Source organism: Parendozoicomonas callyspongiae (assembly GCF_023502345.1).
In the GTDB taxonomy this organism is placed as follows: domain Bacteria; phylum Pseudomonadota; class Gammaproteobacteria; order Pseudomonadales; family Endozoicomonadaceae; genus Sansalvadorimonas; species Sansalvadorimonas callyspongiae.
In genome coordinates this window covers 115,344-213,447 of sequence record NZ_JAMFLX010000005.1, presented here as the reverse complement: position 1 = coordinate 213,447, position 98,104 = coordinate 115,344, and the positions used below count along the sequence as shown (strand labels likewise).

Here is a 98,104-nt window from a genome sequence, read left to right as displayed (position 1 = left end):
AATTTGGTCCTAAAAATGTTCCCGGCAATTGCTCCTGCATTGCCCTAATAAGCTACATCCCTGTAGCGACAGACATTTTTGAGGATTTCCTCCATCCTTGGAGGTCAACATCAGATAACGCGAACGATCGCGCAGAAAATGTTCCAGACATTTTACTGCACTTCCTCCTTCCATGGAGGTCGCACACACTAAGTGTCAGCAACTAACAGACATACTGAAATCGTTCCAGGCGATTCCAGTGCTTCCTCCATCCCTGGAGGTCGGATTCCATACAAAGCTCTTATAGCTCAGTCGGTAGAGCGCATCCTTGGTAAGGATGAGGTCACCAGTTCAAATCTGGTTAAGAGCTCCATTTTCTAGCACTCTTTTTGTAAAGAGCTAAATGCTAATCGGGGTATAGCGCAGTCTGGTAGCGCGCCTGCTTTGGGAGCAGGATGTCGGGAGTTCGAATCTCTCTACCCCGACCACTTTTGAATGGTCGGTTAAAACGATCATCAAGCAATTTGAAAAACGGGGTATAGCGCAGTCTGGTAGCGCGCCTGCTTTGGGAGCAGGATGTCGGGAGTTCGAATCTCTCTACCCCGACCACTTTTGGATGGTCGGTTAAAACGATCATCAAGCAATTTGGAACGGGGTATAGCGCAGTCTGGTAGCGCGCCTGCTTTGGGAGCAGGATGTCGGGAGTTCGAATCTCTCTACCCCGACCACTTTTAGATGGTTGGTTAAACGATCATCAGACAATTTGAAAACGGGGTATAGCGCAGTCTGGTAGCGCGCCTGCTTTGGGAGCAGGATGTCGGGAGTTCGAATCTCTCTACCCCGACCATCTTTAAAAAGGGTCAGCAAACGCTGACCCTTTTTTCGTATGTGAAAAATAAAAACCATTGAAATCTCACCATTTCGTTGTTGGGTGATATATCCATAACAACTCTCATTACAACTCTCATTACAACTCTGAAAATCAGCAAAATAACATTCGGGTTAGAACGTGCAGAACTGTATCGGGTTACAGGCGTCAAAACTTATGCCGATGGTATGAGTAATTTCCACCATCAAAAATTCAGCTGTCAGAACTACATTTATTGTCTGTTAAGCTGCAATCAGGAGGGTCTATGCCTGCAGATACGGCCATCATGCTGACTTTCGGTCTCTATTTTATTGTAATGCTGGTGCTTGGTATTGTGGCCTGGCGAAGGACAGCCACAAGTGAAGATTACTTTCTGGGGGGGCGCTCCCTTGGACCATGGACCACGGCTCTCAGTGCCGGGGCATCTGATATGAGTGGCTGGCTTCTCCTCGGTTTACCTGGTTACGCATTTGCATCCGGTGTTGAAGCTTTCTGGCTTGCAGGTGGAATCCTGCTGGGTACGTGGTTGAATTGGCAGCTGGTTGCCACACGTCTGCGGGTATTCAGTCAGGCTGCTGGCAATGCTCTGACACTGCCGGAATATTTCAGTAACCGGTTCCAGGATGAGGGGCGTGCTTTGCAAAGCATATCGGCCGCTTTTATTCTTCTGTTTTTCCTCTTCTATACCAGTGCGGGCCTTGTAGCTGGCGGAAAGCTCTTTGAAACTGCCTTTGGTCTGGACTACCGAATAGCTGTGATTGTCGGTGCGATCAGTGTGATTTCTTACACACTGTTTGGTGGCTTTCTGGCCGTTTGCTGGACTGATCTGGTTCAGGGGCTGATGATGGCAGCGGCGCTGGTTGTTGTTCCTTTAGTTGTGATCAGTGACAACGGTGGCCTTATGGAAGTCTGGAGTTCTCTGGAAGCTCATAACCCGGCCCTGCTGAATCCATTCACTGATAAAGACGGTTTTCCTCTTGATACTCTGGTGATTTTATCCCTTGTGGGATGGGGTCTGGGTTACTTTGGTCAGCCGCATATTCTTTCCCGCTTCAAAGGAATCAGAAGCGAAAAAGATATGCCGGTGGCGAGAAACATTGCTGTTGGCTGGAGTGCGATATGTCTGGTTGCTGCTTTATTAGTAGGCTTGGCTGGGCTGGTACATACCCTGAATAGCGGAGCGACGGTAAATGACCCGGAAGGCATCTTCATGTTGCTGGTTAACAGTATTTTCCATCCAGTCGTTGCAGGTATTCTTCTGGCGGCCATTCTGGCAGCAGTGATGAGTACGGCAGATTCGCAGCTCCTGGTTTGCTCTACAGCTTTTGCCGAAGATTTTTACAAGGATATCTTCCATCCGGAAGCATCACAGGAAAGGGTGCTGTGGGTTGGAAGGGCTGCAGTTATTGGAATCTCTGTACTTGCCTGCCTGATTGCCCTTAACCCTGAAAGCACCGTACTTAACATGGTCGGCTATGCCTGGGCCGGGTTTGGTGCAGCATTCGGGCCGGCACTTCTGGTCAGTCTGTTCTGGGATAAAATGTCTCGCAATGGCGCACTGGCCGGTATTATCGTCGGTGGTCTGACTGTTGTGATCTGGGAGCAGTTCTCCGGCGGAATTTTTGAACTCTACGCATTGGTTCCCGGTTTTATCCTTTCAACACTGGCGATCTTCCTGTTCAGCCTGTTAGACCAGAACGATGGTCACAAGATTCGTGAGTATTTCAGCCGCATGGAAAGACTTCTCGGTACAGTTGATGAAACCAGTTGACCTTGGCTTCCAGCCCTGATAATTAGTAGCTACCCTTTCGGGAGGCATTCGCCTCCCTGATTACCACCAAGAATGATAATTACCGGTTTTCTCTGGGGAACGCAGTGTAAAGGTCTGATCTTAAAGCATCAGTAGGTCATCATGTGCGCTGTTCCTAAGCAGGGATTATCCGGCAGGAGGATCTATGGCAGGACTTTCCAGCCGAGAGCTGATGGCACTGGAAGAAAAATACGGTGCTCATAACTACCATCCTGTTCCAGTGGTTCTGGATCGTGGACTGGGAGCAAAAGTCTGGGATGTTGATGGCAAGGAGTATTACGATTTTCTGTCGGCGTACTCTGCAGTTAACCAGGGGCACTGTCACCCCAAAATTATCAAGGCCATGCAGGAGCAGGCTGAACAGCTGACTCTGACTTCCCGAGCTTTCCACAGCAGTGCGCTGGGTGTGTTCGAAAAATATATGGCTGAGTATTTTGGCTTTGACCGGGTTCTGCCAATGAATACCGGAGCCGAGGCTGTTGAAACAGCGATCAAACTTTGCCGAAAGTGGGCCTATCTGAAAAAGGGTATTGATGCCCATCGCGCCAAGATTGTTGTCTGTGACGGTAACTTCCACGGCCGGACAACCACCATTATCTCGTTCTCCAATGACGAGGAGGCAAGGGCTGACTATGGCCCTTATACGCCGGGCTTTATCCGAATCCCTTACAACGATATTGAAGCGCTTGAATCTGCGATGGCGGCTCCGGATATTGCCGGTCTGCTGATCGAGCCCATCCAGGGTGAAGCGGGTGTCATTCTTCCCGAAGAAGGCTATCTGAAGCGTGCCTCTGAAATCTGCAAAGAAAACAACGCCCTGTTTATGGCCGATGAGGTTCAGACCGGTATTGCCAGAACCGGCAAACTGCTGGCTGTGGATCATGAACAGGTTCGTCCTGATATCCTGATTCTGGGCAAGGCTGTTTCCGGTGGTGCCTATCCTGTCTCTGCTGTTCTGGCAGATGACGACATTATGCTCTGTATCCGCCCAGGTCAGCACGGTTCTACTTATGGTGGCAACCCTCTGGCCTGTCATGTCGCCATGGCCGCACTGGATGTTGTGCGTGATGAGAAGCTTGCCGAGAATGCCGAGCGTCAGGGTGAGGCTCTGAGGGAAGGACTGAGAAGCATTGACCACCCACTGTTAAAGGCTGTGCGTGGTCGCGGTCTGCTGAATGCCATCGATATTATTCCAAAGGGTGAGATTGATGCCTGGCAGGTGTGCCTGAGGCTGGCCGAGAATGGTCTTCTGGCGAAACCGACCCATCAGCACACGATTCGTTTTTCACCTCCGCTGGTGATCAACGATGAGCAGATTGCAGAGTGTATAGACATTCTGAAGAGGACGTTTAACGAACTCTGATATCTGTTTTGAGTGATAAAAAAATCCCCCGATTATTTCGGGGGATTTTTGTTTGAACAACTTTTTTGTATGTCTAGTTATATGTTCGTGCTTTTCGTGTCTGGGGAAACCCGTTTGCGTTATTCAAGAAGCATATAAAAAGGCCAGTAAAGAGACCCGGCTAATAACACCCAAAAGGCGATGTCTCCAATTATTTTCTCCATTTTTAAGAGTCGACGGGATTGCTTCCGATTCACAACGGCTTCCTTGCTGATAATCAATGAGTTGTAAGAAAAATGGCTTCCTGAGAGACCTTCATGAGGAAGCCACAAATTCAGTATTGACGACATTTCAGGAATTGCTAACCCATTTTCAGAATAACTTTTAATTGCACTTATCTTCTGTAATACAGCTGGTAATAAAGGCAATAGGTAAGCATCTAAGACAGCAAATTGGCTCAGTAAACTCTTACACCCTTGGTTGAGTCATGCCGTTGTGCCGGGCCTGAAAAAGGGTTGGTAAATGTGGAAGAACAGCCAGCGAGGATAAAATAAGGATGCTTTTTCTCAACCATCTGCGCGATCTTGTGGCTCTGGTTGCGTGGGGTATCAACCAGAACCAGACAGGCACCTGAAGCAATATCCTCACTGAACCGGCTGATGCGGTAGTTCAGCCTCGAAATACCAACCAACCCTCCCGACCAGGCACCGAAGAGAGTGAAAATCAAAATGGTGAACATTGTCTCTGCCGTGCCAAAACTGGCCGGAATCAGATGCATGAAATGAACGCCAAGTGACCAGAGAAGGCTGATCAGGAACCCTGCAATCGCTCCTCTTTCACCAAGGTGAACAAGATCATAGCGCTGAAAGAAGTTGGCCGGATGAATGTGGTGATGGTAGAGGCCTGCATCATCCTGACTCAGCCCACGAATATGCCATTCTCCAACACCGTAGCGATAAAGATCTTTTACCAGCCTGTCGGCTTCTTCGACAGAGCGGGTCAGGTAATACAGCCTTTTCATTTTCAGCACTCCTCTCTGCACCATTCAGGGTTGTCATCAGAATTTCAGGAGTGCTGGAAAGTATATGCCTGCCGGGAGAAGACCCTAAACGGATTTGATATTTAGAGCCTGCTGTTTATGACGACATGCCGGGTTTGCTTTTCTGAAGAAGTTTCTGAAAGCGGGTCTGCTTTTCTTCCTGGCTGAGTTTCGGTGCAGGTGGCAGGTCAGGGGTCAGGGAACTGGTATCAAGTTGCGGAGCCGGTAAGTCGCTGTCCTGAAGTGATGATGCAACGGGAGCAGAGACATTTCTGGTTTCCCGCCATTCATCCATAACATCAAGGGCTTCCAGAAGACCGTCTTCTTCCGGATGACCTTCGGGAAGTTTATCCAGTTTGGCAGCAATGGCATTACGAATGCGAAGCAGTTCTTCTGATGATGCCGTCTTTCCGTTGTCAGCCAGCCATTGGCGAGCCGATGAGCCATTCGTGGCCATAAAAATCTTGTTCCTGGAGCAAAATGCTGGCCGGGGATTTTATCATGGTGATCTACCATGGAAATACCTTTTAAGAGGGAGGTATTTCCGATTTATGGCTGTGTATTATGAGAACACCATCAGATTTGCAAAAAAATGAAATTTCTTTCATCACCAAGGTTTATTCAGCAGGGAATCTCATTTAGTTTATGCGCACCTGCATATGCAGATGAGAACGGTTCTGGTTTACTTCGGTTATTACCAATCTGATGAAACCGGTTCAGAGGCCTGGGAGCCTGTCGGACTTAACCGACCGTAGCGAGAAAAAGTCCGGTTTGAGCCAGTTTTTAGAAGCACTTGAGGATAATAGTGGTTCTATTTGACGAAAGTGGTTCTAAAAACTGGCCAAATCCGGCTTTTTCGCAGTAGGTGCGCGTTAAGCCCGACAGGCTCCTGGAATAGCCACTCTCCGAAACCATGACGGATCATGAGCGCAGATTCCTTTAGACAACCACTGACACTGTCGGTGGCAGCCGCAAAGCTGGCTGAGAAAATTAACCAGGTTGAGCCTGGCAGTGGCTGGCACAGAATTGCACTGCCAGTCTGTGTTGAAACAGATCTTCTGGCCTGCCTGGCCGGAGGTGAAGGTGTGCGGGTCTACTGGTCTCAGCGTGATACACCTGGGCAGGAGACTGCAGGCTTTGGTGTTGCACTGGCCCTGAATGTTGCACACACCTGTGATCTGGATGAATGCCTGCCTGTTATCCGCAATATTCTGAACACATGCCCGCAAGCGCGGTTTGTGGGTGGTCTGCCGTTCTTTGAAGATAGAAAAGAGCAGTGGCCCGGGTTTGAGGGCGGTGAACTTATACTTCCGCGTTTCGAGCTGACCCGCAGACAGGGGCAGCTGACTCTTGCCTGTCATGTTGAGCTTCCTGCAGGTGCTGCCGGGGAGCAGTTCAGGTCACAGATTGCCCGGCAAGCCCTGTCGCTCAAGGAAGCCAAAGGCTTTCCCTGCGCCCTGCCTTCAGCCGAGATTGTCAAAGAAAATCCGGACTGGCAGTTGTGGCAGAACCAGGTAGGGCAGGTACTCGGATTGATGGAGCAGGATGAGCTTGAGAAGCTGGTATTGTCCCGCGAGCAGCAGCTTGAACTGGAGGCTGACCTGTGCCCCTGGTCATTGCTGTCGGCTTGGCAGAAACTGACGCCTGAAACCTATCGCTTTGCATTTATCAGAGAGAACGGACAGTGCTTTTTCGGCGCCTCTCCTGAGAGACTGTATCGCCGCAACGGGCAGACACTCGACAGCGAAGCTCTGGCCGGAACAGCTCCCAGAGGGCTGACACCTGCCCAGGATCGCAGGCTGGCATCAGCGCTGTTATCTGATGATAAAAACCGGCGGGAGAATTCGCTGGTTCTGCAGGCTGTGCGCCATGCCCTGCAGAGTTGCAGTGAGTCGGTGGAGCCAATTTCGGAAATGTCACTGATTCGCCTGAAGAGTGTGCAGCACCTGCGGCAGATGATCAGAGCGAAGCTGAAGCCAGGTGTGACTGACGGAATGCTGCTGAAACTGCTGCATCCAACACCGGCAGTCGGAGGCGTGCCCAAAGACCGGGCTCTTGAACAGCTGGCTACTATCGAAAACCATGCCCGGGGCTGGTATGCTGCGCCGTTCGGCTGTATTGGGAACGACCAGGCAGAGTTTGCCGTGGCCCTGCGCTGTGTCTTTTTGAACGGGCGTAATCTTTCTCTCTACTCTGGTGCAGGTCTGGTGTGTGGATCAGATGCCAATGCCGAATGGGCCGAACTGGACAGTAAACTGAGGACAGTTCAATCGCTGCTTCAGATTTCGCAATAACGTTATCAAAACAAGCAACTTATCCGGGTGTAACCATTCTTGTCTGATGTAGTATCTGCTGGTGACTTCACCAGCCTCTGGTGTGACATAATTCTGGAAGAGCTGTATCGCAATGGCGTGCAGCATATCTGTCTCGCACCTGGTTCCCGCAGCGCGCCCTTTGCCCTGGCTCTTTCAAGACATCAGCAGCTGACTACACATACCCATTATGATGAAAGAGGCCTTGGGTTTTATGCCCTTGGTCTGGCCCGGGCGACAGGCGCTCCGGTTGTTATTATCACCACCTCCGGAACGGCTGTTGCCAATCTCTATCCTGCTTTACTGGAAGCCAAGGAGTCAGCCATCCCGCTGATGGTTCTCTCTGCCGATCGTCCGCCGGAACTGCTGGGCTGTGCAGCTAACCAGACACTGGAACAGCCGGGCATTTATGCCAGCTGCCCGGCGTTCAGCGTAAACCTCCCCTGTCCTGAACCATCTTTGCCAGCCCGCTGGCTGTTATCTGTTATTGATGAAGCCGTGGCCGTAATGAACAGGCCGGATGCCGGGCCAGTTCATATCAACCAGGCGCTGCGAGATCCGCTCTATGGCAGTGATACACCTGCTGACTGGAGCTCCTGGCTAGAGCCTGTGGCTGAATGGCGTGGCAGTCACAATCCTCTTTGCCTGTGGGATAGATCGGCAGGAACCTGCCCCTCGCTTCCTGATATTTCTGGGCCGGTTGTTCTGGTTGTCGGGCAGCTTTCTCAACAGGAAAGCAGAGCTGTTGCAGAATTGGCTGATAATATCGGCTGGCTGCTCCTGGCAGATATCCAGTCCGGTCTGCAGGGCCATGCACGGGCGTTGAGCTGTGTCGATCTGACTCTGGCAAACCCTGAAATCCTTGCCAGGCTAAATCAGACCGAACTTGTTATTCAGTGCGGTCGGCGGCCAATCAGTAAACGTCTTGGGCAGTGGCTTGGGAAGGGGGGCCGGGAGCATTGGTATATCGACAGCCGCCAGGATCGTCATGATCCGGTGTTCTCGGTCACTCGGCGGGTAAGCTGTTCTATAAAAGACTTTTGTCAGGCAACCGCAGGCAAAGTATCCCTCTCTCCCGAGAACAGGGCATGGAGCGATAACCTCCTGCTTCAGTCCCGAACTCTTGTAGAAACAATCAAGGCTGAGAAGCTGCCGGATAACCAGCTGACAGAAATCTGGGCAGCCGAGCAACTTAAGCAGTCACTGACGACAGAAGCCCTTTTTATTGGTAACAGTATGCCTGTCCGTTACCTGGACAGCCTTAGCTCCTCCTGGACAGATGCCAGAATTATTGCCAACCGCGGTGCCAGCGGCATTGATGGTCTGATCGCTTCAGCGGCGGGTCATGCAGCGTCCGGCCAGAGAACAGTTCTGCTTATTGGTGATCTTTCGTTTCTTCATGATCTGAATTCGCTGAACCTTGCTGCACAGCACGGTCTTGTCATTGTGCTGCTGAACAACAGCGGTGGGACCATTTTCAATATGTTCCCGGTATCCAGGGACGATAATACGCTGTCACGCTATTTCAGGATTGAGCACTCCCTGCAGGGTGTAGGTGCGGCAACCATGTTTGGGCTGAACTACCGTGCACCAGAAACCTGCGAAGATTTTCAGGCTTCCCTGTCTGAAGCTCTCGCCAGCCCTGAAGGAGCCCTGATCGAAGTGTGCACACCACCGGATCAGGGGACAGACCAGTTCAAATCCCTGGTGCACGCGGCACGGGATTACTCCGTATGCTGAGCCACGGGCTGAGCCTTGTTGACCATGGCGGACAGGGTTCACCATTAATTCTTCTGCATGGATTTCTGGGTTCGGGTGATGACTGGCTATCAGTCCTTCCTGAGCTGAAAAACAAATATCATTGCTACACCATTGATCTGCCCGGTCATGGTAGTAGTGGTGGATTCTCCGATGAAATTTCTGCTGAAGCTGATGCATTTGCCGGGATTTCTGATAGAGTGCACCGTCTTCTTTCGGAGGAAGGTCTGCTTCCGGCCACCGTTATGGGCTACTCCCTGGGAGGGCGCATCGCTCTCGGGTTTGCCAGCCATTACCCGGATGATGTTGAACTGTTAATCCTTGAAGGGGCCAACCCCGGCTTAAAGACAGAGCGGGAACGGCAGGAGCGCATAGATAGCGACAGCCGCTGGAGTCAGCGTTTCCGCGCAGAACCTCTTAAGGATGTTTTGAAGGACTGGTACAGGCAGCCGGTTTTTTCTTCGTTAACCGAAGAGCAGCGTAATAAGCTGGTCAAACAGCGCAGCATAGATAACGATGGCAGTCTGCTGGCAGACGCCATGGACCTGCTCAGTCTTGGCAGACAGTCGGACTGGTGGCATGTATCCAGCCAATTAACATGCAATGTCGTATACATTGTGGGTGAGCGGGATAATAAATTTCTCGCCATTGCTGAAGCTCTTAAAAAAGAAGCTTTTAAAAAAAACGGTAAGGTCTGCAAGGCAGTAGTCGCAGATGCAGGCCATAATGCACACCGTGATAATCCGAAAGACTTTTTAGTTTCCTTATTCAGTGCAGAGTGCCTGAAGGGTTAAGCCCGACAGGTACTCAGATACTGATCAGTTGTAACCAACCTGAAATAAGATCCATGAATACATCTCCCATTCGCGACGCTCTGGACTGGACCGACTTTTCTTCAGGATACGAAGATATTCTCTATCACAAGGCGGAGGGGATTGCCCGGATCACCATTAACCGTCCGCGGGTACATAATGCGTTCCGCCCCCTGACCGTGATGGAAATGCAGAAGGCACTGGATGATGCCCGCCGTGACAGTGAAGTCGGCGTTATTATTTTCTGTGGCTTTGGTGGTAAGGCGTTCTGCTCTGGTGGTGACCAGAAGGTACGCGGTGATTCCGGCTACAAGGATGATAAAGGTGTTCACCACCTGAATGTTCTTGATCTGCAGCGCCAGATTCGCACGTGTCCGAAGCCTGTTGTGGCCATGGTGGCTGGCTATGCCATCGGTGGTGGTCACGTTCTGCATATGATCTGTGACCTGACCATTGCTGCCGAAAATGCTGTCTTTGGTCAAACCGGCCCTAAAGTCGGTTCCTTTGATGGTGGCTTTGGGGCCAGCTATATGGCCCGTCTGGTTGGCCAGAAGAAAGCCCGTGAAATCTGGTTCCTGTGTCGTCAGTACAACGCCAGGGACGCACTGGATATGGGCCTGGTAAACACCGTTGTTCCCCTGGAAGAGCTGGAAGAAGTGACCGTGGAATGGTGTCGCGACATGCTGCGCAACTCTCCTCTGGCCCTGCGCTGCCTGAAGTCTGCCCTGAATGCCGACTGCGATGGTCAGGCCGGTCTGCAGGAGCTGGCGGGCAATGCCACCATGCTGTTCTACATGACTGAAGAAGGCCAGGAAGGTCGTAACGCTTTCGTAGAGAAGCGTGATCCTGACTTCAGCCGTTTTGGTCGTAACCCCTGATTTTACAGATGTAAATAATGCTGAAAGCTGTATCTGTTGCAGCCTACTCCCTGAAACTGGAAGGCAGCCTGCCGGGCTGTCCTCCGGGTGTTCGGGAAGGATTGCTGCTGAAGCTCGAAGATAGCAATGGTTATCTGGCTTACGGGGATTGTGCGCCCCTGCCCGGTTTCAGTTGCGAGACCCTGGATATTGCCCAGCGACAGCTGATTGATTACGCCCGCTGGCTGGCAGTGAGTCCGGGTTGTCTGGAAACAGTACAGCAGCAGGGTATGATTGCAACGGCCGGGAAATATTCCTCGTCCGTTGCCTTTGCTGTCGAATCGGCAGCCAGCCAGTTACTGCATTCCGATTATCACACCCTTGATCTGCCACCATGCGCACTGTTGTCGGGCAGCAATGAAGAGATAGTCGGTCAGACTCAGGCACTGGATGTTAACTCATCGTTAACCCGTATAAAGATTAAGGTAGCCAGGCAATCAGTAGCCCAGGATATCGAGCTGTTTCAGATGCTGGACAAACTGCTCCCTGAACAGGTGAAAATCCGGGTTGATGCCAATCGTGGCTGGTCCTGGTGTGATGCCATGGCGTTTGCAAAAGCAATCGATCCTGGTCGTATAAGCCGTATGGATTTTATCGAGGAGCCGTTGACTGATCAGCGCCTGCTTCCCGACTTTGCCGAACAGAGTAATCTGCCCATCGCTCTTGATGAGAGTCTGCAGGGGCATTACCGCATGCCGGAACTGTTTACCGGTCTCAATGCTCTGGTGGTTAAACCGACGCTTGCCGGTGGTGTTCTGCGCTGTCGGCGACTGGCCCAGCTGGCCAGGGAGAACAACCTGCAGCTGGTGGTCAGTTCCTCCTATGAAAGCAATATTGGTATTGATTTTCTTACCGAGCTGGCCGGGCAGCAGGCACCGGAAACGGCGCCGGGGCTGGATACGCTCTCAACCTATCGTCAGTGGCTGATCAAGCCTCCGGCGGTGCAATCTGCTGGTCATTATCCGGTTTCAGGTGAAAAGGATTTGAAGATATTGTGGTCAAGTCATGAGTGAGAAGGGATGTCCCATTCAGCAGCAGGCAGAGGTGAATCCGGGTGCCGTTGCTGTGATGGCTGGAGACCTGTTCTGGTCTTACCATGAACTGAACAACCGTATTACACGAATGGCCTCCGATCTGCTGGATCTTGGCCTGAAGCAGGGCGATGTTCTGCTGGCAGCGGGAGCCAACAGCCCAATGCTGGTGGTTTTGATTTTCGCCTGCCTTCGGGCAGGAATCATTATTGTTCCGGTAAATCCTGCTTTCCCAAGGGCCAGGCTCAGGGGGATTGCTGAAGAGATCGGTGCCAGGGCTTTCTGGAGTGAGAGCGGTGAGCCTTACAGCGAATGGCAGGGAGATATCAGGCTCCCCACTAATCTTGCTCATATCCAGCTCGGTCATATCCAGGGAGAGCTGACAGCGTTTCACTGGGATGAACAGCGTATCTGCAATCTGGTCATGACATCCGGCAGCAGCGGTTTTCCCAAGGCGGCGGCGTTTAACTTCTCCTGTCACCGGGCCAGTGCCAGGGCATCAGCAGGCATTATTTCTCTGGAGCCGAATGATGGCTGGCTTTTATCACTGCCGCTTTATCATATTGGCGGGCTGGCTATTTTGTTTCGCTGTGTTCTGGCCGGAGCCCAGGTGGTGTTTCCGGATCATCGTCGTCAGCTGACGCAGACACTCGTACGACGAAAGGTCACTCATTTATCACTGGTGAACACCCAGCTTTACAGATTGCTGGAAACTGTTGAGTTCAGTTTTCAGGAAACATCGGTAAAAACATTGCTGGTGGGCGGTGGCTATGTCTCTGCAGATGTAGCAGAGCGCTGCAGAAAGCAGGGTGTCAGGCTGCTGACCACCTATGGTATGACTGAAACCAGCTCTCAGGTATGCACCGGTGAACCACTTTTTCTGGAGGTGGGAGCCTTAACGTCCGGGCAGCCTCTGGGAAATGTTGAGATAAAGCTGACCGAAGACGGCGAAATCACCTTCCGCGGGCCTTCCCTGTTTAAAGGGTATTGGTCAAAGGGTGCTCTCAGGCTTCCGCTGACTGAAGGTGGCTGGTTTCTGACCGGTGATCGTGGTCACTGGGTTGATGGTCATCTGCAGGTGGCCGGACGCTGTGACAGTCAGTTTATTTCCGGAGGGGAGAATATCCAGCCGGAAACCATCGAGCGGGCGCTGCTTGGTCGTGAAGAGATATATCGGGCTGTTGTGGTTCCTCTGTTCTGCCAGGAATTCGGACAGCGCCCCGTGGCATTTATTGATTGCAAAAAAGAAGACTTTTACCCGCTGTTATGGAGCAGGCATCTGCGAGACCTGCTGCCTGGTTTTATGGTTCCGGATCATTTCCTGCCATGGCCTTGCGAACAGAAAGAGAGTGGTTTAAAAGTCAGCAGAGTCACCATGGCAGAAACTGCCGGGCAGATTTTATCCTGCCTGAACACTGGCCACCAAGGCCGTGAATAATTATTAAAGAAGTTCCATGAGTCACGACACAAACCCAGCGAGTCAAGGTATACGCGCCTTTATTGCTTACATATTGCCGCTCGATACCGCAGCCCTGCTGCACAAGAAAGTAAAGCGTCTGCAGGGCTGGGATGAAAGCCCGGTTCGCTGGACGCCACCCCAGAACTTTCACCTGACCCTGCGCTTTCTCGGGGACAGCTCTGCCGAACAGCTGGAGAAGATAAAAGAAGGCCTGCGGCACGAACTGGAAGGCTTTCACTCCTTTATATCAATGAGCGGGGGAGTGCAGTATTTTCCCAGTGATAACCATCCCCGGATTATGACGCTGACATTGCACTCTGGCCGTCGTATGAATGATCTGAACAGGGTCTGTGAACGGGTTTCCTGTCAGGCCGGATACACGCCGGAACAACGGCTGTTTCGTCCCCATGTCACCCTGGCCCGTTCCTTGAGTCGTCCTTTATCCATTCTGCCCTGGCAGATTCCGGGTTACCGGTTCAATGTTGCAGAACTGGCGTTAGTGCAAAGTGAGTTGCGTCCGGATGGTGCCCGCTACCGCATAATGGAAACCTTCCCGCTTCGGTAAATATCGCGTGACATGCCCGCTTCCTGATCCAGATATCTGATAAAGATGGTAAACAGTTCTCGGTTATTACAAGGTTGACTGTTATCAATACGTGTCGGGAGGCGCGTTGTTAGAATCCTTGGAATTTTTCGAATTGTGTCTGACTAGGGGGTTGATGCTTCATGGAACTGGTTTGTCCGGCAGGGAGTCTGCCGGCACTTAAGGCCGCTGTCGATAACGGAGCCGATGCCGTCTATATCGGTTTTCGTGATGATACCAATGCGCGCCATTTTGCTGGACTGAATTTTAATGAGAAAAAAGCCCGGCAGGCCTTAACCTATGCTCGTGACAAGGGGGTAAAGGTTCTGGTTGCCATTAATACGTTTCCACGCCCCCAGGGAATGGAACGCTGGCACGCCTCTGTTGATGCAGCTGCCGGTCTGGGAGCTCATGCCATTATTGCTGCCGACCCCGGTGTGCTGGCTTATATCCGTGATCATCATCCTGACGTTCGCCGTCATCTGTCGGTACAGGCCAGTGCCACCAATACCGCCAGCCTGGAGTTTTACCAGAAACGTTTTGGCGTAAGCCGCGCTGTTCTTCCCCGGGTACTCTCTCTTTCCCAGGTTCAGGCGCTGGCGGAAAAGAGCCCGGTAGAGCTGGAAGTGTTTGCATTTGGCAGCCTCTGCATTATGGCGGAAGGGCGCTGCTGGCTCTCTTCCTACCTGACCTCGGAATCCCCCAACACTGTTGGTGCCTGTTCTCCCGCCAAGTATGTGCGCTGGGAAGAAGACGGTGCCCGTATGGATACCCGCCTGAACGGCATCCTGATTGACCGTTTTGGCCCCGGAGAAAATGCCGGTTACCCGACCCTGTGCAAAGGTCGCTACAAGGTTAACGACAAGACCTGCCACGCCCTCGAAGAACCAACCAGTCTGAACACCATGGATATGATCCCTGAGCTGGTTCAGGCTGGTGTGACTGCCGTGAAAATTGAAGGGCGTCAGCGCAGCCCGGCCTATACTGCGGAAGTGACCCGGGTATGGCGTGAAGCACTGGACAGTTACAAGCGCAATCCGGAAGGGTTTGCTGCAAAAGATGAGTGGCGCAAGGTACTGGCTGGGTTGTCCGAAGGTTGTCAGACAACACTCGGCGCTTATCACCGGGCCTGGCAGTAGGAGGTTTGGCTATGGAACTGACATTAGGACCGCTGCTGTACTTCTGGCCCAAACAGAAGGTTCAGGAATTTTATAAAGACGTGACCGAATGGCCCGTTGACCGGGTGTACCTGGGAGAAACCGTCTGCAGCAAACGCCGGGAAATACGTCTGGATGACTGGCTGGAGATTGCTGAACAGCTGAAAGCCGCAGGCAAAACCGTGGTTCTTTCCACCATGGGGCTGCTGGAAGCCAGCTCAGAGCTGGCGATGCTGAAACGTATCTGTGAAAGCTGCCAGTTTACTGTGGAAGCCAATGATATGGCCGCAGCCCAGATTCTGTCCGAGGCTGGTGTACCGTTTACTACCGGGCCCATGGTCAATATCTATAACGGTTGCTCTCTTAAGGAGATGACGGACTGCGGACTGGAACGCTGGGTTCTGCCGCTGGAATTGTCTTCCAATGATTTAAGGGAAATTCTTCAGCATGCCGAACAGCTGGGAATTTCTGACAGGTTTAAAACCGAAGTCTTTGCCTGGGGCCTGATGCCTCTTGCCGCGTCTGCCCGTTGCTTTACCGCACGCTCCTTTGATCTGCCCAAGGATCGGTGCGGGCTGGTCTGCCTGGATTATCCAGATGGCTTGCCGGTTTACAGTCAGGAGGGTGAGCGGGTCTTTACTTTGAATGGTATTCAGACCCAGTCAGGCCGTTGTCTGAATCTGCTGGAGGCTGTGCCCGAGATGATGGAACTTGGTGTCGATGCCCTGCGTATTTCGCCGCAGGCTTCCGGTACAGCTGAAGTTGTTGCAGCTTTCCATGAGCGTATTCAGGGCGAAAAGGCGACTGTGGCTGATCATCCTGGTGGCAGCTGTGCCGGTTATTGGTATGGACAGTCCGGTATGGTGCCGCTGGTGGATATATCTCCCCGATAGCAGGAGTTCTGTAAAAGGGATTCTAAGGCTGAGAGAGACTGCACTATCAGTGCAGTCTATTCAGAAAACGTGTTAAGAAAGAAGCAGGTTATTTTTCACTGATTTTCGCAACAACAGCCTTGGCACACTCTTCATCATGTTCAACATACCCACCGGCAACACCCACCGCGCCAATCAGCTTGCCACTCTCGGAAAATATTGGTTCTCCACCGCCAATCGGCAGCAGACCGGGGAACTGGTTAAACTGCGGATTCTTCTTGGTGAACTCCAGAACATTACCGGTTGATGTTGACCAGGACAGTGCTGTGGTTGCTTTCAAGGTTGCCCCGGTGTAAGCACCTGGCAGAGCATCATCCATACGCAGGGAAGCCAGAACATTCTCACCCCGGTCAACGATAACAATCGCCATATTCCAATTGTTCTTGGTTGCCAGCGTCTGGCAGGCCTGGACACCTTTTAAGGCTGTGGCAGATGGAAGATAGGGACGGGTTTCCTCGGCGGAAACAGAAGATGCTACTGATGCTGCGAAAAGGCAGGAAGCAACAATTTTTATAATCTTGTTCATTTGTATACTACTTATTCAGGTTGGTTTTGCTGGTAAATATCGGCGTATATTATCGTTGTTTGCCCACGACTTCTGCGTAAACTACTTAATTTAATTGTTGTGATTTGTATCTTGTGCGAAGAGGAAGTAAGAGGTGAGGTCATAGATTATGCTGTTGTATTGATGATGTTCTCTCAGATAAGGCGAGTTCTATAAGTGATTTTGAAGATGGATTCGAAGCGTCTTCAGGAAAGAAAATTCTTGAGTGTCGTATATTTTAGAGATAATTTGATTTATGGATCACTCTAAAATATTTTATACTGATCAACTTGGCTAATTCAGCCCAGCCGTAATGCTCCTGCAGCCTTATTAAACCTTTTCTAGAGTTACACCATGCAATGGATTGTTCGGTTGTTCATTACTCCTATCTAAAACCCACCACAAGTACTCTCATCTATGCGACGCATAATGCTTAATATGCAACAGGCCACGCGCAACTCAGACGATCCGGCGTGGCCTCGCAAGGGCTAAAACGAAGCTCATCGACTTGCTATGTACTCGACGAGCGACACTCAGTCTCTTTTAGATTTGTTAGCTCGTTTAGTATTAATCTTGTCTGTTTTTTCAGCTCTCTTAGCTTTCTTACGTTCATTTTTTGCGGTGATAATCTCTATTGCCTCAAGTTTCGTTAAACTCGGATGTTTCGCTACTAACTCTTCGACCCGCTCATCAAACTTGGACATCTCTAAACCTCACAATATGCAGGCGCGCATTTTACAGGCATTTTTCCTGTTTAGGAAACAATGGCTACTTTATGTGTAACTTGAAAAACTAAGCCCCCTGCGACTTCGGCATAGCGGCATTCGATACGCCGGTAAGTTTACAAGCAGTCCCGGACATAGATTCTGTCGATGTGGTCAGCCGTCTTGTCCAGGTACTTTTCGTAACGCTTCCAAGATTGGGAATGAGGATTTGAAGTCAGTGTTTGGCAGCTGTCTGCCAGGCACGCACCAGATCATCTGTTTTCTGAATGGCCCAGTTCAGGGCTGAAGGCAGCTCATCCAGTTCAATACCGTCGAGCAGGTTTTTCAGGGCCAGCCCAAGTTCGGTATCTCCCTCAATCACAAGCTTGCGGTTGAAGAACAGGGTATCCGGGTCTTCCTTGCGGGCTGCCAGGGAGAGAAATGCACTGCTGTCACCTTTAATAGTGACATCTCCCGGACGTGGGCTGCCCATCACCAGAGACTCATTATCTTCGGAAATATAGAAATCGAGCTCGAGATCGGTGACAGCGATATGCAGCCAGCGCTGGCTAAGAATATCAAAATCCCCATCTTCCAGAGGTTCCCTGAAGGCTTTATTAATTGCCAGTTCAATCGGTTTGTTACGCAGCTCCCAAGGAAGCATGCGAACCGGCTGAAACAGCCAGGAAGCAGGAGGGTGGGGCAGATTAGCCAGAACGTTGGTTATTCCCATATTTCATCTTCCATGGACAGGTGTTGCATAAGCGTTTCATCACTGAGGTTATACAGCTCATCGAGCATATTCAGCTGCAGGCTGCCAGGACCACGGCTGTTCTGGCAGGCCAGCTGACCGGCAATGCTCATACAGGCCAGTGCGGCAACGGCTGCATGAAAAGGATCATCTTCCGTAGCCAGGAAAGCACCAACCAGAGCTGCGCAGGTGCAGCCGGAGCCGGTGACCTTGACCATCATCGGATGACCGTTTTTCAGGTAAGCGACCCGGTGACCATCAGTGATAATATCGGTTTCGCCAGTCGCGGCGATCACAGTCTTATGATCCCTTGCGGCCTGAACGGCACACTGGGTGAGCGACTTAATATCATCGTGAGTGCTGTCAACGCCGCGGCCACCCTGCTCGCCGGCAAAGAGGGTCAGAATCTCTGAACCATTGCCTTTTACTACAGAAGGGTTGTATTCCAGGAGGAGCTGGGAGGTATCGAGCCGGAAGCGGGTTGCACCTGCACCGACAGGGTCGAGAACCCAAGGGTGCTTGATAGTCTGGGCATGACTGGCAGCAAATTTCATAGCCATCACGGTACGTGCATTCAATGTACCGATATTGACCACCAAACTGCCGGACAGCTCTACCATGGGAGCCATCTCTTCAATGCCATCAGACATGATCGGCGAGGCACCCAGTGCCAGCAGGGCGTTAGCGGTATTGTTCATCACCACGGAGTTGGTGATTGAGTGAACAAGAGGAGCGTTCTTTCTCAGTCGTGAAAGGCTGTTGCTCAGGGTTTCTTTCAGGGTCATTTCTTAAGAATCCATTAACTCCGCAAGGATTGTAGCAGTGGTTTGAAAATGCCTCTGTTGACCTGCATCAGATGGATCCGGGTAATCTGCATAGTGATCAAAAAACCAGTTAAAAACACTCGCAAAAATACTCTAAAAAAATAAATATAATATAAATAAAAAACCGGTATATATTGTTTTTCCAGTTGTTATATGTATTTTAATTTTTCTTGGTAATTAATATAACTGGTTGTATTGTCTTGTCTGAAGTTGCCATGTAAAGTACGTGCAACTTGAGCTGCGTGGCCTGTTCCGGTCATTCATTCGCAGCGATTTTTGGAAATACCCAAATTAGAGATTCCACTTTCATAGAGAAAGTGGGGTGGTTGTTTTTGCCTTTTTATTAGTAGTGGTGGATGGCGATGTCTGCTTCCAAGCGCATTATTGCTGCGGATATCTTTGCCCTGATTATGTTCGGGATTTTTATCGGTGGAACTGTGGAGGTTCTCTCCGGTCTGTTGTCTGGCCTGGCATTCCAGCAGGCATTCTTGAATATGGTTTACTCACGTGGTTTGAGTATTCCGGTGAATCTTACGATTGCGCGCCCTTATGGCATCTTCCGCGACTGGGTTATGAAAATAACCGGAGCTGAAAACAGCACGAATGAAGTGTTCAGAACAGTGACCGATACAGCCGCATTTATTCTGTTCCAGTTGCCTGTTTATGTTGTCATTCTGGTGATTACCGGATGGGCATGGGATGCCATTGTGAGTGCTTCTGTGGGTGCTGTTTTCACTATGATCGCCACAGCACGCCCTTATGGTCTCTGGATGCAGTTCTGCCGCAACCGTTTTGTTCCTGCCAGTATGATGGCTGCTGCCTGATCACAGCAAATTAAAGTTTGGTTCTTCTCTGGCCGGTGCTCCCTCCCCCACGAGCCCTGGCCTGGGTTCTCATTTCAGATACTGTCCACAGTACCTGAAATAAGCGCTATCTGCAGTTGGCCGGTAAAACTGCTGTTGATGCGAAAGCAAAACTGGCAAGGTTATGATTGGAGCAAACCCACACAATGTTGCCATCATTTACCGTGGGTGTAAGCAGAATAACACCATTTCTAGTGGAAGCATCATTTCCTCCATACCACACTTCCAACCTGCTTGGGGTGCCATCCCACCACTTGATACGGCTTACTTCATAGGGAACCACAGGACTTGCCTTATCAAGATATGTGATTTCGGAATCAGGAAATTCACCATGGGTTGCGTAGTATTCGGTGATTTCAGCTCTCATGGCAGAAACCAGCTGAAGCCCTTCCGAAATGCGTGCCCTGCGGGTGTAGTCTTGATATGCGGGAATGGCTACAGCAGCCAGAATACTGATGATAGCTACAACAACCATTAGTTCTACAAGGGTGAAACCATTTTCGGTTTTTTTTCTGTGGGTGGGAGGTAGACCTTCCATGGGCTCAATCTCCAGTATTGAAATCTGTAAGTTATCTGAATCAGTATAGATAAGTAAATGGTAGACTCCTTGACAGATTCTCCAAGGCTATTCCGCCCTGAAGCTACCTTGAATCCTCAGTATTTTCTTATCTTCCAGCACCTACAGATTTTGCTCATGCAGCCTTGTTTTTGAGCAAAATCTGAAAATTATCCGTAAATAATTGATATGAATCATGAAAGGGGATTTCGGATTCCTGTTTCGCTCTGTTATAGTCGAAAAACAAAGCGCGAGGTTGATTTTTCGGAAACAGTCAAAAACAACGAAAAATAAACCTGAAAAGGCCGGTAATAAAAGAAAGGAACTGCAAAAACGCTGTAGTTCCAAGAATGCCAAGCCATAACAAAAAACCATGATTTGGGGAATACAATCCGCTCGGCTCTTTTTTGAAGCTGTTAAGGTGAGCACACCTTGGGTGAGACGTACCTGCATATTCATGGTTTACCAATACCGGATATTCAGGAGTTAAGAGCATGACATTGCTCTGTGTAGAAAATCTTCGTATAGAGTTCCCTTCCAGGCATGGTATTGCCGTTTCGGTTAACGATGTCTCCTTCGAGCTGGCCCGTGGTGAAATCCTTGGTCTGGTGGGAGAGTCCGGTGCCGGTAAATCCACCATTGGTAATGCCATCATTAACCTTTTGAGTGCCCCTGGCCGCATTGCCGGTGGCTCTGTTGTTCTGGACGGCGAGCCCATTCAAACCCTTCAGGGTGAGGCTATGCGCCAGATTCGCGGGCGCCGTATCGGATTTATTTTCCAGGATCCGATGACCTCCCTGAACCCACTGCTCACCATCGGCACCCAGCTGATGGAAACCGTGGTTGCCACCCGTGGAGCCAGCAAGGAAGAGGCTGAAGCCAGAGCTCTTGAGTTGCTGGAAGCGGTTGGTATTCCTGAACCCAAACTGAGATTGAACCAGTATCCCCACCAGTTCTCCGGTGGTATGCGTCAGCGCGTGGTTATTGCTATTGCCCTGGCGGGTGATCCGGAACTGATTATTGCCGATGAGCCAACCACGGCATTGGACGTATCTATCCAGAATCAGGTTCTGGAACTGATCCGCAAGCTGTGCAAAGAACGCGATGTTGGCTGCATCCTGATTACCCACGACATGGGTGTGATTGCCAACACCACTGATCGCGTCGCCGTTCTCTATCAAGGCGAACTGATGGAGTGCGGGCCAACCATGGATGTGCTGGAACGCCCACAGCATGACTACACCCGCAGCCTGATCAGTGCCGTGCCCCGTTCTGATGTCAAAGTGCATCGTTTCCCACAGGTGGAATATATCGAGAAGGCTGAAGAGCTGCGTATCGATGTTAAAAACCACTGGCTGGGGCAGAAAGAGTCCTTTGGTGAGGTGGATCACGGCAAGCTGCTGGAAGTGAAAGATGTTGATCTTCGCTTTGTCACCAAACGTGCCTTCCGAGAGAGAGACCGCCGCTATGTGCAGGCCATTGATAATGTCTCCTTCCATGTCAAAGAAGGTGAGACTTTTGGTCTGGTCGGTGAATCTGGTTCCGGTAAGTCCACCACTGCGCGGGTGATTGCCGGTCTGTACCGTCCTGATGGGGGGCAGGTCTATTTCGCCGGTAAAGAGATCAGTGGTATGTCCGCCCGTGAGCGCCGCCCGCTGAATCGCCAGATTCAGATGATCTTCCAGAATCCGTATTCCAGCCTGAATGCCCGGATGACCGTCGCCAATATTATTGCCGAGCCTATCCGTTTCCATCAGCTGGCCAGCTCGGAAGCTGAGGTGCGTCAGATTGTTAATGATCTGCTGGATCATGTTGGTCTGGGTAAGGCTATGGGTGTGCGCTATCCCCATGAGTTTTCCGGTGGACAGCGGCAGAGGATTTCCATTGCCCGTGCGCTGGCAACCCGTCCACGGTTTTTGATCTGTGATGAACCTACCTCCGCACTGGATGTATCGGTACAGGCGCAGATCCTGAATTTGCTGAAAGACCTGCAGGAGGAACTGGGGCTGACCATGTTGTTTATCAGCCACGACTTGCCGGTTATCAGGCAAATGTGCGACCGCATCGCGGTTATGAAGCAGGGTGCCATCGTTGAGATCAATGATTCAGCGAGTCTGTTTACCAACCCTGAAAATGAATACACCAGAAATTTGATTGAGGTTATGCCTCACCTTGACCATCTCTCCCGTGAAGGTCTGGAGCTGGAGAGTGTTGCCTGAGGGCAACTGATAACAATTAGAACTTGATTGCAAACACGTGATCCCCAGGGGGAAGTTTATGATGATGAAAAAGATGCTGGCCGGTGTGCTGTTGGCTGGTGCTCTCGCCACCGGTGCACAGGCAGCCAGCCTGAAGATGGCTTATGATGCGGACCCCGTTTCTCTCGACCCGCATGAGCAGCTGTCCGGCGGTACTCTGCAGATGTCCCATATGGTCTTCGACCCTCTGGTACGCTGGACTCAAGACCTGGAGTTTGAACCTCGTATTGCCGAGAAATGGGAACGTCTTGATGAGGTCACCGTGCGTTTCCATCTGCGCAAGGGCGTGAAGTTCCACTCCGGTAATGACATGACTTCCAAGGATGTGAAGTGGACCTTCGACCGCTTGATGTCCAGCCCTGACTTTAAGGCTATTTTCGAGCCATTTTCTGATATGAAAGTGGTTGATGATTACACTGTTGATCTGATCACCAAGCGTCCATTCCCGCTGGTTCTTAACAGCGCCACTTACATTTTCCCAATGGACAGCGCTTTCTACGAAGGTACTGATGACAAGGGTCAGCCAAAGAACCTGCTGAAGAAGCACGCTGATACTTACGCCTCCCGTAACGAATCAGGCACCGGTCCTTTCCGCGTGGTTGAGCGTCAGCAGGGTGTGAAAGTTGTCTTTGATCGTTTTGAAGATTACTGGGATAAGAAGTCTCCCGGTAATGTTGACGAAATTGTGATGACTCCGATCAAGGAAGCGCCTACCCGTGTAGCTGCACTGCTCTCCGGTGACGTTGACTTTATCGCACCTGTTCCTCCAACTGACCATAAGCGTCTAAAGGGCACTGACGGTTCCGACCTGATCACCATGCCTGGTACTCGTGTCATTACTTTCCAGCTGAACCAGGATCGTGTTGAAGCGTTTAAAGACAAGCGCGTTCGTCAGGCATTTGCCTATGCCATCAACAACGAAGGCATTGTTAAGAAGATCATGAAGGGCTTCGGTACTGCCGCTGGCCAGCAGGGTCCAAAAGGCTATGCCGGTTATGTTGAAGATCTCAAGCCTCGCTATGACCTGAAGAAGGCCAAGGCGCTGATGAAGGAAGCCGGTTATGAAGATGGTTTCTCCATCACCATGATGGCTCCTAACAACCGCTACGTAAACGATGCCAAGATTGCCCAGGCAGCAGCCAGCATGCTGGCCAAGATCAACGTAAAAGTTGACCTGAAGACCATGCCAAAGGCGCAATACTGGCCTGAGTTCGATAAGCGTGCGGCAGATGTGATGATGATCGGCTGGCATGCCGACACTGAAGATTCCGCCAACTTCACCGAGTACCTGACTGCCTGCCCGAATGCCGAGACCGGCTGGGGCCAGTACAACTCTGGTAACTACTGTAATCCTGAAGTCGACGCTCTGGTGAAGGCCGCCGGTTCCGAAACCGACCTGGCCCGCCGCGCTGACATGCTTCAGAAAGTTGAGAAGACCCTCTACGACGAAGCCGCCTTTATTCCTCTGCACTGGCAGAACCTCGCCTGGGGTGCCAGCAGCAAAGCCGGTATCAGCAAAGTTGTTAACGTATTGGATATGCCATACCTTGGCGATCTGGTCGTCAACAACTGAGCTGTGTGAGCCGTGCCGGATCCTGCGCCCGGCACGGCTCTTTTCATACTCAAGAGAAGAGTTGTAAGTGGATCATGACTCTTACTTGTGCAGGTGGGTATGAATAATCTTGTGGCGAGTCACCCGGAGTGGTGACTTACCCATAACACAGTGAAGTCTAACGATGTTTGCCTTTCTAGCCCGGCGCTTGCTTCAGGCGCTGATAGTGATGTTCGTGATCAGTCTGATCAGCTTTTCAATCCAGGATAACCTGGGCGACCCTTTGCGGGAGCTGGTGGGGCAGTCCGTATCTGAAGCACAAAGGCAGGAGTTGCGTGATGAGCTGGGTCTCAATGACCCGTTTCTGGTGCAGTATGGTCGCTTCCTGAAGGGAGCTGTCCAGGGAGACCTGGGGCAGTCCTACTTCTTCAAGGAACCAGCACTGGAAGTCATTCTGGCCAAGTTACCGGCCACTCTTGAGCTTGTGTTCGGTGCAACGCTGCTGATTATTGTTGTATCAATTCCGGCGGGCGTTTATGCCGCCATACGGCCCCATAGTTTTTTGACCAAGATGATTATGGGCTGGAGTATTCTTGGTATCTCAATTCCGGTTTTTCTGACCGCGATATTTGGTATTTATCTGTTTTCTATTGAGCTTGGCTGGCTGCCGTCCTATGGGCGGGGAGAGCTGGTTCATGTCTGGGGTAGCTGGGAATCCGGTTATTTGAGCTGGGATGGTTTTCTTCATCTGATCATGCCCTGTTTCGCTCTGGCCAGTATTATGCTGCCGTTGTTTATCCGTCTGATCCGTTCAGAGATGGTGGAAACACTTTCGACAGAGTATGTGAAATTTGCCAAAGCCAAGGGTTTGAAGAAAACCCGAATTTACTTTCTCCATGCACTGAAGAATACCATGCTGCCGGTCGTTACCGTGGGTGGTGTGCAGATCGGTACCATGGTGGCCTACACCATTCTGACCGAAACCGTGTTTCAGTGGCCGGGTATGGGTTTTCTGTTCCTTGAAGCCGTAAACCGTGTCGATACGCCGCTGATCGTAGCTTACCTGATTGTGGTGGGTGCCATCTTTGTTGTTGTGAATACCCTCGTGGATTTGATCTACGGACTGATTAACCCAACTGTACGACTGGCGGGAGGTGACAAATGAGCCAAGCTGATACGATTGGTCAGGCTGCTCAAGTTACCCATGTGCCTGGTCGTTGGGAGCGTTTTAAGAAGTCCAACTTCTGGTACAACTTTACCAAGGACAAGGTTGCCCAGATTTCCTTTGTCATTCTGATCCTGATGGCTGGTGCGGCGTTTCTTTCACCGGTTTTGGCTCCTACCAACCCTTATGATCTAGTGTCCATTGATATCATGGATTCCGAGATTCCGCCATCCTGGGCGGAAGAGGGGGAGGAACGGTTCCTTCTGGGTACCGATAACCAGGGACGTGATCTGTTCAGTACCATACTTTATGGAACCCGTACCTCGTTGATAATTGGATTTTGTGCGGTAATGCTGCAGATGTTCCTCGGTGTATGTATCGGTCTGAGTTCCGGCTATTTCGGTGGCCGCTTCGATAGCTTTATGATGCGGATGGCGGATATACAGCTGTCGTTCTCAACCATGATGGTAGCGATAATTGTGCTCGCCGTGTTCCAGGCTTCCTTTGGGGCTGAACTCTACAGTGAGCTGGCCATGTTAATGCTGATACTGGTTATCGGTATTGCCGAATGGCCGCAGTATGCCCGAACCATCCGTGCCTCTGTTTTGGCTGAGAAAAAGAAAGAGTATGTAGAGGCAGCCCGGGTGATGGGTTTCGGCAGCGGCCGGATTATGTTCCGTCATATTCTGCCTAACTGCCTGTCGCCGATTCTGGTTATCTCTACGGTACAGATCGCTAACGCCATTATCAGTGAGGCGGCGCTGTCATTCCTTGGACTGGGTATGCCGGTATCCAAACCTTCACTGGGTTCCCTGATCTCCAGCGGTTTTGAATATATCTTCTCCGGCAGCTGGTGGATTACTGTTATCCCCGGCATTGTGCTGGTGGTTTTGGTACTGGTGATTAACCTGCTGGGTGACTGGCTGCGGGATGTGCTAAACCCGAAGCTTTATAAAGGTTAACGACTCTTCGCTGTTTGTGTGTTGGTGCCCAAAAGGGAAGTGTGTAAGCACGCTTCCCTTAATCAGGTGATTGGTTAGATCCCTGAGTAGCAGCGCTAGCGCGTTCTTCCAAGAAACGATAAAGGTCAAAATCATCCCCGCTGGTCGAAACTGGATGATATTCGCCATGATTTGGGTTTTGATATGAATAAGGACCGGGCTGGAGCATATGAGTCGCAGAAGTCGGAGCACAGTTCCCCGTAGGGGGGGGCGTTATACCCACATTATGAGTTTGAAGGACATAAGGTGAGTCAGTGCTCGAACTTGACCTCAAGGCTAGCTGTTCAAACCCTCTTGGTGCAGTTCCAGACGTGAGTTCAGACGAACCTGGAAAATTGCTTGAGGCTAAGAAAGATTGCCGTGTAATAATGTGCCTGACATTGATATCATGCCTGCCCGCTGGAAGGTGGGGGAAATGACCTTGGGTTTGCTGCTGTTCAAACATCATTTGTTGTCTTAGGTCTTCGTTTATTTGCGGTAACCTGTTTGCATAGAGTTGATGAGCTCGTTGATAAACCATTTTTTCAATGTCTGCCTTCACTTCCTTGAGTTGTTTTTCATGTATTTCTTTCTGTTGTTTATGGATTTCATTTTGTTGTTTGCTTAACTCATCTTTCAAAGCTATTTGATCATTTTTTCCTCTTAACTCAGCATTAAGGATGCTTTCTCTATTTTCTGCAGCAATTTTATCTTTTTCTAATTGATGAATTTTATCATTCATTTGCTTTAATTGATTGGTTTCCATATATTGAAGTTGATTATTTAAAGTGGATAGGAGTCGTTCTTTTTCATCTAGCTTTGTTTCAAGATGTTTGTTGTGCTCTTGACTCTCAGTCGATTTTATTTTTTCCTGGTTTAGAGAGTCTATGAGTTCTGATAACTGCATTTTTTCTGCAACTATAGATGCGATAGTATTATTGAGCGTTAATGATTCTGCCGCCATTGTTGAAATTTCTAATTCAAGATTGGATATCTGTTCAAGGTTATCAGTAAGCTGTCGTTCTTTTTCAGTAAGAGCTTCCTTACTATCAATAAGCTGCTTCTGAGTATCCTGAGATATATTTATTTCAGTTTCTAGTTCGTTTTTATGCTTTAACTCCATGTTGTGGAGATGAGCGTCCAAGTGACGAATTCTTTCTTGTTGTTTGGTGTTTTCTTCACGAAGTGAAATCGTATCACGCCTTAATTCTTCTTCTGAGTCTCTAATGCGCTGTATTTGTACTAGCTGTTCTTGGTGATTTGTCTTCAAACTGGCAAGTTCGGTTTCCTTGTCTTGCAGTTTTCGTTCTAGATCCATGACACTATCTTCGGCATTGTGAGCTCTGTCTCTATATTGTATTCTTTCATTTTCTAATCGCTTTTTTTCTATTGTCAGCTCCCGATAGTCCACATTACGATTATGGGTAGCTTTTCCATGTTCCTTCTCCCAGTGCGTGGCGTCTTCCCGTGCAGTATTTAGATCTTCTTTAGCCCTGGCAAGGTCTTGCTCCAGTTTCTTGATAGTTGCCTGAAATTTAGATACAGCTTGCAGTTGAGCATAACCTATAGGTTCCAAACCTGCAGAATCTGGTTTTATATCATGGTGAATAGATGTAGCGGGTGTAGAAGAGGAACTGGTTTGATCTGTGTGTTTATGTTCTTTTAGCTTGCTATGTTGTTGATTAGTTTGATGCTTTAAATTTTCCACCTCTTCCTTTTTTCTCTCGTAATCTTTCAGTAAATTATTATAGGTGTCACACGTCTTTTTATGTTTATTTATTGACTCTTTATACTTGTTACTAACTTCAGTATTTTTCTTTTCTAATCTTACAATATCTGCTTCCAGCGTAGTGGTTTTATGTTTTTGGGCAGCAAGATCACTTTGATAACTTCCAGCTTTTATTACTGACTCTGTATAGCCCTTCCTTTGTGCCTCCAATTCTAGAAGAGCTTCAGAAAGTTCTTCGCTAATCCTTTTAAGATTTTCTTGAAGTGTAGAAACCTGCTCTTGATGTTCAAGCTTCTGTTGTTTTAAGGAATCCTCACTGGTTTGTAGCTTATTCTCAATCTCACAATAGGCAGTTTGTTTATTATTGAGACCAATTTCTAAATCTTCGCTTTTCCGCAAAAGCTGTGAGTGCTCTTTATTCAGCTTCTCCAGCTCAACGTTATTGTTAGTCAGTTCCTCTTTCATCTTTTCAAGCCTATCCTGTAATACCTCAATAGTGTTATCGTTGAACAAGTCAAGCTCAGGTGTATCCGGCTGATAATTATCAGCAATAGCTTTCAGAGAGGTTGCAGTATGTGAGGATAATGTTGTCTGAGTACCCTGGTCCACCATATCCACAGGATAGGGTAGACTGACCTGGATAGAAGCAGCGCTAGTCGATACTGGAGGCCTGAGTTCATCTTCCCGTGTTTTTTTAGCGGATCTTTTGTGCTTATGTTTTGCGTCAGAGTCACTCCCGCCCTCAGATAAGTCTTCTCCCATAGCTTCAGGTGATAAGTGGATACGCTTTGAGTCTGTTCTTGGTCGTGGATCAGCCTTTTTAGTAGCAATGATGTCAAGAAGATCTTGAAAGGGAAGAAAACGAATATCGTTATACTTGTCATAATTAGCCAGATATTTTTTTATAAACACAATCTTAGTTTGAGCTTCACTGTACTGGCCACACATAACGAGCATGTTACAGACAGCATAAAAATTATATAATTCATTATTGGTATGGTGATGATGAAGTTTTGCTGCTGCATCCCGATCACGCTTAGCCATACAATATCGATATGAATGAGCAAGTTCAATATTATCCTTTTCAGTATTATCTAAATCACGAGTAAGTAATCTATCAAGGGTTTCTTTTGCTCTATCAAATTCTTTATTTTGAATATATTTAAGTGCCGAGAAAAAATCGAAATCAATGAGTGCACCACAATCTTTAGCAAAAATTATTTGAATATATCTGTCATGCCTAGTGTAAGAATTATTAAGAATATCACTAATCACTGGTTTTAAAACCTTATGCATAAGAGTGTGGGGTATACAAAACTTTCCCAGGCTTGGCAAGTGTCTAGCCAATTCTATTGTCATCACTGTTTCACTGCCACGTTTCATCGGAATCTTCGTATGAAAACAGCAAGGGCCAAATGACAGAATGCAGCAACCATAGAATAAAATATTATTCATTGTTTTTATGCTTATCTCAGAATCATTTAAAGGTCTTCTTGTGATTTCAAAGTGGAGGAATTTATCTGAAAATAACCTGGATGCACAGGCAATTCTTAAACAGTCATTATGATTGAATTCATTTTTCCTTAACTCTTTGAATTCTTTAATTAGTGTTGAGAAAGCACCTGATGTATCAATAGATTGATTAATTGTTTTGTTAAGATGATGCTGTTGAAATAAACTGGAAAAATCTTTGTTAAATTCTTCGTCAGGATACTTTTCACTAATAATCTCACAAAGGGTATTGTATGCATCCATCCAAAAACTATGTACCCGACTTGTTAGGCGTCGACTATTCAATACCCAAATAAGGTATTGGTTGGTTACTTTTAACACTTGCTTAGCTTTCACATAATCAAGATTGTTTAGGAAGTCTTTGTTGGTTAATAATGTTTTAACAAAGATTGTTACAATCCTAAAAGTTTCTAGTTTATATTTATGGTAATCATTACTTAGCCCAAAAGACCAATTCTGGTCATTCCCATAAAAAATGTTGCTGTGATATTTTTCCAGGATAGATAAAGATTGATCAAGATTTTCAAGATTTCGCAATAGCCTTTCATCATCACCTTTAAAGTTATGATCCTCGCAGAATTTTTTAACAGAGTCCCAACTTCTCCCTTTCTGTTCGTGAAAGGTTCGAATGATCGATTTTGCTTCACTGAACCTGCCATTTACAACGCACTTCATTGAACTTGTATAAGCTGCTTTTACAGCATCGATAATCGACCGTTCCTGGTTTGGGATTCTGGGTCGGGTTTCTCTATCAGTCAGTGAAACTGTTTCAGGCTTTTTCTTGGGGCTTGGCATATCTTCATATCTGTGAGGTGAGAGGCTCCGATGCTGGTGATATGAATGCATCACAGCCTTTCTAGCTGATCTTCTGTCGAAATCGCCAGATTTTGCAGGAACTATAGACTCAGGAGACTCAGGTCTAATTCTAGCCTGGCTTGTTCTCTTGCTACTTCCAAGTATTCTTCCTGCCGCCATTTAATACTCCGTTTGATAATTTTGTAGGATAAAAGTACAAATTTAATGTGACTTAGACAGGAGAACGAGTAAATTTGTTAATCTATTAACTAACAAAAATGTTAAATTAATTATAAATACTAATTTTCGAATCGCTTCAACCCAAAGAGCCTTAACCAAAACTCTCCCAAAGAAGCTTCGCCGACATAACCAGATAAATCACCACCATCATAGGCCGAATCAGCTTCTGCCCTTTGGTCATAACCATTTTGGAACCAATCCGGGCACCAATAAGCTGACCGGCCATCATCACCAGCCCTAGAAGAACAATGACATGCCCGTCTGCCAGGAAGAAACCTAGGGAGAAGATATTGCTGGTGAAGTTCAGCGCCTTGGTATGGGCGATGCCACTGGCAGTGAATGTCCAAGCAGAACCACGCAGAACATGGCAAAGAAGGAGCCTGTTTCGGGGCCAAAGAAACCATCGTAAAAACCAATACCAAAACCGGCGGTCAGGGCAAATGTTGTCAGAGTGACTCGCTGATGGCCGCCATCCAGCCTCATGTTCACCGGCACAGGAGATTTTCAGGATAAACGGGTTGGGAAGATCCCAGGATAGGTTTTGACTCATTGCTGCTTGGGTGGTCATGCCGGTACACCAGAAAGAAGTCCTGCCAGACTCTCATGTTAGAGAAACAGGCGGTTTTGGTACATGGTTAAATTTGGCACGAAAGGTATAATGCAGCCTGTTTTTTAATTACCAGATGCCTCTGCCTGAGTTATGAGCAAGTCATTACGAGACCAGTTACTGGGTGCCGGTATTGCCAGCAAGAAGCAGCACCAGCAAGCCCGTACACAAAAGAAAAAGCAAAAGAAACAGGGCGTTGACCCCCAGGTTGAGCAGCGTCGTCGCCTGGAAGAGGAGAAGCGCAAGCAGGTTGAGCGTGATAAGGCCCTGAACCAGCAGCGTGAAGCCGAGCGTAAAGAGAAAGAGAAGCTGGCCCAGATTCGCCAGATTGTGACCACCAACAAGGTTGAGCGCAAAGACGGCGAAAGCACCTACAGTTTTGTTGATAACAAGAAGATCAAGAAGTGGTACCTGGATGACAAGCAGATCGACGAGCTGAGCAAAGGTCGCCTGTCGCTGGTTCGGCTGGAAGAGGAGGATTATGTGCTGATCTCCGGTAAAGTGGCTGAAAAGCTGGCTGAGCGTCTGGGAGAGGAAGCTGATCAATTCCTGCTGGTGAATAACAAAGGCAAGCAGGAAGAGATTGATGAAGATGATCCTTATGCGGATTACCAGATTCCAGATGATCTGATGTGGTAATTGCCAGATACTGTGATTTAAGAAAGCCTGCACTGATCTGCGGGCTTTTCTTTTTAGGGGAAATCAAAACATTTCTTGCAAACTGATAAGTCAGGATACTGGGTTTTACTGGATGGCAAAGGCTGCTGTGATGTCGGTTTCAGTTTAACGCGTGTTATAAGAGCAGGCTTTAACAAGGGTGTTATCTTTTGTCTGTAATACCCCCGCAGGAAACTGTCTAAAGCAGTACTTAATCCGGAAGGGAATTGAAAGTGTATCCAGAACCAGTTTCAACAACACCTCCAAGTATTGCAGGCAATTCACCCAAGCCTTCACTTGAATGTACTGAGGAGGATAAAGGCACGAAACAGGTTGTTGAGGAAGTGCCGCCAACAGTGTCCATTCAGTCTGATGAGCCGTTATTACCACCCGAGCCGGTTATCTATCCAGGCATGTCAATCAATATGAAGACAGTTTCCCTGGCGGATATTCAGAAGGAAGGCCCAAGATATGTTGACTGGATACGGGTGCCGACCACCTTTGCCACTTCTGATCCTATTACGCCAGAGTTATTGGATCACCTTGATTATCAGGTTGTAGGTTCTGATGAAAAAGTCAGGGATAAATTAAGACGTGCCAGTGAAAGTGCCAGCTCTGAATCAAGAATTGTCAAAGCCACTGTCCAGGAATGTTTTAATCGAAAATGTGAGAAAAAACTGGATGACTTATTAGACCGTTCTGAGGGTTTGACCACGGCAAGTATATCCGGCCCCTGGGGAGGATGCTTTGTACTGCAGAATAGTAAAGGGCATATGACGCAGGATGAATTTACAATTGGTGGGATTGCTGAAAAAAAGAAAGAAGAAGATACGGTACCTCCCAATATTGGCCTTTTTGATGGCCATGGTTTGCAGGGGGAGATGGTTGCCAAAATGGCCTCTTTACTATTGGTCAACCAGATTCAACAGAGAATGAAAACTTACGCTGATGGAGTGGGCAATACAGATACGGTTATCTGGAATGCCCACAAGAATGGATTTACAGATTCCGACAGACTGGTAAACCATTTTCAAACCGGAGGTAGCACAGCAACGCTTTCATCTTTCTATGGGCAGGATTTATGGACAGCCCAGGCCGGAGACTCTCACCAGCTATTGATTAAGCCGGACGGAACTTATAAAGGTCTGACGGAACAGGCCTCCCCGGGAAAAATCAAATATCTCAAGCAAATTGAAAGACGTGGCGGGCGGCTGAATTCAACCAAAAGACGAATTAAAAACCCTGATGCTAAAACCCTGGCAATGGCTAAGTCTATTGGTGACCATAACTATCAGGGCTGTTCCAATCCCAGGCCTAAAATTGTTGTGACCAGAAAACCTGATGGTGGCTGGAATAATCACTATCTGTTGCTGGGAAGTGATGGTTTCTGGAAAGTAACCAGTGATAAGGGGGCCTGTGCTGCTCTGAAAAAACTGCATCAGAAAAAATATTCTGCCAGCAAAATAACCAGAATATTGGCATTGGCTGCAAGAGCTTCCGGTTCCCATGATGATATATCTGTCGCATTGGCAGATCTTAATTATCTGGCAACAAGGACGAAATCAGTTCCGGTAGACTTATTACCCGCATCTCCAGTTGGCACACTGGGAAAAAAACGTGTCTCTTCATCAAGTTCCGGTAAGAACAAGGCCTGCGTGAAATAAAGCACTCAGGTTTCTCATACGATGTGCTTTCAGCAGAACCTATAATGTCAGGATAAACATCTGCACTTATTCGAAAAAGGATTTTTCTATGAGTATCCAGGCTGGTGACCAACTTCCCGATTTCATTTTGTTCGAATTTGATGATCAGGAAGGTGTGGTTGAGAAGCGTCTCTCTGATCTGGCCTGGAAAAAGAAAGTAATCGTTGTTGGTGTTCCCTGCGCCCGCAGGGATGAACCCCTGTGCCGGAACGAGAGCTGAGTGTAAGCATGCTTCCCTTTTTTAATGTCCGCAGATAAATTGTGAAACCACTGACTTTTATCGATCTGGTGAAGTAAAAAACTATGGAACAGTTGGAGTGCAGAACTGCCGTTATTTCCGGAGCATCAGGTGCGGTTGGCAGACATCTTCTTCAAAAGCTTTTGGCTTGCCAATCTTATTCAAAGATTGTCAGCCTGGTACGCAAGCCTTCCGGAATAGAGTCGAGCAGGCTGACAGAGCTGGTTGTTGATTTCGAAACCCTTGATCAGCTTGGGGAGCTTGAGGGGCTGGATGCTGTTGAACAGATTGATGATATTTACTGCTGCCTGGGAACTACCCGTAAGAGAGCCGGTTCTGCACAAGCCTTCCAGCGGGTGGACCGGGATTACGTATTAAAACTGGCACGGCTGGGTATGCGGTTCAATATGCAGAAGTTTGCCGTAATCAGTTCAGTGGGAGCGGGCAAAGGCTCTTCAGGTTTGTATCTGAAAACCAAAACAGAAATGGAACAGCAGTTAGGTGAACTGAATATTCCCCAGTTACTGATTTTCCGGCCCAGCCTTCTGCATGGTGAAAGAGCTGAGTTTCGTTTGGGCGAGGCAGTCGGCTTCTATGCGCTGCAAGCATTGAAGTGGCTTCCGCCACTGATGAAATATCAGCCGGTTTTAACCAGTCAGGTGGCAAAAGCCATGCTGAGCATCACATTGAATAGCCAGAATGAGAATGTGCGAATTGTTGAAAGTATGGAAATGCAAAAAGTCTAAGTTCATTTGCTCTGGATAAGAGCAGTCTATACACTTGTTTATCAAAAATAATAATAAGACTGCTGTTCATGAAAGATACTCATTCTCCGTGGCTTCAAAAGGCACTTCCCGTTTTGGTTTTCCCTGTCACCATGGGTGTGGCACTTCTCTCAATCTGGCAACTGCTTAAAGCGGATGTTCATGAAGGGCTGGCAGTGTTTCTGGTTCTTGTTCCCGGTGCCTTGATTATTGCGGTTCTGGAACGGTTATTACCTTACCGTGAAGACTGGAATAAAAATGATGGTGATTTAAAAACAGACCTGATCCATATGCTGGTGGCGCAGATTTCCATCCCCCGACTGACCAAACCATTATGGATTGCGGCGCTGGTTTCAACCGTTGGCTGGTTAAACCAGACATATCCATCGGGGCTCTGGCCCCATCACTGGCCTGTAGTTATACAGCTGGGACTGGTTCTGCTGATTGCCGAGTTTGGCCGCTACTGGGTACACCGGGCAGCACATACTTATATCCCTTTATGGCGCTTTCATGCGGTTCACCATAGTCCAAACCGATTGTACTGGATGAATGCCGGTCGGTTTCATCCTGTTGAGAAAGTGTTCTTTCTGATTCCCGAGGTTGTTCCATTTATCCTGCTGGGAACAAATATTGAAGCGATGTCGCTGTACTTTGTTTTCAATGGCATCCATGGCATGTTCCAGCACAGCAATATCAAACTGAAGTTGGGATGGTTGAACTATGTGTTTGCCATGACTGAACTTCACCGCTGGCATCACTCCAAACTGGTTCGTGAATCAAACCGAAATTACGGCAATAACCTGATTATCTGGGATCTGGTGTTTGGCACGTTCTTCTGGCCAAAAGAGAGAGACGTGAAGGTAATCGGAGTTTATAACCCGGATTACCCCAAGGATTATCTCGGCCAGTTAAAAGCACCATTTCAGGGAAATATTGATAAGCCTGCAGATTACAAGCAACGGCCAAAATATTACGAGGCCAAAGTCAGGGAAGAGTGTCTGCCAGCGGAGGATATGGCATGAACCTGTTTGTAAAAATCTATACGGTTATATTTGCCCTGGTTTTGCTTATTGGTGAAACACTGATTGCTTTGAATACCGAGAAGTACTGGCCGTTATCTCTGGATGATTTTGTGGTAGCCATTTTGTTAATAGTGACTGCCAAGATCTCCTGGGATAAAACAATCCATTGGTTTATGCCGGTTCTCTGGGCTTTTGCCTGCGGCAACCTTTATGCCATGTTGTTTACCCGGCTTGATCCTGTAACAGGCTCAGGGGAAAGGATTGGGCTGGTTACTATTGCTCTTTTGGCTGCGGCTATTGGCTTGGCAGGTTCGCTGATTGCCCGGAAGAGTAAGGGTTCGTAGTAAGACTATTTCGGAAGGCTTACGCCTTTCAGGTGCTCAGGAATAGGGCGGGTGTTCATAAAGTGATATTGGTGCATGGCAAGATCCCACTGCAGCTGAGTACAGTGCATTGATGACTCGAGTTGCTGTAACTGTGTTTGTTGCATTTCAAGCTCTGCCATAAGCTCTTTGATTCTTGCTTTGTGTTTTTCGGCTTCGACTTCCTGAGGGGTGAGTCTGCTGTCACAAGCTTTTAAAGCCTGCTCAAGCCGTTCAAATTCTTCCATTGTTAAGTCAGGGGTGTATTCATCAGAATCCTGCTTCTTCCTTTTTTGAGGAGGAGAGGAGGATTTTTGATCTTTATTTTTCTTTATAATCGTCCATGGTGTTGTTCCAAAGTGGATCTTGGAATTTTTCAAGCGATATTTGACCCATAACTTGGCACCATCAGTAATTGAAATATTTTTAGGGTCTGAGGCATTTCTAAGCCATACATATAAAGGAGTATCCGAGTCCTTCAGATAATCGAGAAAATGCGGGACTGATATGCAGTTTGCTCTTGACTCGGACATACTGGCTTCTATAGATGTTATAAGTGCTATCAATATTTGGGCCTGGCTCCAGTCCGTGTTACCAAAATGGCCTTCAATAAAGCTGGTGGCTTTCTTATTGGTTTTATTTAAAAAATTTAGCTTTAGGGTGTTTTTATTAGTGAATCCCATTTCTTTTGCCGCCTTGGATAAAGAAAACGGTTTGTATATGGATTCTTGAAGGAAATCTATTAGATGCTGCTCATGTTCTTCATCATTTTGGGCTGGGCAGGGAAAGGCTGGGATCTTATAGATTACAGGTTGTATAGTGCGTTCTCTTTCCAGCTTTGCAGCTTCAGCTCCCTTTTGGATAAGCTGCATAGGAAATGAAACGACTAAAGATGCTGAATGCTCTTCTTCAGTATGGGTAATTTGTCTGCCTGTGACTGTTGGTAGATCCTGAGTGTTTAGTGTTGGTCCTGTATGTCTTCTTTTTTTACCCGCCACAGATGTGACGTCATCTGATTTTAAAGCTTCTGCATTTTTGCTTTTTTGAGTCGGGATGGAGGAGGGCTGTGTCGGATAGTTTCCCGAGAGAATTTGTGCAGCAGTAGAGCCGTTTGAAAGCCTTTGCGATTCCATAATTTGATTACTCCACTCCCCAAAAATTCACCCTGAATGGAATATTGACATTCAACCAAAGCGAAGAGCATTAACATTTATGACAGCAAGGCTGTCAGGATGACACTGAAAGTTAAAATGAGCACAAATCGTGATTATTGCTAATGACCTTCATAAAAATGTCATGCATTATGTTATAACATCTTTAACGCCCGAAAATCGGGAATATAGCCTGCCAGGAATGCAGGCTGTTTTATTGAAGTAGATTCTGGAAATGACCATCAGCCTGTTGCAGTCTAAAAAGCAAAGAACCGGGAATAACCTCCTGGTCTGCCTGCTGGCAGCTGTTTATCTGTTGGTTGCTTTCTATTCTTTCAGCCATACCCACGGCAGGGCTGAAGATTTCAGCCCGAAACTCCTGGCATGAAGATAAGCCTTTCAAAATTTCCGGGGTATTGAAATCAACCGGAACACCAATGGATCGGGTTATCATGATTTCCCTGGCGGGTATTGAAGCACTGCATGTTGACTGGGTAAATGGAGCGCCCCCGGCTTCCTGGTGCCACTGAATATCAATAAAGAGCAGATTGCTACAGAGCTGTTGTTAGTGCCGACCCTGGGCGCCTGTATCCATGTGCCACCACCACCGCCCAACCAGACGGTTTATGTTCGCTTTGAAAAGGGTATCAAAGTGACGGAGGCCGGTTATACACCTTACTGGCTGGAAGGAACGCTCAAGGTAGAAAAGAACAAGTCTGAGTACACCGAGACACTTTATGGAATGAGTGTTGATGCTATCGAGGAGTACGAGTAATTCCTTAAATGATCAGCCCTTCCTTAATTGAAGGGCTGATTTTCCAATATTGCATATTTCTTGCGCAGGTTGTAGCATCGCCGCCAGTCATAAATCGCTTCATATAATCCCAATGATATGGTTTGGGAGTTTCTACCAGGCACCGTAAACGCCTGATTATGAAGTATGTAACCGTTGCTCGCTCGGCTATTTCACCAACTAGCCATCAACAGTTTCATACAGCATAAGTAGAGATATATGAATTATTTTGACCTGCCCAAAATTGATCTTCACTGCCACCTGGATGGCAGCATTCGTCCGCAAACAATAATTGAACTGGCGCAGCAGCAAAATATTCCTCTACCTGCCGATAATGTCGAAGACATTAAACCCCATCTGATCGCCCCGGAAACCTGTCCCAACCTGGATGAGTACCTGAAGTGTTTTGCCCTGCCGGTTGCAGTAATGCAAAATGCAGAATCCATCGAACGCATTGCCTTTGAGCTTTATGAAGATGCAGCCAGGGAAAATGTGAAATATATGGAAGTTCGGTTCGGGCCGTTGCTGCATATGCAGCAGGGACTGACTCTTGATCAGATAATTGGCAGTGTAGTGAAAGGAATAAGAAGAGCTGAGCAGCAATACGATATACATGGTAACTGTATTCTATCGATTCTGCGCACCATGCCAAAAGACCAGATCAATGATGTGATTGATGCGGGAGCCAAATACCTGAACAACGGCGTGGTGGCTTTTGACCTGGCCGCCAGTGAACTTCCCGGTTTCTGTCATGAGTTTATCCCTTATGCCCAATACGCTTTGGAAAAAGGCTACAAAGTCACAATCCATGCGGGTGAGCAGGGAGTTGGCCAGAATGTTTACGATGCCATTGATCTGCTGGGTGCAGAACGTATTGGTCACGGTATTCATATTACCGGTCATGCAGGTGCCTATCAGCTGGTCAAGGATAAGCAGACTGCACTGGAAACCTGCCCCAGCAGTAATGTGCAGACAAAAGCCGTGAACAGACTGGAACAACATCCTTTCAAGGATTTTTATCTGGATAACCTGCCCGTCACAATCAATACCGATAACCGCACTGTTTCCAACACCACCATGACCGAAGAAGTGGAAAAGGTGATGGAGCAGTTTCAGTTAAGCCGGGAAGATTACTTCAACATCTACCAGGTCAGTGTTGAGGGTTCCTTCGCCTCTGAAGAGGTTAAGCAGCACCTGCTGAAGTTTGCACAGTAAAACCTGTTCTGTGTGAAATCAGCCACGATCAACACTGGCTGGTTTCACGTTAAAAAATCCTATAGCCGATAGTATGTGGATATAAATCCCTGTTCCTGAGGTAGCGCTCCGGGGATTCCAGCTGTTCAAGTGGATTGGCATCTACCAGAAGCCAGTGTCCCTGGCTCTTAATCAGCGTTTCATAGTGACCTGCATGGGAGCAGATGCCAGCACGGGTAATTATACAAACAGGATGGGCATCTAACTGGGTCATGCTTTTATTATCCGGAGAAATGATTGGTATGGTTATTGGTTTGAAAGCCTGATCAATTGCAGCTTGAAGGTGTTTAATTTCTTCATGTTGCTCTGTTCTCCAGCATTCACCCAGAAACACTCGAAAATGCTGAAGTGTCTGCTCAATTTGAATAGAGCGGCTTCGTTCTGTCTGATAATGCCCTTCTGGTAAGTCACCCTGAGATTCCCAGTGGACATTATCAAGACGTTCTGGTGCCAGGTAGTCAGTGACTGCCGTTTGAATACAGCCACTGCTATTGACAGAGACACTCAGTTGCAGGGTTCTTTCTGCGGCAGCAGCTGACAACCGATGGTACTGCTGGTTGTTATATTGGGTTGTCATTATTGAGAACAGTTTCAGGTGTGGCCTGCTTTTCAACTGATCCTGAAGAAGTTGCTCCAGATTTAAAAGAAATGAATTTGTATCATTGTGATCAAGATTTTTCAGGGAAAATGATTTAGTATCCTCAGGGCTACTCTTTCTATCGCTGGATTCAAGTTGTTTGCTATGTGAAGGGGAAACCTGTTTTCTGCTCCTTGGTTCCCGTGATCTCAGCTGATGACCTCGAGGAGGCTTAAGCTGCATGGATGATTGAAATATTACCGGGGAGTTAAAGCAGGTCTCAAGAAAACTCATCCAGTGCTTCTCAAGATCCTTATGGCTTGCGTGGGTTCTCTTCATGGCAGGCAACAGGCTTAATAATGATTTCAAACATTGTGACTCTTGGGGGCTGTCCTGGGTTTCTGGCAGCACTAAATCTTGCAGATGTTGCAACTCTTCAGATGACAGGAAAAATCTGAAAAAATATAAAGCACATTTGATGTAGCAAATATTTTTGTGGGGATCTGATAGTGTCGAAAATACCAGATCCGGTGGAGAACTATCGATAAGCCCATCCAGCGTTTTTTGTTTTTTGGGTGGTGGGGGATCTATTGCTACTGCTGTTTTTTCAGGTTCCGTTATGTCAATAAGCAGTGCTTGATAATCGAGTTCAGGGTGGGAATCTTTGCTTTCAAGCCATTCCTTACGGATATTGTATGCGGTCTTGTAAATAAAATCTGAAGCTCCCTTTCCATGTTTGTCGTCAAAGGCGCTCATCGCTCGAGGTACACTTCCAAAGAGAGCCGTGTAAATGTTAACTGTCTTTTCAGGTTGAAGGATTAAAGTCAGTTGTTCACTTGATAGAGAGTAATTATATTTTTTCCGCACAGTATTTATGTGGCATTCAATAATACGTTTTATTCTAAGCCGGGCATCAGGTTCTGATTTGGCCGGAGCTGATAGTTCTGCAGGTGATGTACCTGTTGGCACATCCTGATATTGGAAAGGATTAAAATGTCCAGGGAGGCTCTGTCTTTTCACCACGGCTCGCAGTAGCAATCGAGTTATTGACAGCTTTTTGCTTTGTTCTGGAATTTGATTTTTTCTAAAGACCAATTCAACTACCTGTTCAATAGGTCTGCTGGACAGGATCCAGAGCTCTCTCTCCGTAATTGCACATCCCAATTGGGCCAGCTGCTCAGCCCAGTGTTGAAAAAGCAGACCTTCTGTTCTCAGTACTTGAATCGTTCCATCGGGCTCAAACCTGGCTTTTTTTAAAGAGCAGGGATGTCTGGGAGCTTTTCGTTTCAGTGCTTGTCCAGGTAGGTAGTTTGTAAGTTGAGGAGTTGTTGAGTGGGTTGCAGCTAACTCTTCTTGTTTCTTATCAAACTCGCGCTGTGCCGGAACATTGGCAAAGAGAGGCATGATTGCAATCTGCTTACCTTCAGGAAGCTGTTTTTGAACTATGGATCTTATGGGAGTAACCAGTACATGTCTGGTTGGGAGGCATTGGGGGGCAGGCGTGGTGTTAGAGGCAAGTTGTTGATGGAGTTGCTGTATGTTTTGCTGAATCAGAGTTTGAAGTTGTTGAGATATATCCTGCACTGAGAGCAGTGAAACTCCCCGGCCAAACTGAACGGTATGAGAGCTGCCTTGAGCTCTTGTAACTGAAGTACAGGTGGTCGTTACAGGTGCACTTGTGGTAACTGGTTCATCGTTAGTAGATTTCTGTGCCATGCCCCGTGTCGACTCAAAATACAATCATTTGAGTTGGACAGGCAAGATCCCTGATTTTTCCATCAGGTAATGGTTTCAGTCAGGAGTTGTCAGCACAGGCAACAGCTTTGCTGACTCTCCTGACAATAACTGCTAGGGCCTGTTGAGGTTTTATTATGGTGCTCAGCCTTTTCGAGGGCTTTTATGGGTAGGCGCAGTGTTGCAGAAATGCTTGTTGCCTTTCAAAACACTGCAACGCAGCCATAGAAGCCCTCGGAAAGGCCCTACGGGTGGCTCTAAAAGCGGCCATCCGCTACGTCGAGCTTGCTCAATGTAGAATAACTACGATTTTCACAAGCTCTTCTAACGGCTAGCCGCTTTTAGAGCCACTGAGCCGCATAATAAAACCTCAACAGGCCCTAATCAATTCGAGATTTTTTCGACTCGTTTTCCAGTTTAAGGCCAGTCAGGGCGAGTTTCAGCAGCTTTATCGGGCTCCTGGTAAAGAGCGTCTGGATCAGTTCCTGGAACAGTTCGTACTTTTTCAGGGTGTAAGGGTACCAGTTAGGCTCAATGATGCTGCTCTGCTTATCAATCAGGATTGATTTGCTGCGGGTAAAGGCCAGCAGACCTTCTGCGCCCTTGGCCCGGCCAAAGCCACTTTCCTTTTGTCCACCAAAAGGCAGAGCGGGGTTGCCTTCTGTCAGCATCACATTATTGATAGAGACTGCTCCCACTTCTATGGCCCGGGCAACCCGCTCCGCTCGTTTCAGGTCTTTACTCCATACACTTGCCGTCAGACCAAAACTGAAACTGTTGGTTTCCCTGATTACTTCCTTTTCATCGCTGAAGCGATACACCGGAATCAACGGACCAAAGGTTTCTTCGTTATGGAGTTTCATATCCGGTGTGATGCCGGTAATGATTGTTGGCAGATAGAAGTTATCTCCCAGGCGGGCTCCACCCGTTAGAATCTCGGCCCCTTTGCTGCGAGCATCTTCGACATGGGACTCAATCATATCCATTTGAAAGCCAGCGGTGATTGCCCCGATATCAGAGTCTCCCCGGTCACCATTGTTGACGATCAGCTTTTCGGTTTCCGGCACCAGTCGGCTTAGGAACTCTTCATAGATATTGTCGTGGATATAGAGCCGTTCCACAGAGGTGCAGGACTGTCCGGCATTGGTCATTGCACCCCAGATGGCGCCAGCAACAGTGCGGTCAATATTGACGTCATCAAACACAATCATCTGATCTTTACCGCCCAGTTCCATTTCCGCAGGAATCAGCAGCTCGGCAGCCTGTTTAAGAATGCGTCGCCCTGTACGTCCCGAGCCAGTAAAGAAAATCTTGTCCGGACGTTCTGCGATCAACCGTTGCGCAGTTATTCCCGTGCCATAAGCAATCTGGAGACTGTGTCGTATCAGTGGCGAGACAGAGAGAATGTCTTCCAGAAGCCCCCGAAGAGGAGTGAGCTCAGAGGGTTTGAGAATAACGGCATTGCCGGCAATAAATGCTCCCAGGGAGAAACACATGGCAATATGAAACGGATAGTTCCAGGGCGCGATCTTGACGATGACACCATAGGGTTCGTGGAAGATACGGGATTTTTTGCCCAGCAGGGTAATGGGGGTGGAGATTTTGGTATCTTTCAGAATTTTGGCTGCGTTATGAATATTCCACTCAAGGTTATCCAGAACACCCAGTATTTCTGAAACAAGTGCATCTGTGCGGGTTTTGCCTGTTTCATCACAGAGTCGGTCAACAATGCGATCTCGATTGTCCCTGATATGATCCATCACCTGCTGAACAGCATCCAGCCTGTGCTGGAGTGGGGTGTTTCTTAAATCTGTGGCAGCATCACGGGCTACCGAAAACATTGCCCTGACTTCATCCTGCGACAGTTCATTCAGCTCGTAGATAGCCTGACCTGTTACGGCGGATTCAACCGAAATCACACTGCAATCGTTCATGAATCACTCCCACCCTGTTATCAATTGTTGGTTCGTTATTATTGTTGTTTCGTTTGCTCAGCTATGTGCTCAGCTATTTGTTCAACTCTCTGCCACTTCACTGAGGTGAAACAGGAGAAGCACTTATATCGGGCTGGCAATGCACTCTGTAGCCCAGAGCTTCATGCACCCGGCTGTTTTTATAGGGCGATCCCTGTCCTGAATAGTAAAGAGTAAAAACCAGACCTTTCAGACCCAGCAGTAAAAGACGGAACTGCGCTGTCACAAGATCAGCCCTGATCCAATCAGGAAGACTGGAACCCGGACTGAACAGGTTTGCAACTTCCAGTCTTGCGAGTAACCAGCATAAAACCGTATCAGGCAGGAAGCTTAGTACAGTCAAAACGGTTTTCAGCGACTGGAGATCATCTTTGGATGATGCCCTAAGAATGGTATCAACATGGTACAGGCATCCTGTCTCAGAAAATGCAGGCAGCTCAGAATGAGGCGGCAGAAGAATATTGCCAATGCGTTCAACAGTTGCTATTTGCCTGGGAGATAAGACCTCTGATACGGCATAACTCATGCTGAGGCCTCCCTGTTCATCGGCTGCTGAAAGGGAATGGTATTGTTCACGCCAAACTCAGCCAGCAGCGCCTGACTGGCTCGGTGACTCTGGGCCATGATGGTCAGGGAAGGATTGATCCCCGGTGCCAGAGGGTAAATAGAGCCATCGGCAATAGTCAGGTTGGGAAAGTCGTGAACCTGGAACTGTTCGTTGACCACCGAGCTGGCTCTGTCTTGCCCAATGCTGCAACCGCCCATAAGATGCAGGGCGATTCGCAATGGGGATTCAATAATCCGCTTTGCACCAGTTTCCCGGAAAATATCCCTGATCTGTTGAAGTCCCGCTTCTGCACGTTGCTGGTCAATATCACTCAGTGGTTTGTCTATCACCAGATGACCCTTATTGTTCAGGTGCAGTCTGCCGGGAACTTCATCTCTGACTGCCACTTCAATACAGGCTAAACGGCGGTAGTTGGCCATAAAGTCCTGGTGCTGTTCTCCAAACCCTGTTTTCAACATGGCGATTGCAGCAGGCCCGGCAAAGACGTTTTCCAGTTTGAAACCCTGCTGGCGGAAACGGGGCTCATCGGATTTTAAAGCCTGAAAGGCTCCCTTATGGGCATCGACGATGTCATTCATTAAAGCCATGGTCATAAACTGGGGGTGGCAGTGAAAGCCCTGCCCGAGTGCAGGAAGATTCTTGGCAAAGCCTGACCTCAGGAGAAGTTCTGTTGTTCCCAGACTGCCGGCAGCCAGAATGCACTTACGGGCGTAAAGAATTTTGCTGGTTTTGTTATGAGTACCATATACAGCAACCTGCTTGTGACCATGAACAATCTGATGCACATGAAACTGGTCTATCAGATGAGCTCCCTGGGCCAGGGCCGAAGGCAGAAAGGAAACAGTCATGCTCTGCTTGGATCGTCTTGGACAGCCTCCCAGGCAGACAACACAGTCGTTGTTAGCGTTGTCACAGTTTTTCTGTCCCCTGCGCAGTGGTGCCCGCTTTAGACCCAGTTTGTCAAAGCCCTCGGCATAAATATGGGCATTGCCGTTCCAGTCAGATTCGGGGATATATTCCAGATTCAGATGGCTTTCCACTTCCTGATAGTGCTGATCCATCCTACTTCTGGAGTAAAAATCCATTCCGGATTTGGTTCTGAAATCGTCCAGGGCAATATCATCAAAACGATCCAGCAGGCAGTTATTGATAATGGTGCCACCACCGACAACTTTGCCCCTGATGCAGACTGTGCGTGCATCATGGCTGGAGTCCATACCGCCATTCCATGTCAGCCCGGCATTGGCATGGAGTTCATCTGAAGGAAACTGGTTGGGACGAAAATGTCGGCCTGCTTCAAGCATGCAGACACTGGCTCCGGCAGTGGTTAGGTAGTGCGCAAGAACACTGCCCGAGGCACCGGTACCGATAATAATAAAGTCATAGAAGCGCTGCTGTTGCATGGCAGTGCACTCACCTCATTTGTTATTGGTCGCAAGATTTTTGTTAAGACTCCTGCCTTTACAGATAGCAAAAATCATTCTGCGTTTATTGTTTTTGGTTGAGTACAGAGTCACATTATCAGAGTTGGTATCATCGTACCAGTTTGATGCTGCCATACGTTCCCCAGCTTTTTTAGACCAAGGTTTCATTTGATTGAGCAACAGAATAGCTGAGGAATGGTGTGTCGGGACTGTTTCCTTTGCGGATATGCATGACCCGGTTTTCAAGCTCCATAATAATGGTGGCAATGGTGCCGGCTTCACTGAATCCGGGATAAGGAGAAGGGCACCAGGACATATGCACCGGCCAGGTGGAGTTGGACCGGTCTGACAGCAGACGCTGCATAGTGTTGGTATCCTGCTGGTGGAGAATCATTGTTAACCTTGCCAGGGTGCGAAGGCGTTCATAGGAACTGGTATTGACGCCTCCTTCAGGTGTCAGGCGCTTGCCAAGATAGTGGTTGGTATGCAGGCAGATTCTTCCCGGAGGTGTCAGGAACCAGCGGTTCTCTCCGGCATATTCAATGGCAAAACATTCATTCTTGTTGTTGGCAACGGTTACACAGCCAACCCTTGAGCCGGAAATACTTGAAGCCAGCTCCCGGGCATGATCAATGGATGTTGATTCCAGAATGGCGCGCAGCAGAATATGGATGGGCACACCTTCGCAGCGTCTTCTCAGTCTCAGCATATTCAGGCAGACACCAATACCTTCACTGTTCATGCCGATTTTTCCGATAATGCCCGGTTCGGTCACGGTCAGAAATGAGCGGTCATTATCCAGGTTTACCTGTAATAAAGTCACCAGGTCATGCAGGGGACGGGCATAGTCCCAGTTCTGACCCAGAAGACAGCTGTCGCGAAAAATGATGGTACTGCATTCTAGTGGATGGCTGATCAGTTCGGAGCGGGCATTGAGCAGGTAGATCCATTCAGGTGGCTGATGAGCAGCATCGGCCAGGGCTTCAATCTCGTCACAATAAGGGGGATAAAACAGCTGGATCTGGTCACGGAAAAAGCGTCCAGTGGTCAGGACTTCTTCCTCGGGAATACGCAGTGCACCAGAGTAAAAGGCAATGGTACTGGCAATACTCTCCGACAGCTCGGCACCATGTTTGGCTCCACGGTCTGCGGCACTGCCAGACAGTGTGATAAGGGGAAAGCGATCGGTCATGAACGGGAAGTATAAATGCCGGTGACTAAACCCACACGGTTTTGCCTGTGACCTTCGTTAAGATTCTGTAAGAAGAGTAGAGAATTTCTGCTGAAAAGCGCAGACTTATAGGTATTGGACTTTAGGTGGTGTAATGAAACGAGTTACAATATTTGGCCGTTCAGGCTGTGGCTTCTGCAAGCGCGCAAAGGAAATCTGCGAACAGAAGAGCCTGGAATTTAAATATATTGATATCCATGAAGCGGGTATCAGCAAAGCTGATCTGGAAAAAACAATTGGCAAGGAAGTCCAGACCGTTCCCCAGATTTTCCATGGTCAGGACTATATCGGTGGTTTTACTGAGCTGGAAGCATTCCTCAAAGCTGAAGGTGTTATACCCGCCTGATAAAAATCTCTTCAACTGCACGAAGCATGTAAACAGCTTTGTGTGCGGTTCCCTTGTTACGACAAACTATCGAACACAGCGTGTCTATGATTCCGAAGCCGGACGACTTTATCGTCCCGCTTGTCCAGGTTCATGATTGATGCAGCCGAAGAACGGAAAATAAAGCTCCATTTTCTTCCCCCATATAGTCCCATGAGCGGTTGTGGAAGGTGATGAATGAACATGTCCGGAATAATGAATATTTCTTGTCGGCAAAGGAGTTTCAGCAAAGGAGTTTCGGCAAAAAATTTCTCTCTTTTTCTCTGACACTTTGCCGGAAATTGGGGCTTCATTTACCGGTAGGATTAATGATAATTTTCAGGTGCTGAAACCAGCATTTTGAAATCACTTGGGTATATATAGGGTTCCAGATTCGCGCTGATGAAAATGGCAGCATTCGTTTTCGTTGTGCTGCCGCTGGTAATGGTACACCAACATATAATGAAAATTTGGTTCCTAAACAGTGCAGAAACAGCCTCTTTGACTGGAACTTCCAGGTTCCGGGAAATATTTCACCAATGTTTCATATTCTTCACATGTGATCAGTCTTGTCTTAGGATTAAACGAATAACATTTCAGGGCATACAGGAAATGTAAGCCATGAACAGCACTGATCTTTTATCGTTAATCGAGCGTCTGAAGTTTGTGAGGAACTTTCAGTAATGGCTGCTCGCACTCCCTTCAGTTACCAGGTTTCTGCCTACGACTGCGTGCCTATTTCTTTTATTAATGCGCTTGCCTACCTGTTTGAGCGTGATGATATTCCGCCATTGGTTATCCAGAAAATTTACCTCTACTGCCTTGATACAGTGACTGCTCAGGGGGAGCTGGGGCATGGCACAACAGGTCTGGCCGTGGCACTTCTGGGCAACTGGCTGCAGAAATACCGGGAAGGGAGTTTTGCTCTAAGCACAACCTATTTGGACAGGGAGAAGGTTAACTGTACGGGGAGAAGTCAGCTGGAAGAGTGCCTTAACCGCAAAGGTACAGCCCTGGTCCGTCTCCATACCGGTAAAAAACTCTGGCATTACGTGCTGGCTCTCTCCATGGATGATGAGTGGTTCTACGCTTTTGATCCCTGCCGCCGCAAAAAGAAAAGCATCGTTAAGGGAGCGGTGGAGTACCTGCTCGATGCCAGAGAGCAGCAGCCCAATCTTCGTATCCGTCGGCAATGGCTGGATACTCTCTCCAATCGCAAGCGTTTTGCCCTGGGGACTTTGCGGGAAAGAGAGTGTCTGTTGATCGAACGTCCTAAACTGAATGAGTGTTATCCAGGTTAGCCAGGCAATAATGAAACATTAATTTTGACTGCCATCCATTTTTTCTGCATAAAGACGCTTGAAACAGCGGAGATGTATTATGGCAACCCAGCGCCGAGATCTTGGTACCAGCCCCGCAATCGCATTTATTTCTGATGCACACTTCCATGATGTGTATGCGCAGTTCTCTGATGGAGCCTTTCAGGGGCTGCCCAACTCTGTCAGTGGCAGGAATGCAGTTATACGTTCCATGTATGCCCAGCTCACCTCAACCCGGCTTTTTAATGAAAACTACTTCGCCTTTCTGGCAGCCCTGGATGATGTTGTTGAAAGGGGCATAAGGGTAGTGGTTCTGAGTGGTGACTTCAGTGATGACGGACAACCGCTGCATCTACAAGGTCTGTCCAAAGTATTGGAAGAGTACACACAAAAACATGGTATTCAGTTCTTTGCCTGCAACGGTAACCATGATCCGGTGAAGCCATTTAACTCAACTGGCGGCAAGCATGATTTTCTGGGAACGGAAGGCAGGGAACAGCCAATCTTCAGTCCGGGACATCAGGGAAGCCTGCCACATAGCAACTCCCATCGCCATCAGCCTGTTATCTCGGAAGATGTGGTTCATCAGGGCTATGAGCCGATTATGGCCAGCCTGAAAAATCAGGGTTTCTATCCACAGGAAAGCTATCTCTATTTTGAGACGCCATTCAGCACCTACACCCAAAATGATTACACCTTTGAACAGGCCAGCAAGCAGGCTCAGTTCCACAACCGTTTTCATGAGATATGTGTGGAAGGAACTGGTGGAAGATACCGCAAACCTCATTACACCAATGGTATAGAGCTGCCCGACAGCAGTTACCTGGTGGAACCGGTCGAGGGAATATGGCTGCTGTCCATAGATTCCAATGTCTATATCCCGAAAGCTGAGCTGGATAAACCTGATAACCCCGCGCATCCCTCGAATTTCCATGGCTCCAGTGATGCCGGATTCAACAAGGTGTTAACGCATAAGGAATATCTTCTCGACTGGATTCACTCCGTAACCAGACGAGCTGAAGAAACAGGAAAAACAGTGGTTGCTTTTGGGCATTATCCTGCCGTTGATTTCTTTGATGGGGCCGGGCCTGAAATCAAGAAACTGTTTGGTGAAGGGAATTTTGACCAGAAGCGAATTCCCAATGATGATGTGGCAGAAGTATTGGCCAGCGCAGGGATTCGTATCCATTTTGCCGGGCATATGCACTTTAATGATACCGGTTTAAAAACCTTTGCTGATAACGGCTTTCTGGTAAATATCCAGGTGCCAAGTCTGGCCGCATATGTTCCTGCCTATAAAATCCTGCAGCTTAAGGAAGACAACAAAGCTGAAGTAACAACGGTCACCATTGATCAGGTAAACAGGTTTGATGAGCTGTTTGAGCATTACCGGGAAGAACATAATTACCTTAAGAAGCACAACCCTGAACGGTTGTGGAATGAAGGGATTCTTAAGGCGAAAAACTATCGGGAATATACCAGCCTGCATATTGCCGAACTGACTCGATTAAGTTTTCTGCCCAATGCATGGCCGTCCGATGTGCGGGAGATGCTGTATGCAATGGATGGCGGACAGATGCTGGTTATGTCTCAGCTGGAGTCTGATATCCGCTGGGATCAACTGGCAGGGCCGGACAACAGTCTAAGCATTCCAGATGCTGTAAAACCCAGCTGGATAGAGGCCGAGAAGAGGGCGTCTGATCTGGCCCACGAGGCAGGGCTGAGTATTGAAGCGATGAAACAATGGAACGGTCTGGATCTGGCGATAGATTTCTACCGCCTGCGTAGTGCTGATGAGCTGGCTTTTTCTGATATAAGTGCCGAGCGTATTAAGCAGTATGAACTGATGGCATCATGTCTATCAAAAGTGGAGAACAATCGATATCGTAAAATTGCCCCCGAGCGGTATCATGCTGTCGAGTTATTCAGAGCGGGATTCCAGTCACTCTTCAGTATTATGTCTCACTTTACCAGTGATATCCCCAGTAAGAAATTTGAGGTCTGCTTCAGTAGCGGCCGGATAACAACTATTACCTGAAACAGAGGGTGCTTTTTTTATCGTAACTAAACGCTTCTGCTCTGCCTAATATGGCCAGGTACCCCTCAGATAAATCCGAGTGGGTGCCTCCAGAATTGAAATCTCCTTTTTCTACGACGGAGCAGACGATGTCATCATCGTTCCAGACTTTTCTCTCGGAAGATAGTTCACCCCCTTTGCCTGTTCGCTCATACCAGTGATACATAATGCTCTGAGCTCTTTGAACATAGGGTTCATAAGTATTAGGAAAAACAGATAGCAGTAACTCACGTTTCACATCAGTAAAGTCACATAGAGGAATTTGCGCAGCAGCCGTTGTATCGGGTATGGCCTCATCTTTAATATGAGAGTTCGTGACGGGAAAAGACAGGTCATTATCTATTGCCGTCAGAAAAATAGGTTTACCACTACTGTCGAAAGACACCATGAGGTTCGTGAGCTTGGCTCTGTCGCCCTGTCCACAAAGGTATGAAACAGTTTGGATCAGTTTCCACTGTTTATTTATTTCAAAATGATCGGCAAGAAAATTATCAAATGTTTGTCTCATCAGGTTAATGAACTCTCTATCCTGATAGGGGTGTTTCATTTTCAACATCCATTCTACTTTCTCCTCAGAAATATTCTGGGCGATTGCTGTGGAGCGAAAGTATCCGGACTGGAATAACCACTCGTGTGCAGTCATTCCTTCGACTTTACGCATTAACATACCATGAGTGTTACCGCTAAAACCGATGTGAGTTTCTACAAAATTTGGAATACCAATTTTCTTTGCCACCTGGTAGCAGATAGCACTTCTCAATGTTGAATGAATCCAGCCTTCATAAGATAGTGGGTATTTATCAGCGTGGGCATAAGCTTCGTTGTAGGATCCTTGATCCTTGGAAAGTTCTGGCTTAAAAACCCAATGACCACTGTTGGAAAAGTCCTTATGTTTATCACTGATAATAAAGTCAAATACGGTGCCAAATGCACCCTGTCCAACAGTGGTAAGAGCCGTTCGGCCTGATAATATGTGGATATTATGTTCCTGGAGAAGTAAACGGCTGACTTTTCTATCACCGATAGTAATAAATCCATTTTCCTCTGGAATGGCTGGTGTCGCAGTCATAGCCCTGACATAGTGAGTGTTCTCAGAACGTGCGTTTACGGTAGACTCGTCAGGTTCCCCCCTGAAGCAGCAAAGGTGGCTTTGTAGTCTTGAAAGCATAATTGAACCAGTCCATTGGATTATCAAAAACAGTCCATATTACGAATTTTTGATTCATGGTTAACTGATAGTTGAGTCAGTATGACTAACAAAACATATTCGATGGAATGGTTTTTAGTGAATACTTCCTAATATTTTTTTATTGAGAACTATTCGTAATTAGGGCTGGAGGATGTTGTGGCTTGTCTGGTTTTGTTTGATTTTGATTTTAAGATAATCAATATTTAATTGTTATCTTGTGTTTTTAATTATTCGGGTCAGGAAAAAATATCTGTATGCTAAATATCAAAGTACACTTGCTATGTATCAATAAATTCGGCAGCTGATAAGCGCATGCTGTTTCTCATAAAAAAAATAACTACTAGTTTGGTTGATATTAAACCAGAGATATCGCTTTATGGAGTTTAATAATATTCAGGCAGTCAGGAAGCCGCATGTTTTAGTTTGATGAATTAATTGCCAAAGTTGCTGTTAGACGACCGATACCAATAATAAACATTCAAAACAGATATGAAGATATGCGGAAATCATCTGTAGGCTTTTCTGTACCTGTTTTTTTAATGGAATCGGTGAGGAATGTCAGGAGATATAAATGACTTCAGAATATTGTAAAGAAATGGATTTGCCCCTTAGCCCCAAGGGGGTTATTGCTGAAGCAAGCCGTTGCCTGTTGTGCCTGGATGCCCCCTGTTCTCAGAGCTGTCCGGCAGGAACAGACCCGGCCGGTTTTATTCGCAGTGTTCGTTTTAGGAATTTCAAAGGTGCTGCAGAAACTGTTCGTGAAAATAATGCCCTTGGTTCAGTCTGTGCCCGGGTTTGCCCCACTGAGAAGTATTGCGAACAGGGCTGTATCCGCGCCGGTCTTGATAAGCCGATTCATATTGACCGTATCCAGCGTTTTATCACCGATTTTGAAGACGCTACCGAAATGGAGATTCTTAAGCGCGGTGAAAGCAATGGTAAAAACATAGCCATTGTCGGCAGTGGTCCCAGTGCCCTGCAGGCTGCTGTTGACTTCCTCTGTTATGGCTACAGCGTTGATATCTTTGAAAAGCAGGCTCAGGCTGGTGGCTGGCTGCGTTATGGTATTCCGGAGTTCCGCCTGCCTACCGAAGTGCTCGATAAGGAAATCAAACGCATTGAACAGCTGGGTGCCATTATCCACCTGAATACGGATATTGGCAGAGATCTCTCCCTGGACGATCTTAAGAAGCAGCATGATGCCGTGATTCTTGCAGTGGGTGCCAGTGCTGGTAAAACCCTGCCGATGTTTGAAGATAACCCCTGTGTCGTGACTGCAGCCGAGTTTCTCACCGAGGCCAGCAGTAATAAGGGTGAAGTTTCTCTCGGTGATAATGTGGTGGTAATTGGCGGTGGCGATGTTGCCATGGATGTGGTGACCACACTGAAGAAAGTCGGCACTTCCCATGTCACCAACGTGGTTTACGAAGAGCTGTTTGAATTCAGGGCGTCCAAAAACGAACTGGCCAATGCCCGGAAAATGGGTGTCACCATTGTTGATGGTTATGAGCCCAGTTCAGTCGATAACAACACCGTCACCTTTACCCACCGTCGTATTCCAGGTGAACTGAAACTCTCTGCCGACAAGATTGTGCTGGCGGTTGGTCAGTATCCGGTTGTTGATGGACTGGATCTGGATATCACCAACGGGGAAGTGCGTTTCGAAGGTTACCGAACAGAAGATCCCAAGGTCTTTGTGGCTGGAGATATTGCCCGTGGTGACAAGACGGTTGTCTGGGCCGTGAAAACAGGTAAAGAGGTGGCCGAGGCCGTTCACAGCGTTCTGGAAGGTGAAGAATAATGATTCAAAAAGATCTCTCAATCAATTTCCTGGGCGTTGAGTTTCCCAATCCATTCTGCCTGAGTTCTTCTCCTGTCGGTAACTGCTACGACATGTGCAAGAAAGCCTACGATATGGGCTGGGGTGGGGTGGTATTTAAAACCATCGGCTTCTTTGTGGCGGATGAAGTGTCCCCCCGTTTCGATATTCTCGACAAGGAAGACACTCCCTTTGTCGGCTTCAAGAATATGGAGCAGATTGCCGAGCATCCCCTGGAAGAAAACCTGGCAACTATCAAACGTCTGAAACAGGATTACCCTGACCGTGTTCTGATTGCTTCCATTATGGGTGCCAATGAACAGGAGTGGGAAGATCTGGCCCGGCTGGCAGAAGAAGCTGGTGCCGATATGCTGGAGCTGAACTTCTCCTGCCCGCAGATGACCAGCCATGCCATGGGCAGTGATGTTGGCAGCTCACCAGACCTGTGCCGCAGATACTGTCAGGCAGTCAAGCGCGGCAGCAAATTGCCGGTGCTGGCCAAAATGACGCCAAACGTCACCGATATGTGCGAAGTGGCTATCGCTTCCATTGAAGGCGGTGCCGATGGTATTGCCGCCATTAATACCGTGAAGTCAGTCTGTAATGTTGACCTGCAGAAGAAGATCGGTATGCCGGTGGTCAATGGCAAGTCTTCTGTATCAGGCTATTCCGGTAAAGCAGTGAAGCCGATTGCCCTGCGTTTTATCCAGCAGATGCGTTCCCACCCGAGTCTGAAGGATATTCCTGTGTCCGGTATTGGTGGCATAGAAACCTGGGAAGATGCTGCCGAATTTATTCTGCTGGGCTCCGGTACACTGCAGGTGACCACCGGTGTTATGCAGTACGGCTACCGTATCGTAGAAGACATGAAGAATGGCCTGATGCACTATATGGAAGAGCAGGGTGTAGACAGCCTGAGTGATCTGGTTGGCCTGGCGACCGATAATATAATTCCCGCCGAGGAGCTGGACCGGGATTATATTGTTTACCCCCATATCGACCAGGAGAAATGTGTGAAGTGTGGCCGTTGCTATATCTCCTGCTACGACGGTGCACACCAGGCCATTGAATGGAACGATGCAATCCGCAGCCCCAGCTGTGATAAGGATAAGTGTGTTGGTTGTCATCTTTGTGGGCATGTTTGCCCTGTGGGTGCCATTTCCTTTGGTGAGATTGTGTTTAAGGAAGGGCGCCAGGGTGATAGGCGGATTGAGGATATCAGGCTTTAAGGCTTGATACTATTTAGTGCCTGTCCGAAAACTCCCCAATCGCCGCTGGAGTTGGCTGACCTCAGTTTGAGAATGACCTCCGCACCCTGCAAAATCCAACGTGCCCCTGTGATATCCATACGGTCATTGATCAAGTGACGGCAGGCTCCTTCGATCACTCCGCTGGCAATTGGAAATCCTTCTGACAAGGCTTTGTCGTAGCATAAGCGTGATCTGTTTTTTTAGACAACCAGAAGAAGGAAATGAAAATTGCCAGTGGAGTGATGAACCGCTTCACTGGCCTTGGTATGCCGGATAGTTTCCGAACACACTGAAAATCCGTCAAAAGACCTGATGGGGTAGCGTTGCAAAAAAGCCCTGCAAGTAGCCATGTGTGAGAAGCCCTTTCGTCACCTCAACGTGATGAAAAAGGTATTTCCATGATAAAAACGAGCAATCACCACTTTAAGATCATTTGTATGTCAGGCGGCTACGAGATTGAATGTTTTAATAAGAATACATAGAAAATTATTATCTATAAACAAAAACCATTATGACTTTATAGAAAGACAAAAGAGAAATAAATGATAATTATCTGATAATTAATTGCGAAAAAAAGATAATTAAATGATAACTTAATCTTATAATTTAATGTCTAGAACAAAGTCTTTTATTGCTGTTTTTTGTTTTAATGTTTTTATTGAAATTAATAAGTTATCCACTAACCTTCCACTCATCAATATCAATTGATATTCAAATTTCAATAGTTTAAGGCTCTACTGTACACATATTATAAGCATTTATAAAATCAGACTACTTGGCATGCTTATTTGTGTCAGTAGAGCCTTTTTAAATATGTTCGTAGCTGCGACTGTTAGCAGCAACCTGAAAAAGGAAGTAACAATGGTCAACAAAGAAGAAGAGGAAGGTCGCCAATGCCAAATAATGATTAGAGGAGCATTTGAAAAATATAATCTTCCAGCCAGTGAGTCGGCCATTCAGCTTCTTTGCATGATAGCTGCGCACGAATCAGGTGGATTTCGTTACAATAAGCAGGTTAACGGATCGGCGCTTTCAATATTTCAGGTAGAGCCACCCTCCTATCATGAGGTTGTCGCCTATGGCTGTTCAAAGGGATACTTAAACAACCAGGATAATTTATCAGAACAAAGGCTACTGTTTGATCCAACTTACGCAGCGGCCATAGCAAGAATATTCTTTCTAAGATTTGTTGAGCCAATACCTGATAAAGGTGATATTGAAGGGTTGGCAAAATATGCCAAGCATTACTGGAACACAAATAGAGGAAAGGCCACATGTTTAATGTATGAAAATGCCTGGAATATTTACTATGGCCCAAAATAATGAGTTCAACATCGGTCATCTCATGACGTTTATTGCATTAATTGGTTCCGTCGTTTTATGGGGCTTTGAAATAGAAAGGAGAATAACAAAAAACGGTAATCAGATTGAGTCACTGAAAGATATTATTAATTTGGAGAGAGAGGAATATCATAGAATTATGTTTGATATAAGGCAGGATCTTGAACAAATCGAAGATCGCATTTTAATTAATATACCACAGAAGAAATAGCTTTACCCACTTTCACTAACAATCAACAAAGAGGTACTTTAGATTAAATAATCGTTATCATTGATGAATAAAAGCCCAACCCTAGAAAAGATCCAACAACAGGTATGTAATTAATCATACCACTTTATTCTATTGTTAAAATACGGTAAATCAGAAATGAGTACTAATCAGTCCGCACGTTTTATTTTGTTTGAAAATTCCGTCAATAATGGCATTGTTAAATCAGTATGCGACAACTATCAAATAGAACTAAATAATAGCGCCAAACAATATGCTCCAACGACTAATGGTGTAAGTGATCGCGCATTTTTACCATGGAAAAAACCTCAATTAATGATTTACACCCAACTTAAATTTAAAAGCACGGACCATGACAGCCTTAACAATTTAGGTCGCGATGGTTTTTCATTTGGTGCCTGGGTTAATATTGATTATTATGGAGGTGGTTCACTGAGTCAGACAATAGAGATGATTTCCGGGGCTGAAGAAGATGCTAATCACCAGAAAAGATACATACGATCTCATAACAGCCCTGACGTAAATAGTCTTTCATTATGGGACGTAGACAATTCAACAACTATTTCTCAAAACAAATCGTTAACACTAAAAAAGAGAGGTTGGTTTTACTTTTCATACGTATTTGATATAAAGAACAACAAATTAATAAAGTACATTGATACTGTAAAAGTGTTTGATGTCTCTTTTGATTTCGGTCTGACTCCTGATGCATTCGGCTTTTATTCACATTCACTCTATGCACTCCTGACAGATTTCACGTTAGACTTCCACCCAATAAGCAGAGAAGAAGTCATAGACCGTTATAACGCCTCACACATACCGCATAATATACCAAAGCTATCGTTTGATTTTGAAAGTAGAAAAATTAACAAAAGAAACAATGAAGTTGTTTCCGTCGCCGATTCAGTGTCAGGAGGCCTGTCTTCCGTAAATGGTTTTTCACATCACACTGAAACAAACTTTGGAATTCCCTTCAACTATCTTGAATCAAAGAATGGCACAGACAGCTTTGTAAATATAAATAAAGAAGAGTATTTTTTTAATGCCAAGAATTCCCACCTGACACTCTGTGCCTGGGTCAAGTTACCAGCCGGATTTGGAGCCCCCTCTGAAAACGATGGCAGTGAAGAGAGGGTGCTGATCAGCTATGGCGATATTATAAGACTATCGGTGAATTCAGCCTATGGAAACCGCTCGGCCACAAAAGGCAACCTGACCTTTGTGGTTTCAAAAAATTCTGAGCGCGTGGTCTCTAAAGTAAGAACCGTATCCGATGGCAGCCATGTGATTGATGATGATAACTGGCATTTTGTTGCCGGTGTGTATGATAAGGATCGCGATGCCGCCAAAATCTATATCGATGGTAAACGAGTAAAAACAACCACAACGGCTCTATCAGGTTCTCTTGTCCGGAACAATTACCGGACTGGATGCATTGGTTCGATGTCAAATTATAACAACGAGTACCTGCATGCCCGCCCAACCACTAACGCAGCATCCGATAATTTCAATGGTTCTATCGGGCCGGTTCATCTCTTCCCTGAGCTGAAAACCCAGTCTGAACTTCAGGATATGATGGAAGCACGGCCTAACAGCCTGACACCGGAAAACCGTTATCTTGCGATCTATCCGTTCGATAAGGTCAGTGAAAATAATGTCATTGATGATTCCGGAAATAATATTCATGCACAGCTGGACGGCTTCACAAGAAACACCGAGTATTTCGGAGGGGAACGCTTCTCCTATATCAGGGGAAATGCCAGTAAGAGCTGCCGTTTATCCCTCCCGGATAATCTTTCCTTTGGCAGTGGGGATGGTAATCTTGAGAATTTCACCTTCAGTTGCTGGTTCCGGATTCCAGCAAATTCCGCCGGTAAACAGGTTATTTTCTCTGGCAGCAATAACTTTATGGAGGCCTGGGTTGAAAATTCTGGTTCTGACAGAGGTAAACTGATTGCCCGGATTCGGGATAATTCCACCTCATCTCATTCGATAGAGATGAAGAGCACAGGCAGTGTTGCTGACAATAGCTGGCACCTGCTGTCTCTCCGTGTTAATGCCACAAAGGGCAGCATTGGCCTGCTGATTGACGGAGCTCAAAACGCGGTTAAGGCTGTAGAGCCGTCTTTATACTTCGGGAAGAGCAATCAAACCAGCAGAATGGCAGTGGGCCAGAGAATCACACCAACGGATACCGGGCAGTTAACACATTTCGCAGGGGATATAGGTCTGGTCAGGCTGGAACAGCGCTTTATCAGTAATGATGAACATTCTGCCTATTACAGCGAATATGTCTCACCCTCTGGCCTGAAAGTCGACTTTTCACACCTGCAATCCACAAATAACCAGCTGAAGGGAGAGTATGGCACCACAGCAAATGCTGTGTTATCCAACGTCAGTGTGCAACCCAATGACAACAAGGCCCCGGTTCCCTATCTTAAGAAAAGCAGCGACAGCAGCCCCCATATCGCTCTGGATAATACTGTCAGTTTTGATGGTAATGGAGCCATAAAAAAGCTGTCACTGTGCATTTGGATCAACTGCCCTTCCTCATGCAACGATGCCGTTCTTATTTCCTTTGATAAAGGCAAGTACTTCGAACTGGCGATTACCAGTGCTGGCAAGGTCAGCTTTGTCACTGCAGCTGACAATGATACAACAAGTGACGTTCAATCATCCGTTCAGGTGAATGACGGTCAATGGCATTTTATTACAGCGGTATTTGATGGCGCTGATAATAAAAAATCTATCTATGTAGATAGTGCTCTGGATAGCCAACAAGCATCTGGTCATCCTGGCCATATCGGGCGCAGCGGAAAAAGGTATGGTTATATTGGCGCACCGTCTTCTTCTGCCACATATGGCTCTGTACCAGCCAACTCCCGGCTGGCTTTTGCCAAGGGTGTAAAAATAGGTCCGGTTCGCATGTTTTTGGATGCACTGGACGAAACCGCTGTCTGCCAGTATATGAATGAAGACAGCTGCAGCTTTACAAAACCACTGGAAAGAACCTTCTCTTTACCAGAACCATACGCCTTTAAACACGCCAAAATGGTGGAGCATAAAGGAAAACTGATTCTGTTCGGTATGGCTTCCGACCGCAGAATTTATTATGCCGTCTGCCAACCCAAGGTTGATGAGAACACCCGGGCAGAGGCAGAGCGTTCTGGAATACCAGTGACAGATGCGTCGTTCTGGCCATCAGAAGTACGGCAGCTGCAGTTTCCTACAGAGCTGCGTCAGGTCGGGTATTCTGTTTTAGATGACTACAGATTTGATACCAGTGGACTTAACCCCAGTGGCAGCGAGTCCACATATGCAGAAAATCTATTCAAAAAATCAACTGGCGATCTGTCTGCACCGGGTGCGCCCTTTGATGTTCTATCCGATGGTAACAATATCATACTGGCCAGGCAGTCAGCCTCCGATACTGATACGTACTCTGGCACTACCACCAAAATTGTTCCCCGGAGAAATGAACAACCTATCGTTAACAGCACACTGCTTATTGACCGTTTTATTGTCCAGGGCGATTTTCTGGTTACCCGGCTGGAGTCCCGCTACCAGCGAAGCGGCAATAAATACCGCGCTTTCAGTTCTGACGACAGTAAATCCGTCAAAGACCCCAATGGTAACTATTTTGTTGAACCAACCCACGAGTTGCCATTTATAAACGATCTGGACGACGAACAGTTTTCCGTCAATATTACACCGACATCAACCGGCAGCGACTGGCGCTGGACGATTCTTGCAACAGAGAGTGAACGTAAACTCCTCAGATACTTCAGCATTCCATCCAGCAGTGACGGGCTGTTTAACACTCAGGGAAAAACCTTTTATACCAGTGCCAACCCTATCTATCGTGATCGTGTTTTCCAGAGCCGCCCCGGAGTTGACCCTTATGAGAATAAGCCTTTGATTCCAACCCAGGGTAAACCGGGGACTGCCGGGTATGCCGTTTTACTTGCCGAGAACGCTTACCTGAAAGTTGATAATCCTTTTTATAAAACCACGCCAACTTCTCTCACAAACGGTCAACCCATCGACTTCAGTATTCTCTTTCGCTTCAGAGCCGGGAAGATTCCGGCCAGCACTGATGGAGTGGTCTGGCTAATGCATTCACATACTGATCATCATCAGTATATCTGGATTGATAATGCCAACAGCCTGCACGTCAGTGTATACGGCGTACACTACAAGGTCGAATCCATTCTTGGCGATTTAAACTGGCATCAGTATGCGATCTGCTTTAAAGAAGGGGTGATTACTGTCTATGTGGATGCTATTCCGAAAAGCACGTCCAACTACAGGGAAAACCCTCCCGCAAGACCTGCACTGGGCAGTTATTCCATTACCCGGAACACATTTGTGTTCGGTGGAGTTAAGTCTGCCGGCCTGATGGATGACCTGCAGATCTGGTCGCACAGCCTCAACAGTAACACCCTCAATGCCGTCACACAGATCGTGCCTAATACCACCGAACCAGGGCTTAAAGCCTGCTATGCCTTTAATGAAGGCTCCGGTTCTGAGGTGTTCGATTTATCAGGAGAAGGCAGAACGGCAACTCTACAGCCAGGCCAGGGAAGTAATGGCACAACACTGGATGTTGACCTGTTCTGGGTGAAATCCTCAGCCAAACAGCATGAGAGCACCGGCCTGGTCAAAAGGCTATATCAGCTGACGGATGCCGATGGGGTCAAATTCACTGATATTAAAGGGCTGGCTATTGAGCACTATCAGGGAGAACAGGTTGCCTCGGCCAGCGATACCGACCGGCACAGTATCATAGGCGACAAACGTCTTATGGTAACCGCCCAGGTTGAAAAATCGGGGGTCAATGATCTTGCCACTATTGATTTCTGTCTTGACCAAGACGGAACTCTGGCCAACACGACCACCCGATTGCCGTTGAAGAACATTAGTGACCCTGGCTCAATGAGCACCAGTGCGGTTGAACATATCCGTTACCTTGAGAAAGAGGTGGAAACCCATAAAGCTAATTATGATTCTGCCGCCGGCTATCTGGTGACCAACCGTTTCCTGACAAAGCTGGGTGACAATACCCCGCCCCCTGTCCCTTTAATGAATCTGTCGAAGAAATTCGAATACTCGTGTGACTTGGGGTACTCCTTCTCTGACTCAAACAGCAGCCTGAAAGCCTTGGTGGAAGGGAATTCAGCTTTGCTCACTGCTTACAACAGAGCCGCAGTTTACGATGGTAACACCCTGAAAAAGCCCCCCCTTGATACAACGGAGATAGCTCTTACAAACTCATACAGCACCAATTACCGCTACATCCTCGCAGGTGGCACGGCTCAAAGCTTTCCAGCAAACACGGTTGACTACTTTTCAGATACTGAGCTGGGTCACAAAAAGCTGGATGGGTATTGCCTCTTCCTGGATGCTATCGGTGAATTCGGCTGGTCGGGCCAACAGGCCCGGTTTATAGGCACCATAAACAATAACCCTGAAACCTATCTGTGGCCCAGTACAGTCTACCGGTATTCAGAATCCAGCCAGACTAAAAAAATCACGGTGGACCCGGCACTGTTTTTACTGGGTCTGATAATGGATCTCTACTTCATCTACGCCGAAGCGAATGACCGTCTTGAGACATTCACCAGCACTTACCAGAGCGGCAAAAACCTTCTGATGCCCATTGTCGGTATGGACCCAAAAGGGCTGACCGTGAAAGGTTCACTTCTCAATATCAAGGCCACTACACCTCCTTCTCTTATGCAAACCGGCTCGGGAGGCCTGAAACTCTTTTACAAGAACGGTAGCCATCGGTTTGAAAGCCTGTCCTATATGACCGATGCAGAACGGCCAATATTTATTCTGAGGGCAGGTAATAATGATGTCATGGCCGCCAGCGCTCCTACAACAGAGATTGAATATCAGAACACCAGAATCACCATCTCGGATCATGACAGTGACAAGTCACTGTGTAAGGTATTGCTGACCAATACCCAGCTTGGCCTCAGCGAAACCTGGAATAACGTCCCCAGAGCAGCCCAGAAATTTGCGACCGTTCTCAATGGTAAAGCTGCCAGACTCACCAGTGCCAGTAATCTGGCCCCCGACATTGTTGTCTACAACTACAGCTCAGTGACTTTGGAAAGTGGTGGTTTTCTTGGTGAGGGAAGCAGGCTGGTTAAGCTTGCTCAAAAATCCTCCAGGGGGGGTGATATCAAAAATGTTACTGACCTGGCTCCGACAAAATCGATTCTTAGTAACCGCTGGAGCGTGGGTACTCTTGACCGGGGCATTGAATTCAATGGCAGCAATTACCTGGAAGACAGTGCCACTGGAAAACTGCCATTTGATCAGCACAATGACCTTACGATAGAGGCTTGGTATAAGCCCTACGTCCATCCAGACTGGTATCAAACGGATGTGACTCCGAAACCTCACCCCCTGCTTTGCCTTGACGATGACGATGATGGGAATAAGCTTGAGCTGTCGCTGATAGCGGCAAACCAATCAGGCACTTCTCTCAAGGCTCGTCTGCAGAGATCAGGAAAAAGTTACCTGTCCGAAGATGCATTCCCTGCAGCTGTCATGCGGCATATTGCTGTTGTTGCACCGTCATCTACCGGCATACGTCTGACCGGGAATATGCCAGCCATAACATCAGCGCCCCCCAGTAACGCTCTGACCGTTAATGCATCATGTACTATAGCGCTTGACTTTTTGGTGGACACTGTTAACAGCACCAAATCGTTGTTGGAATGTCGTGACAACTTCAAGATTGCCATTGAGAATAATGGGAAAATGTCGTTTGAGTTTACCGACACTGATAACGATGATCATAAGGTGACACACGACACTTCTCTGGAAGCTGACAAAAAGTACAGAGTCGTTGTGGCCATCAACAAAGAAGCCAATATCAATTACTCAGATATGGGGGATATCTCCGGGTTTGTTCCTACCGGCTCAACCGTTACGGTGAATGATGAGGCCTATGTCGTCAACGGTGTGACCACCCCGCCTTCCAGCGGCGGCGATACTGGAAACTTCAAGGTGACCAGTAAAATTTATCTTTATTCTGTAGACAGTGGTGTGGAGAGAGCGCTGGGCTCAGTGAAATCAGGCACGTTTTATGTCGATGGTTTTCATTCCAGCTCAACCAACACACTGGAGTTCGGTATAGATACTGGCCTCACCAGAGAGATCAGCAGGCTGGTCATATGGGGGGCAGATCTGGCAGCAAGTACACATCTGGTTGATATTGATACAAGCAACTCTGATCTGGCCGCTTACTGGAAGTTTGACGAAAAGACAGGGAACCGGGCCTATGATGAAAAAACTCCAAGTAATGGACGTTACTTTAATGTTCCCCACACCTCCTGGAGTCTGGCTAATTCTTCCAACCAGCCAAAACTCTTTGTGGATGGAAAAGCCATCACACTCCTTAAGGAAAGCACTGCCCACGGCCATATATTCTCCGATAGCAGAAAAGTTATATTAGGAAGAACCAATGCCAGCTCAAACCCTCAATATGCTTATGGGCATTTGGGTGAGCTGAGGGTTTGGAAAAAAGCCAGGTCCCAGGTTGATATCATTCAATCCGCTTTCAGCGCTTCGCCTGGTGTACTGAATGACTTTGCCCTGTTGTATGACTTCAACCTCAGGGAGAAGAAAGCGTACAACCGGGCGGGTACAGGTTTTACATTGAGTGAGAACGGCACCAGTGATGCTTCAAACAGACTGTCCGTTGCCCCCATCAGTAATGAAGGAACACCTTATGTTTCCAATTACTTCCAGTCCCTGCCATCACCCTATCACACCCGTACCAGCGCATCTGAGCCAGTAACCTGCGGGTTTTATAATGCAGTCTATCTTGATGATGACAACAAAGTAGCGGGTGCTATGCGCAAGTCCGCTTATGCCTCGGTTGAACATGGTACCCTCAAAGTCTTTACCGGTGTGCCTGTAGCAGAGCTCTATACCGAGTGGCTGAGCCAGGGACAGACAGATCCTCAAATCATCGGTTACAGTGAAGGAGCACCTCCGGTTCCGGGAGAAAACCTGACTTCAACAGGTCTTATTCTGGGCGAAGCCGATTCCTATGGCGGATCCTCTTCAGTGAATATTTCCACCAGTGACAATGACCAGTACTCCTGGGGGCTGTCAAGATCTGATTCAGGCGGCGTTGGTTTATCAGTGGAAGGCGGCTATTTATTCGACTTTGACGCTAACGTAGAGGTAGCCCCCCTGGGATTCGGGGTTGAGTTCACAGGAGCCAAGGGAGAAGGAGGCATCACCGGGGGTATATCAACTTACTTTGGAGGAGGATTCAGTGCTCAGAAAGCACTCAGCAGCTCACTGACCAAGAGTCAGGTATTCAAGCAATCTCTTGGCGGCAAATGGGAACCGGAAAGAGCTGACGGGCGGTACTGGACTCCCCAGCGACGTTTTGTACCTAAAAACTACGGAACAGCCCTGGTGGAATCACTCACTGCCGATATTTATGGCTTGAGAGTGAGAGAAAACAAGGCTCTGGTGGGTATGTTTATGGTACCTAATGCCGACATTCCCAGAGATCGGAATATCATCACCTTCCCCATGAATCCCAACTATATCAAGCAGGGTACTCTGGACGGAAAACTTGGATTCACCACAGCGGATACCGGTTACAAACTGGTCAAAGATCCAGACTACCCGCAAAGCGGAAGCTATGGTGAATACAGTTACTATAAACCCTCTGAAACCTATGAACTGGTGAGAGAAGTTGATGACAAACAGGCGAAAATTGATGCCGAGTATGAAAGCTGGAACTCGGCAAAACTCAGAACCTTTGACTATTCACTTGGGTTGCCAGAAGCTCAGCAGAGTTCCGTTGTTGGATATGTGGACAGCTCAAACAGTGAAGAATCAGAGTACACACCGCCGAAACTTGTTCATGCCGTAGACATATACAGCAGGTACATCTGGACTGCCGATGGTGGTATGTATAATGAGACCAGTAATTACACTGAATCCATCAGTGAATCCTATAGTGGCAGCTTTAACTTCAAGTTTGGCATTAAAGCCGACTATAAATTAAAAGCACTCTTCGGTGGCGTTGGCTTTGGCATCGATATTGGAGCGACAGCCGATGCCAGCCTGACACTGTCCCGCAGTAAGTCAAAAACAGAGAGTGCCGGTTTCGGTCTTGCTGCAGAGGTAACGCCTGACCGAGATCTGCATTTGTATACAGTCAATGACGCTGAAAAGTCACAATTTGGTGCCAGCAAAGTGGGTGATGCGGCCTTCAGGAGTGTCAGAACCCTGGTCAATCCGGGTTATCCTGATACGAACTACACCATAGCTGCTCCCATACTGAGACCAGGTAAAGTAGATGCCTATCGAGGTTACACATTCTTCCTGCAACCATCTGAAGACTCATTTGAGCATCTCAGAAACCAGGTGATTGACCCCGCATGGCTGCTACAGAACGGTAGTCCTTCAGCCGTGGCTCTGCGCAATGTGTTAAAACCAGGAGTGCAGCTGGCAGACAATGAAAAGCAGAAGCCCTGGCGCCTGCTTCACAGGGTCACCTACGTCAGCCGTATCCTGCCTCCTTCATCAGGAACACCGGGTTCCAAAGACGTTATGAATAAAATTGGCGACAAGTTCACAAGCAATCATCAGCTGCTTGTACTGCTTGAGCCATACATCTACGAGCCCGATCTGACAACCGGCAAGCTGGAGTCAAAAGTCAGAAGTGCGGTAAGCGCCTACTTACCAGAGTTCAATGACAACGACAGCATTAACTACATCAACCAGTTGTTCCAGGAATACCTGAACATTTATTAATCACTTTTACCCTGAAATAAAAGGGTGTGATAGCAATATCACACCCTTTTATAGTGGCTGTAATCCCGCATCTGGTAGACAAGAACGCCAACTATTTTACAATTGCCCTCAATAGGCATCGGCGTGAAGCGCTTATCAATGGTATCCAGATACATGCCGGAGTTCGTTAAGGACAATATACCAAACAGGCATTTCAGCGGCTTAAAGTCTCGACCATATTCAAGAGTAAGAATGTAATGAGCCAACCCCTTTCGTTCATGGATAAAATCACTGTTATCGACACTATTGAAAATCAGAATATCGCCAGGTTGAAAGAGTGGCTCCATATCTGTATTCAGCAATTTGGTTGCAAATGAAGGGGTGGGCATCTTTGAGGTCGACGGGAAGTCTATCCACTCAATGGAGTCAAGGATTGTTTTTTTATCTTTCACCCAGCCACCCACCTGAGAAGGTGAGTTGAGAAAAGGAACTTTCTTGATAACTCGTAAGTTATCACCATAAAGTAAATATTGAGGAGTTGTGTTTAAAGCCGTAGCTATCTTTTCAATGGTAACCTGCTTTGGCATGTGCATGCCACGCAGTGCCTGGTTCAGAGACCCTGCAGAAACCCCAGAATGGTAAGCAAGATCCTGGCACGTTTGTATCCCTTTTTTCAGCATCAGGTCTTTAACCCTTGTGATCCATTCTGATGAACTGTCTTGACCTTCATTTTTTAAGAACATTATCCGAATTCTCCAACATGCAGAGACGAGTGAGCATTAGCAATGATATAAAACTTGTTTCTGGGCAGTATTTTTATTGCATTATGAATAGGCCAATAATAAAGATAATTGTAATAATTTATTGCTATAAAAAAAGAATCACAAATCCTTGATATTTAGATTTCGAATTCTAAAATTATACGACATTAGATCTTTATTTTGTTTGGAGTCTATACAGTGTGCTGGAGCTAAAAAGAAGCCAAACAGGAATAAGTAACCTGTTAATTGATTTCATATACTCTGCCACCTTTCTTTCAAACCTTTATCAACACGGACAGCGTCCAATTATTATGCAAGATTTCAATCCATCACAGCCCTTTATGGAAGAGCTTAACCCGGAAGACTTTCCTGGTCTGATAAAACAATATTTGATGCACCATCAACCGGACACCTCTTATGATACCGCGGTGGTTGGCACGATTTTTATTTTTATATTTTCCTGCCTTATTGATATGTGTGTATGCCTGAGGCCACAAGGAAAAAAAATACATCTAAATATCTGCTTATTGTATCTATTAGCGAGAAAAGATGATAGTGACCTAATATTTTCACACCTTGTTCTACTTAGCAAAATGCATGAAATAGGGAAACTGAAGGCAAACTTCGATATTCATTTCAAATTCCGAAGCCAATTGATAAAAGATACACCTGATTTGCCAGAACAGAAATTCATGGATTACTTCAAACCATTCCACACTAAAGTTTCTGCCCCAAAAAAATTAATAGTAGCATCATGCAGTGATTTATTTATCAATGATCTATTTGAGTGTTTTAATGGCGAATATTCTAATTACCCACCCCTGTCTTTTAATCTTAGTAAATACTCCGGGTCAGTTAAAAAATTAAAACCTGAAATACAGGATTACTTTATTGATTGTCTGTGCAATCTGGCTGATTTCATAATATCCAAAAGCAATCTATCATGTGATGGAGTTTATTATACCGATATGACATTTATAGATTACACAACCAGTCCAGATAAAATCTTTGCTAATTCACAATTCCACCTTTGCAATAATGAGTCAGATATTAATATTATAAGGATTGCATCCTACCTGGCCCTCATTGATTTCAGGGATTTTGTTTCTGAGAAAGATATTATTCTTGCTAAAACTCTCTACCAGGTAAGCTGCTGCTCAGGTCAAAAAACACCACGCCAAAAAACAAACCATTCCAGTGATTCGGGAATTTCCCCTGCCGATGTGTTTGATGCAGTAAAAACAATATGTAAAGAAAAGGGTTGTTGCACGACAAGGGATATATATCAATTTTTCTACGGTCACATAAAACAAGAAGATCTGCATCATGCTCTCGAATTGCTTTCGATAAAAAAACTTGGTTTAATTGAAAAAAAGATCAAAAAAAGTGGTAAAGGAAGGCCCGCTACACTATACAGTGCTACCTTATTTAATTAATGCAAACTATAAACACAAGATGAACAGAAAAAACCCTTATATGACTGGCAAAATAACGACCAGATTAAAATCGGTTAGTACATTTCTTCGGGCAAGAAGTATAATGCTAATGCACTGCAATAAGGAAATTATCATAGAAGAGTATGACACTGTCAGGCAATACATGATTGATACTGATCTATTTCTTCATTCTGTTCTTGAGGACTATTTAAATAATTCAAAGGCAATGATTGAAGATGAACTTCGGGACTACTGACATTCAATATACATATTGATCATGAGTCCGTGAGTTCAGCCTGAAAAACGGGTTTGAATTCCAGATGCGGTAAGAGCAGTGGGGTAGAACATCCACTACTCAGGATTTTACCTGCCAGTTGCGTTTTGGTGAAAATAAAAATCGAACAATCTTTCACTATACTCTATGCGCCGATAGCTGGCCTTTATTTTGCCGGCCATACCCTCAACAAAAAACAACGCTAAGGAACCGTCTAAAAATAACTTCCCTGCTTATCCAACAGCATCAGGAATGGCAACATAGTTCCATTTAGGAAGCAGGTCGTCGAACTGAATGACCATCATCTCTTTAAAATCTGCTGCATACTTGCGTCCCGCTTTGTAAAGCTTGTCGATGACCCTGATCTTCACTCTGAGCCTTGTCGCTGTGTCTGTTTTTTTCCATGTAGTGGTCCATTTTACATTTTCCCGCATGGGATCACCCGCCGTGTGGGTGCGTAAAACAGTATGGAGATTCTCTATGAGTTGCGGGTAGACCTCCGTCACAGGTTTACGACCGGCCCCTTTTTTCGCTGCGGGGCAACGATGATTTCTTCTGAATCCAGCTCTGTCATTCCCTTGTGAATCGTTTTTTGATCACAGTTCAGCACTTGCGATACATAACCAATACCACCATGGCCAAGTTTTAGAGCTTCAACTGCAGCATAAAGACGGCGTTCTCTTTCGTTGAGGGCTTGATAAAAAGCTCTCATGCGCTTTTTTACCTTTGAGGGATAAGTGACCATAACAGCCTCCAATGTAATGGTTACTAGGTATTACTCATTACACCGGAGGGGCTAGTCGGGAAGTTATTTTTAGATAGTTCCTAAGTATCAAGTGAACGTGCAGCTACTCCTGCGGAATAGCTGCTTTACATTAAAAAAAACAAAATAAGCCAAAACTCTCCCAAAGAAGCTTCGCCGACATAACCAGACAAATCACCACAATCATCGGTCGAATCAGCTGCTGCCCTTTGGTCATAACCATTTTGGAACCAATCCGGGCACCAATAAACTGGCCAGCCATCATCACCAGCCCTAAAGGAACAATGACATGCCCGCCTGCCAGGAAGAATCCCAGAGAGGAGATATTACTGGTGAAGTTCAGCACTTTGGTATGGGCTGTTGCCACTGGCAGTGAATGTCCAAGCAGAACCACGCAGAACATGGCAAAGAAGGAACCTGTTCCGGGGCCGAAGAAACCATCATAAAAACCAACGCCGAAACCGGCGGTCAGGGCAAATGTTGTCAGGGTGACTCGCTGGTTTCCACCATCCAGCCGTTTGGACAGCAGAAAATAGACTGCAATCCCGATCAGCAGAAAGGGTATCAGTGCAGTCAGTACCTCGGCATGAATCTGCTGAACCAGAATGGCACCGGCTGCACTGCCAAGGAAGGTGCAGACGATGGGAAACCACATCTCCCTCAGGTTCACCGCTCCTGCCCGCACAAAGTAGAGGCTGGCGCTGAAACTGCCACCGCAGGCCTGCAGCTTATTGGTGGCCAGTGTCTGCAGAGGAGGAATACCCATTGAGAGCATGGCGGGTATGGTAATCAAACCGCCGCCACCGGCCATGGCATCAATACAGCCGGCAATACCGCCGACAAAAAACAGAATGACTAGCATCTCTGGCGACAGGAACTCCATTGCCCACCTTTAAATTGGAAAGTCGAATTGAATAGAAAAATGCAGGGCGCCATATTAGTGGCTGGTGAGCCTGGCCGCCCTCTATTTTTTGCAGAATGTGTTAATTACTGAGTAAGGATGGCAACTGAGAGGTTTTCGCCTTTCAGGCTGATAATGGAAATATGCCTGTCAGTCTCGGACAGAAAATCCATGTTCTGCCCCTGATAGAGTCTGTTCAGGTAGCTGGCTGGGTCGATGGGTTCCTGATCACGGTATTGCCTGCTGTCGATTCGATACCACTGGCCAGTACGATCTCTTCTAAAGGTGACATAGTGGCTGTTCAGCCCACTCATCAGGATAAAGCGGTCAGCCTTTATCTCATTCAGCTGGCTCAGCAGCTTATCGCTGTAGTGGTCATGGTAGAGCTCGATATCACCGGGTTTGGGCATGGGCTGGTCAATAGGTGCATGGTGGCACGCTGTTCTCATACGTTTAAGAAGATCAGCATCCGCAATGGGATCACTATTGGCCGGGTGATTCAGGGCAGAGCCACCGAAGAAGGCGTTGGCGGCATAGGTTCCGCAGCCCGTGGAGTCCGGGTCGGGCTGTAACTCCATAAAGAAGGGAGGAACCCCACCAGTAGAAAAGGAGCGCAGAGCTGTATAGTCAATATCTTCTTTAGGTTGAGCAGCTGAATGGATCTGTTCGGCAATCATCTCGGCAGCCTGCATAAATGTCGCAGAATCTTGAAACTCGCTCCCCAGCTTGTTGATCCGACTCAACAGTGCCTGCAGATGTATAACGGCAAATGTTCTTTTGCCTGCTTCAATACAGGGGCGGGTGAACTCTTCCACCTGTGCTTTGATGGCTTCAAGCGCTGCTGGATCATGTTGATTTTGCAGTATCAGTGGATCGACGGATTTCAGGTCTTGATCCAGACAGGCAACAATATAAGCAGGGTCATCTTCGATATCTCTGACCAGTGTCTGCATGTCATCCACTGAAGCAGGGTTAATACTGTGACTGGCCAGCCGGCTTCCCGATACATGTGGCAGTGTCTGGATAAATGTTCTCAGGTGGCCTCTTAAACGCTCAATATTATGACCAAATGCCTGGGTGGGAGTGTGGAAACGAAACTCACCATTTTCACTTTCGCCAATAGCGAGTTTCTCACCTGTATCCTGAAGTGATTTGTTTAACCAGGTTTGAAACCGCTGGAAATAGGGCAGATCCATCTGCGAAATTCCTGTTGTTGGTTTACCTCATTAATCATAGAGGGTTATGGCTTGGCTGCTGCAACTCCGGCCTCGTAAGCATCACTCATAAACCCGGGCATTTTTTTTGGTTTGCCGCTGGACAGGGCGATACAGACATAATCTTTTTCCGCCCGTAAAAGAGTTTTGCCATCGGATATCCGGATAATCTGAAACTGACGTCTGGCCCTCAGCTTGTCATGCTCAGTTATCCAGGTGGCGACTTTAATCAGATCACCGGCATGTGCCGCCGCCAGGTATTTGACCCGTGTTTCCACCGTGGCCATGGCGACATCATGCTGCTTCCAGGTATACCAGGGCGCGCCCAGCTGGGTGATATGCTGCCAGCTGACATCTTCCAGCCAGTTCAGGTACTCGACATTATTGATATGCCCGAGCCGGTCTTCATGTTCACCGGCACAGGAGATTTTCAGGATAAACGGGTTGGGAAGATCCCAGGATAGGTTTTGACTCATTGCTGCTTGGGTGGTCATGCCGGTACACCAGAAAGAAGTCCTGCCAGACTCTCATGTTAGAGAAACAGGCGGTTTTGGTACATGGTTAAATTTGGCACGAAAGGTATAATGCAGCCTGTTTTTTAATTACCAGATGCCTCTGCCTGAGTTATGAGCAAGTCATTACGAGACCAGTTACTGGGTGCCGGTATTGCCAGCAAGAAGCAGCACCAGCAAGCCCGTACACAAAAGAAAAAGCAAAAGAAACAGGGCGTTGACCCCCAGGTTGAGCAGCGTCGTCGCCTGGAAGAGGAGAAGCGCAAGCAGGTTGAGCGTGATAAGGCCCTGAACCAGCAGCGTGAAGCCGAGCGTAAAGAGAAAGAGAAGCTGGCCCAGATTCGCCAGATTGTGACCACCAACAAGGTTGAGCGCAAAGACGGCGAAAGCACCTACAGTTTTGTTGATAACAAGAAGATCAAGAAGTGGTACCTGGATGACAAGCAGATCGACGAGCTGAGCAAAGGTCGCCTGTCGCTGGTTCGGCTGGAAGAGGAGGATTATGTGCTGATCTCCGGTAAAGTGGCTGAAAAGCTGGCTGAGCGTCTGGGAGAGGAAGCTGATCAATTCCTGCTGGTGAATAACAAAGGCAAGCAGGAAGAGATTGATGAAGATGATCCTTATGCGGATTACCAGATTCCAGATGATCTGATGTGGTAATTGCCAGATACTGTGATTTAAGAAAGCCTGCACTGATCTGCGGGCTTTTCTTTTTAGGGGAAATCAAAACATTTCTTGCAAACTGATAAGTCAGGATACTGGGTTTTACTGGATGGCAAAGGCTGCTGTGATGTCGGTTTCAGTTTAACGCGTGTTATAAGAGCAGGCTTTAACAAGGGTGTTATCTTTTGTCTGTAATACCCCCGCAGGAAACTGTCTAAAGCAGTACTTAATCCGGAAGGGAATTGAAAGTGTATCCAGAACCAGTTTCAACAACACCTCCAAGTATTGCAGGCAATTCACCCAAGCCTTCACTTGAATGTACTGAGGAGGATAAAGGCACGAAACAGGTTGTTGAGGAAGTGCCGCCAACAGTGTCCATTCAGTCTGATGAGCCGTTATTACCACCCGAGCCGGTTATCTATCCAGGCATGTCAATCAATATGAAGACAGTTTCCCTGGCGGATATTCAGAAGGAAGGCCCAAGATATGTTGACTGGATACGGGTGCCGACCACCTTTGCCACTTCTGATCCTATTACGCCAGAGTTATTGGATCACCTTGATTATCAGGTTGTAGGTTCTGATGAAAAAGTCAGGGATAAATTAAGACGTGCCAGTGAAAGTGCCAGCTCTGAATCAAGAATTGTCAAAGCCACTGTCCAGGAATGTTTTAATCGAAAATGTGAGAAAAAACTGGATGACTTATTAGACCGTTCTGAGGGTTTGACCACGGCAAGTATATCCGGCCCCTGGGGAGGATGCTTTGTACTGCAGAATAGTAAAGGGCATATGACGCAGGATGAATTTACAATTGGTGGGATTGCTGAAAAAAAGAAAGAAGAAGATACGGTACCTCCCAATATTGGCCTTTTTGATGGCCATGGTTTGCAGGGGGAGATGGTTGCCAAAATGGCCTCTTTACTATTGGTCAACCAGATTCAACAGAGAATGAAAACTTACTCCGATGGGGTGGGCAATACAGATACGGTTATCTGGAATGCCCACAAGAATGGATTTACAGATTCCGACAGACTGGTAAGTCATTTTAAAATCGGAGGTAGCACAGCAACGCTTTCATCTTTCTATGGGCAGGATTTATGGACAGCCCAGGCCGGAGACTCTCACCAGCTATTGATTAAGCCGGACGGAACTTATAAAGGTCTGACGGAACAGGCCTCCCCGGGAAAAATCAAATATCTCAAGCAAATTGAAAGACGTGGCGGGCGGCTGAATTCAACCAAAAGACGAATTAAAAACCCTGATGCTAAAACCCTGGCAATGGCTAAGTCTATTGGTGACCATAACTATCAGGGCTGTTCCAATCCCAGGCCCCAAATTGTTGTAACCAGGAAACCTGACGGAGGCTGGAATAATCACTATCTGTTGCTGGGAAGTGATGGTTTCTGGAAAGTAACCAGTGATAAGGGGGCCTGTGCTGCTCTGAAAAAGCTTCATCAGAAAAAATATTCTGCCAGCAAAATAACCAGAATATTGGCCTTGGTTGCAAGAGCTTCCGGTTCCCATGATGATATTTCTGTTGCGCTGGTAGATTTAAATTATCTGGCAACAGGCAAAAAATCAGTTCCGGCAGATTCACCATCCACCTCTTCTGGCTGTATCCAAACGAAGGAGTAGCTCTTGATATAGTTCTTCATCCCGCTCTTCATCCTGCTCTTCATCCAGTTGTGGAAAGAAAAAAGCCCGCCGGAAATAAAGTAATCTGGATTCTGACATCATCTGTTGCCAGCAGAACCTATAGTATTAAGACAAACATCTGCACTCGTTCGAAAAAGGATTTTTCTATGAGCATCCAGGCTGGTAATCAACTCCCCGATTTCAGCTTGTTTGAATATGATGATCAGGAAGGTGTGGTTGAGAAGCGTCTCTCTGATCTGGCCTGGAAAAAGAAAGTAATCGTTGTTGGTGTTCCTGGTGCCTATACCCCGGTCTGCAGTGGTGATCATCTGCCCAGTTATATTCAACACTATCAGGATTTTATTGATCTTGGTATTGATGAAATCTGGTGCATCGCTGTTAACGATGTATTTGTGCTGAATGCATGGGCCAAAGAGATTGGCACTGAAGGCAGCATCCGTATGCTGAGTGATGGTTCTGCTGAGTTTGTCCGGGCAATGAATGTAGCCCTTGATTTAACCAGCCGGGGAATGGGTGTGCGATCAGACCGCTATGCCATGGTGGTTGATAATGGTGTTGTGACCGAGTTTCTGCGTGAGGAGCCAGGTCAGTTTCAGACTACTGATGCCGCGACACTATTGAACAGATTGACTAAGGAGCGATAGCTAAGGAACGATAGCCCGCAACATATTGTCCATACCCTGATCCAGCTGTTTCTGGGCCTTGTGATCATCTTCAAGAGCGAGCGCAGGGTGAATCTGCTCCGCAATATCAAGCAGGTTGCTGATCATATTATCTACCAGTTCTGCAGATGAGCTTTCCGCTGTTACCCGATACGCCAGAATAATTCTTTCGCCAACACTGTCCCAACCCAGAACTGCGCCACGGGTTTCAAGGGCGTAGGCATTGAGCTGCATGGCGGTTTCAAGCCGTTTGCGTCGAATCTCTCCGGTGCCCAGAGGCGTGATTTCAACAACAAGAAACAGATCATCGCTGTAGGCAGGAGCTTCCACTGAAACGGGGTAGATATCGTTAAAGATAAAGGAGCAGACACGGCCTTCCTTATCGAGTGCATCCTTATCAAGGCCTGCATGTGTCATCCATGCTTTCAGCAGTTCTATAGGTGCCATAACGTTTTTCCTTTCTTTTTATACGGTATAGCGCATCCGTTGGAATTGATGGAAGTTCCACTGGAACGGTGTTTCCGGAATCTGCACCTGAATATGGAATGACTGCGGTCCTGCTGGTGGCGGTACCATAAGACTGTAGCCGTAATAAATGGTCTGTTGCTGGGGAACAAGTTGCTGGATCTTGTTGGAAACATATGTTGCCGCCCGTTCCAGTTTACCGGCCAGCCACTGGCTGCCTGCTTTGATTCGTTTCCCCAGGGCTGAGAGGCCGGAAACATGCAGCAGGGTCTTGCCGGTCTGTTTCAGCATCAGTCCTTTGAATTTCACCTTGTCGGTATAGATCACTTCCCTGAGTTTTTTTATCGCTTCTTTCTCTGGTGCAAGCTGAAGCTTTTTGATTGTGTTATCTGTGACACCAAAGTCCCGCAGAAATTTGACCGCAGATGACAGGTCCTGCCCCTGTCCTGTCCGCAGTCGTTTCAGAAATGCTTTCTCAGCAACTCCGATATTCTCTCTGGCCAGGGATTTCAGAGGGCGGCCGGAGGCAATCAGCTCCTGGCTTTTTTCCCTGACCTTGGCAAGTTTGCGATTATGAATCGCATCAAAAGCCAGGGTGCCAATACCCGCTGCCGTTCCAATAATCCCGGAAGCAATAAATGCCGCAGGGGCTCCTGCCCCTGATGCCAGCAGGCCGATATCCACCCCGGCGGCAATGGCGCTGGTGCCTGTGCTGATCAGGTGTTTGCGGGCATGGGTTGTACGCTCTTTCTTGATATGTCCCGACAGAGCCTTCAGCAACGGGTCATCTGTTTGCTCCGTGGCTTTTGCCAGATTATTCAAGGCAATGATCTGTTTGCCACTCTTGACGGCAGAACTCAGGGTGGCGATTGAGTTGGCACCAAGGGACAGGCCGGGCAGGAATCGTCCTACGGAGGCTCCCGCCTGTCCGGCAATGGTGGCGGCAGAGGTTGCGATACTGAAACCATTGCCGGTCAGGCTCTTGATTCTGTCCAGGTGTGAGACCGCAATCTGCTTTTTATTACGGCTCAGGTCGGAGCCTTTGTAGTCTGTCAGGTGTTCCAGCTTTTTGAGTTTCTCCGGGTCATTCTTGCCATTGAATGTCCGGCTCTCGGCATCGTATTCCTTAAGAAGTTGCTGGGCTTCCTTGCGCTTCCCCTGGGCGGCGATATCACGGACAGCCCGGTACAGGCCGGTACCGGTAGTTTTGGCAAATGTCAGGGTTTGCGTCACCAGGGATAAACTTTGCAGGGCGGTAAATGAGTTGGCAAAAGCCCCACTGTTCAGGGTGCTGGTAGAGCCTTTGCCGATTTTATCACCGGTGACTGCCGCTTTCTGGGCAAAGAGGGCGGCAGACTGGAGTTTGCCGACCACCGTGCGCGCCTGGCCGGCAACAGCAATGGCTTTGTCTTTCTTACTGCTGGCTTTATCGAAGTGGAACTGCTCGGAGCCAAAAACAATACTGCCTGCCAGTTTTTTCCCTGCTGTTAGAGAACTGCTGAGAGAATGTCCCTGCTGACGTTCGGGAATAACTGAAGCGGTTGGGGTGTAGTGACGGGAGGTTGTTCTTGGTTGGCCCTGGGAAGGAAGCTGGGACAGTGTCCCGGTATGCCCTCTATGGACACCCGGGCCAATCCGGGTATTCACGCCTGCTGATCAGTAGGCTGATTAGATTGCGATGGTTTTTGCAGGGCCTGCAGAGCGTGCTCCATGGCCTGCTGGAAATTAAGGTCTCCGCTGGCCAGCTGTACGGCGGGTACACAGACTGACTCGGCAACATGGCGGAACAGGATAATGGTTTCGTCAATCAGGTCGGCAATCGTGTTGCGGTTACCCCTCACAATCAGGCGCAGAGCCAGCTGATCCGGCAGTGAGATAATATCGACCGGGGACAGTGCTGCAGCCAGGGCTGATGCCATGATAGGCACTTCGTCATGGGGCTTGATCGCAATCGGAGTCATCATGATCAGGGTCAGATCATCGTCCCTGGGCTCTATGCAGATCAGCTGGGTGTAGATATTTTCGGCGATCTGGAACAGCCAGCTCTGCATCATGCCCATATCCTCCTGTTCCTGGGGATTGGCCTGACGCATATTAAGATGATCAACAATCACTTTCTTGCTGGCTTCGGAGACCGGCGGTGTAGTCTGGGCTTGGTTCATTTCTGCAGGGCTCCGTAGTAACTGGTGGCTACATAGTCAGCCATCTGCCTGGCTTCTCCCGGTGCAGGCACTTTCTGGATAATCTCACTGACCGTCTTCTGCAGCAGTGGTATCAGCATATTGGCGGCTTCCAGCATGGGTAGTGTCACCGGCTGATATTCATGACTGACAATCTGACTCTGGCGTACAACCATCTGCTGCCCCTGTATATCCATAAGAAGAGCCAGGGGACTGAGCAGCCCGGTACTTTGCTGGAGAAAAGCACAGAAAGCGGGCAGAAAATCATCCCGCATGGGCTGAAGTGGGAAAGTGGCATCCACAATCAGGTTCATGGTTTTCTGCGGATTGATACCGGGGGTCATCAAGCCAGTCAGGTTGACCTTCTGCTTCTGAAAGGTCTCAAAGCTGGTTTTCAGGGCGATGCCGTGGGGTAATTTGGATGCCTTGATATTTTCGAGGCCGAATGCAGACCACTCTTTCTTCAGGTTGCGGGCTGCAGGCTTGAGAAGCGTTTCGAGTTCCAAGGTATCTGGCTCCTTCCAGAACCAGCAGTACTGAAATCTGCTGGCTTATTCCATCATAAAACGGTGATTTCGTTTTTTATTCAGTATGGATGAATTCCAGATAATTGCAGGGAATCATTGCCCTGGTGCCTGACGAGGGGGGATGCGCTTTCGGGACAGTCTCGAATTTGAGAGGTATTAGCTGCAAAATACTCCCCAGACCTGTAAAGCTCTTTGGTTAGTGTTGTCTAAATGAGTGCATTTCTGTTTGCAGGAGGCATATTTAAGGGAGTGCCTGATTAATGGTGGAGAATATAAAATGGAACTAATTAGTACACATAATCTTGTAGATTGATGATTTTTCTTAAGCGATTCGTATGAAAGCATATTGATAACGTAAAAGGATGGTATCTAATTTGCGATTGTTGAAATATCAAGTGGCATAAATCAGGCACTGAAATAGTCATTTAATAATTTTGATGTTCGAAAATGAAAAAAAACACAACTAAAAATTGCTTTAAATCATTTTCAGAAAAACTCTTAATTGCACGAAGTTATTGTTCTAGGTATGGTGATTGCGGGCAGTACATATAATCTGTTCGGATTATCCTTTGCAGGAGATAAGAATAATGACAAGATCACTACCCAAGCTGCGCATAGCTGCTGCGGCTGCTGCTGTTGCTTTGAGCCTGGGGGCTGGTTCTGCCGCCGCCAAGGATGTAAATATTAAGGTATGGGCCGGGGGAACCAATGAAGCCGATTCTTATCGGATGGAAAATATTGAAATTGCCGCTGAAATTCTTGAGCGTGAATTAGCTCTTCAGGGCAAGGATATTGATATTAAGGTTGAAGGCAAAAGGGACTTTGGTAAATGGAAGGAATTCAAGCAGGCGGTTCAACTGGCTGCGGAATCCGGAGATGCACCAAATATCGTAGTGACCAGTCACCTTGATATTGCGCCATGGTCAAAGGCCGGTTTGATTGTACCGGTTGAAGATTATGTTGATATGGATGCCTGGCCAATTAATTCCATTTATCCCAACCTGATGGAAATCGCCAGTTATAACGGTGTGACCTTTGGTCTTCCCCAGGATGCGGAATCCCGTCCCTTCTTCTTCTGGAAGGATACCCTGAAGAAAATTGGTTATAGCGATGCTCAGATTGAAGCACTGCCTGAAAAGGTAGAGAACAAGGAATACAAGCTCACTGACGTTCTTGCTGATGCCAAGAAAGCTGTTGATATGGGGCTGGTAGAGAAAGGCTATGGTTTCTACCCCCGTCCTTCCAATGGTCCTGACTATGCCCAGTTCTATCAGTCCTTCGGTGGCAAGATGCTGGATAAGGACACTGGCAAGCTGATCCTGGACAAGAAGTCCATGACCGAGTTTTACCAGTTCTTTATTGATGCCGTTGAAGCGGGTGTCACCCGTAAGAACCATCTCGGCACTGACTGGGGACAGTGGTACAGCGAAGTGGCAACCGGCAAGGCTGCACTCTGGCACGGTGGCACCTGGCACTATGCACGCTACACCGCTAAGGAAGGTCTGGATGATTTCTTTGGTAAGGTTCAGTTCTCCCTGATTCCTGCCGGTGATGAAGATGGTCGTCCCAACACCATTACCCAGCCTCTGGTTTACCTGGTCACCAAGCAGAATAGTGAAGAAGATATGGAAATCGCGGCCGAGCTGGTCAAAATTGCCTCTTCTCCACGCCTGAATACGCTGCACGCTATCAAGTCCGCTCACCTGGGTATCTCTCCCGAACAAGGCAATATTGCGCTTTATGCCAATGACCGCTGGGCTTCAGAAGCAACTGAGCGTCTGCTGGTACATGCCAACGCTCAACCCAACCATACCGCTTTCGGTCAGTTCAACCAGATTATGTTCAAGGGCCTGGAAACAGCCTGGACCGGAACAAAGTCTGCTGAAGATGCGGTTGCAGAAGTTGAAGAAGAGATGAAGGCAGCACTGGGCAATATGCTTATCGTGCGCTGATTCTCCTTTCCCAGTAGGTGCAGCCCTGTTTATTCAGAGGGCAGGGCTGCCCTGTTTTCCCGATATCTGTCAGATCTATGGGGAATGGATCTGTTTCAGGAGAACCCTTGATGAAGAAACCCTCACACCTTCTTGGTCTGGGCTTCATGCTGCCGGCACTTATTGTTGTTGTGCTGTTTTTCCTGCTGCCGGTATTTATGACGGCAGGAATCGCCTTCACCAATATGAGTACCGATACAGGTATTACCGGTGGTGCCTACGAGCTGACGCCAAATACAATCCATAACCTCAGAACACAGGGGGTTGATAATAATCTGCTGGCGCAGCTTGAGACCGATGTTTACAGGATTGATGAACCGGGGCTTGCAGCCCTGGCAACCGATATGGGTGACAAGCTGGCCAAAGAGCTGGGCGATACCCATGGCGGCGTCACCTTTCAATCCCGAAGAGAGCTTGAACGGGCGATAAAAAAACTGAAAAACAAGCCCCGTTCAACCCGCAAGCTGAAGAAAGCAGCTGCATTCTTCAAACGCTCCATCCTTAACCAGCGTTTTGAAACAGAATCAGAGTTTGTTTCTGCAACCCGGAATCTGGGCCTGGACCTGGCGCCAGAACATCAGGAGGTTCTAAGCAAGGCTTCCTATACCGGCTGGACATGGACGACAGAAAACTTCAGCCTGATGACCAAACTGCCGTCGACCCTCCGGATTGCAGGCAATACCGTTATCTATGTTTTCTTTACCCTGACCTTCAACGTCTCTTTTGGCCTGTTCCTGGCCATAACCACCTTTTATCTGCCGGGTAAAGCCGCAGCTACCTTCCGGACTATCTGGTTCCTGCCACGGATTCTGCCTCCGGTTATCTATGTGCTGATGTGGAAGTGGTTGACCTGGGATACCGGGTTTATCTCGACATTTTTTGGCCAGTTTGGTGTGCCGGCCAAAAACTGGATGCTGGATACCAATTTCCATGCCTGGGTGGTGATAATTCTGATCAATGGTTTTGTCGGGGCATCCATGGGGATGATCCTGTTCTCCAGTGCCATTCGGGCAATCCCGGCACCCATGCTTTATGCCAGTGAAGTGGATGGAGCAACCCGCTGGCAGCAGGTGCGCTATATCATTCTGCCCCAGCTGCGCTGGCCGATTCTGTTTATCACCTCTTACCAGACCCTGTCCCTGCTGACGTCCTTTGAATATATCTTCCTGGCGACAGACGGCGGACCGGGTAAAGCCACTGAAGTGTGGGCACTGTCGGCATTCCACCAGGCACTGGCCAACTACGGGGGTAACCTGCAGTACGGCTATGGTGCAGCGCTGGCTCTGGTTCTGGTGATTATCGGAATAATCGCCTCTGTGGGATACCTGCGGGTATTTAACTTTAAAGAACTTGTGGCTCGCCCACGTATTGAGCAATAGGAAGGGATACTATGAAGTCGCGAAATTTCTCGTCCCTGCCGATCATCATTCTGCTTGCTTTGGTATCTCTGCCACTGGTAACCATGTATGTGTTCCTGTTTGTCGACACCATCTCCGATGCTCCGGCGGGTTCTTTGATTCCAACCAGCTTTACCCTGGAGCACTGGCGCTTCTTGTGGGAAGAGCCAAAGGTTGGTGAGACATCCATCTGGCCGGTGACGCTTAATACCTTTATTTTTGCTGCAACCACGTCATCCATTGTGATGACGGTGTCACTGATGGCCGGTTACGCGTTGAGTCGTCTGAATATGCCATTCCGGCGCTTTATGCTGGCCGGCTTGATCACTCTGCATGCCTTTCCAACCATTACCCTGATAATCGCCATCTTCCTGATCCTGCAGTTGCTCGGGCTCTATAACACACTGCTTGGTGTGATTATTGTGAAGACCGCACTGGAACTGCCATTCGGCATCTGGATTATGAAGGGGTTCTACGACACAGTGCCCTGGGAGATCGAGATGGCCGGGGTGCAGGATGGTGCCAGCCGGTTTACGGTCTGGTGGAAACTGGTTCTGCCCCAGGTGCAGCCGGGGCTGGTGGCACTGGGCGTGTTCTCGTTCCTGTCAGCATGGAGTGAATTTATTTTACCCCAGGTGTTGTCACCAAGCGGCAGTGGTCAGGTGCTGTCCACTTATCTTAACTCGTTGATTCTGGATGATACCCGGCCCGACTTTAATATGTTCAAGTCGGTTGGCCTGTTCTATGCCATGCCGGTGATTTTTATCTACCTCACTTTCCAGAAGAAACTGATGAACATCTACGGCGGAGGTTCCAAGGGCTGATGCGTATTCTACTTGATTCTTTTACCAAGACCTTTGGCGATGTCACCGTTATCAAGGATATGAACCTCGATATTAAAAGCGGGGAGATGCTGGCATTGCTTGGGCCTTCCGGTTGTGGCAAATCAACCACGCTGTTTGCCATCTGCGGTATTCATGGCATGGACGGCGGACGGCTTCTGTTTGGCGATAAGGATGTGACATCCCTGCCATCCCAGAAGCGTAATGTTGGTGTCGTATTCCAGAACTACGCACTTTATCCCCATATGAATGTCTGGGAAAACATTGCCTTTCCATTGAAGATTCAGAAGCGCTCCAAAGCCGTGATTGAAAAAGAAGTCCAGGCTATGGCCGAACTGGTTCAGATTGAAGAGCTGCTTGACCGTAAACCTGTGCAACTGTCTGGTGGACAGCAGCAGCGTGTGGCTCTGGCGCGGGCACTGGTGCGCAAGCCGGATATTCTGCTGCTTGATGAACCGTTGGCCAACCTTGATGCCAAGCTGCGTCTGGAAATGCGTTCGGAAATCCGCCGTATACAGCAGCAGACAGGAATCACAGCGGTGCTGGTAACCCATGATCAGGTGGAAGCCATGTCCATGTGTGACCGGATTGCCATTATGAATGGTGGCAAGATTGTCCAGCTGTCTGCGCCGGAAGAGATGTACCGCAATCCAAGCTCTGATTTTGTTGCCGGTTTCCTGGGTAACCCACCCATAGCCTTCCTTGAGGGTGTGATCAAGGACAGTCACTGTCATCTCCATGGTGGTGAAACCCGTGTTGCCTTGAATGGGCATGCCCAAAAGGTGAGCGATGGCCAGAAAATCAAACTGGGTATTCGGCCCGAGTTTTTCCGTCCTGAGTTCGATCTCAAGGTAAAGGGAAAGATTTCCTTTATTGAGGCCCATGGTCGGGAAAACCTGTACGACGTAGTGCTGGATAACGGAGATATTCTGCGTTCCATTCAGAACCATGATGCCCAGTACCAGCTTGGTCAGGAGGTAACCTGGGGTATCTGTCAGGACAATATTCTTGCCTTTGATGGAGAGGGTGAGCGTCTGTGACGACCTCCTTTTTTCCTGATCTCGCCTGGCTTAATGCCAGGCGGGACAGACCTCTCTCTGTGGCACACCGCGGAGCCAGTTTCTATGCCAATGAAAATACTCTGAAGGCTTTTCGGCGGGCCGCTGAACTGAATGCTGATTTCTGGGAAGTTGATCTTCGGCTTACAGCTGATGGCATTTGTGTCGCTTGCCATGACAGGGATCTTGGCTATATCGGCAGAAAAGATCTGATATTTTCTGAGCAGAGTTACCAAGTTCTTCGACAGGCTTCTGAGGAAGCCGGGCGGACAGTTCCACGGCTCGAAGAGATTATTGCCCTGGCAAAAGAAACAGATACCGGACTGTATCTGGATGTTAAAGCTGTCGAGGCGGCTTCGGTTATTCTGCAACAGCTTGCCGAAAACCAGATATCAAAAGCTGTGTTTGGCACAACATCCCCTGACACATGTCGTCAGTTGCAGGCGGATGGCTGCCCATGGCCTGTGGCCATGCTGATTCCTCCCAGAGTCGATCCATTTGAAGCAGCGCGTTTAACCGGGGCAGATATTATTCATCCCTGCTGGGAGTACGCTTCGCCAAAACCTCAGAAGCTTTTGACGCCGGAAATGTTGGAACGGGCTGCGAATGAAGGTCTTCACCTTATGCTTTGGCATGAAGAGCGTGCAGAAGTGATAAAAGACCTTCTACAAATGCCTGTTCTGGGAATTTGTTCCGACCGGCCGGAAATGTTGAAACCCTTTTCGCAGATAACGTCATCTGCCATTGATATTGTTTGTCACAGAGGGGCTCATAATATTGCTCCGGAGAACACCCTGCCTGCCGTTGATGCTGCCTTTGCTGCCGGGTTTTCCTATGTGGAAATTGATGTTTTTGAAACTGCCGACAATCAGCTGGTTGTGATTCACGACTATCAGCTGGAGCGAACCACCGATGGCACTGGTAATGTTGGAGAAACCAGCCTTGCCGATCTGCTGAAACTGGATGCCGGAAGCTGGTTTGATTCTTTCTACCAGGGAATCCAGCTGCCGCTGTTGGTGGAAGTGATTGCTCTGGCTAAGGAGTATGGCGGGCAGCTCTATATTGAGCTGAAGCTGGCTGATCCTCTTAAAGTGTTAAGGCTGGTGGAGGAGATGGATTTTCTCGATCACTGTTTCTTCTGGTCATTTAACAAAAAGTATTTGAGAACCATACGGGGAGCCTCTTCAAAGGCTCGTCTTATGTCCCGCAGACAGGACTATTCAACCCTGGATAAATCCATTACCGACTTTGATGCTGATGTTGTTGAGTTTCATCACTCGATAGCAAGTCTGCAAGATATCCAGGATTGTCGGGAGCGGGGAGTGCGGGTCATGCTGGCCTACTCAGGTGATAATCAGGAAGACATAAAGAAGTTGATTCAGCTGTCACCTGACCTGATGAATGTGGATTCCCCCTTTGTGCTGCATAAGTTGCTGACTGACGCATAAAAAAACGGCGATAAAATTGTTTATCGCCGTTTTAGGTTCTGTTGACATAAGTTTGTGCATTCAGCGCCAGCGAGGCTTTTCAGATCTAGACGCAGACGTGAAGGAATACTGGTTGTCTTTCGAACGGCTGCAACGACGAGCTGAAAAGCCTCGCTGACGCCCTTCGGGTGGCCCAGAAAGCCGCCACTCACTTCGTCAGGTTTGCTTGATGTAGAACCACTACACCTTCACAAGCCCTTCTTGCGATTAGCGGCTTTCTGAGCCACTGAATTGCACAAACTTATGTCAACAGAACCTAGATTTCTGATGACAACTCAGTTATCAGGCAAAAGCAGCTTCGCCTTCAAGAGAACGCTTCTCAGCTTTCAGAGTCAGTGCAATCAGGATAATGGACAGTACGCAGGCACCGGTAATGATCATGAAGCCGGCGTCCCAGCCTGCCACGTCAACAGCCTTACCAATAACCACGTTTGCAGTTACCGCACCACCAACATAACCGAACAGACCGGTGAAACCAGCAGCAGTACCGGCAGCCTTCTTCGGTACCAGGTCAAGGGCGTGTACGCCGATCAGCATAACCGGGCCATAGATCAGGAAGCCGATGGCAACCAGCATGGCGATATCGATGTTGGGGTTACCGGCTGGGTTGAACCAGTATATCAGTACACAGGCCAGGGTCAGCAGCATGTAGATGATGCTGGCAGGTGCACGACGACCGTTGAATACCTTGTCAGACAGCCAGCCGCAGGCCAGAGTGCCGGGGATACCGGCCCACTCGTACAGAGCGTAAGCCCAACCGGCATCTTCAAAGGAGAAGTGCTTGGCTTCAGCCAGATACAGAGGTGCCCAGTCCAGCACGCCGTAACGTACCAGATAAACAAAAGCGTTTGCGACAGCGATAGCCCACAGCAGCTTGTTGTTCAGAACGTAATCCATAAAGATCTGGCGGGCAGAGAACTCCTGCTCGTGCTCTTTGTCGTAGTCAAACGCTTTTGGATAGTCGTTCTTGTACTCTTCGATGCTTGGCAGACCTTCAGACTGAGGTGCATCACGCACAGTCAGCCAGATAATCAGGGCAACACCCAGAGCTGCAACACCGTTGGTATACAGAACCGCATGCCAGTCAGCAAAGACAGCCATACCCCACAGAGCGATAGGAGCCAGCAGGCCGCCACCGATATTGTGAGCGACATTCCATACTGCCATCTTGGTGCCACGCTCACTGGCGGAGAACCAGTGCACCATGGTACGACCGGCAGGTGGCCAGCCCATACCCTGGAACCAGCCGTTAGCGCCCAGCAGCAGGAACATGATGCCTACGGAGCTGGTGAAGAAAGGCATGGTGCCCATGGCAATCATAATAAGGGAGCTGACAAACAGACCCAGAGCCATAAAGTTACGGGCGTTACTGCGGTCAGAAACGCTGCCCATCAGGAACTTGGACAGACCGTAGGCAATAGCAACACCGGACAGGGCAAAACCGAGTTCTGCACGAGTGAAGCCCTGTTCTACCAAGTGTGGAATAGCAAGCGTGAAGTTCTTACGAACAAGGTAATAACCGGCGTAACCGATAAAAATTCCGATAAACACCCGCCAGCGCAGGCGCTGATAAGTGGAATCTACCTTTTCCTTGGGCAAAGGCTCCTTGTGAGCAGGAGGCTTTAAAAATCCAATCATGCTACTTTACGTTTGTCTTGTTGAGAAGGGCGTAGACCTTATATTTATTGATTTAATCAAGGGTTGATTTAAATCATTCCGGTGTCACTTTGTGTTTATTTGTTGGAGAGTTTGGTCAATTGTTTGAATGTTATAAGTATAAAAAATACCTCATTCCATAAATATTGCTTACAAAACAATCGCTTGTGTGTTTCTGGGTTCTGTTTGATCGAAAAGCCTGATTATTCGAAATAATTTAGAAAGAACAACCTAATTATTTTGACCCTCCCAGTTTTTACCTGAATCAGGTGGTGAAAAACTCAATAAAAACAGCCTGAGTTAATCTTCAGGTGTTAAGAGTGATTGTTGTTTTTGGTTATGGCATATCTAACTGAATGGTATGTGTCAGTAAAAAGTGGCAGGGGAAGTCGGCCTTCTCCACGAGTGTTTATACTTATTTTGTTTTGAGTTTTATCTTTTTAGATCATGAGGTAACTGTTCTTCAGGAAATGTACCTCATAGCAAGGACGCTCATTATGCCAAAGCCTGTTGGATCCGAACTTCACTCCCAGGGTCATGAACTGCCTTTAAGGCAGCAAGTCGAACATAAGAAAGGTGCAGGAGCCAAGGTTGAAGCCAAATCTCAGGTTGCCAAGTCCAAAACAGTTCAGGGGAAGCCTGTTCAGGATTCCAGACTGTCTGACCGTGAGATAGAAAATCTGCTGGCTGATGCCCGGCAGGAAAGTGTTCGCGTCCGGGAAAGGCAGGTTTCCGAGAGCGAAAGGAGCGATATCAGCTCCAGTGATGAATCCGGAGTAGCGGGTTTACTGGCTGAGACCATGGATGATGTTTCGGAGCGACCGGCTGCCGACAGGAAGGGTAGTGATAGTGGGTTCAGTTCTGGCGTTTCAAGTGATACTGAAAGCATGGGGGGCTGGGAGGATATCTCTGGTGAGCGTCTTTCCAAACAAGACAAGGGTTATCTCTGGGAGAAGAAACAGCATATTCAGGGGATGGCCAGTTCTCTGGCAGTACTGAATAATGACGACCTCGAGATGTGCCAGGAGCTCTGGAAAGAAGTCCGTCTCTATTTACAGGATGCCCACGAGTTAAATAAAGACGAAGTTTTGCTGAGGACGGATATTGTTTCGCTTCGTCATCAGCTTAGAGAAAAACTACTTTCCATGGATTCCCTGCATAGAGGCTGGCTGGTTAACAGTAGTAATAAGAACCGGGAGTCGATGCAGGAATTTGTTCGGGGGCTGATGCTAGAGGCCTTCAGAATCCTGCCAGCCGAGTTACAGCACCATATACATTTGGCTGATGAAGGCACTACACCCGAGAAGAATATTACCGGTTTACTGCTGTTGAGTAGCGGTGTTGGCCCCCAGATGTTTCCTTCGGAAGATGACTGTCAGCTGTTTCGGAAAATGTGTCTGGAAGAAGTGATGGATCAACTGGCAGCAAGCCCATCTGCCGTGGCAACTGTTGAGAAAGTTGTTGATTCTCTCGGACATGAGCAGGCAACAGATTGCGTCTCTGCACTCCTGGTATTAAGGGATGCTTTATCTGATGAAATATTCTCTTCACCGCAGGAGCTGAAGGACTGCAAGAAACTCTGCTGGGAAAAAGCGCTGGACAAAATAATCAATCCGCAGCAGGACATAAAAGATCTGGCTGTCGCAGATGATCTTCTTGATGCGATTGATTCCGATGATGAGAGCAGGAACTGGGGAAAGTCTCTTCAGGAGATGCGCAGCCAATATGACCAGACGGGTCAGGTTGTGATCTGCCGACAGTGTGAGGTTGATCTTGTTCGTCAGAACATGGTGTTGAAAGAGGAAGGCCGTTCCGTAGCGGATAACGCTAAAGCGCGAGCAAACCCTGATTCAAAAGAAGAGAAGGCGGCGGTGTTGGCATCTATGCAGCAGTTTGTTCAGGGGCTTGAGGCAGAACAGGGAATGCAGATGTTGTCAGTTCTGAATCAAACGCTGTTCAACAGTATGAGTTCCATTGCGGAAATTGCTGTGAAGGAGAAGATGGGGCAGTGGGGTGTTATGGGTATTGAGCGTGACAACTGCCAGCATGGTATTGAAGTTGATAAAGATAAAGATGGCACGGTAAATATGAAGCTTACCCTTGTTGCCCGACCCAAGGTTTTGCCTAATTTGGCTCCGAGTATTATAGTTGTCTATGAGGGGAATTCAAAAGTGCAGATGGTTCGTCATGTCACCATCAAGCCTGGTCAGGATATAATTATCAGCTCCCCCAAGATTTCTCTGAATCTGGAGCAGGGAAAGGTCTACAAATAAGTCGCATTAAAAAGAAGGCTTCCAATTGGAAGCCTTCTTCGTTTTATTCCTTTATTAAATCACTGAGCTGAAGACAGCACATCAGAAACCAGTTTGATGGCTTCGTCCTGCAGCTGCTGCAGGTGTTCTTCGCCTTTAAAGCTTTCAGCGTAAACCTTGTAGGCAGGCTCTGTTCCGGAAGGGCGGGCGGCAAACCAGCCATTGTCGGTCATAACTTTCAGACCACCAAGTGGTGCACCATTCCCCGGCGCTTCTGTCAGGCATTTACGAATTGGATCGCCTGCCAGAGTGTCTGCCGTAATCATTTGAGGATTCAGTGCCGACAGCGCTTTCTGTTCTTCGCGGGTGGCTGGAGCCTGGATGCGGGAGTAAACAGGTTTGCCATACTTGGCTGCCAGTTCCTGGTAATACTCGCCAGGATCTTTTCCTGTGACGGCGGTAATTTCAGCAGCAAGCAACGCAAGGGTGATGCCGTCCTTATCGGTACACCAGGTTGTGCCATCCTTGCGCAGGAAGCTGGCACCGGCGCTTTCTTCGCCGCCAAAGGCCAGTTCGCCATTGAACAGACCATCAACAAACCATTTGAAACCAACCGGAACTTCGTACAGATCACGCCCCAGACCTTCAACTACGCGGTCGATCAGTGAACTGGTCACAAGCGTTTTACCAACCTTGGCCGATTTGGGCCAGCCTTTGCGGTGACGGTAGAGGTAGTCGATAACAACAGCAATATAATGGTTGGGATTCATCAGCCCCATCGAGCGGGTCACGATGCCATGGCGATCATAATCCGGGTCATTACCCAGAGCGATATCGAAACGATCTTTCAGTTCAACCAGCCCAGCCATAGCCCAGGGGGAAGAACAGTCCATACGAATGGCGCCGTCTTTATCCAGACGCATAAAGCTGAAGGCCGGATCGATACGGCGGTTAACCAGCTCAATATCCAGCCCGTATTTCTCTGCAATCACATCCCAGTAGGCCAAACCGGAGCCGCCGAGAGGATCAACACCGATTTTCAGGCCGGCTTTGGCTATGGCTTCCATATCCAGAACCTGGGCCAGGTCTTCAACATAGGGAGGGATATAGTCGTAAGCACGAACATTCTCAGAATCGAGAGCTTCTGAAAGAGTTATACGCTTGAGGGCTGACAGGTTGTCGGCCAGAAGTTCATTGGCCCGGTTCTCAACCCATTTGGTGATTTCGGTTTCCGCCGGTCCGCCATGGGGAGGGTTGTACTTGATACCGCCATCCTCGGGAGGATTATGGGAAGGTGTAATAATGATGCCGTCAGCTTTTTCTCCACCTTTGCGGTTATGGCTGACGATGGCATGGGAGACTACAGGCGTCGGGGTGTAACCACGGCCAACCTGGTAATAAAGCTCACAGCCATTCGCGGCAGCAACCTCGACGACACTGGCAAAAGCCGCTTCAGACAGTGCGTGGGTATCAATGCCGATAAACATTGGGCCAGTAATACCGGCTGATGCCCGGTATTCGCAGATTGCCTGGGTAATGGCCAGGACATGGTTCTCATTAAAGGTACAGCGCAGAGAACTGCCCCGGTGGCCGGAGGTTCCAAAGGAGACCTTGTGACCAGGTTCTTCCGGGTTTGGTTGGTCGGCATAATAGGCACTGACCAGTCGTGGAATATTGACAAGACTGTCGGTCGGGGCCGGCTGGCCTGCGAGAGGATGCACGACAGTAAACTCCTTGTAATAGATGACAAGAATAATCCGGGGAGAATAGTACCACTCTTGGCGAGAAAAACAGGGTTTTCCGATGATTTCTGAAACTGCTGGGAATCCGCACCTTACCGCGGTAAGGTGCGCGCCATTTTGAAAAGTTCCTGGTGATTGAAATGCCTGTAGCCTGTGCCCGCCATATTCTGGTCAAAACCCGCGAAGAAGCTGAGAAGCTGAAAAAACGTCTGGCCAATGGTGAAGACTTTGGAACGCTGGCCAAGAAACACTCTCTTTGCAACTCTCGTAAGCGTGGCGGTGATCTGGGGGAATTTCGTCCAGGAATGATGGTTAAAGCCTTCGACGACGTAGTGTTCAAGAAGCCGGTGCTCAAGGTACATGGCCCTGTCAAAACAAAGTTTGGTTTTCATTTGATCGAGACGATATACCGTAGCTAGGCGACTATTGATAAGCCTTTGTGGCAGGGCTGTCAGGAGAAAACTGACAGTCCTGATATATCTCACAACAATTTTTATTAAAACGCACCGACGAACAAGGAATTACTGAACTCTCTTCTCCAGCTTGTATCTATAAGACTTCATTAATAACAGTCATACAAGTTTTTTATGGATCGCCTATCAACTTTTAAGTCCAATGCTGGTTTCGAATTTAGCTTGAGAAATACCTCTGCAAGAGTGGAGCTTACCCAGCCGACTGTATCAGGAAAGCAGGTATCACCAGCTACCGGGCAAAAGACTATTGCCGAAGGGGGCTCAAGCAGGGCAGAGCAGACGGAAGTTTGTTTGAGACGAACTCAAAGAGCTCAAACGTTACATCAGAACCAGTCCCGGTTCTCCTCGGGAGTGGACGAGTTGATATCAGCAGCAGAGACAATTGAAGACAAGCCAATTGACCAGATATTACAAGACTTGGGTTATCTTTCTGCTGCTGTTCAAATTCAACAGTGGCAGTCCTTTTATAGTCTTTACTATCAAATGTGGAATCAATGTCTGGATGAAACGGAAAAATCATCTTACCAGAACGTTTTACAGTTTATTCAGACCATCTCCCATGATGTTCAGTTGTGCCATATCGAGACTTTGTCATCAGAGCATCATCTTGAGAGAGAAGAGATCCAAGGAATCGTCGATGCCACTGATTTTGAAAGCCAACAGGGTATCTGTGTTCCAAGTTCACAAGTTTATCCTTCCTTTCAGTGGCGCTATCAACATGAAGATCTGTTTTCAACCGATTACGATAATGCTTCAGCACTATTTATACGGGATCTTGGTTGTAAGCTGGCCTGGCTGGTCTGGTTCAGGGGGCAGCATAAAGCTGTTGCCAGTAAAGTGAGTGAACAGGAACGGTTCAGAGACCTGAATGATAGAATTAAGGGCAGTATCCAATGGCTCGAATGGCAAACCGTTCAGGTCAAAAAACTGTTTTGTCAATTAATTGCCAATAAGGTTGGTGTGACGCCTGAGCAGGCAGAATCATTGATGTGTGAACTGACTTATTTCCAGACCCTGTCAAATCCGTGTGCTGAAACTGAATCCACTCTTCCACAAGCTCCTCATCCATCACCAAAGACGAAAAAAGAGATAAGAGAGAATATTCACGCAATATGCTGGCATTGGTATTTAAACCATATTGATAACCCATATCCGACAAATATGGAAAAGAAATATTTGGCATCTGTTACTAAAGGAACATTGAAACAGGTATCAGGGTGGTTCGAAAGTAGGAGAAGAGTATTAACAAATATAGAATCTGCTGACAATGAAGGTGTACCGGATTTATCTATAGCGAAAGCGAAAGCGAAAGCGAAAGCGAAAGCGAAAGCGAAAAAGTCCCGTAGCGCACGCCAGATAATAAAAGCCCCAAAAAAACAGACAAGTCCATACACTGATGATGAGACGTATCTTCCACCGGCTGAGAGAAGGCGTACCCAAAGGAAGTAGTTAGCTCACTCTGATACGCTGCCAGCTCACTTTTTTGTTGTGTACAAAGGCAGCTGGTACATCAGTTATTGCAGCTATCGCAACAGTTCTGTTATTTGATATCGGTCAGCTAAAGAGCTGACGCTGTAGTTCTGCCTGCAATCTGTTGCAGCTTCTGCCGTTCTTTACAGAAGTATTCACGGTAATCAAAGGGAATATCCTGCATATAGAAGCAGTTTCCTTCAAATGTGTAATCAGCTTCAACCGTATTGAACATGGGACCGACGGACAGCTTTACTTTGTCATCCTGATACTCTTCAACCTGATAAGCATAAAAGTCAGAAAGCTGGTCATTAATCATGACGGCGGTATAACCATCATCGAAAACCAGTGCCATATGTCCCAGGTTTTGCTGCAGGGTTTTCAGGCGCAGGGCTGTCATGCGTGAAGAGGCACTGACGGATTCCATGGTCTTGTCACGGTCAGAACGCCAGATACCTTCAAGGCGTTCTTTGACGGCGGAAAAGTCGGGCGAAGAGACTGGCCCGAGAGCAATTACGGTGATCAGGGTCGTTAAAATTTTCATAATTATGCCCCTTAACTTTGTGATCTGTGTCTATTTTTGTGCTTTTCTTGTGGCTTTGTGCTCCTGATTGTGAGGTGCCCGTCTGGACTGGGGTTTCCAAAGCGCATAGACTGCGCCGGTGTTGGTTGGGGTGCTGCCATTTTTTGTGTGCAGCTGAGATATACCCATAGAACCTGAACCAGATAATGCTGGCGTAGGAAACCGACGTGCATCCTCTCTTTTAGCAAGACAGTGAGATCTCTTTCGCTGCCCTGACTATCCTTGCACGCTTTTCTCCGTCAGCCAGGACGGAGCCTCCCCTATGTATCTATCGGTTTTTCCGGATACTTACAATAGCACCGGCAAGGTGTTTGCATTCTGCGTTTTGCCCATTTTTAAAAAGATAAGTTCTTATGTTTGATGTTTTTTTACGTCGGGCAGGACTTTCTTATGGCAAATATGCAGTTTTTCAGAATATTGATCTGACCATGGAAGCAGGCTGCTGGACCTGTCTTCTGGGCGGCAGCGGCGTCGGTAAAACCAGCCTGTTGAAGATGGTGGCAGGGCTGACAAGCGGACGGCATGTTATGACTTCCGGGGAAGTCACCTGTGGTGATGGATTGCCACTTCATGGCCGAGTGTCCTGGATGGCTCAGCAGGATCTGCTGCTGCCCATTCTTCTGATTACCCAGGCGATTCCTGTTTTTGCCCTGGCTCCGGTTCTGATGCTGTGGTTCGGCTATGGCATGGCTTCGAAGGTGGTGATGACGGTACTGGTGATCTTTTTCCCGGTTGCCACCTGCTGTTATGACGGGTTGAGGCATACCCATAAAGGCTGGCTGGATCTTGCTCACACTATGGGAGCCGGGCGTTATGCCACTCACAGCCTTATTCGCTGGCCTGCGGCTCTGCCCGCTCTGTCTTCCGGTTTGCGGGTTGCGGTTGTTATCGCACCCATCGGTGCCGTGGTTGGTGAATGGGTTGGTTCCAGTGCCGGCCTTGGTTACCTGATGCTGCAGGCCAATGCCCGGCTCTGGGTTGATCTTATGTTCCGTGCTGGCGGCCTGTTCCGTTGGGCTTTATTGACCTGCATATTCCTGCCCATGATGGTTCAGGCTGCTCCTGCCCCCAAGGTGGAAGAACTGCGCCTGATGCTGGAGTGGTTTGTTAATCCTGATCATGGCCCCATTATTATTGCCAAGCAGAAAGGGTATTTTGAGCAGGAAGGCGTTAAGGTCACTCTGCAGGAGCCTGCTTCCCTGATGACCGGCAAGGTGGACGCACTACTGGGTGCCTATCGCAACTTTGAACTCAACAACCTGAAGCTCTATAAAAATCTGGGCAAGATGTTCTATATGGAAGAGCTGAGTGTCCCTGCTTGCGATGAGCTGATCTTTATTGCCCATTTCGCTTTACGCCCGGCTGCCAAGGATGTTGGCCGCTATGAGCGGTATGCGGAATATCTGGTTGAGCATAAAGAGATCAAGAAAAAGCCTGATATGAAGAAGCTGATGCTGATGCTGGATTTATACTAATTACTAATTTTCACTAGTTACTGATGTGAGTCCGGGGAACTTACCGGCCGGAGAAGAGTCTACTTTTATGCATCCATAATTGGGCAAGTTGAACAAGGAGTGTTCGATGCTTTCAAATACTAGCTTCTCTGGCAGGGGCTTTTCTTTTCCTGCGGTTTCTCGTTCTCACCCGGTATCTCAGTTATCAGATACTGTTAAATGTCTGGTACCCGTCAGTCCGACATTTTTCCCGACTTCAGGACTGGATCAAGCAAATTCCCTAGCTGAGCGAAAGACGGTTCAGGCACCTCAATCAATGGGTTTTTCTACTGATCTGGAAGAGCTCGAAGAGGGTGAACTACAGGATAGTGATGATGAGGATGAAAAATCATCAGTAGCCAGCGAAGATTCCCAAAGCCTGTCAGGAAGTGATTCCGGTTTCTATAGTACCAGCAGTGAAAGTTCAGATGATTCTGAAAATTTATCTCCCATCGTTGTCAATGCAGCACCCAATGATGTTTTACCAGAAGAACAAAAAGAACGAAGTCTTGAATTACAGATTGATTTTCTGGAACGTGAGTTATCGCAGGCTTTACGAATGAATGACCGGTCAAAGGCAGAAGCTGCAATCGCTCTGGCCGAAGAGAAGTATAAAAAATCAGGTTTAGAGAACAAGCCTGTACGCATTCATCTGATGAGAGTCAGAATCATGCAGTTTGATGAACAGCATCAGGAGGCTCTGACAATTCTGGACAGACTACCGGGTACTCCAGAGAAACTCTGCAGTCAGGGTTTTTCTCTTCTGGCTTTGGAACACTGTAATGAGGCCTGGAATGTTTTTAATAAATCGCTTGAAATAAGCGAGGAGAGCAAACTACAGAACGCTAAGAACTGCCGTCATGGTTTGATTAAGGTTGCTCTCAAGCAGTTAACTCAAGAGAAGTGCAGGGAAGCTCTGATCCATTGTATGACTATGAAACTGGATGAAGATAGTGATTTTATTCTTCGTCTGGAGATCCGTCTGTTATTAGCATTTAAAAACCTTGATGAAGTGATAAAACACTTAAGCTGTGGATCCTCTCGAAACAAAGAAATTTTAATTCATGAGCTCTTTGCCCGTAAGGAGTATATGGCAGCCCTAAAGCTGCTTAATTTGAATCAGGGGAGTCCGAGTGGTCAGGCAGAAGTATATTTTCAACAGGCCCTGATCCAGTTTAATCAGGGAAAGAAGGAAATTAATTTATGCAGTGATCCAAAGGACCAGTGGTGTCGGTTCTGGTTGATAATGGACACTGCCAAAACTGCTTGCATAAATAGTAACCAGGCTTTCCCCACGGCCAAAAATTGCTCACTTCTTGGGCATATCTATGGTTTTTTAGCTCAACTGACAGATGATGGATCAGAACGGGCAACCTATAGAACGTTACGCAAGCAGGCATATGATCTAGCCCTTAATTTGGATCCTAGTCGGGCAGAAAAACCCAAAGACCAGGAATGGCGTCAGGATGAATGGAGTGCTCTGAATCACCTCAAGCGGAGCTGTTCACCTTATCATGCTCCAGCACAGCACAGGGGCCAGTTCTGGAGCAAGTATTTGTCTGGTGACCGGTCCGGAGGTTTGAGGAAAATGAAAGGAAGCAGAAGATAAGCTGACTGGTGATACTTCTACAGATACGGTGCTTTATGGCATGTATTGCATTAAGCCAAATGTTTCACCCCGCCGTTGATATGAGTGCCATGGATCTCCTATTACTGTAGGAACATCACCAGCTTCAACCTCAACAAAACTACAGCTGTTGTAGAAGCCGATCAGGTGCTGATAGGGATAGCACCAGATTTTTGCGTGCAGGTGTTTGACGGAAAATTGCAGGAGCTGATAGCCGATCCTGTTTCCCCGGAGCTGTTCATCAACCCATAGACCCCTTAAAAGAAAACCATCTGCCTTCGGTATATAGCGAACAGCCCCAGCAATCTTGCTCTTGTTCTGTGCAGTAAAAACCAGATCTTCCCGGCTACATTTTCCTTTATGACCATTCGCCTTATAGAAGCGGTTAACCAACCCCAGACGTTCATCCGTAACCTGGTGAAACTCCAGATTCAAGAGATTACTCTTCATCAACCCAGGGCATTTCAGGAAGGGCATCAAGGTTGGCGGCATAGCGGGCACTGTTGAACTGGGCACCATTATTTACCACATTCTCAAGTTCAAGCCCCAGAGCGCAGGCAATATAGTCGATGGCATCAGAGCGTTCAGTGCCGGTCATCATCAGGCGCATCAGGGTTTCCTTTACTTTGATAGGATTACCCTCGGTGAGCTGGTTTTCGACAATTTCCCGAAGCTGGTCGCCCTGAAACAGATCTTCATTGCTGGACATATAACACCAATACTGGAGTGAAATGGGCGCTATCATAGATAAAACAGCCTGATATTACGAATGAAAAGACAAAGAAGGAGAGAAGGGTGAATCTGGATTATGAAACCCTGGATACAATAGCTGATTCCTATATTCCTCTACTCTGTGTATGGGTTCTGGTATCTGTCTATCTGGCAGTTCACAGAGGTGATCGATATGGTGTGAAAAGACAGCTGAAATGTCTGCTGTCTGGTCTGGTGATTGTTTATGGGCTGATGTTTCTTGATGAGGCACTGGCTATCTGGCCAGCCTTTGATCTGGATTACAGTACCCATACGGCACTGTCTTTGATGTTCATTCTTTATCTGAGCAAATTCCAACCGGGAGGACGGGTTTTACAGTTTGTTTCATTCGTGGCTTATTTGCTTTTGATGCGTTATCAGGAATACCACTCATATCTGGATATGGTGACAACCGGCCTTATTGTTGGTGGAGCATATCTATGGTCTATGAAGAAAATGATGAAATCATTTTGAAGCGCTACGGATTGGTTGTGCTGACTTGAGGGCTTCTAGCACTTTGATCATGCCGAAATTAACCGGAAAGTCTTTTGTCTCGACACTGGTATAAACTGATAGTTTTCGGCATTTTGGACAAGATATTAGGCTGTATCTTAAAAGCTCTGATATACAATCGCGGCAGAAGGAATGGCCGCACGTTAGAGCTGCTGGCCGGTGATCATTTTTTTTGCCTTTATTGGGGGACTCCGTTTCGAACACTTCATAACATATATTGCAGCTCAGATCAGGATTATAATCCCGTTCCGTTTGTATTTTTCTCTTTCTCTTTTCCCTTTTCGTTTTTTTTGGGTGAGATAAAATGTTTTCTACCCTACTTGTTGGTGGTAATGCACAAGCTTCACCGTCTCTAATCCCAAGAGCTTGGAGCGACTTTTCCAGAGGAAAAGATGGCTGAAATGGAGTGTATGGGGGAGGATCGTGTGATAGAGAATGGCATGGTTTCTCCCCGAACTTAGCAAGAGGTTGGTTTGGTTTGTCATATTGCAGATCATTTGAAGGTTTTTCCACCTCTGACAAAAACTTTCTCGCTGAAATGCTAAAAGGGCATGTCTTCAGAGCTGACAGTTTTGAAAATTTTATGAGCCAACCCTTGGCTCCTTTAAGCCCCATACTGGCAGCTGCAAATGTCATTCGCAGAAGAGGTAAAGCCTGTTCTGCTTGTACCAGTTTGACTTCTTCAAAGGTAGTGAGAGGTGTGTGTTCCTGCAGGCCAATAACCTCTAAAGCTGGTAATGCCAGTTGAATATGACCGGCCTGGACAACCCGTTCAAAAATTAAGGCCGCTTCAGCAATATTGCCCTGTTGAAAGCACTCTTTCAGCACCGGTAGTTGATCAACAAGTTTTCTGGTAAGA

81 protein-coding genes, 5 tRNA genes, 2 pseudogenes and 2 riboswitches (1 of these 90 running past the window's edge) are annotated in these 98,104 nt (G+C 47.6%); of the genes and pseudogenes, 54 read left to right on the top strand and 34 right to left on the bottom strand.

Going from position 1 to position 98,104, the window contains the following annotated elements; genetic code table 11:
- The first annotated feature begins 276 nt into the window (after positions 1 to 276).
- From M3P05_RS05770 to rocD, 7 genes are all read left to right on the top strand, one after another.
- Positions 277 to 352 (top strand) — tRNA-Thr (locus M3P05_RS05770).
- A 38-nt stretch (positions 353 to 390) separates the two neighbouring features.
- A tRNA-Pro gene (locus M3P05_RS05765) sits at positions 391 to 467 on the top strand.
- Between the two features lie 44 nt (positions 468 to 511).
- A tRNA-Pro gene (locus M3P05_RS05760) sits at positions 512 to 588 on the top strand.
- Positions 589 to 630: 42 nt separating this feature from the next.
- Positions 631 to 707, top strand: a tRNA-Pro gene (locus M3P05_RS05755).
- 42 nt (positions 708 to 749) lie between these two features.
- Positions 750 to 826 (top strand) — tRNA-Pro (locus M3P05_RS05750).
- A gap of 286 nt (positions 827 to 1,112) precedes the next feature.
- Complete coding sequence (gene putP / locus M3P05_RS05745) at positions 1,113 to 2,618, top strand: sodium/proline symporter PutP (RefSeq protein WP_249698460.1); 1,506 nt, start codon at positions 1,113 to 1,115, stop codon at positions 2,616 to 2,618.
- A gap of 184 nt (positions 2,619 to 2,802) precedes the next feature.
- Complete coding sequence (gene rocD / locus M3P05_RS05740) at positions 2,803 to 4,020, top strand: ornithine--oxo-acid transaminase (protein WP_249698459.1); 1,218 nt, start codon at positions 2,803 to 2,805, stop codon at positions 4,018 to 4,020.
- Between the two features lie 436 nt (positions 4,021 to 4,456).
- On the opposite strand, the gene M3P05_RS05735 is transcribed toward rocD, so the two are convergent.
- Complete coding sequence (locus M3P05_RS05735; protein WP_249698457.1) at positions 4,457 to 5,020, bottom strand: hypothetical protein; 564 nt, start codon at positions 5,018 to 5,020, stop codon at positions 4,457 to 4,459.
- A 115-nt stretch (positions 5,021 to 5,135) separates the two neighbouring features.
- Entirely contained in the window at positions 5,136 to 5,495 is a 360-nt protein-coding gene (locus tag M3P05_RS05730) for a hypothetical protein (protein WP_249698456.1), read from the bottom strand.
- A gap of 466 nt (positions 5,496 to 5,961) precedes the next feature.
- Here M3P05_RS05730 and M3P05_RS05725 point away from each other — a divergent pair, with 466 nt between their 5' ends.
- The 9 genes from M3P05_RS05725 (at position 5,962) to M3P05_RS05685 (ending at position 15,960) form a co-directional block, all read left to right on the top strand.
- Complete coding sequence (locus M3P05_RS05725; RefSeq protein ID WP_249698455.1) at positions 5,962 to 7,332, top strand: isochorismate synthase; 1,371 nt, start codon at positions 5,962 to 5,964, stop codon at positions 7,330 to 7,332.
- A 39-nt stretch (positions 7,333 to 7,371) separates the two neighbouring features.
- Positions 7,372 to 9,090 (top strand): 2-succinyl-5-enolpyruvyl-6-hydroxy-3-cyclohexene-1-carboxylic-acid synthase, encoded by a 1,719-nt coding sequence (menD, locus tag M3P05_RS05720; RefSeq protein ID WP_249698454.1) that lies wholly within the window; start codon positions 7,372 to 7,374, stop codon positions 9,088 to 9,090.
- Positions 9,084 to 9,902, top strand: a complete 819-nt coding sequence (gene menH, locus M3P05_RS05715) for a 2-succinyl-6-hydroxy-2,4-cyclohexadiene-1-carboxylate synthase (protein WP_249698453.1) — start codon at positions 9,084 to 9,086, stop codon at positions 9,900 to 9,902. The genes menD and menH overlap by 7 nt, the downstream gene beginning before the upstream one ends.
- Positions 9,903 to 9,955: 53 nt before the next feature.
- Entirely contained in the window at positions 9,956 to 10,798 is an 843-nt protein-coding gene (menB, locus tag M3P05_RS05710) for a 1,4-dihydroxy-2-naphthoyl-CoA synthase (RefSeq protein WP_249698452.1), read from the top strand.
- Between the two features lie 17 nt (positions 10,799 to 10,815).
- Complete coding sequence (gene menC / locus M3P05_RS05705; protein ID WP_249698451.1) at positions 10,816 to 11,850, top strand: o-succinylbenzoate synthase; 1,035 nt, start codon at positions 10,816 to 10,818, stop codon at positions 11,848 to 11,850.
- The gene (locus M3P05_RS05700; RefSeq protein ID WP_249698449.1) at positions 11,843 to 13,306 is read left to right on the top strand and encodes an AMP-binding protein; all 1,464 of its coding nucleotides are present in this window, start codon (positions 11,843 to 11,845) and stop codon (positions 13,304 to 13,306) included. The genes menC and M3P05_RS05700 overlap by 8 nt, the downstream gene beginning before the upstream one ends.
- A 16-nt stretch (positions 13,307 to 13,322) precedes the next feature.
- On the top strand, positions 13,323 to 13,892 hold the full coding sequence (thpR, locus tag M3P05_RS05695) for an RNA 2',3'-cyclic phosphodiesterase (protein WP_249698447.1): 570 nt from the start codon (positions 13,323 to 13,325) through the stop codon (positions 13,890 to 13,892).
- A gap of 161 nt (positions 13,893 to 14,053) precedes the next feature.
- Positions 14,054 to 15,049 carry a ubiquinone anaerobic biosynthesis protein UbiU gene (gene ubiU / locus M3P05_RS05690; protein ID WP_249698445.1) on the top strand — a complete coding sequence of 332 codons (996 nt, stop codon included), beginning with the start codon at positions 14,054 to 14,056 and terminating at the stop codon, positions 15,047 to 15,049.
- An 11-nt stretch (positions 15,050 to 15,060) separates the two neighbouring features.
- Entirely contained in the window at positions 15,061 to 15,960 is a 900-nt protein-coding gene (locus M3P05_RS05685; protein ID WP_249698444.1) for a U32 family peptidase, read from the top strand.
- Between the two features lie 88 nt (positions 15,961 to 16,048).
- Here the strand turns inward: M3P05_RS05685 and M3P05_RS05680 are convergent, their stop codons facing one another.
- The 4 genes from M3P05_RS05680 to thiM form a co-directional block, all read right to left on the bottom strand.
- Positions 16,049 to 16,525, bottom strand: a complete 477-nt coding sequence (locus M3P05_RS05680) for a GlcG/HbpS family heme-binding protein (protein ID WP_249698443.1) — start codon at positions 16,523 to 16,525, stop codon at positions 16,049 to 16,051.
- A 551-nt stretch (positions 16,526 to 17,076) separates the two neighbouring features.
- Positions 17,077 to 17,247: a hypothetical protein gene (locus M3P05_RS05675; RefSeq protein WP_249698442.1), complete on the bottom strand. Its 171-nt coding sequence runs from the start codon at positions 17,245 to 17,247 to the stop codon at positions 17,077 to 17,079.
- A gap of 235 nt (positions 17,248 to 17,482) precedes the next feature.
- Positions 17,483 to 17,980 (bottom strand): ubiquinone anaerobic biosynthesis accessory factor UbiT, encoded by a 498-nt coding sequence (ubiT, locus tag M3P05_RS05670; protein ID WP_249698441.1) that lies wholly within the window; start codon positions 17,978 to 17,980, stop codon positions 17,483 to 17,485.
- Positions 17,971 to 18,783, bottom strand: a complete 813-nt coding sequence (gene thiM / locus M3P05_RS05665) for a hydroxyethylthiazole kinase (protein ID WP_249698440.1) — start codon at positions 18,781 to 18,783, stop codon at positions 17,971 to 17,973. The genes ubiT and thiM overlap by 10 nt, the downstream gene beginning before the upstream one ends.
- A 401-nt stretch (positions 18,784 to 19,184) precedes the next feature.
- Here thiM and alaE point away from each other — a divergent pair, with 401 nt between their 5' ends.
- Positions 19,185 to 19,646, top strand: a complete 462-nt coding sequence (gene alaE / locus M3P05_RS05660; protein ID WP_249698439.1) for an L-alanine exporter AlaE — start codon at positions 19,185 to 19,187, stop codon at positions 19,644 to 19,646.
- A 106-nt stretch (positions 19,647 to 19,752) separates the two neighbouring features.
- On the opposite strand, the gene M3P05_RS20915 is transcribed toward alaE, so the two are convergent.
- Positions 19,753 to 20,223: a pilin gene (locus M3P05_RS20915; protein ID WP_283777686.1), complete on the bottom strand. Its 471-nt coding sequence runs from the start codon at positions 20,221 to 20,223 to the stop codon at positions 19,753 to 19,755.
- Positions 20,224 to 20,735: 512 nt separating this feature from the next.
- Here M3P05_RS20915 and M3P05_RS05645 point away from each other — a divergent pair.
- The 4 genes from M3P05_RS05645 to M3P05_RS05630 all read left to right on the top strand — a co-directional run bounded on the left by M3P05_RS05645 (position 20,736) and on the right by M3P05_RS05630 (position 26,178).
- On the top strand, positions 20,736 to 22,460 hold the full coding sequence (locus tag M3P05_RS05645) for an ABC transporter ATP-binding protein (protein WP_249698438.1): 1,725 nt from the start codon (positions 20,736 to 20,738) through the stop codon (positions 22,458 to 22,460).
- Between the two features lie 64 nt (positions 22,461 to 22,524).
- A complete protein-coding gene (locus tag M3P05_RS05640; protein ID WP_249698463.1) occupies positions 22,525 to 24,072 on the top strand; it encodes an ABC transporter substrate-binding protein in 1,548 nt (515 codons plus the stop codon).
- A gap of 163 nt (positions 24,073 to 24,235) precedes the next feature.
- Positions 24,236 to 25,216 (top strand): ABC transporter permease, encoded by a 981-nt coding sequence (locus tag M3P05_RS05635; RefSeq protein ID WP_249698437.1) that lies wholly within the window; start codon positions 24,236 to 24,238, stop codon positions 25,214 to 25,216.
- Complete coding sequence (locus M3P05_RS05630; protein WP_249698436.1) at positions 25,213 to 26,178, top strand: ABC transporter permease; 966 nt, start codon at positions 25,213 to 25,215, stop codon at positions 26,176 to 26,178. Before M3P05_RS05635 ends, M3P05_RS05630 begins: the two co-directional genes overlap by 4 nt.
- A 58-nt stretch (positions 26,179 to 26,236) precedes the next feature.
- On the opposite strand, the gene M3P05_RS05625 is transcribed toward M3P05_RS05630, so the two are convergent.
- Positions 26,237 to 30,412 (bottom strand): coiled-coil domain-containing protein, encoded by a 4,176-nt coding sequence (locus tag M3P05_RS05625; RefSeq protein WP_249698435.1) that lies wholly within the window; start codon positions 30,410 to 30,412, stop codon positions 26,237 to 26,239.
- 151 nt (positions 30,413 to 30,563) lie between these two features.
- On the bottom strand, positions 30,564 to 31,040 hold the full coding sequence (locus M3P05_RS05620) for a TSUP family transporter (protein ID WP_249698434.1): 477 nt from the start codon (positions 31,038 to 31,040) through the stop codon (positions 30,564 to 30,566).
- Positions 31,041 to 31,172: 132 nt separating this feature from the next.
- On the opposite strand from M3P05_RS05620, the gene M3P05_RS05615 reads away from it, so the two are divergent.
- The 6 genes from M3P05_RS05615 to M3P05_RS05590 all read left to right on the top strand — a co-directional run bounded on the left by M3P05_RS05615 (position 31,173) and on the right by M3P05_RS05590 (position 35,807).
- A complete protein-coding gene (locus tag M3P05_RS05615; protein ID WP_249698393.1) occupies positions 31,173 to 31,718 on the top strand; it encodes a DUF2058 domain-containing protein in 546 nt (181 codons plus the stop codon).
- 251 nt (positions 31,719 to 31,969) lie between these two features.
- A complete protein-coding gene (locus tag M3P05_RS21080) occupies positions 31,970 to 33,400 on the top strand; it encodes a PP2C family serine/threonine-protein phosphatase (RefSeq protein WP_249698433.1) in 1,431 nt (476 codons plus the stop codon).
- A gap of 88 nt (positions 33,401 to 33,488) precedes the next feature.
- A complete protein-coding gene (locus tag M3P05_RS05605) occupies positions 33,489 to 33,659 on the top strand; it encodes a thioredoxin domain-containing protein (RefSeq protein ID WP_249698432.1) in 171 nt (56 codons plus the stop codon).
- Between the two features lie 83 nt (positions 33,660 to 33,742).
- A complete protein-coding gene (locus M3P05_RS05600) occupies positions 33,743 to 34,423 on the top strand; it encodes an NAD(P)H-binding protein (RefSeq protein WP_249698430.1) in 681 nt (226 codons plus the stop codon).
- 68 nt (positions 34,424 to 34,491) lie between these two features.
- Entirely contained in the window at positions 34,492 to 35,463 is a 972-nt protein-coding gene (locus M3P05_RS05595) for a sterol desaturase family protein (RefSeq protein WP_249698429.1), read from the top strand.
- The gene (locus tag M3P05_RS05590; protein ID WP_249698428.1) at positions 35,460 to 35,807 is read left to right on the top strand and encodes a hypothetical protein; all 348 of its coding nucleotides are present in this window, start codon (positions 35,460 to 35,462) and stop codon (positions 35,805 to 35,807) included. Before M3P05_RS05595 ends, M3P05_RS05590 begins: the two co-directional genes overlap by 4 nt.
- A 5-nt stretch (positions 35,808 to 35,812) precedes the next feature.
- On the opposite strand, the gene M3P05_RS05585 is transcribed toward M3P05_RS05590, so the two are convergent.
- Both M3P05_RS05585 and M3P05_RS05580 read right to left on the bottom strand, forming a co-directional pair.
- A complete protein-coding gene (locus M3P05_RS05585; protein WP_249698427.1) occupies positions 35,813 to 36,958 on the bottom strand; it encodes a hypothetical protein in 1,146 nt (381 codons plus the stop codon).
- A gap of 232 nt (positions 36,959 to 37,190) precedes the next feature.
- Positions 37,191 to 37,430 carry a hypothetical protein gene (locus tag M3P05_RS05580; protein WP_249698426.1) on the bottom strand — a complete coding sequence of 80 codons (240 nt, stop codon included), beginning with the start codon at positions 37,428 to 37,430 and terminating at the stop codon, positions 37,191 to 37,193.
- Between the two features lie 66 nt (positions 37,431 to 37,496).
- On the opposite strand from M3P05_RS05580, the gene M3P05_RS05575 reads away from it, so the two are divergent.
- Both M3P05_RS05575 and add read left to right on the top strand, forming a co-directional pair.
- Positions 37,497 to 37,751: a DUF3299 domain-containing protein gene (locus M3P05_RS05575; RefSeq protein WP_249698425.1), complete on the top strand. Its 255-nt coding sequence runs from the start codon at positions 37,497 to 37,499 to the stop codon at positions 37,749 to 37,751.
- Positions 37,752 to 37,830: 79 nt separating this feature from the next.
- A riboswitch (purine riboswitch) is annotated at positions 37,831 to 37,930 on the top strand.
- Between the two features lie 58 nt (positions 37,931 to 37,988).
- On the top strand, positions 37,989 to 38,984 hold the full coding sequence (gene add / locus M3P05_RS05570) for an adenosine deaminase (protein ID WP_249698424.1): 996 nt from the start codon (positions 37,989 to 37,991) through the stop codon (positions 38,982 to 38,984).
- 49 nt (positions 38,985 to 39,033) lie between these two features.
- Here add and M3P05_RS05565 read toward each other — a convergent pair whose 3' ends face one another.
- The 5 genes from M3P05_RS05565 to M3P05_RS05545 form a co-directional block, all read right to left on the bottom strand.
- On the bottom strand, positions 39,034 to 39,969 hold the full coding sequence (locus tag M3P05_RS05565) for a hypothetical protein (RefSeq protein WP_249698422.1): 936 nt from the start codon (positions 39,967 to 39,969) through the stop codon (positions 39,034 to 39,036).
- A 1,745-nt stretch (positions 39,970 to 41,714) separates the two neighbouring features.
- Complete coding sequence (locus tag M3P05_RS05560) at positions 41,715 to 43,268, bottom strand: aldehyde dehydrogenase family protein (RefSeq protein ID WP_249698420.1); 1,554 nt, start codon at positions 43,266 to 43,268, stop codon at positions 41,715 to 41,717.
- A gap of 97 nt (positions 43,269 to 43,365) precedes the next feature.
- Positions 43,366 to 43,833 (bottom strand): hypothetical protein, encoded by a 468-nt coding sequence (locus M3P05_RS05555; RefSeq protein WP_249698419.1) that lies wholly within the window; start codon positions 43,831 to 43,833, stop codon positions 43,366 to 43,368.
- Entirely contained in the window at positions 43,830 to 45,278 is a 1,449-nt protein-coding gene (locus tag M3P05_RS05550; protein WP_249698417.1) for a GMC family oxidoreductase N-terminal domain-containing protein, read from the bottom strand. Before M3P05_RS05550 ends, M3P05_RS05555 begins: the two co-directional genes overlap by 4 nt.
- A gap of 172 nt (positions 45,279 to 45,450) precedes the next feature.
- The gene (locus M3P05_RS05545; protein WP_249698415.1) at positions 45,451 to 46,491 is read right to left on the bottom strand and encodes a C45 family autoproteolytic acyltransferase/hydolase; all 1,041 of its coding nucleotides are present in this window, start codon (positions 46,489 to 46,491) and stop codon (positions 45,451 to 45,453) included.
- 133 nt (positions 46,492 to 46,624) lie between these two features.
- Here M3P05_RS05545 and M3P05_RS05540 point away from each other — a divergent pair, with 133 nt between their 5' ends.
- From M3P05_RS05540 to M3P05_RS05525, 4 genes and pseudogenes are all read left to right on the top strand, one after another.
- Positions 46,625 to 46,876, top strand: coding sequence for a GrxA family glutaredoxin (locus tag M3P05_RS05540; RefSeq protein ID WP_249698413.1), 252 nt, complete (start codon positions 46,625 to 46,627; stop codon positions 46,874 to 46,876).
- A 159-nt stretch (positions 46,877 to 47,035) separates the two neighbouring features.
- Positions 47,036 to 47,258: pseudogene (locus M3P05_RS05535) on the top strand (IS630 family transposase); the annotation flags it as partial.
- 319 nt (positions 47,259 to 47,577) lie between these two features.
- Complete coding sequence (locus M3P05_RS05530; RefSeq protein ID WP_249698412.1) at positions 47,578 to 48,195, top strand: hypothetical protein; 618 nt, start codon at positions 47,578 to 47,580, stop codon at positions 48,193 to 48,195.
- Positions 48,196 to 48,274: 79 nt separating this feature from the next.
- Positions 48,275 to 50,251: a metallophosphoesterase gene (locus M3P05_RS05525; RefSeq protein ID WP_249698411.1), complete on the top strand. Its 1,977-nt coding sequence runs from the start codon at positions 48,275 to 48,277 to the stop codon at positions 50,249 to 50,251.
- Here the strand turns inward: M3P05_RS05525 and M3P05_RS05520 are convergent.
- A complete protein-coding gene (locus M3P05_RS05520; RefSeq protein ID WP_249698410.1) occupies positions 50,244 to 51,359 on the bottom strand; it encodes a hypothetical protein in 1,116 nt (371 codons plus the stop codon). The two genes, M3P05_RS05525 and M3P05_RS05520, sit on opposite strands and share 8 nt — an antisense overlap.
- Positions 51,360 to 52,050: 691 nt before the next feature.
- Between M3P05_RS05520 and M3P05_RS05515 the strand changes: the two genes are divergently transcribed.
- A complete protein-coding gene (locus tag M3P05_RS05515) occupies positions 52,051 to 53,280 on the top strand; it encodes an FAD-dependent oxidoreductase (RefSeq protein ID WP_249698409.1) in 1,230 nt (409 codons plus the stop codon).
- On the top strand, positions 53,280 to 54,527 hold the full coding sequence (preA, locus tag M3P05_RS05510; protein WP_249698408.1) for an NAD-dependent dihydropyrimidine dehydrogenase subunit PreA: 1,248 nt from the start codon (positions 53,280 to 53,282) through the stop codon (positions 54,525 to 54,527). The genes M3P05_RS05515 and preA overlap by 1 nt, the downstream gene beginning before the upstream one ends.
- Positions 54,528 to 54,562: 35 nt before the next feature.
- Here the strand turns inward: preA and M3P05_RS05505 are convergent.
- A pseudogene (locus tag M3P05_RS05505) lies at positions 54,563 to 54,736 on the bottom strand (ISKra4 family transposase); the annotation flags it as partial.
- A gap of 673 nt (positions 54,737 to 55,409) precedes the next feature.
- Between M3P05_RS05505 and M3P05_RS05500 the strand changes: the two are divergent.
- The 3 genes from M3P05_RS05500 (at position 55,410) to M3P05_RS05490 (ending at position 65,919) form a co-directional block, all read left to right on the top strand.
- Positions 55,410 to 55,871, top strand: a complete 462-nt coding sequence (locus M3P05_RS05500) for a hypothetical protein (protein ID WP_249698407.1) — start codon at positions 55,410 to 55,412, stop codon at positions 55,869 to 55,871.
- Positions 55,858 to 56,100, top strand: coding sequence for a hypothetical protein (locus M3P05_RS05495; protein WP_249698406.1), 243 nt, complete (start codon positions 55,858 to 55,860; stop codon positions 56,098 to 56,100). The genes M3P05_RS05500 and M3P05_RS05495 overlap by 14 nt, the downstream gene beginning before the upstream one ends.
- A gap of 924 nt (positions 56,101 to 57,024) precedes the next feature.
- Positions 57,025 to 65,919, top strand: a complete 8,895-nt coding sequence (locus M3P05_RS05490; protein ID WP_249698405.1) for a LamG domain-containing protein — start codon at positions 57,025 to 57,027, stop codon at positions 65,917 to 65,919.
- A gap of 38 nt (positions 65,920 to 65,957) precedes the next feature.
- Here the strand turns inward: M3P05_RS05490 and M3P05_RS05485 are convergent, their stop codons facing one another.
- Positions 65,958 to 66,641 (bottom strand): helix-turn-helix domain-containing protein, encoded by a 684-nt coding sequence (locus tag M3P05_RS05485; protein ID WP_249698403.1) that lies wholly within the window; start codon positions 66,639 to 66,641, stop codon positions 65,958 to 65,960.
- A gap of 218 nt (positions 66,642 to 66,859) precedes the next feature.
- Between M3P05_RS05485 and M3P05_RS05480 the strand changes: the two genes are divergently transcribed.
- Positions 66,860 to 68,095: a hypothetical protein gene (locus M3P05_RS05480; protein ID WP_249698402.1), complete on the top strand. Its 1,236-nt coding sequence runs from the start codon at positions 66,860 to 66,862 to the stop codon at positions 68,093 to 68,095.
- A gap of 103 nt (positions 68,096 to 68,198) precedes the next feature.
- Positions 68,199 to 68,351, top strand: coding sequence for a hypothetical protein (locus M3P05_RS05475; protein ID WP_249698400.1), 153 nt, complete (start codon positions 68,199 to 68,201; stop codon positions 68,349 to 68,351).
- Between the two features lie 251 nt (positions 68,352 to 68,602).
- Here the strand turns inward: M3P05_RS05475 and M3P05_RS05470 are convergent, their stop codons facing one another.
- The 5 genes from M3P05_RS05470 to M3P05_RS05450 all read right to left on the bottom strand — a co-directional run bounded on the left by M3P05_RS05470 (position 68,603) and on the right by M3P05_RS05450 (position 71,741).
- Positions 68,603 to 68,875 carry a hypothetical protein gene (locus tag M3P05_RS05470; protein ID WP_332842000.1) on the bottom strand — a complete coding sequence of 91 codons (273 nt, stop codon included), beginning with the start codon at positions 68,873 to 68,875 and terminating at the stop codon, positions 68,603 to 68,605.
- Positions 68,872 to 69,114 carry a hypothetical protein gene (locus tag M3P05_RS05465; RefSeq protein ID WP_249698397.1) on the bottom strand — a complete coding sequence of 81 codons (243 nt, stop codon included), beginning with the start codon at positions 69,112 to 69,114 and terminating at the stop codon, positions 68,872 to 68,874. The genes M3P05_RS05470 and M3P05_RS05465 overlap by 4 nt, the downstream gene beginning before the upstream one ends.
- A gap of 130 nt (positions 69,115 to 69,244) precedes the next feature.
- Positions 69,245 to 69,994 carry a TSUP family transporter gene (locus M3P05_RS05460; RefSeq protein ID WP_249698396.1) on the bottom strand — a complete coding sequence of 250 codons (750 nt, stop codon included), beginning with the start codon at positions 69,992 to 69,994 and terminating at the stop codon, positions 69,245 to 69,247.
- A gap of 125 nt (positions 69,995 to 70,119) precedes the next feature.
- The gene (locus tag M3P05_RS05455) at positions 70,120 to 71,229 is read right to left on the bottom strand and encodes a hypothetical protein (protein ID WP_249698395.1); all 1,110 of its coding nucleotides are present in this window, start codon (positions 71,227 to 71,229) and stop codon (positions 70,120 to 70,122) included.
- A 44-nt stretch (positions 71,230 to 71,273) separates the two neighbouring features.
- The gene (locus tag M3P05_RS05450) at positions 71,274 to 71,741 is read right to left on the bottom strand and encodes an acyl-CoA thioesterase (protein ID WP_249698394.1); all 468 of its coding nucleotides are present in this window, start codon (positions 71,739 to 71,741) and stop codon (positions 71,274 to 71,276) included.
- A gap of 132 nt (positions 71,742 to 71,873) precedes the next feature.
- On the opposite strand from M3P05_RS05450, the gene M3P05_RS05445 reads away from it, so the two are divergent.
- The 3 genes from M3P05_RS05445 (at position 71,874) to M3P05_RS05435 (ending at position 74,721) form a co-directional block, all read left to right on the top strand.
- Entirely contained in the window at positions 71,874 to 72,419 is a 546-nt protein-coding gene (locus M3P05_RS05445) for a DUF2058 domain-containing protein (RefSeq protein WP_249698393.1), read from the top strand.
- 251 nt (positions 72,420 to 72,670) lie between these two features.
- Positions 72,671 to 74,056, top strand: coding sequence for a PP2C family serine/threonine-protein phosphatase (locus tag M3P05_RS21075; RefSeq protein WP_249698392.1), 1,386 nt, complete (start codon positions 72,671 to 72,673; stop codon positions 74,054 to 74,056).
- Between the two features lie 167 nt (positions 74,057 to 74,223).
- Positions 74,224 to 74,721, top strand: coding sequence for a peroxiredoxin (locus M3P05_RS05435; protein WP_249698391.1), 498 nt, complete (start codon positions 74,224 to 74,226; stop codon positions 74,719 to 74,721).
- On the opposite strand, the gene M3P05_RS05430 is transcribed toward M3P05_RS05435, so the two are convergent.
- Genes M3P05_RS05430 through M3P05_RS05415 form a run of 4 tightly spaced genes read right to left on the bottom strand, consistent with a single transcriptional unit; the run spans position 74,722 to position 77,890 of the window.
- Positions 74,722 to 75,186, bottom strand: a complete 465-nt coding sequence (locus tag M3P05_RS05430) for a CesT family type III secretion system chaperone (protein ID WP_249698390.1) — start codon at positions 75,184 to 75,186, stop codon at positions 74,722 to 74,724.
- A gap of 18 nt (positions 75,187 to 75,204) precedes the next feature.
- Positions 75,205 to 76,851, bottom strand: a complete 1,647-nt coding sequence (locus M3P05_RS05425; protein ID WP_249698389.1) for a hypothetical protein — start codon at positions 76,849 to 76,851, stop codon at positions 75,205 to 75,207.
- A complete protein-coding gene (locus tag M3P05_RS05420; RefSeq protein ID WP_249698387.1) occupies positions 76,848 to 77,366 on the bottom strand; it encodes a hypothetical protein in 519 nt (172 codons plus the stop codon). The genes M3P05_RS05425 and M3P05_RS05420 overlap by 4 nt, the downstream gene beginning before the upstream one ends.
- Complete coding sequence (locus M3P05_RS05415; RefSeq protein WP_249698386.1) at positions 77,363 to 77,890, bottom strand: hypothetical protein; 528 nt, start codon at positions 77,888 to 77,890, stop codon at positions 77,363 to 77,365. Before M3P05_RS05415 ends, M3P05_RS05420 begins: the two co-directional genes overlap by 4 nt.
- 608 nt (positions 77,891 to 78,498) lie before the next feature.
- On the opposite strand from M3P05_RS05415, the gene M3P05_RS05410 reads away from it, so the two are divergent.
- From M3P05_RS05410 to M3P05_RS21070, 5 genes are all read left to right on the top strand, one after another.
- Positions 78,499 to 79,863, top strand: coding sequence for an ABC transporter substrate-binding protein (locus tag M3P05_RS05410; RefSeq protein ID WP_249698385.1), 1,365 nt, complete (start codon positions 78,499 to 78,501; stop codon positions 79,861 to 79,863).
- 110 nt (positions 79,864 to 79,973) lie between these two features.
- Positions 79,974 to 81,281: a carbohydrate ABC transporter permease gene (locus M3P05_RS05405; RefSeq protein WP_249698384.1), complete on the top strand. Its 1,308-nt coding sequence runs from the start codon at positions 79,974 to 79,976 to the stop codon at positions 81,279 to 81,281.
- A gap of 11 nt (positions 81,282 to 81,292) precedes the next feature.
- On the top strand, positions 81,293 to 82,123 hold the full coding sequence (locus M3P05_RS05400) for a carbohydrate ABC transporter permease (protein ID WP_249698383.1): 831 nt from the start codon (positions 81,293 to 81,295) through the stop codon (positions 82,121 to 82,123).
- Positions 82,123 to 83,181 (top strand): ABC transporter ATP-binding protein, encoded by a 1,059-nt coding sequence (locus tag M3P05_RS05395; protein ID WP_249698382.1) that lies wholly within the window; start codon positions 82,123 to 82,125, stop codon positions 83,179 to 83,181. The genes M3P05_RS05400 and M3P05_RS05395 overlap by 1 nt, the downstream gene beginning before the upstream one ends.
- The gene (locus tag M3P05_RS21070; RefSeq protein ID WP_249698381.1) at positions 83,178 to 84,647 is read left to right on the top strand and encodes a glycerophosphodiester phosphodiesterase; all 1,470 of its coding nucleotides are present in this window, start codon (positions 83,178 to 83,180) and stop codon (positions 84,645 to 84,647) included. Before M3P05_RS05395 ends, M3P05_RS21070 begins: the two co-directional genes overlap by 4 nt.
- 321 nt (positions 84,648 to 84,968) lie before the next feature.
- On the opposite strand, the gene glpT is transcribed toward M3P05_RS21070, so the two are convergent.
- Entirely contained in the window at positions 84,969 to 86,324 is a 1,356-nt protein-coding gene (gene glpT / locus M3P05_RS05385; protein WP_249698380.1) for a glycerol-3-phosphate transporter, read from the bottom strand.
- 515 nt (positions 86,325 to 86,839) lie between these two features.
- On the opposite strand from glpT, the gene M3P05_RS05380 reads away from it, so the two are divergent.
- A complete protein-coding gene (locus M3P05_RS05380) occupies positions 86,840 to 88,615 on the top strand; it encodes a hypothetical protein (protein WP_249698379.1) in 1,776 nt (591 codons plus the stop codon).
- Positions 88,616 to 88,674: 59 nt separating this feature from the next.
- Here M3P05_RS05380 and pgm read toward each other — a convergent pair whose 3' ends face one another.
- Positions 88,675 to 90,315, bottom strand: coding sequence for a phosphoglucomutase (alpha-D-glucose-1,6-bisphosphate-dependent) (gene pgm / locus M3P05_RS05375; protein ID WP_249698377.1), 1,641 nt, complete (start codon positions 90,313 to 90,315; stop codon positions 88,675 to 88,677).
- 161 nt (positions 90,316 to 90,476) lie between these two features.
- On the opposite strand from pgm, the gene M3P05_RS05370 reads away from it, so the two are divergent.
- Positions 90,477 to 90,755, top strand: coding sequence for a peptidylprolyl isomerase (locus tag M3P05_RS05370; protein WP_249698376.1), 279 nt, complete (start codon positions 90,477 to 90,479; stop codon positions 90,753 to 90,755).
- Between the two features lie 168 nt (positions 90,756 to 90,923).
- On the top strand, positions 90,924 to 92,258 hold the full coding sequence (locus M3P05_RS05365; RefSeq protein WP_249698374.1) for a homeobox domain-containing protein: 1,335 nt from the start codon (positions 90,924 to 90,926) through the stop codon (positions 92,256 to 92,258).
- A gap of 109 nt (positions 92,259 to 92,367) precedes the next feature.
- On the opposite strand, the gene M3P05_RS05360 is transcribed toward M3P05_RS05365, so the two are convergent.
- The gene (locus M3P05_RS05360) at positions 92,368 to 92,823 is read right to left on the bottom strand and encodes a hypothetical protein (protein ID WP_249698373.1); all 456 of its coding nucleotides are present in this window, start codon (positions 92,821 to 92,823) and stop codon (positions 92,368 to 92,370) included.
- Positions 92,824 to 92,939: 116 nt separating this feature from the next.
- Positions 92,940 to 93,040, top strand: a riboswitch (TPP riboswitch).
- Positions 93,041 to 93,215: 175 nt separating this feature from the next.
- Here M3P05_RS05360 and M3P05_RS05355 point away from each other — a divergent pair.
- A complete protein-coding gene (locus M3P05_RS05355; RefSeq protein WP_249698372.1) occupies positions 93,216 to 94,337 on the top strand; it encodes an ABC transporter permease subunit in 1,122 nt (373 codons plus the stop codon).
- Between the two features lie 106 nt (positions 94,338 to 94,443).
- The gene (locus tag M3P05_RS05350) at positions 94,444 to 95,964 is read left to right on the top strand and encodes a hypothetical protein (protein ID WP_249698371.1); all 1,521 of its coding nucleotides are present in this window, start codon (positions 94,444 to 94,446) and stop codon (positions 95,962 to 95,964) included.
- A gap of 33 nt (positions 95,965 to 95,997) precedes the next feature.
- Here M3P05_RS05350 and M3P05_RS05345 read toward each other — a convergent pair whose 3' ends face one another.
- Both M3P05_RS05345 and M3P05_RS05340 read right to left on the bottom strand, forming a co-directional pair.
- Positions 95,998 to 96,417: a GNAT family N-acetyltransferase gene (locus M3P05_RS05345; protein WP_249698370.1), complete on the bottom strand. Its 420-nt coding sequence runs from the start codon at positions 96,415 to 96,417 to the stop codon at positions 95,998 to 96,000.
- A gap of 4 nt (positions 96,418 to 96,421) precedes the next feature.
- Positions 96,422 to 96,691, bottom strand: a complete 270-nt coding sequence (locus M3P05_RS05340) for a hypothetical protein (RefSeq protein WP_249698369.1) — start codon at positions 96,689 to 96,691, stop codon at positions 96,422 to 96,424.
- 86 nt (positions 96,692 to 96,777) lie between these two features.
- Between M3P05_RS05340 and M3P05_RS05335 the strand changes: the two genes are divergently transcribed.
- Positions 96,778 to 97,206 carry a hypothetical protein gene (locus M3P05_RS05335; protein ID WP_249698368.1) on the top strand — a complete coding sequence of 143 codons (429 nt, stop codon included), beginning with the start codon at positions 96,778 to 96,780 and terminating at the stop codon, positions 97,204 to 97,206.
- Here the strand turns inward: M3P05_RS05335 and M3P05_RS05330 are convergent.
- On the bottom strand, positions 97,198 to 98,104 hold the 3' portion of the coding sequence (locus M3P05_RS05330; RefSeq protein ID WP_249698367.1) for an RING finger protein. Its footprint extends 812 nt past the window's final position; 907 of the gene's 1,719 nt are visible here — the last part of the coding sequence; the start codon falls outside the window, past its right edge — the gene reads right to left on this strand; its stop codon occupies positions 97,198 to 97,200. The two genes, M3P05_RS05335 and M3P05_RS05330, sit on opposite strands and share 9 nt — an antisense overlap.

Excerpts from the sequence above, each read along its gene's own strand:
- menH (WP_249698453.1), top strand. The coding sequence starts at position 9,084 with ATGCTGAGCCACGGGCTGAGCCTTGTTGACCATGGCGGACAGGGTTCA.
- M3P05_RS05555 (WP_249698419.1), bottom strand. The coding sequence starts at position 43,833 with ATGAGTTATGCCGTATCAGAGGTCTTATCTCCCAGGCAAATAGCAACT.
- M3P05_RS05495 (WP_249698406.1), top strand. The coding sequence starts at position 55,858 with ATGGCCCAAAATAATGAGTTCAACATCGGTCATCTCATGACGTTTATT.
- M3P05_RS05360 (WP_249698373.1), bottom strand. The coding sequence starts at position 92,823 with ATGAAAATTTTAACGACCCTGATCACCGTAATTGCTCTCGGGCCAGTC.
- M3P05_RS05405 (WP_249698384.1), top strand. The coding sequence starts at position 79,974 with ATGAAGAAACCCTCACACCTTCTTGGTCTGGGCTTCATGCTGCCGGCA.
- ubiU (WP_249698445.1), top strand. The coding sequence starts at position 14,054 with ATGGAACTGGTTTGTCCGGCAGGGAGTCTGCCGGCACTTAAGGCCGCT.
- M3P05_RS05560 (WP_249698420.1), bottom strand. The coding sequence starts at position 43,268 with ATGAACGATTGCAGTGTGATTTCGGTTGAATCCGCCGTAACAGGTCAG.
- M3P05_RS05640 (WP_249698463.1), top strand. The coding sequence starts at position 22,525 with ATGAAAAAGATGCTGGCCGGTGTGCTGTTGGCTGGTGCTCTCGCCACC.
- M3P05_RS05540 (WP_249698413.1), top strand. The coding sequence starts at position 46,625 with ATGAAACGAGTTACAATATTTGGCCGTTCAGGCTGTGGCTTCTGCAAG.
- M3P05_RS05735 (WP_249698457.1), bottom strand. The coding sequence starts at position 5,020 with ATGAAAAGGCTGTATTACCTGACCCGCTCTGTCGAAGAAGCCGACAGG.
- putP (WP_249698460.1), top strand. The coding sequence starts at position 1,113 with ATGCCTGCAGATACGGCCATCATGCTGACTTTCGGTCTCTATTTTATT.
- M3P05_RS05455 (WP_249698395.1), bottom strand. The coding sequence starts at position 71,229 with ATGGATCTGCCCTATTTCCAGCGGTTTCAAACCTGGTTAAACAAATCA.
- M3P05_RS05545 (WP_249698415.1), bottom strand. The coding sequence starts at position 46,491 with ATGACCGATCGCTTTCCCCTTATCACACTGTCTGGCAGTGCCGCAGAC.
- M3P05_RS05635 (WP_249698437.1), top strand. The coding sequence starts at position 24,236 with ATGTTTGCCTTTCTAGCCCGGCGCTTGCTTCAGGCGCTGATAGTGATG.
- M3P05_RS05700 (WP_249698449.1), top strand. The coding sequence starts at position 11,843 with ATGAGTGAGAAGGGATGTCCCATTCAGCAGCAGGCAGAGGTGAATCCG.
- M3P05_RS05620 (WP_249698434.1), bottom strand. The coding sequence starts at position 31,040 with ATGACCACCCAAGCAGCAATGAGTCAAAACCTATCCTGGGATCTTCCC.
- M3P05_RS05465 (WP_249698397.1), bottom strand. The coding sequence starts at position 69,114 with ATGGTCACTTATCCCTCAAAGGTAAAAAAGCGCATGAGAGCTTTTTAT.
- M3P05_RS05630 (WP_249698436.1), top strand. The coding sequence starts at position 25,213 with ATGAGCCAAGCTGATACGATTGGTCAGGCTGCTCAAGTTACCCATGTG.
- M3P05_RS05600 (WP_249698430.1), top strand. The coding sequence starts at position 33,743 with ATGGAACAGTTGGAGTGCAGAACTGCCGTTATTTCCGGAGCATCAGGT.
- M3P05_RS05395 (WP_249698382.1), top strand. The coding sequence starts at position 82,123 with ATGCGTATTCTACTTGATTCTTTTACCAAGACCTTTGGCGATGTCACC.
- M3P05_RS05625 (WP_249698435.1), bottom strand. The coding sequence starts at position 30,412 with ATGGCGGCAGGAAGAATACTTGGAAGTAGCAAGAGAACAAGCCAGGCT.
- alaE (WP_249698439.1), top strand. The coding sequence starts at position 19,185 with ATGTCTGCTTCCAAGCGCATTATTGCTGCGGATATCTTTGCCCTGATT.
- thiM (WP_249698440.1), bottom strand. The coding sequence starts at position 18,783 with ATGACCCTGAAAGAAACCCTGAGCAACAGCCTTTCACGACTGAGAAAG.
- M3P05_RS20915 (WP_283777686.1), bottom strand. The coding sequence starts at position 20,223 with ATGGAAGGTCTACCTCCCACCCACAGAAAAAAAACCGAAAATGGTTTC.
- menC (WP_249698451.1), top strand. The coding sequence starts at position 10,816 with ATGCTGAAAGCTGTATCTGTTGCAGCCTACTCCCTGAAACTGGAAGGC.
- M3P05_RS05515 (WP_249698409.1), top strand. The coding sequence starts at position 52,051 with ATGACTTCAGAATATTGTAAAGAAATGGATTTGCCCCTTAGCCCCAAG.
- M3P05_RS05500 (WP_249698407.1), top strand. The coding sequence starts at position 55,410 with ATGGTCAACAAAGAAGAAGAGGAAGGTCGCCAATGCCAAATAATGATT.
- M3P05_RS05340 (WP_249698369.1), bottom strand. The coding sequence starts at position 96,691 with ATGTCCAGCAATGAAGATCTGTTTCAGGGCGACCAGCTTCGGGAAATT.
- M3P05_RS05355 (WP_249698372.1), top strand. The coding sequence starts at position 93,216 with ATGTTTGATGTTTTTTTACGTCGGGCAGGACTTTCTTATGGCAAATAT.
- M3P05_RS05550 (WP_249698417.1), bottom strand. The coding sequence starts at position 45,278 with ATGCAACAGCAGCGCTTCTATGACTTTATTATTATCGGTACCGGTGCC.
- M3P05_RS05485 (WP_249698403.1), bottom strand. The coding sequence starts at position 66,641 with ATGTTCTTAAAAAATGAAGGTCAAGACAGTTCATCAGAATGGATCACA.
- M3P05_RS05580 (WP_249698426.1), bottom strand. The coding sequence starts at position 37,430 with ATGATAACCCGATCCATTGGTGTTCCGGTTGATTTCAATACCCCGGAA.
- rocD (WP_249698459.1), top strand. The coding sequence starts at position 2,803 with ATGGCAGGACTTTCCAGCCGAGAGCTGATGGCACTGGAAGAAAAATAC.
- M3P05_RS05680 (WP_249698443.1), bottom strand. The coding sequence starts at position 16,525 with ATGAACAAGATTATAAAAATTGTTGCTTCCTGCCTTTTCGCAGCATCA.
- M3P05_RS05400 (WP_249698383.1), top strand. The coding sequence starts at position 81,293 with ATGAAGTCGCGAAATTTCTCGTCCCTGCCGATCATCATTCTGCTTGCT.
- M3P05_RS05520 (WP_249698410.1), bottom strand. The coding sequence starts at position 51,359 with ATGACTGCGACACCAGCCATTCCAGAGGAAAATGGATTTATTACTATC.
- thpR (WP_249698447.1), top strand. The coding sequence starts at position 13,323 with ATGAGTCACGACACAAACCCAGCGAGTCAAGGTATACGCGCCTTTATT.
- M3P05_RS05615 (WP_249698393.1), top strand. The coding sequence starts at position 31,173 with ATGAGCAAGTCATTACGAGACCAGTTACTGGGTGCCGGTATTGCCAGC.
- M3P05_RS05730 (WP_249698456.1), bottom strand. The coding sequence starts at position 5,495 with ATGGCCACGAATGGCTCATCGGCTCGCCAATGGCTGGCTGACAACGGA.
- M3P05_RS05530 (WP_249698412.1), top strand. The coding sequence starts at position 47,578 with ATGGCTGCTCGCACTCCCTTCAGTTACCAGGTTTCTGCCTACGACTGC.
- M3P05_RS05350 (WP_249698371.1), top strand. The coding sequence starts at position 94,444 with ATGCTTTCAAATACTAGCTTCTCTGGCAGGGGCTTTTCTTTTCCTGCG.
- ubiT (WP_249698441.1), bottom strand. The coding sequence starts at position 17,980 with ATGGGAATAACCAACGTTCTGGCTAATCTGCCCCACCCTCCTGCTTCC.
- M3P05_RS05590 (WP_249698428.1), top strand. The coding sequence starts at position 35,460 with ATGAACCTGTTTGTAAAAATCTATACGGTTATATTTGCCCTGGTTTTG.
- M3P05_RS05585 (WP_249698427.1), bottom strand. The coding sequence starts at position 36,958 with ATGGAATCGCAAAGGCTTTCAAACGGCTCTACTGCTGCACAAATTCTC.
- M3P05_RS05605 (WP_249698432.1), top strand. The coding sequence starts at position 33,489 with ATGAGTATCCAGGCTGGTGACCAACTTCCCGATTTCATTTTGTTCGAA.
- M3P05_RS05365 (WP_249698374.1), top strand. The coding sequence starts at position 90,924 with ATGGATCGCCTATCAACTTTTAAGTCCAATGCTGGTTTCGAATTTAGC.
- M3P05_RS05725 (WP_249698455.1), top strand. The coding sequence starts at position 5,962 with ATGAGCGCAGATTCCTTTAGACAACCACTGACACTGTCGGTGGCAGCC.
- M3P05_RS05370 (WP_249698376.1), top strand. The coding sequence starts at position 90,477 with ATGCCTGTAGCCTGTGCCCGCCATATTCTGGTCAAAACCCGCGAAGAA.
- M3P05_RS05380 (WP_249698379.1), top strand. The coding sequence starts at position 86,840 with ATGCCAAAGCCTGTTGGATCCGAACTTCACTCCCAGGGTCATGAACTG.
- glpT (WP_249698380.1), bottom strand. The coding sequence starts at position 86,324 with ATGATTGGATTTTTAAAGCCTCCTGCTCACAAGGAGCCTTTGCCCAAG.
- M3P05_RS05420 (WP_249698387.1), bottom strand. The coding sequence starts at position 77,366 with ATGAACCAAGCCCAGACTACACCGCCGGTCTCCGAAGCCAGCAAGAAA.
- M3P05_RS05675 (WP_249698442.1), bottom strand. The coding sequence starts at position 17,247 with ATGTCCAAGTTTGATGAGCGGGTCGAAGAGTTAGTAGCGAAACATCCG.
- add (WP_249698424.1), top strand. The coding sequence starts at position 37,989 with ATGAATTATTTTGACCTGCCCAAAATTGATCTTCACTGCCACCTGGAT.
- M3P05_RS05445 (WP_249698393.1), top strand. The coding sequence starts at position 71,874 with ATGAGCAAGTCATTACGAGACCAGTTACTGGGTGCCGGTATTGCCAGC.
- M3P05_RS05595 (WP_249698429.1), top strand. The coding sequence starts at position 34,492 with ATGAAAGATACTCATTCTCCGTGGCTTCAAAAGGCACTTCCCGTTTTG.
- menB (WP_249698452.1), top strand. The coding sequence starts at position 9,956 with ATGAATACATCTCCCATTCGCGACGCTCTGGACTGGACCGACTTTTCT.
- M3P05_RS05430 (WP_249698390.1), bottom strand. The coding sequence starts at position 75,186 with ATGGCACCTATAGAACTGCTGAAAGCATGGATGACACATGCAGGCCTT.
- M3P05_RS05460 (WP_249698396.1), bottom strand. The coding sequence starts at position 69,994 with ATGCTAGTCATTCTGTTTTTTGTCGGCGGTATTGCCGGCTGTATTGAT.
- M3P05_RS05410 (WP_249698385.1), top strand. The coding sequence starts at position 78,499 with ATGACAAGATCACTACCCAAGCTGCGCATAGCTGCTGCGGCTGCTGCT.
- M3P05_RS05475 (WP_249698400.1), top strand. The coding sequence starts at position 68,199 with ATGCTAATGCACTGCAATAAGGAAATTATCATAGAAGAGTATGACACT.
- preA (WP_249698408.1), top strand. The coding sequence starts at position 53,280 with ATGATTCAAAAAGATCTCTCAATCAATTTCCTGGGCGTTGAGTTTCCC.
- M3P05_RS05450 (WP_249698394.1), bottom strand. The coding sequence starts at position 71,741 with ATGACCACCCAAGCAGCAATGAGTCAAAACCTATCCTGGGATCTTCCC.
- M3P05_RS05525 (WP_249698411.1), top strand. The coding sequence starts at position 48,275 with ATGGCAACCCAGCGCCGAGATCTTGGTACCAGCCCCGCAATCGCATTT.
- M3P05_RS05645 (WP_249698438.1), top strand. The coding sequence starts at position 20,736 with ATGACATTGCTCTGTGTAGAAAATCTTCGTATAGAGTTCCCTTCCAGG.
- M3P05_RS05685 (WP_249698444.1), top strand. The coding sequence starts at position 15,061 with ATGGAACTGACATTAGGACCGCTGCTGTACTTCTGGCCCAAACAGAAG.
- M3P05_RS05435 (WP_249698391.1), top strand. The coding sequence starts at position 74,224 with ATGAGCATCCAGGCTGGTAATCAACTCCCCGATTTCAGCTTGTTTGAA.